The sequence below is a fragment of the Kitasatospora sp. NPDC057595 genome (genome assembly GCF_042800875.1).
Classification (GTDB): domain Bacteria; phylum Actinomycetota; class Actinomycetes; order Streptomycetales; family Streptomycetaceae; genus Kitasatospora.
Window position 1 is genome coordinate 1 of the sequence record NZ_JBHVGL010000022.1, and the last position, 103,043, is coordinate 103,043.

Genomic DNA, 103,043 nt, shown 5'->3' on the forward strand with positions numbered 1-103,043 from the left:
TCGCGCAGGGGGCGTTGGACTACGCGAAGGGGTATGTGCGCGAGCGGCGGCAGTTCGGGAAGCCGATCGGTGACTTCCAGGGTGTGCAGTTCATGTTGGCGGACATGGCGATGAAGCTGGAGGCGGCGCGTCAGTTGACGTATGCGGCGGCGGCGCGGTCGCAGCGGGGTGATGGTGATCTGACGTTCTTCGGTGCGGCGGCGAAGTGTTTCGCGTCGGACGCGGCGATGGAGATCACGACGGACGCGGTGCAGTTGCTGGGTGGGTACGGGTACACCCGGGACTATCCGCTGGAGCGGATGATGCGGGACGCGAAGATCACGCAGATCTACGAGGGCACCAACCAGATCCAGCGCATCGTGATGGCCCGCAACCTGCCGTAACCCCAACCCCCGCACGCACCCGGGCCGGCCGTCCGCGGCCCGGTCCGGGTGCCGGGGGCCGATGCTATGTTCCGGAGAATGAGCGAGAAGGAAGAGCAGGACCAGCCCATGAACGACGGGCACCCGAAGCCCGCGATGCGCGAGGCGCTGGTAGCCGCCGCCTTCGAGCTCTTCCTGGAGCGCGGCTTCGAGCAGACCACGATCGACGACATCGTCTCGCTGGCCGGGGTCGGCCGGCGCTCCTTCTTCCGCTACTTCCCGGCCAAGGAGGACGTGGTCTTCCCCGACCACGAGCGCGGCCTCGCCGACATGACGGAGTTCCTCGAATCCGGCACCGGCGAGGAGGACCCGGTCCGGCACGCCGGCGACGCCGCCCGGCTCGTCCTGCGGATGTACGCCGAGCAGCCGTCCTTCTCCGTCCAGCGCTACCGGCTCACCCGCAAGGTCCCCGGCCTGCGCGCCTACGAGCTGTCCGTGGTCTGGCGCTACGAGCACACCCTCGCGCACTACCTGCGCGGCCGTTTCGCCGAACGCCCGGACGGGCCGCTGCGGGCCGACGTGGTCGCCGCCGCCGTGGTCGCCGCGCACAACCACGCCCTGCGCACCTGGCTGCGCTCGGGCGGCGAGAGCGACTGGGTGGCCGAGGTGGACCGCGCGATGGCCTTCGTCACCGACACCTGGAGCGAGCGGCCCGGCGGCGGTGGCGGTGCGGCCGACGGTGCCGGGGCGGGGGAGCAGGACGACGTCGTGGTCCTGGTCGCCAGCCGCCGGGCGCCGCTGTGGCGGATGGTGCAGGGCATCGAGAGCGCCCTCGGCGACTCCCGGCAGGTCCACCGGGACTGACCCGCCCCCGCGGCCCGCGCCGCCACTCACCCCGACGGCGCAAGCGGCGCGCAGTCGCACCGGCGGTTACGTGCGGGCCCCGCGGGCGCGGGCGAGACTCGGTCGCAGCACGCGGCCGGAGCCGGACCGGCGCGGGAACGCGACGGAGGCGGACGATGCCGGAGCCGAGCGCCGGACCGAGCGGCGGTGACGACCCGACGACCGGGCCTGCCCCCAGGACCGCCCCCGCCGGAGCGACCGGCCCCGCCGAGGTGCCCGCCCCGGCGGCCCTGCGCGAGGTCCTGCTGACCAAGGGCTACCTGGGCCTGCTGCTGATCTCCGCCCTGGTCGGTGTCCCGGTCTCGCTGGCCGCCTTCTGGTTCGTCGGCCTGGAGCACCAACTCCAGCACTGGATCTGGGAGAGCCTGCCGGACGCCCTCGGCCACGACCGCGCGCCCTGGTGGTGGCCGCTGCCCGCGCTGCTGCTGGCCGGCCTGCTGATCGTCCCGGTGATCACCCGGCTGCCCGGCCGCGGCGGCCACGTCCCGGTGGACGGCCTGGGCGGGCCGCCGTCCCCGCCGAAGGCCGTGCCCGGTGTCGTCCTCGCCGCCCTCGTCGGTCTGCCGCTCGGCGTGGTGCTCGGTCCGGAGGCCCCGCTGATGGCGATGGGCGGCGGGCTGGCGCTGCTCGCCGTCCGCCCGGCCCGCCGGACGGCGCGGCCGCAGCTGGTGCCGGTGCTCGGCGCGGCCGGTTCGACGGCGGCGATCTCCACCATCTTCGGCAGCCCGCTGGTGGCCGCCGTGATGATGATCGAGGCGGCCGGCCTCGGCGGTCCGCGGCTGCTGCTGCTGATCATGCCCTGCCTGCTGGCCAGCGGGGTCGGCGCGCTGGTCTTCACCGGCTTCGGCCACTGGACGGGGCTGTCCATCGGCGCGCTCTCGCTGCCCTCGGTACCGCACAGCGGGGTCCCGGATCCGGGCGACTTCCTGTGGGGCGTACCGGTCGCCGGCGCTGTCACCGTGGTCTGCGTGGTGGCGCAGACGCTGGGCCGGCGGGTCAAGGTGTTCACCATCGGCGATCCCGAGCGTGCCGCGGCGCCCCCGACCGCGCGGCGGACGGGGGCGCGCACCGTGCTGTGCGCCGTCGCGGTCGGCGCCTGCATCTCCGCCTACGCGCTGCTGACCGGCCATTCGCCGCAGGAGGCGGCGCTCTCCGGCCAGGCGACCCTGGGCACGCTCGCCGCGGACCCGGCGGCCTGGTCGGTGTTCGCGCTGCTGATGCTGACCCTCTGCAAGGCGGCGGCCTGGGGTGTCGCGCTGGGCAGTCTGCGCGGTGGGCCGATCTTCCCGGCGGTGCTGATCGGCGCCGCCCTCGGCCTGGCCTGCGCTCCGCTGCCCGGTTTCGGCACCGCGCCGGGGCTGGCCGTCGGACTCGCCGCCGCCAGCACGGCGGTCACCCGCCTGCCGGTCACCAGTACGGTGCTGGCGACCGCCCTGCTGGGCTCCCAGGCGTCCAACCTGCTCCCGTTGTTGCTGGTCACAGCCGTGACGGCGTTTGTCGTCGGCGAGTTGGTCCGCGGTCTCGCCGCACGGCGGACGGGCCGGGCGCCCGCCCCGGCGGCCCCGCCGCGCTGAACCCGGCCACCGGGCGGCCGCGTTCCTCCGGCGGCGGGAGCAGCGCGTTTGCCCGCCGTGTCATGGTCTGGTCGAATGGGCGTCGCAGTGTCCCCGGGGCGGCGTTCGTTGCTGGGCGAACTGAGCGCACGTCAACTGGACGTCCCTGGTGGCGGGCTGTGAAGGGGCGTTTCATCCGATGATATGATCACGGCGCTTGCCGGGGGGATCGGGCGGGTGTGAGACGGAATCACCAGGGGCGGTTCGGGCGGTGACCCCGGCGCGGACGCCCGCCGGCCCACCCCTGCTTTGACGGTAAATCAGCAGCTGGCCGCCACTCTCCTGAAGAGAGTCCTATGACGCATTCCCTGCAGAACCCCATTCTCTGGGCTCTTCTCGTCGTCCTCCTCGGCGCAATCGCCGTCATTGTCCTCCAGCGCAGGGCGGCAGCGTCGGCGCGACAGGACTCCGACGCGCTCAGAGCCCACTACGCCGCGTTGGAGAGCGACTTCTCGCAATCCGTCGAGGCGGCTCACGTGCGCGCCGACGAAGAGACCAAAACGGTTCTCAAGTCCGCCATGCGAACCCTTCAGGGCCTCGCCGCCGAACAGCAGCTGGTCATTTCCCGGCTGCAGAACAAGTACGGCGACTCGGTCATCCTGGAGGACCTCCTGGAGATCGACCACACGAACTCGCAGTTCGGCCGGCGTGCCCAGTCCATCGCCGTCCTGTGCGACGGATGGCTGGGCCGGCAGCGCGAGGTGGCGTCGATCTACGACGTGGTCCGCAGCGCGCAGGGCCGGATCCGGCATTTCCGGCGGGTCGAGATTCTTTCCCAGGTCAATTACGGAATCACCAGCCGGGCCGTCGAACCGGTGGCGCTGGTGCTCGCCGAACTGCTCGACAATGCTACCAGCTATTCCAGCCCCGACACGATGGTGGAAATCAATATCCGCACCGTGCCGAAGGGCATTTGCATCGTCGTCGACGACGCCGGTATCGGCATGAACGACGAGGAGCGCAGCCGGGCGGACAAGCTGCTGTCGACCGAGCGGGTCTCCGGCGTCTCCTCGCTGGGGAACCCGCCGCAGTTCGGTTTCGCGGTGGCCGGCGTGCTCAGCGAGCGTTTCGGTTTCGAGGCCTCGGTGGATTCCTCCTCGCCCTACGGCGGTGTGCGCGCGGTTCTCCTCCTGCCGCACGAACTCCTCACCGCCATGCCGGAGCAGCGGCCGACGGAGGCCGGCCCCGGCGGCGCCGAGACGGCCCGCAACCCGTTCGAGGCCGCGCCGGTCGCGGCCGCGACCGGCGCCGACGGCCTGCCGAAGCGGCGCCGCAAGCGGCCGATGTCCGTCGTGCCGGCCGAGCCGGTCGCCGCCGACGCCCAGGGCTTCGGCCAGGGCTTCGGTCAGCCCTTCGGCGCACCGGCCCCCGGGACGCCGGTCCGCTCCGGCGCGGAGACGGCGGCGATCATGGGCGCCTTCCAGCGAGGCACCCAGTCCGGCCGGGCGACGAGTCCGGACGCCGCGGAGACGACGAGCAGCCCAACCGCTGCAAGTAGTGAAGGACATGAGTACCCGTGAACAACGACCTGTCATGGATGCTTGACAGTGCCCTGGAGATCCCCGGTGCCCTGCACGCGGTCCTGATATCCGCGGACGGCCTGTTGATGGCCCGGACGAGGGAGATCGGCAAGGACGACGCGGACCGGGTCGCCGCCGGGATGAGCGGAGTGCAGTCGCTGAGCCGTTCGCTCGCCTTCTTCTGCAACGGCTCCCAGCAGCAGTGGCGGCAGACCCTGGTGGAGTTCGACGGAGGCTGGGTCTTCCTCATCTCCGCCGGCCAGGGCGCCTACCTCGGCGTCTCGGCCTCCCCGGACGTCGACATGGCGGACATCACCTTCCGGATGCAGCAGCTCGTCGGACAGCTCGGCAAGGCGCTCATGGCGCCCCCGCGCGAGAACCTCGGCGTGCGCCCATGACGAGCCGTGGCGAGCACGGCCCCGACGCTGCCCCGCCCTTGGTGAGACCGTACGTCATCACCAAGGGCCGGGGGCTGCCGGACGACGAGCAGCTCTCCCTGGTCACGCTGGTCACGGCGGCGGGCGACGAGCAGCAGCGCCCCACCCGACGGCTCTCCCCCGAGGAGCAGGGCCTGCTCGAATTATGTGCCGCGGGCTACCTCACGGTGGCCGAGATCGCCGGACACACCCGGCTGCCCCTGGGCGTGGTGAGGATCCTTCTCTCGGCCCTCAGTGAAGGCGGCTACCTTCTCGTGCGGCCGCCCGTCGCGCGTGCCTCCCTGGTGGACACGCGCATCCTTCAGGAGGTGCTGAATGGACTTGAGGCCAAGTTTGGATGAGCGGGCCTACGTCCGCGACGGAGCCAACCAGACCGCCGTGAAGATCCTCGTCGTCGGGCACTTCGCGGTGGGCAAGACCACCTTCATCGGCTCGATCTCCGAGATCACCCCGCTGTCCACCGAAGAGACCATGACGCGGGCCGGGGAGGCGGTCGACGACCTCAAGGGGGTCAGGAGCAAGACCACCACGACCGTCGCCATGGACTTCGGCCGACTGACCCTCAGCGACCGCGTCGTGCTGTACCTGTTCGGGACCCCCGGGCAGTTGCGCTTTGTGCAGATGTGGGAGGACATGGCACGCGGCGCGCTCGGCGCGCTGGTGCTGGTCGACCCCGACCGGCTGGCGGACTCCTTCGCCGTGATCGACCTGATCGAGCAGTACGGGCTCGACTACGCGATCGCCGTCAACCGCTTCGACGGCACGCCGGTCTACCAGGAGGCCGCCCTGCGGGAGGCGTTGGACCTGCTGGACGACACCCCCGTGGTCACCTGCGACGCCCGCGACGAGAAGTCCTCCGCCGAAGCATTGATCAGACTGGTCCGTCACTTGCTGGACCGTGTCCACTAGGAGCAGACATGGACGCTGAGTCCACCGCACTCGTGCCCCCGCCCGGGTGCCCCGCCCACGGCAGCGGCGAACGGATACCCCTGTACGGGTCGCAGTTCGCGGCCGACCCGCAGGCCTACTACGCCTACATGCGCCACTTCGGGGCGACCACGCAGGTCGAACTCTCCCCGGGCGTCGAGGCCACCCTGGTCACCGACTACACCGCCGCGCTGCAGCTGCTGCAGGACCCGGCCGCCTTCCGGAAGGACTCGCGCCGCTGGCGGGACCTCAACGAGGGCCGGGTCCCCGCCGACAGCCCGGTCCTGCCGCTGCTGGCCTACCGGGCCAACTGCATGTTCAGCGACGGGGTCGAGCACCTGCGGCTGCGCCAGGCCGTCACCGACAGCCTCGCCCGAATAGACACCCGCCGGCTCACCCAGCGCATCGGGCAGATCTCCGACTACCTCATCGCCCAGTTCAGCGCGCGCGGCTCGGCCGACCTGGTCGGCGAGTACTCCAAGCAGCTGCCGCTGTTCGTCTTCAACGAGCTCTTCGGCTGCCCGGCCGACATCGGCGACCGGGTGCTGTTCGGCATCTCCGGCATGTTCGACGGCGTCAACGCCGCCCGGGCGGCCGACGTCCTGATGCAGGCCGCGGCCGACCTGGTGGCCCTCAAGCGGACCAGGCCCGGCGAGGACGTCACCTCCTGGCTGATGCAGCACGAGGCCGGCCTGGACAACGAGGAGATGGTCCACCAGCTCGCGCTGCTCCTGGGCGCGGGCGCCGAGCCGCTGCGCAACCTCATCGGCAACACCCTGCACCGGCTGCTCACCCACGACCAGTACGCCCACAAGGGCGGCCTGATCGCCGAGGCGCTCGACGACACGCTGTGGGGCAACCCGCCGCTGACGAACTACGCGCCGCACTACCCCGCGGCCGACATGGAGTTCGCCGGCACGAAGCTGAACGCCGGCGACCTGGTGCTGGTCAGCATCGCGGCCGCCAACACCGGCGGTGCCGGAAGCAACCGGGCCCATCTGGCGTGGAGCGCGGGCCCGCACGCCTGCCCCTCCAAGGAGCCCGCCCGGCACATCACCGTGACGGCCATCGAGAACCTGTTCAACCGGCTGCCCGACATCGAACTCGCGGTGCCGGCGGACAGCCTGACCTGGCGTCCGGGCCCGTTCAGCCGGGCGCTGTCCGCCCTGCCGACCCGGTTCACCCCGGTCCAGGAGGCACCCAGGCCCGCCGCGGCCCGGGCAGCCGCACCCGCCCGGGAGGAGCACAGCACCGGAGCCCGCAAGGAGCGCGGGCTGTGGAGCTCCTTCCTGACCTGGCTCGCCAAGTGAGCGGCACAGCCGAAAGACCGGGCGTGCCGACGCTCGGGGAGTTCACCGCGCGCCAGCTGCGGGGACTGTGCGAGGTCGCGGGCCTCGGCGAGCAGGACGCCCGGACCTACCAGGACGTCCTCGTCGAGGCCCTGGGGCCGGAGGCCGGACGGCGGCTGGACCTGCCGCCGTCCGGTCGGACCTTCCTGTCCGACGACCACACGCCGGTGGAGTACTCGCTCTCCTTCCGACCCGACGGCGCGCCCGACCTGCGGGTGCTGCTGGAGCCGGGCTGCGGCAGCGGGACCCTGGAGGAGAACGGCCGCGCCGGACTGGACACCGTCCGCGCCATGTCCCGCCGCTGGGGGTTCTCCGCCGCCTGGCTGGACAAGGTGGAGGACCTCTTCCTGCCGGCCTCCCCGCACGGGCCGCTGGCCCTGTGGTGTGCCCTGGAGCTTCGCCCCGGCGGCGTCCCCCGGGTCAAGGTGTACCTGAACCCCGCCGCCCGCGGCCCCGCCCGGGCGGCCGAAACGCTGCGCGAGGCGCTGGAGCGGCTCGGCCTCCCGCAGGCGTTCGCGGCCCTGCCGCCGGGCGACGGCTACCCGTTCCTCGCCCTGGACCTCGGCGACTGGGAGCAGCCCCGGGTCAAGGTCTACGTCCGTCACCCCGGCCTGCCGGCCGCCGAGGCCGGAGAGCTGCCCCGGACGGCCGACGGGCCGACGGCGGCCGAGCTCCGGCACTTCGCGGCGACGGCCGCCGGGACGACGGACGGCGACGCCCGGCTCTCCGGGTTGCCCGTGCTGTCCTGCCACGTCTTCACCGACGCGGCGGCCGACCGGCCGAGCGGCTTCACCCTGCACGTCCCGGTGCGGGACTACGCCCGGCACGACGGCGAGGCCCTGGACCGGGCGGTGGCCCTGCTCGGCCGGCACGGCATGGACCCGGCCCCGCTCCTGCGCGCCCTGCCCTCCCTCACCGGGCGGCGGCCGCAGGACGGCGTCGGGCTGATCGCCTACCTGGCGCTCGCCCACCAGCGGGGCCTGCCGCCGCGGATCACCGTGTACCTCTCCGCGGAGGCCTACAGCGTCCGGCCGCCGACCGGCTGACCCCGCCGGCGCGCGGGCAGGGGCTACTGCGTGCGGAACTCCTGCACGTACGGCACCACGTCGATCTGGATCGAGGCGCCGAGCCCCTGCCCGTAGCGCGCGGCGATGCCGGTCAGGTAGTCGTCGATCTCCTTGTGCATGACGTCCCCGGACGGCAGTGCCTCCTCGCCGCCGATGAGCCGGGCCACGTAGTGCGCCTGGGCCTCCAGGGCCCGGGTGATGGCCCCCACCGGGCGGATCAGGCCGACGAAGTAGAGGCCCGGCCGGTCGGGCGCGACGATCCGCCGGTACAGCTCCACCCGTCCGCTCGGGCCGACCGGGCAGTCGGCGGGCAGGTACGGGTAGGACATCCGGTAGCCGGTGCACCAGACGACCGTGTCGGCCTCCACCGCGGACCCGTCGGTGAACCGGACCAGGTTCCCCTCGAAGGAGTCGATCCCCGGCTTGGGGATCACCGCGCCGTGCCGGATCCGGCTGAAGATCTCGTCCGAGACGGTCACCGCGGAGGAGAAGATCGGATGGTCGGGTTCGGGAAGCCCGTAGTCCGACAGCCGGCCCCGGGCCACCAGCAGGGCCTGCTCGATGTACTCGCGCCGCTCGGCCAGCGACATCGCGGTGAACCAGGGCGACTCGGCGATCACGTCGCACGATATGCCGTAGAGCTGCTTCGGGACGACGTGCAGCCCCCGGCGCACCGAGAGCACGGTCGCCGCCGCGTGCCGGGAGAGGTCGGCGGCGATGTCCACGGCCGAGGCGCCGAGGCCCACCACGACCGCCCGCCGGCCGCGGAACTCGGCGCCCTCCTGGTAATCGACGGCGTGCAGCATGCGGCCGGTGAAGGACCCGGCGCCGGCCGGCACCGGATCAGGCAGCAGCGGCTCCGCGTTGGCGCCCGAGGCGACGACCACCCGCGCGAAGCGCCTCGTGCCGGCGACCCCGTTCGCGTCCCGGGAAGCCACCAGCCAGGATCCGTCGAAGTCCTGCCGGACCGACAGCACCTCGGTGCCGAACTCGATGCGCGGTGGCAGGCCCGCCCACTCGGCGAAGGCCCGCAGGTAGGCGGCCATCTCGTCGTGCCGGGGATAGGTCGGGAAGGAGTCCGGCATCGGGAACGCGGCGTAGCCGGTCAGCTCCTTCGCGGTGTTCAGGTGCAGGGACCGGTAACCCGGCCCGTGCTCCCCGGCACCGGGCTTGCGCCAGATCCCGCCGACCTCCGGAGCCTTCTCCAGACAGACGAAGTCGACGCCCCGCACCGCCAGCGCGTGCGCGGCGGCCAGACCCGCCGGCCCCGCGCCGATGATGCACACCTGCGCGGCTCCGCGCCCGTCAACGGCATACGACCCATCCGGGAGGTTCCCCACGGAACGCCCCCCCTTCCCATCGAACCGGCCTGGACACCCCCGTCGGCGTCACCCCCGGGAGGGCGGCGCCGACAAAGTAAACCTCAGGTCACGGCAGCCGAACAGGGACCAAGGGCGTACAAATGGTGCGCCGACGGGAAACAGTCCGGGCAGAAAAGGGCGGAGGGCAACACGAAAAGCGGGCCAGGATTTCTCCTGGCCCGCTCAGCGGTGTCCGAGGGGGGACTTGAACCCCCACGCCCGATAAAGGGCACTAGCACCTCAAGCTAGCGCGTCTGCCATTCCGCCACCCGGACGGGGTGTTGTCCTCGCGGCTTCCTTCTGTTCGTCGGCCGCGCTGACAGATGTAACTGTAGCAGTGATCCGCTGCCGGTCCCAAAACGGCTCCGGACGGGGAGCGCAGGTTGCGGCGGCGTGTCGCCGCGTATCCGGGGGGTGGATCCGGGTCGGGGGCTGGGAGAGGATGGTCGGACGTGCTCGTGCGGCCCGGGCGGAGGTCCCGGGGGTGGCGCTGGGGCGCCGGTGCGGGCTGGAGACGAGGAGTGACCGTGAGCGAGCGGAGCGAGTCGGCGGAGCGGGCGGCGGCGCCGAAGGTGACGGGTGAGTCCGAGGTCGCCGACCTCTGCCGCGATCTGATCCGGATCGACACCAGCAACTACGGCGACGGCTCCGGCCCGGGGGAGCGGAAGGCGGCCGAGTACGTGGCCGAGCAGCTCGCCGAGTTCGGCCTGGAGCCGCAGATCATCGAGTCGGCCAAGGGGCGGGCGTCCACCGTGGTCAGGATCGAGGGCGAGGACCGTTCGCGTCCGGGCCTGCTGATCCACGGGCACACCGACGTCGTGCCCGCCAACGCCGCGGACTGGACGTACGACCCGTTCGCCGGGGAGATCGCGGACGGCTGCGTCTGGGGCCGCGGCGCGGTCGACATGAAGGACATGGACGCGATGACCCTCGCGGTCGTCCGCGACCGGCTGCGCACCGGCCGCAAGCCCCCGCGGGACCTGGTGCTGGCCTTCCTGGCCGACGAGGAGGCGGGCGGCACCTACGGCGCCCGCTACCTGGTGGACAAGCACCCGGGCCTCTTCGAGGGCGTGACCGAGGCGATCGGCGAGGTCGGCGGCTTCTCCTTCACGGTCAACGACCGCACCCGGCTCTACCTGGTGGAGACCGCCGAGAAGGGCATGCACTGGATGCGGCTCACGGTCGAGGGCCGGGCCGGGCACGGGTCGATGGAGAACGACGACAACGCCATCACCGAGCTGTGCGAGGCGGTGGCCCGGCTCGGGCGGCACCAGTTCCCGCTGCGGATCACCAAGACCGTGCGGGCCTTCCTGGACGAGCTGTCGGACGCGCTGGGCGTCGAGCTCGACCCGGAGAACATGGACGAGACGCTGCGGGTGCTCGGCGGCATCGCCAAGATGATCGGCACCACGCTGCGCAACACGGCCCAGCCCACCATGCTCGGCGCCGGCTACAAGGTCAACGTGATCCCCGGCCAGGCCACCGCGCACGTGGACGGCCGCTTCCTGCCCGGCTACGAGGAGGAGTTCCTGGCCGAGCTGGACAGCGTGCTCGGCCCGCGCGTGAAGCGCGAGAGCCTGCACTCGGACAAGGCGATCGAGACCGGCTTCGACGGCGCCCTGGTCGAGGCGATGCAGACCGCGCTGCGCGCCGAGGACCCGATCGCCCGGGCGGTGCCGTACTGCCTCTCCGGCGGTACGGACGCCAAGTCGTTCCAGGACCTCGGGATCCGCTGCTTCGGCTTCGCGCCGCTGCAGCTGCCGCCGGAGCTGGACTTCGCCGGGATGTTCCACGGCGTGGACGAGCGGGTGCCGGTGGACGGCCTGAAGTTCGGCGTGCGGGTACTGGACCGGTTCATCGACGCCTGCTGAGCGCCCGGCGACGGCCCGCTCCCGGAGCCTCCGGGGGTGGGCCATCGCCGTTCTGACAGATCGATTTCCTGTTCGTAGTATCACCGGTCTGGGTGAAGCGGGCGTCCGGTCCGTACCCCGTCTGCCGCAACGTCGTTCCTTCCTGTGACGGCCCGGAACCGATTTCCGGGTGTTCATACAGGAGGAATGATGAAGATCAAGAAGATCGCCGCCGTGACCGCTGCCGCCGGTGGCCTGGTGCTCGCCGCCACCGGTGTCGCCTCCGCCCACGGCGGGGCCGGTGCCGAGGGCGTGGCCGCCGGCTCCCCGGGCGTGCTGTCCGGCAACCAGATCCAGATTCCGGTGCACATCCCGGTCAACGTCTGCGGCAACACCATCAGCGTGATCGGTGTGCTGAACCCGGCGTTCGGCAACACCTGCTTCAACGTCTGAGCCCACGTCGGTCGTTGAGCCGGGCCCCCGGACGGCGTGCGCGTCGTGCCGGGGGCGCTTGTTTTTCCGGACCGCCCCGCGTCCGGCCCGTGAGATCCCTCGAAAGGGTGAATGGGCGTGGAACCGGCCAACCTCCTCGTGGATTCCTTCGTTCTCTCCGTTGCAGCCGAGGACCTCCCCGCTTATTCGGAAATTCCGACTTTCGGGAGGTCGTCATGTCGTCTCGAAATGTCAGGGGAAAATATGAGGAACGCAGCCAAGAAGGGGCTCCTCACGGCCGTGGCCACCGGCAGTGTGCTGGCCTCGACCGCCGGTTACGCCTACGCGGGCGCCGGCGCGGAGGGTGTCGCGGCAGGCTCGCCGGGTGTCGCCTCCGGCAACTCGGTGCAGGTGCCGATCGAGGTGCCGATCAACGCCTGCGGCAACACGGTCGACGTGATCGGCTTGCTGAACCCGTCCTACGGCAACAAGTGCGCCAACGTCTCCGGCCACCCCGGCGGCAGCGCGCACGTCGGCGGCGCCCAGTCGGGCGGCGCGAGCGCGGGCGGCGCCCACACCGGCGGCGGCCAGTCCGGCGGAGCGGGCGCGAGCGCGGGCGGTGCCCAGGCCGGCGGTGCCCAGGCGGGCGGCGGCCAGGCGGGTGGCGGCCAGGCCGGTTCGGGGGCGGCCGGCGCCGCCGCGGGCACGGCGGCGTCGGGCGCGACGGCCGCCGGGACGGCCACCGGCTCGCCCGGAGTGATCTCCGGCAACAGCGTCCAGGCCCCGGTGCACGTCCCGGTCAACGCCTGCGGCAACTCGATCGACGTGGTCGGCGCCCTCAACCCGGCCTACGGCAACAACTGCGCCAACGTCGCCGCCCCGGCGCCCAGCAAGCCCGCCGCGCCGCAGGAGGACTGCCCGCCGGAGGAGCACGCGCCGCACAGCGCCCCGCCGCCGGCCGCCCCGAGCGACCACGAGGGCACCCAGGGCACCCCCCGGGGCGGCAACGGTCCGACCGAGGCCGCGCCGACCGCGCCGTCGGCGGCCCCCGCCCCGCAGCAGGCCGCCCCGGCGGTGCGTCCGGCCGCCGCGCACGCCGGCCCGGCCGTCGCGGAGGCCGACCACCAGCTGGCCGCCACCGGCGCCGGCAACACCGAGCTGCTCGGTGCGGCCGGCCTGGCCCTGCTGATCGGCGGCGGCGTCCTCTACCGCCGCGCCCGCGCCGGCGCCCGCTGAGCCTCCACGGCGCACCGGGCACACCGGACACGCCGGGCGCGCGGCGGGTCGACCCGCCGCGCGCCCGCCGTCACCAGCTCCGGACCTGCCGGATGATCCGCCGGCGCAGCAGCACCGTGCGGCTGCCGTCCGGCAGCAGGCGGAGCCTGTCCAGTTCCCAGTGCCCGTACTCGGCGTGATCGGTGAGCAGTTGGCGTGCCGCGTTGCGGGACGTTCCGCGCGGCATGCGCAGCGACTGGTACTCGTACTCCGGCTGCCGGACCGGCTTCGGTGGGGTCAAAACGCTCCTCCTGAGGGACACCTGCGGGCAAGCCTACGGCCTGCCTCCGACAGCGGGCCCGGGTATTTCCGGCCGCCCGGCCCGCTCCGCACTGACAGCGCATCAGTTCCTTTGCTCCTGGGGAGGACATACCCCCGGCGCGCCGCGCGAAGCGGCACCCGGACGGCCCGCGCGGACCGCGTGCGCGGGCGCCCGGCGCACGCCGCCGTCCGGCACCCCGGGGGACAGACCCACGCGGAACGGACATCGCGGGGGAAGTTGCGGTGAAATCGCGGGTGTAGGTGACAACCGCTGTGCGTACCGGCACCGAGGGGAGATAGCGTCTGCACCATGTCTGATGCCGCGCAGCCCACCATTGCCGAGGTACGCGCCGCCGCCGAGGCGGTCAAGGCCGCCATCGACCGTCATCTGGAAGCGGTGTCGAGCCAGAGCGCAGCGGACGATTCCGCTGTGTCCACCGCCTACGAGCAGCTGGCGACGGCGGCCATCGCGTACGACCAACTCCTGTACGAGGTCTACGACGAGGTCACCCCCTTCGAGGTCCCCGGTGACGAGGGTCCGGGCGGGTACCACGGCCCCGAACAGCCCGAGGCGATCAGCGTGCTGATCCGCCGCGACTACCACGTCGTCGACCCGAAGCGGCTGCGCGCCCAGGCCGAGCGGCTGGACGACTCGCTGACCCCGGGCGGGGGCTCGGAAGGCGGCGGGGTGAACGCCGCGATCGGCGTGCTGTTCGGCGAGTTCGAGCCGGACGAGATCGCCGCCCGCAGCGAGGAGTTCGGGCTGGAGGAGGCCGACTCCACGCTCTGGGTGGCGGCCGCCGAGCCGAGCGAGCCGGGGGAGTGGCTGCCGGAGCCGTTCGAGCACGCCGATCCGCAGCTGCTGATCTGCCGCTTCGACGTGAGCGAGGTCTACGACGACGAGGACCCCGACGACTGACCCGTCGGCGGGCCCGGGGCGGAGTGCCCCGGGCCCGAGCGTCCGCCGGGGCGCATGATTTCGGACGTTCCCGGCGCGGACGGCGCCGGTCAGTAGGACTCGGCCGCGTTCTCCGCGAGGATCGCGCGCAGCCGCGTGGTGCGGGGTGCGGCCGGGCGCCCGGCGACGGCCTGCGGGAGCGCCGGGCCGGCGGAGTGGACCACCGAGAGGTGGCGCTCGCCGCGGCCGAACGCCGTGTACACCCACTGCCGGGTGAGTGCCGCGGCCGCGTCCTCCGGCACCACCACCACCGCGCCCGGCCAGCGGCGGCCGACCGCCTGGTGGACGGTCAGTGCCCAGCCGTGCCGCAGCTTTCCGGCCTCGGCGGGCGCGACGGTGCGGCGGGTGCCGTCGGGGTACTCCAGGTGCAGACCGGTGGCGTCACCGTCCAGCACCCGGGCGAGCCTGGTGTGGCCGGGCGCGGGCGAGTCGGCGACCCGGTCGCCCGGGTCGAAGCCGCCGAACCGGCCCGGGCCCGGGTTGAGCCGGGCCTTGGCGGCGGCGTTCAGCGCGCGGGTGCCGGCCCCGCCGCCGTGCCCGGGGGTGAGCAGGACGACCTGCTCGGACGGGATGCCGAGGGCGCGCGGGATCGAGTCGGTGAGCAGCTGGACGGCGCGGTGGACGGCCTCCCCGGCGTCCTTGGCGGTCAGGATGACCACCTCCTTGTCGGGCGCCTCGACCGGCTGGAGCTCGCCGATGCCGACGCCCGAGACCAGCTCGCCGATCGGGCCGAAGTCGGGGGTGCGGGAGGCGACGGCCGGGCAGGCCTTGGCGGCCAGCAGGTCGGCGAAGAACCGGCCGGGGCCGGCCGACCAGAGCTGGCCCGGGTCGCCGCTGAGCACCAGACGGGTGCCGTCGGCCAGCGACTCCAGCAGGGTGGCGGCCAGCTCGACGTCCAGCAGCGGGGCGTCCAGGACGATCAGCAGGTCGAGCGCGAGCGTGCCGTCGGCGGACCGGCCGGGGCCGGCCGCTCCGGCGAGCAGCTCGGCCAGCGTGGCGACGGGCGCGGGCGCGCCGGCGGGGGCGTCGGAGAGCGGGGCGAGCGCGGCGAAGGCGGCCCGGCCGTGGTCGGTCCAGGTGGCCGCCCAGGCCCGCAGGCCGAGGCCGGTGGCGGCGGCCAGCAGGGCGGCCGGTTCGGCGCGGGCGGCCTCACCGCCGGTGTGCAGGACGAGTGCGCTCTCGGCGGCGGCCCGGACGAGGGCGGTCGCGGAGGAGGACGGGGCGGCGGCCGCGGCGGCCTCCCAGGCGGCCGGCCCGGGGGCGGCGGGCGCCTCCGCGGCGGCTTCGGGGGCCTGCGGGCCGGCCTCGGTGTCGGCGTCCCCGTCGGCGTCAGTTTCGGCCTCGGCCTCGGCCCCGGTGCCGTCGTGGGTGCCCTCGTCGGCGTCCTCCGTGAGGTCCTCCGTGAGGTCCTCCGCGAGGTCCTCGCCGGGGACGAAGGTGGACATCAGCCGGACCAGGCCGTCGGCCAGGCTCTCCTCGGCCAGTGCCAGCCGCTCCAGGGCGAGCAGGGTGCGGGTCGGCGGCTCGTCCTCGTCGTCCCCGCCCGCCGTGTGCGCCTCGGCGCCGGTGAGCTCCTCCTGGAACGGCATCGCCCGGCCGTCGAGCACGGCGGCCTGGACGGCGGCGGCGGAGTCCGGCACACCGAGGCGCTCCAGCCCGGCGGTCACCTCGCCGATCTCCAGGGCCGAGTGGCCGCGCAGCGCCGCCTGCTCCAGCAGCCAGCCGACCAGCGCCTGGGCCCGCCGCGGGTCGCCCGGCCCGGCCTGCGCGCCGAGCAGGCCGCGGGCGAAGCCGTCCGCGTGCTCCGGGCGGACGCCGGGCAGGGTGAGCACGGCCCACGGGTCATCGCGGAGCTGCTCGGCCGCGCCGTCGCCGAAGGCCGCCACGGCGGCGCCGGCCAGGGTGGCCGGGGCGCCGCCCGCCGTCAGCACCTCGGCGGTGGCCTTGAGCGCCTGTGCCCGCTGCTCGTCGGTCACCGGCCGGTCGGCCCCGGCGGCGCCCGCCTCGCCCGCGGGCGCGCCCGCGGGGGCCGGGCCGTCGGGGCCCCCGGCGGACCGGCCGACCGAGCGCACCCGCTCCGCCAGCGCCGCGACGGCCGCAGCCCGTTCCGCCGGGTCGGCACCCGCCGGGTCACCGGCGACCGCCGCGCCCTGGTCGGAAGCGCCCTGCCCGGCCGTGTCCGGCGACGACGCCTGCCCGGGGACGACGCCCGCGCCGCCGGCCGCACCGTCGCCGCCCGAGCCCGCCGGGGTCTCCTCCGGAGCGCCGTTCTCCGCGTCAGTCATCGTCCGCTCCACAAAAGCTCAACTCCACATGCTGGGCGCCGCCCGCCCCGTGGTGCGGGCGGTCGGCCGGGTCGGGCCGGTCCGGGGCCGCACGGGGCGGCCGGGCCGGCGGTCGGTCGGTTCGGGCAGGCTCGGGTCGCGGGGGCGGGCGGCCGCTACAGCTCGCTCCACCCCTGGTCGGGGTAGCGGTGGACCGGCGCCGAGATGTCGTCGAGCGCACCGCGGATCTCCTCCGGAAGCGTAAGCGCCTCCACCGACAGCGCCGCCTGCAGCTGTCCCACGGTCCGCGCCCCGACCAGCGCGCTCGCCACGCCGGGGCGGTCCCGAACCCAGGCGAGCGCGACCGCCAGCGGGCTGCTGGCCAGCCCGTCGGCGGCGGTGGCGACGGCGTCCACGATCCGCCGGGCGCGTTCCCCGAGGTAGGGCTGGACGAACCCGGACAGGTAGGGCGAGGCACCGCGCGAGTCCGGCGGCAGGCCGTGCCGGTACTTGCCGGTGAGCACGCCGCGCCCGAGCGGGGAGCCGGCCAGCAGGCCCACCCCGGCGTCCCGGGCGGCCGGCAGCGCCTCGCGCTCGATGCCGCGCTGCAGCAGCGAGTACTCCAGCTGCGCCCCGGCCAGCGGCACCCGGCCGTGGTGGGCGTGCTGCCAGGTGGCGGCCTTGGCGAGCTGCCAGCCGCTGAAGTCGCAGACCCCGACGTAGCGGGCGCGGCCGGAGGAGACGGCGATGTCCAGGGCGCTCAGGGTCTCCTCGACGGGGGTGGCCGGGTCGAAGGCGTGCACCTGCCAGAGGTCGACGTAGTCGGTGCCGAGCCGGCGCAGCGAGGCGTCGAGCGCGGCGAGCAGGTGGCCGCGCGAGCCGTCGAACCGGCGGCCGGAGGCCGGCACGCTGCCCGCCTTGGTGGCGATGACCAGGTCGGAGCGCGGGATCAGGCCGTCGGTGAGTCGGGAGAGCAGGTACTCGGCGTCGCCGTCGGCGTAGACGTCGGCGGTGTCGACGAGGTTGCCGCCGGCGTCGACGAACTCCTTGAGCTGCTCGGCGGCCTCCTGCTCGTCGGTGTCGCGGCCCCAGGTCATGGTGCCGAGACCGAGCCGGGAGACCTGCAGCCCGGTGCGGCCGAGGTGACGCTGTTCCATCGGACGGGCCCTCTCACTGGCCGAAGGTGCGGTGGCGGAACGCTGCGGGGCGGCGTGCCCGCGGGACAAACCCGCAGGTGGGACGCGGCGCCCCACGTCGGCTGAGCGTAGCGGCCGGTGCCCGGGCAGGTGCGCAGACCCGCAGGAAGATCACCGTCGGCCGCGCCGGACCGGGGTGCGGCGGACAGGTGTCGAAATGTGACCCGGAACACCGCTACCGGCCAGTAGCATGTCGCCCGGACGCGTCGTCGCGCTCACGAGCAACCGGACTGGAAGGCAGTGCCCATGCGACTCGGCATCAACCTCGGCTACTGGGGACTCGGCATGGACGCCGACAACATCGCCGTCGCCCAGGAGGCCGACCGGCTCGGCTACGCGGTCTGCTGGGCCGCCGAGGCGTACGGCTCGGACGCGGCCACCGTGCTCTCCTACGTCGCCGCCAGGACCGAGCGGATCGACGTCGGCTCGGCCATCTTCCAGATCCCGGCGCGCACCCCGGCGATGACCGCGATGACCGCCGCCACCCTGGACACCCTCTCCGGCGGCCGCTTCCGGCTCGGCCTCGGCGTCTCCGGCCCGCAGGTCTCCGAGGGCTGGTACGGCGTGAAGTTCGACAAGCCACTGGCCCGCACCCGCGAGTACGTGGAGATCATCCGCAAGGCGATGTCCCGGGAGCGGCTGGTCCACGACGGCGCCCACTGGACGCTGCCGTTGCCCGGCGGCCCCGGCAAGCCGATCAAGCTCACCGTGCACCCGGTGCGCGAGCACATCCCGCTGTACATCGCCGCGATCGGCCCGAAGAACCTGGAGCAGACCGGCGAGATCGCCGACGGCTGGCTCGGCATCTTCTTCGACCCGGCGCACGCCGCGCTCTCCCTCGACCCGCTGAGGGCCGGCCGCGCCAAGGCCGGCGCCGAGCCCGGCAGGGAGTTCGACGGCTTCGACGTCTGCCCGACCGTCGCCATCGCCGTCGGCGAGGACATCGAGGCGGGCATCGACTCCCAGCGCGGCTACACGGCGCTCTACATCGGCGGCATGGGCAGCAAGGAGAAGAACTTCTACAACCAGCTCGCCCGCCGGATGGGCTACGAGCGGGCCGCCGACGAGGTCCAGGAGCGTTACCTGGCCAAGGACTACGCGGGCGCCGGCGCCGCCGTCCCGCGCGACCTGATCGACGCCACCTCGCTGATCGGCGACACCGCCCGGATCGCCGACCGGATGCAGGCCTACGCCGACGCGGGCGTCACCACGCTCACCCTCGCCCCGGCCGGCTTCACGCTGGACGAGCGGATCACGGCGCTGCGCACCGGCGTCGAGGCCCTGGAGCGCGCCGGCCTGGCGTGACGGGCCCCGGCGGCCGCCGTCCCCCGGTGGACACCTGGGGGCGGCGCTACGACCGGCGGCGCTACAGCCAGTCGTGCCGCTTGAACACCCGGTGCAGCACCACGCAGACCACCGCCATCAGCGAGAGCGCCGCCGGGTAGCCCCACGGCTGGCGCAGCTCGGGCATGTCCTGGAAGTTCATGCCGTACACGCCGGCGATCATCGTCGGCACGGCGGCCAGCGCCGCCCAGGCGGAGATCTTCCGCATGTCGTTGTTCTGCTGCACGCTGACCTGCGCCAGGTTGGCCGACAGGATGTCCGACAGCAGCCGGTCCATGCCCTCCACCTGGTCGTTGGCGCGGGCCAGGTGGTCGGAGACGTCCCGCAGGTACGGCAGCGCCTCGGCCCGCACGTACGGCACGCCGCCGCGTTCCAGCCGCATCATCGGCTCGACCAGCGGCCCGGTGGCCCGGCGGGCGGTCACCAGCTGCCGCTTGTAGCCGTAGATCCGGCCGGCGACGTCGCTGCTCACCCGGCCGGGCGAGAAGACGTCCGCCTCCAGCTCGTCGAGGTCCGCCTGGATGCCGACGGCCACGTCCACGTAGCCGTCCACCACCGTGTCGCAGACCGAGTGCAGCACGGCGCTCGGGCCGTACCTGAGCACCTCCGGCCGCTGCTCCAGCTGGGAGCGCAGCTCGCTGAGCGGGCTGTCGGTGCCGTGCCGGACGGTCATCACGAAGTCCTCGCCGACGAAGACCATCACCTCGCCGCCGGTCACCGCGTGGCTGCCGGGGTGGTAGCCGAGGGTCTTGAGCGCCACGAACAGCGAGCCCTGGTACGCCTCCACCTTGGGGCGCTGGTGGGCGGTGACGGCGTCCTCGACGGCCAGCGGGTGCAGCCCGAACTCGGCGCCGACCCGGTCGAGTTCCTCGGCGGTGGGCTCGAACAGGCCTATCCAGACGAAGCCGCCCGGGCCCGCCGCGCGCGCGGCGGCGAGGCTGCCGGCGGGGTCCGCGGGCGTCGCGACCGGGCGGCCGTCGCGGTAGATGGCGCAATGGACGATCATGCGGGCCATTGTGGCCCCTCGGCCGGTCGCGAAACATCCGCCGCGACGGCTTTCGTCCCGGTACCGGCGCTCCGGCGCGGCCCCGGCCCCGCTCCCGGCCCGGCTCCCGGGCGGGATCCACGGGCGGGATCCACGGGCGGACCCGGCCCGGCCCGGGAGGCCGTAGGGTAGGCCCCATGCCCACCCTGCTGCTCGTCCGCCACGGCCGCTCCACCGCGAACACCGCCGGAATCCTGGCCGGTTGGACGCCCGGGGTGGAGCTCGACGACACCGGGCGCGCGCAGGCCGCCGCGCTCGCCGCCCGGCTCGCCCCGGTCCCGCTGGTCCAGGCGGTCAGCAGCCCGCTGGAGCGCTGCCGGCAGACCCTGGAGCCGCTGCTGGCCGGCCGCCCCGAGCTGGCCGGCCCGGCGCTGGACGAGCGGCTCGGCGAGTGCCACTACGGCGAGTGGACCGGCCGGCCGCTGGCCGAGCTGGCCAAGGAGCCGCTGTGGCGCACCGTCCAGGACCACGCCGCGGCGGCCGCCTTCCCCGGTGGCGAGTCGCTGCGCGAGCTGAGCCACCGCACGGTGGGCGCGGTCCGCGAGTGGAACGAGAAGATCGCCGCCGAGCACGGCGAGGACGCGGTCTGGATCGCCTGCTCGCACGGCGACGTGATCAAGGCGGTGGTGGCCGACGCGCTCGGCCTGCACCTCGACCACTTCCAGCGGATCAACGTCGACCCGTGCTCGGTCACCGCGATCCGCTACACCGCGCGCCGGCCCTTCGTGCTGCGGATGGGCGACACCGGCGACCTCGCCGCCCTCGCCCCGCGGCCGGCCGGCCCGGGCGGGCGCCCGGGCGGGCCCGCCGGGGACGCGGTGGTCGGCGGCTCCACCGGCGCGGCCTGAGCCGTCCGCCCGGCCCCGTCCGGCCCCGGCCCGGGGCTCGGCTCCCCGGTGCGGCCCCGGAGGTCGTAGGGTGACCAGTGGGTCCCCGCGCCGCCGGCCCGGGTACCCCGGACCACCCAGCCCCGACCCCGACCGACCCCAGCGGCGTCCGCCGGCGCCCACGACGATCGATACGACCCGGAGCGAGAGCGTGACCCGTCAGGTCTTCTTCTACGACCAGCCCGAACGGTTCGTGGCCGGCACCGTCGGCCAGCCCGGCGCCCGGGCGTTCTACCTGCAGGCCAGCGCCCGTGGGCGGATCACCAGCGTGCTGCTGGAGAAGACCCAGGTCGCCGCGCTCGCCGAGCGGATCGACGAGGTCCTCGACGAGGCGCTGCGCCGCAGCGGCGGCGAGGCCACCATCCCGGCCAGCGCCCCGCAGGACCTGCTCGACACCGCGCCGCTGGACCTGCCGCTGGAGCAGGAGTTCCGGGTCGGCACGATGGCGCTCGCCTGGGACGCCGTGGACAGCTGCCTGGTGGTCGAGGCCCAGGCGCTGGTCGAGGACGAGGAGGGCGAGGGCGAGGGCGCCGCCGTCTTCGAGGACGACGAGAACGGCCCCGACATGCTCCGGGTGCGGCTCTCCGGCGCGATGGCCCGGGTGTTCGCCAAGCGGGCGCTGGACCTCGTCGCGGCCGGCCGCAAGCCCTGCCCGTTCTGCAACCTGCCGCTCGACCCGGAGGGCCACCTGTGCCCGCGCGCGAACGGGTACCGGCGCTGAACACGCCGACCGCCCGGCCCGCCGACCCGCCGGAGCCGCCGCGGTCCGACCCCGCCGAGGCCGCCGCCCTGGCCGCCGACCCGCCCACCGCGCTGCGACTGCTGCGCGAGGGCGCGCTGACCGTGCACGGCCGGCTCACCGACGCCTCCAACGCCGCCCTCTACTGCACCGTCACCGCCGCCGACGGCCGTGCGGCGCAGGCCGTCTACAAGCCGGTGGCCGGCGAGCGGCCGCTCTGGGACTTCCCGGACGGCACCCTGGCCGGCCGCGAGGTGGCCGCGTACGAGCTGTCCGCCGCCACCGGCTGGGGCCTGGTGCCGCCGACCGTGCTGCGCGAGGGCCCGCACGGCCCCGGCATGGTGCAGCTGTGGGTGGAGCCCGACCCGGACGCCGCCCCGCTGCTCGCGCTGCAGGACCCGCGCGGCCCCGAGGACGGCTGGCTGCCGATCGTCCGCGCCGAGGTCGGCGACGGCCGCACCGCGCTGCTGGTCCACCCCGACGACGCGCGGCTGCGCCGGCTGGCGGTGCTGGACGCCGTCCTCAACAACGCCGACCGCAAGGGCGGCCACCTGATCCCGGCCGCCGACGGCCGGCTCTACGGCATCGACCACGGCGTCACCTTCAACACCGAGGGCAAGCTGCGCACCCTGCTGTGGGGCTGGGCCGGGCAGCCGCTGCCCGCCGAGGCGACCGCCGTGCTGACCGGGCTGGCCGAGCGGCTGGACGGGGCGCTGGGGGAGCGGCTGGCCCCGCACCTGACCGCCGCCGAACTGGACGCCGCCCGCGCCCGGGTGGCCGCGCTGCTCGCCACCGGCACCCACCCGCTGCCCTCCGAGGACTGGCCGTCCATCCCCTGGCCGCCGATCTGACGGCCGGGCGGCCCGCCGAGCCGAGGGTTCGAAGGCGGTTCGAGCCCTCGATCCGACGGAGCAGCGGCCCGCTCAGCCGGTAATGGTCTGGACCGGTGTGCCGTGCGGGCAGCACACTGCGACGATGGACGAGCGACGGACCACCCCCCACCTGGACCTGCCGCTGCACCGCCTCCAGGTCCCGCTGCCGCATCTGCTCCCGTTCGCGATCGGCAGTTTCGACGCCATCGGCCCGCTCTCCCGGGCCGGCTTCCCCCACCGGCACTCCTTCTACGAGATCGTCTTCCTCACCGGCGGGCGCGGCGCCCACGTCCTGGACCTGGTCCAGCGGCCGGTGCAGCCCCCGCAGTTGTGCGTGATCGCCCCCGGTCAGGTGCACTACTGGGCGGACGCGGACGACCTCGTCGGACAGGTCGTGCTGTTCAACGAGGACTTCCTGCTGGATCATCCGCAGGACCGCTCCGCGCTGCGCACCCTGGCCTCCCGCCCGGCGGTGCGGCTGGGGGAGCACGCCGCGCCGATCGCCGGGCTGCTGGCGGACATGGAGGCCGAGTACCGGGCCAGGCCGGCCGGCTACCCGGGCGTGCTGCGGGCCAGCCTGCACATCCTCATCGTGCGTGCCCTGCGGGCCTGTTCGCCCGGCGGCGGGGGCGGACTGCCCGGCCGCACCGGGGACCTCGCGGCCGCCTTCACCCGGCTGATCGCCACCCCGGGCGGAGTGCAGCGCTCGGTCGCCTCCTGCGCGCACGAGCTGGGCGTCTCCCCGGGCCACCTGCAGGCGACGGTCAAGCAGGCGACCGGCCGCACCCCGGGCCGGCTGATCCGCCAGCAGCAGACGCTGGAGGCCAAACGCCTGCTGGCCTGCACCGAACTGACGGTGCGCCAGGTCTCCAGGGAGGCCGGTTTCGGCGATCCGGCGTACTTCTGCCGGTTCTTCCGCAGGGAGACCGGGATGACGCCGGGGGAGTTCCGGACGAGGGTCGGAGGAAATCACCACGATCCCCGGATCACGTCCATCGCGGCCGCTCCCGACGGACCGTAGGTTGACTGCGGGCCACCGGCGGACCGCCCGGCGCGAGCGGGCGGCCCGTCGGCCCGGTCCTTGTCATGCCCCCACCATGGCAAGGGCCGCCCCCGGACGGAACCACCAGATCCCCCACACTCACAGCGAAGGAGTCGGCGCATGCCCGCGTCCGAAGAGCCCCTCACCGGGACGGACGGTCCGATCGACCGCCGGATCAGCCGCAAGACCGTCCTCCGGGCCGCCGCCGTGCTCGGCACCGCACCGCTGCTGGTCGGCGGCGGCGTCGCCCTGGCCCGCGACCGGGCCGGCAGCGGCGAGCTGCTGGACCTCACCCCGGAGTGCCACGACGGCGACGCCCCGACCATCGAGCAGACCGAGGGCCCGTACTTCAAGCCCAACTCCCCGCTGCGCACCTCGCTGATCACCGACAGCACCCCGGGCACCCGGCTCACCGTCAGCGGCTACGTCTTCGGCCGGGCCTGCCAGCCGATCGGCAACGTCCTGATGGACTTCTGGCAGGCCGACGTGAACGGTGACTACGACAACGTCGGCTTCACCTTCCGCGGGCACCAGTTCACCAACGCCCAGGGCGCCTTCAGCCTCACCACGATCGTTCCCGGCCTCTACCCGGGCCGCACCCGGCACATCCACGTCAAGCTCCAGGCGCCGGGCCGGCCGGTGGTCACCACCCAGCTGTACTTCCCGGGCGAGCCGCGCAACAGCACGGACACCATCTACGACGCCCGGCTGCTGATGAACGTCCGCCAGGTCGGGTCGGCCAAGGAGGGCACGTACGACTTCGTGCTCAACGTGGCGCAGACCCCGACCCCGTCGGGCACCCCGACCACCACGCCCACCACGCCGACGCCGACCCAGACCGGCGGCACCACCACCTGGGCCGCGGGCACCGCCTACAAGGCGGGCGACCGCGTCACCTACGCCGGCGTCTCCTACGTGTGCCTCCAGGCGCACACCGCCTTCGTCGGGTGGGAGCCGCCGAACGTGCCGGCCCTCTGGCAGCGGCTGTAGCGGCTCCGGCCGCGAGCCCAGAGGGTCACGGACGCCCGGTCGGCGGCAGGGCCGGCCGGGCGGCCGTCCGCCCGGTCCGCCCCGCGAGGCCGTGCGCGGGGCGGATCCGGGCGTCGCCCGGCGCTGTCAAGCGCCGGGCACTATCGGTCCGGAACCGCTCGGGCCACGAAAGGAAGCGAATCCAGTCGATCTTGCCGACTGGTTAGGCTTTCAAATGTTCTCACGGTTAAAGTCAATGCCATGCATGCCTGGCCCGCCTCCGAGGTTCCCGCCCTGCCTGGTCAGGGGCTCCCCCTCCGAATCCACGACACCGCGACGGGAGGCATCCGGGAGGTCGTTCCGCAGGACGGCACCGCCCGGATCTACGTCTGCGGCATCACCCCCTACGACGCGACCCACATGGGCCACGCCGCCACCTACAACGCCTTCGACCTGGTGCAGCGGGTGTGGAAGGACGCCGGCCACGACGTCCTCTACGTGCAGAACGTCACCGACGTCGACGACCCGCTGCTGCAGCGCGCGGTCGAGACCGGCCAGGACTGGGTGGCCCTCGCCGAGCGCGAGACCGCGCTCTTCCGCGAGGACATGACCGCGCTGCGGCTGCTCCCGCCGGCCCACTACATCGGCGCCGTCGAGTCGATCCCGTGGATCGTCCCGCTGGTCCAGAAGCTGCTGGCGAGCGGGGCCGCCTACGAACTGGACGGCGACATCTACTTCTCGGTCGACGCCGACCCGCACTTCGGCGAGGTCTCCGGCCTCACCCGCGAGGCCATGCGCCCGGTCTTCGCCGAGCGCGGCGGCGACCCGGACCGCCCCGGCAAGCGCCACCCGCTGGACGCCCTGCTCTGGCTCGCGGCCCGCCCCGGCGAGCCCGCCTGGGACACCGAGCTCGGCCACGGCCGCCCCGGCTGGCACATCGAGTGCGTCGCCATCGCGCTGCAGTACCTCGGCATGTCCTTCGACATCCAGGGCGGCGGCAGCGACCTCTCCTTCCCGCACCACGAGATGGGCGCCTCGCACGCCCAGGTCGCCTGCGGCGAGCACCCCTACGCCAGGGCCTACGTGCACGCCGGCATGGTCGGCCTGGACGGCCACAAGATGTCCAAGTCCCGCGGCAACCTGGTCTTCGTCTCGGCGCTGCGCCGGGACGGCGTCGACCCGGCCGCGATCCGCCTCGCCCTGCTCTCGCACCACTACCGCGAGGACTGGGAGTGGACCAAGGCCACCCTGGACGAGGCCGTGGAGCGGCTCGCCCGCTGGCGCGCGGCCGTCTCCCGGCCGGACGGGCCGGCCGCCGAGCAGCTGCTCGGCGAGGTCCGCGCGGCGCTCGCGAACGACCTGGACGCGCCCGCCGCGCTGGCCGCGGTGGACCGCTGGGCCGCCGCGCAGCAGGCCGACGGCGGCACCGACATCGGCGCCCCCGGTCTGGTCACCCGCACCGTGGACGCGCTGCTCGGCGTGGCCCTCTGACAAACGGCGAAGGGGCGCCGGGACCACTGGTCCCGGCGCCCCTTCGGCGTCCGTGCCGACGGGCCGAGGCGGCTCACTCCTCCTCGGCGCCGTCCTGGCCGTCCCGGCCGGCCGGCGGCTCCGGATCGGCCGGCCGCTCCACCGTGGCGTGCCCGGCGACCGGCTTCTCCCCGGTCGGCCCGACGTTCTCCCGGCGCCGCAGGTAGCGCTCGAACTCGCGGGCGATCGCGTCGCCCGAGGCCTCCGGCAGCTCCGCGGTGTCCTGCGCCTCCTCCAGCTGCTGGACGTACTCGGCGACCTCGCTGTCCTCGGCGGCCAGCTGGTCCACGCCCAGCTGCCAGGCCCGGGCGTCCTCGCCGAGGTCGCCCGGCGGGATGCGCAGGTCCAGCAGGTCCTCCAGCTTGTTGATCAGCGCCAGGGTGGCCTTGGGGTTCGGCGGCTGCGCGACGTAGTGCGGCACCGCGGCCCAGAGCGTCACCGCCGGCACCCCGGCGTGCGTGCAGGCCTCCTGCAGCACCCCGACGATCCCGGTCGGGCCCTCGTAGCGGCTCTCCTCCAGCTCCAGCCGGCGGGCCAGCTCGGGGTCCGAGGTGACACCGCTGACCGGCACCGGACGGCTGTGCGGGGTGTCGCCGAGCAGCGCGCCCAGGATCACCACCAGCTCGACGCCCAGCTCGTGCGCGAAGCCCAGCAGCTCGTTGCAGAACGAGCGCCAGCGCATGCTCGGCTCGATGCCGCGCACCAGGACGACGTCCCGGGTCTTCGGCTCGGTCACCCGGATCACCGAGAGTCTGGTGGTCGGCCAGGTGATCCGGCGCACCCCGCCGTCCAGCCAGACGGTCGGCCGGTTGACCTGGAAGTCGTAGTAGTCCTCCGCGTCGAGCGCGGCGAACACCTTGCCGCCCCAGGTCTCGTCCAGATGCGCCAGGGCCGCCGAGGCGGCGTCGCCGGCGTCGTTCCACCCCTCGAAGGCGCAGACCATCACCGGGTCGATCAACTCGGGAACATCTTCCAGCTCGATCACCCAGCGTCTCCCTCCGGTCGGCCGCCTCCGCCCCGCCCGGCCGGGACTGCCCGGGCGCCGGCGGGCCGGATGCCGACGGTCGAACCTCTCGTCACCCATGGAACGCCTCGCTCCATGGTTCCCTACCTGCCCAGCCTACGGGCTTTGAAGCCCCGTTCCGGCGGGCCACCGGGACAGTCTGGGGGAGCGGACGCCCACGATCCACCGGTTATCCAGCGTCACCGCCCGCCCGCCCGTGCCACAGCGCGGCGACGGCGCGATGATGGGAGGCGGGGGCCGGACGGCGTGGCAGCGAGGAGCCGGCGGATGAGTGGACGGCGGTGGGCGGGTGCCGCGGCGGCGGCCCTGGCGGCGGGCGCGGCCGGGGTGGCGGCGGCGGGCGCGGTGGCCTGGGCCGCGGGACGGCGGCTGCCGGTGGAGCACCTCAGCGGGGGCGGCCTGGAGCTGGCCCGGACGCCCGCCGAGGTCTGGGACGTGCTGACCGACGTCGACCTCTTCCCGGCCTGGCGCCCGGACGTGGTGCTCGTCGAGCGGCTGCCCGCCACCGCCGCCGGCCGCCCGCGCTGGCGCGAGGTCGGCCGGCACGGGCACACCGTGTACGAGGTGGTGGAGAGCGAGGCCCCGCACCGCCTGGTGACCGGCATCGCCGACCCCGACCTGCCGTACGGCGGCACCTGGACCTTCACCCTGACCGCGGTCGGCGCGGGCTGCACGCTCACCGTCACCGAGCGCGGCGAGGTGTACCAGCCGCTGTACCGGGCGGTCTCGCACTACGTGACCGGCGAGGGGGCCACCGTGCACCGCTTCCTGGCCGCGCTCGCCCACCGGACGGCCCCGGGCTGATCCGCGGGGCGAGACCTACCGCACCCACTCGCGCCGGTAGTCGGCCCAGTTCTGCTCGGTGGCCGCGAAGTCCACGTACAGCCCGACGCCGAAGTTGCGCCGCCCGATGTCGTGGCGGCCCAGGCCCAGCCGGATGCCCCGGATCCCGGCGTTCACCGTCTCGGCGTCGCCCCAGTGGCCCCACTCGTCCTCCCAGTAGAACGGCAGGCCCATCAGCAGGTCGACGTCCTCCGGCGTGGCCTCCAGGGCGAGCTCGGTCTGGTAGGCGTTGTAGCCGCCGTAGAACCCCTCGGTCGGCATGCTGGAGTCGTAGGTCATCAGCGCGATCTGGTCGACCCGGCGGGCGGTGGCGGCGAAGTACGCCTGGTCCCACCACTTGCCGTGGCCGGTGAGCGCGATGCCCAGGTTGTGCTGGTACGGCAGCGGGTCGATCTGCGGGGCGGCCACCGACAGCACCGCGCCGCGCCCGGCGGTGACCGGGCGGACCCGCTCCAGCAGGTCCAGCCAGCCCTTGGAGCCGGGCCGGATCGGCTCCATGTCGAAGTGCACGCCGTCGAAGCCCTGGTCCAGCACCTGGCCGGCGGAGGCGGTGACCCGCTCGCGGGTGGCGGCGTCCTCCAGGTCGAGGCCGTCCTTCTCCGGCTTCACCTCGTCGCCGAGCCAGCCCTGCACCCGGATCCCGGGCAGCGCCCGGTGCGCGGCCTCGGTGAACCACCGCGCGCGGGGGTGCACGGAGGGCGGCAGCGAGCCGTCGTGCTCCAGTGGGCCGGTGTGCACGTAGAGGTCGCGCACGCCGGTGCCGGCCAGCCGCCGGGCGAGCCCGGCGACGTCGTCGTCACCCTTCCGGCCGTCCACCCAGGCATGGCCGAGCCAGACGGCGTCGCGGCCCCGGGTGCGGGCCTCGGGGGAGGGGTCGCCGACGTACTGCAGGCGCAGCGCGAGCGCCGCCGAACCGACCGGCACGGCCACCACGGCGAGCGCCGCCACCGCCACCACCAGGGCCTTCCGCCACCGGGACCAGCCGCGCCAGCGGCCCCGCAGCGCCTCCGCGCGGGCTCCGGTCCGGCGCAGCGCCCCGCGCGCCCCGTCTCGAAAACGTGTCCGGAATGTGGTCATGCCGTGGGCTCCCCCCTCAGGGCCGAGCACTCAGGATACGGAACTGGTGGTCACCACCCGGCGATGGCCGGATACCCTGGCCACGTGCGTCCCCGATCCAGCGGGTTCGCAAAGCCGACAGCCGTCGCACCCAGGGAGAAGCCCCATGGCCACTGCAGCCACCCCGTCCGTCACCCAGCAGAGCCGCGCGAACGCGCTGCGCGAGGCGCTCGCCACCCGTGTGGTGGTCGCCGACGGTGCGATGGGCACCATGCTCCAGGCACAGGACCCCACGCTGGAGGACTTCCAGAACCTGGAGGGCTGCAACGAGGTCCTCAACCTCACCCGGCCCGACATCGTCCGCTCGGTGCACGACGCCTACTTCGCGGTGGGCGTGGACTGCGTGGAGACCAACACCTTCGGTGCCAACCACTCCGCGCTCGGCGAGTACGAGATCGCCGACCGCGTCTTCGAGCTCTCCGAGGCGGGCGCCCGGCTGGCCCGCGAGGCCGCCGACGCGCACGGCGCCGAGGACGGCCGGCTGCGCTGGGTGCTCGGCTCGATCGGCCCCGGCACCAAGCTGCCGACCCTCGGCCACGCCCCGTACGAGACGCTGCGCGAGGGCTTCCGGCAGAACGCGGCCGGCCTGATCGCCGGTGGCGCGGACGCCCTGCTGGTGGAGACCAGCCAGGACCTGCTGCAGACCAAGGCCGCGATCCTGGGCTCCAAGCAGGCGCTGGCCGAGGCGGGCGTGGACCTGCCGGTGCTGGTCCAGGTGACCGTGGAGACCACCGGCACCATGCTGCTCGGCTCGGAGATCGGCGCGGCGCTGACCGCCCTGGAGCCGCTGGGCGTGGACTACATCGGCCTGAACTGCGCCACCGGCCCGGCCGAGATGAGCGAGCACCTGCGCTACCTGGCGAAGAACGCCCGGATCGGCCTGTCCTGCATGCCGAACGCCGGTCTGCCGGTGCTGGGCAAGGACGGCGCGCACTACCCGCTGAGCCCGGTCGAGCTGGCCGACGCGCACGACGTCTTCACCCGCGAGTACGGGCTGTCGCTGGTCGGCGGCTGCTGCGGCACCACGCCCGAGCACCTGCGCCAGGTGGTCGAGCGGGTGCAGGGCCGCCCGGTGGCCGCGCGCGACCCGCGCCCGGAGCCGGCCGCCGCCTCGCTGTACCAGTCGGTGCCGTTCCGCCAGGACACCTCGTACCTGGCGATCGGCGAGCGCACCAACGCCAACGGCTCCAAGAAGTTCCGCGAGTCGATGCTGGCCGGCGACTGGCAGGCCTGTGTGGAGATCGCCCGCGACCAGATCCGGGACGGCTCGCACCTGCTGGACCTGTGCGTGGACTACGTCGGGCGCGACGGCGTCGCCGACATGAAGGAGATCGCCGCCCGGCTGGCCACCGCCTCGACCCTGCCGATCGTGCTGGACTCCACCGAGCCGGAGGTGCTGCGGGCGGGTCTGGAGGCGCTGGGCGGCCGTGCGGTGCTCAACTCGGTCAACTACGAGGACGGCAACGCCCCGGAGTCCCGCTTCGGCCGGATCGCCGCGCTGGCCCGCGAGCACGGCGCCGGCCTGATCGCGCTCACCATCGACGAGGAGGGCCAGGCCCGCACCGCCGACAAGAAGGTCGGGATCGCCGAGCGGCTGATCGCCGAGCTCACCGCGGACTACGGCATCGACGAGGGCTCGATCCTGGTCGACTGTCTGACCTTCACCCTGGCGACCGGTCAGGAGGAGTCCCGCCGGGACGGCATCGAGACCATCGAGGCGATCCGCGAGCTGAAGCGCCGCCGCCCGGCGGTGCAGACCACGCTGGGCCTGTCCAACATCTCCTTCGGCCTCAACCCGGCCGCCCGGGTGGTCCTCAACTCGGTCTTCCTGCACGAGTGCGTGGAGGCCGGCCTGGACTCGGCGATCGTGCACGCCTCCAAGATCCTGCCGATCTCGCGGATCCCGGAGGACCAGCGCGAGGCCGCGCTCGACCTGGTCTACGACCGCCGCCGGGAGGGCTACGACCCGCTGCAGCGCCTGCTGGAGCTGTTCGAGGGCGTCTCCTCGGCCTCGGTCAAGGCGTCCAAGGCGGAGGAGCTGGCCGCGCTGCCGCTGGAGGAGCGGCTCCAGCGCCGAATCATCGACGGAGAGCGGAACGGCCTGGAGGCCGACCTGGACGAGGCGCTGACGGCCCGCCCGGCGCTGGAGATCATCAACGACACCCTGCTGTCCGGCATGAAGGTGGTCGGCGAGCTGTTCGGCTCCGGCCAGATGCAGCTGCCGTTCGTGCTCCAGTCCGCCGAGGTGATGAAGTCCGCGGTGGCGCACCTGGAGCCGTACATGGAGAAGTCCGACTCGGAGGGCAAGGGCACCATCGTGCTGGCCACCGTGAAGGGCGACGTCCACGACATCGGCAAGAACCTGGTCGACATCATCCTGTCCAACAACGGCTACAACGTCGTCAACCTGGGCATCAAGCAGCCGGTCTCGGCGATCCTGGACGCCGCGCAGGAGCACAACGCGGACGTCATCGGGATGTCCGGCCTGCTGGTGAAGTCCACCGTGATCATGAAGGAGAACCTGGAGGAGCTGAACCAGCGCAAGCTGGCGGCCCAGTTCCCGGTGATCCTCGGGGGCGCCGCGCTGACCCGCGCCTACGTCGAGCAGGACCTGCACGAGATCTACGAGGGCGAGGTCCGCTACGCCCGGGACGCCTTCGAGGGCCTGCGGCTGATGGACGCGCTGATCGCGGTCAAGCGCGGGGTGCCCGGCGCCGTGCTGCCGGAGCTCAAGCAGCGCCGGCACGCCCGGGTGGAGGTCGAGGAGCCGGAGGAGGTCAACCTCGGCCAGATCCGCTCCGACGTGGCGCTGGACAACCGGGTGCCGGCCCCGCCGTTCTGGGGCGAGCGGATCGTCAAGGGCGTGCCGTTCGCCGACTACGCCTCCTGGCTGGACGAGGACGCGCTGTTCAAGGGCCAGTGGGGGCTGAAGGCCGCCCGCACCGGCGAGGGACCGTCCTACGAGGAACTGGTGGAGACCGAGGGCCGGCCGCGGCTGCGGATGTGGCTGGACCGGCTGCAGACCGAGGGCTGGCTGGAGGCGGCCGTGGTCTACGGCTACTTCCCGGCCAACTCCAAGGGCGACGACCTGATCGTCTTCCACGAGGACGGCACCGAGCGGACCCGCTTCACCTTCCCGCGCCAGCGGCGCGGACGGCGGCTGTGCCTGGCGGACTTCTTCCGCCCGGAGGAGTCCGGGGTGCGCGACGTGGTGGGCCTGCAGGTGGTCACCATGGGCAACCGGATCTCCGAGGCGGCCAACGAGCTGTTCGCGAACAACTCCTACCGCGACTACCTGGAGCTGCACGGGCTGTCCGTCCAGCTGGCCGAGGCGCTGGCCGAGTTCTGGCACGCCCGGGTCCGCTACGAGCTGGGCTTCGGCGACGAGGACCCGCAGGACGTCAAGGACATGTTCGCGCTCAAGTACCGCGGCGCCCGCTTCTCGCTGGGCTACGGCGCCTGCCCGGAGCTGGAGGACCGTGCCAAGATCGCCGAGCTGCTGAAGCCCGAGCGGATCGGCGTGGTGCTCTCCGAGGAGTTCCAGCTGCACCCGGAGCAGTCGACCGACGCGATCGTGATCCACCACCCCGAGGCGAAGTACTTCAACGCCCGGTAACGCACGTGTCGCGCAGCGTTCGCTCTTTCCGGGCGGGCGGGGCGTATCCTTGATGATCCTGAACGGGCCGGTCCGCTCAAAAGCGGGCCGGCCCGTGCCATCCCCGGGGCCGATCCGGGCACGGACGGAAGGATCCCGCCATGACCACCATCTCCACCGCCACCCAGATCCTCGGCGGCGACGACCGGGGCCTCCAGGCGGTGCTGCTGGACATGGACGGGACGCTGGTCGACACCGAGGACTACTGGTGGCAGGCCGAGTGCTCGCTCTTCGCCGACCTCGGCCACCAGCTGACCGCCGACGACCGCGCCCACGTGGTCGGCGGCCCGATGACCCGGGTGATCGACCACCTGCTGAGCAGCACCGGCGTGGACCTGTCGCCGGCCGACCTGACCGTGCTGATCAACCAGCGCTTCGTCGACCTGCTGGGCGGCGGGGTGCCGCTGATGCCGGGCGCCGAGCGGCTGCTCAACACGCTGGCCGCGCACGGCGTGCCGGCCGCGCTGGTGTCCGCCTCGCACCGGCACATCATCGACATCGTGCTCCGCTCGCTGGGCGCCGAGCACTTCGCGTTCTCGGTCGCCGGGGACGAGGTCCCGCGCACCAAGCCGCATCCGGACCCGTACCTGGAGGCGGCCCGCCGGCTGGGCGCCGACCCGGCGCGCTGCGTGGTGGTCGAGGACGCGCCGACCGGGGTGCGGGCCGCCGAGGCGGCCGGCTGCCCGGTGATCGCCGTGCCCTCGGTGACGCCGATCGAGCCCGCGCCCGGGCGGCTGGTGCTGTCCTCGCTGGAGCAGGTCGATCTGGAGCTGTTGCGCTCCCTCGTGACCTCGCGAGTGTGATTGTCGTCTCATTGCAGAGCGGGCGGAACCACCGCTAAGCGGACGGAGGCGGCCGGGTCCCGGGGGAGCGTCCCGGGAGAAAACGGGCATTGCCTGACAACTCGTCGGACAGGCCTGACCAGAGGCCCGTCGCCGTGTCCCAACCGTCACCTGAGGGGGTGCCGGGGCCGCGTGTTCGATATGGCACGCTACTCGGGTTCGTTGCAACCCCAGCCCAGGCACCGCCGCTGACGGGCACCCCCGTCGTGCCCGCGGTCGCAGCCGGACCGCACCCAGAAGGACGCGACCCGTGAAGACTTCAGCTGAACGACTGGCCGTGCTCGGCTGTGCCGGAATCGTCGCCGCCTCGGTGGCCGGCTGCGGCTCGGTGACCGACGCCGTCAAGGGGGACGGCGACAAGTCCATCACCCTGGGCACCACCGCGCTGACCAGCGCCCTCGACCCGGCCGTCGCCTACGACGCGGGCTCCTGGCTGCTGCTGCGCAACACCTTCCAGTCGCTGCTGACCTACCCGGCCGCCTCCAGCGCGCCCACCCCGGACGCCGCCCAGTCCTGCGAGTTCACCGCCGGCGACGCCACCCAGTACCACTGCACGCTCAGGACCGGGCTGAAGTTCTCCAACGGCCACGCGCTCACCGCCGCCGACGTCGTCTTCTCGATCCAGCGGACCCTGAAGATCAACGACCCGAACGGCCCGGCCGGCCTGCTGTCGTCGATCAAGTCCGTCGAGGCGCCCAACGACACCGAGGTGGTCTTCCACCTCGGCCAGCCGGACGCCACCCTGCCCGCCAAGCTGGCCGGCCCGGCCGGCGCCATCGTCGACCAGGAGGTCTACCCGGCCGACAAGGCGCTGCCCAACGACAAGCTGATCGGCTCCGGCCCGTACCGGATCGACTCGGTCGAGGCGATGGCCAAGGGCGGCCCGGCCAAGGTCGTGCTGATGCCCAACGACAAGTACACCGGCGACGCCAAGCTGCGGAACAAGAAGTTCGTCCTGCGCTACTTCGACAAGCCGGCCGACCTCAAGGCCGCGCTGGACAGCGGCGCCGTCGACCTGGCCGACAACAGCCTGGAGCCGAACACCGCCGCCCAGATCCTCTCCGACCAGCAGGGCGGCAAGACCGACCTGCGCGTCGTCGAGGGCGACAGCAACGACACCCGCTACCTGGTCTTCAACACCAAGGACGCCACCGGCGGCAACGTCGCGGTGCGCCAGGCCGCCGCCCAGCTGATCGACCGCAAGTCGCTGGCCCGCGACGTCTTCGCGCGCACCGTCCAGCCGCTGTACTCGATGGTCCCGGCCGGCGTCACCGGCCACAACACGGCCTTCTTCGACCGCTACGGCGACCAGGACGCCACCAAGGCCAAGGCGATCCTCACCGCCGCCAAGGTCCAGACCCCGGTCAAGCTCAGCATCACCTGGGCGCGCTCGCGCGCCGAGTCCGCCGAGGCCGAGACCCTGAAGAAGCAGCTGGAGGCCGGCGGCCTGTTCCAGGTCACGGTCCAGCAGGAGCCCGACTGGGACACCTACAAGAAGGGCTGGAACGAGGGCAAGTACCAGGCGTACATCATCGGCTGGTTCGCGGACTACCCGGACCCCGACAACTACGTCGCCCCGCTGATCGTCGACGGCGGCTCCTACCACCACGGCTGGGACGACCCGCGGATCAGCCAGCGGCTGGTGCCCGACACCCTCAAGCAGACCGACCGGGCCGCGGCGACCAACAGCTACGCCCAGATCCAGGGCATCGTGGCCGAGAACGCCCCGCTCATCCCGCTGTTCCAGAACAAGGCCTTCTTCACCTCCCGCTCCAACATCACCGGCGTGGAGTCCACCGTCGACACCACCGGCTTCTTCCGCTTCTGGGAGATCGGCCGGAGCGGCAAGTAACCCCCCGCCGACAGCACGGCACGGCGCACTGCGGCCCGCCCGCCCCGCCCGGCCTCGGCCGGGGGAGCGGACGGGCCGCCGTCCGTCGTTCCGCGCCGCCTACAGCGTGCCCGGGCGCACCAGCCCGCTCTCGTAGGCGTACACCGCCGCCTGCACCCGGTCGCGCAGCTGGAGCTTGGTCAGCACATGGCCGACGTGCGTCTTCACCGTCGTCTCGCTGACGAACAGCTCCGCCGCGATCTCCGCGTTCGACAGCCCGCGCGCCACCAGCTTCAGCACCTCCAGCTCCCGCTCGGTCAGCGCGTTCAGCGCCTGCGGCGGCGCCTCCTCGCCCGACGGCAGCTTGGTGGCGTACATGTCCAGCAGCCGCCGGGTGATCGACGGCGCCAGCATCGCCGCGCCGTCCGCCACCACCCGGATCGCCTGCACCAGCTCCTCGGCCGGCACGTCCTTCAGCAGGAAGCCGCTCGCCCCCGCGCGCAGCGCCTCCACGACGTACTCGTCCAGGTCGAAGGTGGTCAGCACCAGCACCTTCGCCGGCCCGTCCCGCCCCGGCCCGGCGATCCGGCGGGTCGCCTCCACGCCGTCCATCCGCGGCATCCGGATGTCCATCAGCACCACGTCGGGCTGCAGCGCCCGCACCTGGTCCAGCGCCTGCTGTCCGTCGCCGGCCTCACCGACCACCACCAGGTCGGACTCGGCCTCCAGGATCATCCGGAAACCGGTGCGCAGCAGCGGCTGGTCGTCGACCAGCAGCACTCGGATCGTCACCTACGACTCCTCGTTCGTCGGATCCCCCGTGGGATCGCGCTCGTCGGACGTACGCGCCAGCGGCAGCGGGTACGGCGGGGGCGTGCCGCCGAACTCCGGGCAGCTGGCCTGGTGGTCGCACCAGTCGCAGAGCCGGTTGCGGGTCGCCGGGAAGTCGCCGGTCGCCACCGCCCGGCCGATCCGCTCCCACAGCGCCAGCAGCTTGCGCTCCACCGCGAGCAGGTCCGCCTCGTCCGGGTCGTAGCTGACCACGTCCCCGCCGCCGCCCAGGTAGACCAGCTGCAGCCGCTTGGGGATCACGCCCTTCCAGCGCCAGACCACCAGTGCGTAGAACTTCATCTGGAACATCGCCTTGCCCTCGAAGTCCCGCGAGGGCGCCCGGCCGGTCTTGTAGTCCACCAGCCGGACCTCACCGGTCGGCGCGACGTCCACCCGGTCGATGTAACCGCGCAGCAGCAGCCCCGACTCCAGCGCCGTCTCCACGTACAGCTCGCGCTCCACCGGGTGCAGCCGGGTCGGGTCCTCCAGCCGGAACCACTGCCCGACCAGCTTCTCGGCGTCCGCCAGCCAGCGGGTCAGCGCCGCGCCGTCCGGGTCCTCCGGGAACAGCCCGGCCAGCTCCGGGCGCTCGCCCAGCAGCCGCTCCCACTGCGGGCGCAGCAGCCCCAGCGCCCGCTCCGGCGTCCGGTCGGCCGCCGGTGAGTCGAACAGCCGCTCCAGCACCGCGTGCACCAGGGTGCCCCGGGTCGCCGCCGAGCTCGGCGGCTCCGGCAGCCGGTCGATCACCCGCAGCCGGTACAACAGCGGGCAGGTGAGGAAGTCGCCCGCACGCGACGGGGACAGCCCGGTCGGGGCCGCCGCCGGACGTGGCGGGGCCGCGGCGGAGCTGCTGGTCTCGGTCTGCTGCATACCCAAGACCCTATTGCCCCCTGCTGTCATCCCGCTGCCACGGTGCTGCCGCAAAGCGCTCGCCGCGGGGTATGAAGGCAGTGGGAAGGCGAGGGGCGGGCGCCGCACGGCAGCCCCGATCACGTAGCGTGGGCGCACCGGCGCGCGGCGCACGCCGGGGGCGACGGACGAAGGGAACACGGTGAGCGACTCCAGGGGGCACCAGACCTCCGACCAGCCACCGCACGGCGGCAACACCCGGCCGGGGCCCCCACCGCCCCGCGAGCCGGAACCCCGCGGCGGCATCCTGGTGGGCCGCCCCTTCGGCGTGCCGATCTACGTCACCCCGTCCTGGTTCGTCATCGCCGCCCTCATCACCTGGGTCTTCGGCGGCCGGCTCGACCAGGTGCTGCCGCACCTCGGCGCCACCCGCTACCTGATCGCGTTCTCCTTCGCCGTCGCCTTCTACGGCTCGGTCCTGGTCCACGAACTCGCCCACACGGTGGTCGCGCTGCGCTACAAGCTGGGCGTTCGCCGCATCCAGCTCCAGTTCTTCGGCGGCGTCTCGGAGATCGAGAACGAGGCCGAACGCCCCTGGCGGGAGTTCTGGCTGGCCTTCGTCGGCCCGCTGCTCTCGCTCGTCCTCGGCGGCGTCTTCTACCTCGCCCTGCAGGCCGTCGAGGTCTCCACCGTCCCAGGCGTCCTGCTCACCGGCCTGATGGTCTCCAACCTCGTCGTCGCCGCCTTCAACCTGCTGCCCGGCCTGCCGCTGGACGGCGGCCGGATGCTGCGCGCCCTCGTCTGGGCCGCCACCGGACGGCCGATGGCCGGCACCGTCGCCGCCGCCTGGGCCGGGCGAGCCCTCGCCATCGCCGTCCTGATCGGCCTGCCGCTGATCAGCTCCGCCCGCACCCTCGAACGCAGCCGCACCGACACCCTGGTCGACGCGGTGCTCGCCGCCGTCCTCGCCGCCATCATCTGGAACGGCGCCACCGGCGCACTGCGCAACGCCCGGCTCAAGGAGGTCCTGCCCGGCCTGCGGCTGCGCGACCTCGCCCGGCGGGCCGTCGAGGTCACCGCCGACACCTCGCTCGGCGAGGCCATGCGGCGCGCCCACGAGGCGCAGGCCGGGGCCGTCGTGGTCGTCGACGGCCGCGACCAGCCGATCGCCATCGTCCGGGAGTCCGCCGTCCGCTCGGTGCCCGAGCACCGCCGCCCCTGGGTCGCCGTCGGCCCGCTCGCCCGCGACCTCGAACCCGGCCTGCGCCTGTCCGCCGACCTGGTCGGCGAGGACCTGCTGCGCGCCGTGCGGGCCACCCCCGCCGGGGAGTACCTGGTCGTCGAGGAGGACGGGCGGGTGTTCGGCGTCGCGGCGCTCACCGACATCGAGCAGCGGCTGACCGCCGCCGTCACCGGCCGCTGAGAAGGATCACCTGGTAAGCCGGACGGTTCGCTTCCCTTAGGATTGTCCGCATGTCCGAACCGACCGGTGCCGCCCGCCGACGAGGGCCCTTCCAGGTCGGGGACCAGGTCCAGCTGACCGACCCCAAGGGCCGCCACTACACGTTCACGCTCCAGGCCGGGAACCAGTTCCACACCCACAAGGGTGCGTTCCCCCACGACGAGCTGATCGGCGCCCCCGAGGGCACGGTCGTGCGCACCACGGGGAACGTCCCGTACCTCGCGCTGCGCCCCCTGCTCCCCGACTACGTCCTGTCCATGCCGCGCGGGGCCGCCGTGATCTACCCCAAGGACGCGGGGCAGATCCTGGCCATGGCCGACATCTTCGCGGGCGCCCGCGTGGTCGAGGCCGGCGTCGGCTCCGGCGCGCTCTCCACCTACCTGCTGCGCGCCGTCGGCGACACCGGCATGCTCGCCTCCTACGAGCGCCGCCAGGACTTCGCCGACATCGCCCAGGGCAACGTCGAGCGCTACTTCGGCGGGCCGCACCCGGCGTGGAAGCTCACCGTCGGCGACCTCCAGGACAACCTCGTCGAGACCGACGTCGACCGCGTCATCCTCGACATGCTCGCCCCCTGGGAGTGCCTGGACGTCGCCTCCAAGGCGCTCGTCCCCGGCGGCCTCATCTGCTGCTACGTGGCCACCACCACGCAGATGTCCAGGACCGTCGAGGCGCTGCGCGAGCACGGCACCTTCACCGAGCCGCAGGCCTGGGAGACCATGGTCCGCACCTGGCACCTGGAGGGCCTGGCCGTCCGCCCGGACCACCGGATGATCGGCCACACCGGCTTCCTGCTCACCGCCCGCCGGCTCGCCGACGGCGTCGAGCCGCCGCTGCGCCGCCGCCGCCCGGCCAAGGGCGCCTACGGCGAGGACTACGACAACGGGGCCCCCGAGCCGACCCTGCAGGAGCGCGCCGCCGCCCGGGCCGCCGCCCGCGTCGAGGCCGCCGAGCAGGCCGTCCTCGACTGAGTCGCTCACGAAGACGCCTCCCGGAGGGGTGGTACGGCAGCGCCGTACCACCCCTCCCGCGTCCGGGCGTACCCGCGCCACCTCGCCGCCGCCCCGGTGTGGGACGATGCTCGCTCACACAGACCACTGGAGGGGACGCCTGGTGGAGACCGCGGTCGGCACGACGGCTGGACAGCAGACCGCCACGGGCCCAACCGGCCCCCGGCGCGGGCGCACCGCCCCCTGGCACTGGGCCGTGACGGTGGCCGGCTGCGCCGCCGTGGTGGCCGCCGCCCTCGTCGCCGGCCCCGCCAGCGGCGCCCCCGCGCCCGCCCGGCCCACCCCCAGGGCGCTGCCCGCGGCCGCCGCCCCCGATCCGTCGAAGGCCGAACTCCCGCTCGACTGCGGGCCGTTCCCGGTCACCGTGGCCGTCAGCTTCGCCGCCGACCTCGGCGACGGCCGCCCCGGCACCGTCGCCGCCGCGCACTGCGCCGCCGAGAACGGCACCCCGCCCGACGCCGTCTACCTGCTCGGCACCGGCCCCGACGGGCGCCCCGCGGTGCTGGCCACCCTGCTCTCCGAGCGCGAGAACCTCACCGTCAGCCGCCTCGCGCTGCGCTCCGACGGGGCCGTCACCGCCCACGCGCAGGGCTACTCCGGCGACGACGTACCGCGGTTCGCGCCGGACATCTCGCTCTCCCTCACCTGGACGCGCAAGGGCGGCGGCTGGGACCGTTCCCAGACCACCGCCCCGTTGAGCCTCACCTAGACCCCGGTGACGAACTCCTACTCCGCGTCAGGCCCGTACACCTCGACGCCGTCCGCGGCCCGGCGCACGTGGATGCAGTCGCCGGGGCAGTCCTTCACCGAGTCCACGACGTCCTGAAGCAGCGTCAGCGGCACCGGCACCGTCTCACCGGGCTGCTGGCGCAACTCGTCGTCCTCGCCCTTCACATACGCGAGGCCGTCGATGTCCAGCTCGAAGACCTCCGGCGCGTACTGCGCGCAGATGCCGTCGCCGGTGCACAGATCCTGGTCGATCCACACCTCCAGCGGCTCGGAAGCCGCCTTCGACTCGCTCACCGACATGATGATTGTCCGCCGTTTCTGTCCCGGGACGCCCCGTCCTGGGGCATTCCCGCCATTCGTACAACGATCGGACCCCGTGCGTCGGTCGCGATCGGATATCGACTCGATCGACGATACATCTGGTCCGCTTTGGCCCGTGCGCGGTGGGTATCCCCCTAGCAGAGGGGAAGCACGCGAGGGCGAAGATCGGACACGCCCGTTCCATCTTTCTTGATCTAGGGGTTTACGGACCCCTGGTCCCAGGTAGGGTCTGGAAGCGTCCAGCTCCCCGGAGGAGGTGAGGACCGTGGCAGCCCACGATGACGACTACAACCGCAGCACCGGCAGGCCCGCTCGTGGTTCCGACGAGGCCGCTCAGGTCTCGTACCTTGAGCAGGAAATCGCCGTCCTGCGCCGCAAGCTCGCCGACTCGCCGCGCAATTCGAGAATCCTCGAAGAGCGGATCGTCGAGCTCCAGACCAACCTGGCCGGCGTGACCGCCCAGAACGAACGGCTCGCCTCCACCCTGCGTGAGGCCCGCGACCAGATCGTGGCCCTCAAGGAGGAAGTGGACCGGCTGGCACAGCCCCCGGCGGGATTCGGCGTCTTCCTCAGCGCCAACGAGGACGACACCGCCGACATCTTCACCGGCGGTCGCAAGCTCCGCGTGAACGTCAGCCCCAACGTCGCCCTCGACGAGCTGCGGCGCGGCCAGGAAGTCATGCTCAACGAGGCCCTCAACATCGTGGACGCGATGGCCTTCGAGCGCATCGGCGACCTCGTCACCCTCAAGGAGGTCCTGGAGGACGGCGAGCGGGCCCTGGTCATCGGCCACACCGACGAGGAGCGGGTGGTGCGCCTCGCCGAACCGCTGCGCGAGACCACCCTCCGGGCGGGGGACGCCCTCCTGCTGGAACCGCGTTCCGGCTACGTGTACGAGGTCGTGCCGAAGGCCGAGGTCGAGGAGCTGGTCCTCGAGGAGGTCCCGGACATCGACTACCGCCAGATCGGCGGCCTGTCCAACCAGATCGAGCTGATCCGCGACGCGGTCGAGCTGCCCTACCTGCACGCCGAGCTCTTCAAGGAGTACGAGCTGCGCCCGCCCAAGGGCGTGCTGCTCTACGGCCCGCCCGGCTGCGGAAAGACGCTGATCGCCAAGGCCGTGGCGAACTCGCTGGCCAAGAAGGTCGCCGAGGTCACCGGCCGCCCCCAGGGGAAGAGCTACTTCCTCAACATCAAGGGCCCCGAGCTGCTCAACAAGTACGTCGGCGAGACCGAGCGGCAGATCCGCCTGGTCTTCCAGCGGGCCCGCGAGAAGGCCGGCGAGGGCACCCCCGTCATCGTCTTCTTCGACGAGATGGAGTCCCTCTTCCGCACCCGCGGCTCCGGCGTCAGCTCGGACGTCGAGAACACCATCGTCCCCCAGCTGCTCGCCGAGATCGACGGCGTGGAGGGCCTGGAGAACGTCATCGTCATCGGCGCCTCGAACCGCGAGGACATGATCGACCCGGCGATCCTGCGGCCCGGCCGCCTGGACGTCAAGATCAAGATCGAGCGCCCGGACGCCGAGGCGGCCAAGGACATCTTCTCCAAGTACCTCAAGGACTCGCTGCCCTTCCACCCGGACGACGTCAAGGAGCACGACGGCTCCGTCGAGGCCACGGTGGCGGCGATGATCCAGTCGGTGGTGGAGCGGATGTACTCCGAGACCGAGGAGAACCGCTTCCTGGAGGTCACCTACGCCAACGGTGACAAGGAGGTCCTGTACTTCAAGGACTTCAACTCCGGCGCGATGATCCAGAACATCGTCGACCGGGCCAAGAAGATGGCCATCAAGGACTACCTCGACCACGGCCAGCGCGGTCTGCGGGTCTCCCACCTGCTCAACGCCTGCGTGGACGAGTTCAAGGAGAACGAGGACCTGCCGAACACCACCAACCCGGACGACTGGGCCCGGATCTCCGGCAAGAAGGGCGAGCGGATCGTCTTCATCCGCACCCTGGTCACGGGGAAGCAGGGCGCCGAGTCCGGCCGCTCCATCGACACTGTCGCGAACACCGGGCAGTACCTGTAACCGACCCGGTCCGGGCCTCCCGGAACGCTCGCACCCCGTCCGGCTGTGGCGCCTCGCGGCCCCGCAGCCGGACGGCGCGTCTCGGGACCCGCCGGTCGGTGCCGCGTTCTAGGCTCGACCCACCGTTCGCGGGCAGACGGCCGGCGTCGGTGTTGTTCAGCGGTACGTCAGCGTGGACCGCCCGCCGGGGGCGGCCCACCGGGCAAGGAGGGCCGCATGACCGTACGGCGCGTGATGGGCATCGAGACCGAGTACGGGATCTCCGTGCCCGGGCACCCCAACGCCAACGCCATGCTCACCTCGTCCCAGATCGTCAACGCGTACGCGGCGGCGATGCACCGGGCACGGCGGGCCCGCTGGGACTTCGAGGAGGAGAATCCGCTGCGCGACGCCCGGGGCTTCGACCTCGCACGGGACGTCGCCGACGCCAGCCAGCTGACCGACGAGGACATCGGCCTCGCCAACGTCATCCTCACCAACGGCGCGCGGTTCTACGTCGACCACGCGCACCCCGAGTACAGCTCGCCCGAGGTGACCAACCCGCGCGACGCCGTGCTCTGGGACAAGGCCGGCGAACGGATCATGGCGGCCGCCGCACAGCGCGCGCTGGAGCTGCCCAACGGGCAGAACATCCACCTCTACAAGAACAACACCGACAACAAGGGCGCCTCCTACGGCACCCACGAGAACTACCTGATGAAGCGGGCGACCCCGTTCGCCGACATCGTCCGCCACCTCACCCCCTTCTTCGTCTCGCGCCAGGTGGTCACCGGCGCCGGCCGGGTCGGCGTGGGGCAGGACGGCTCCGCCCACGGCTTCCAGATCAGCCAGCGCGCCGACTTCTTCGAGGTCGAGGTCGGCCTGGAGACCACCCTCAAACGGCCGATCATCAACACCCGGGACGAACCGCACGCCGACGCCGAGAAGTACCGCCGGCTGCACGTGATCATCGGGGACGCCAACCTCTCGGAGATCTCCACCTACCTCAAGCTCGGCACCACCTCGCTGGTGCTGGCCATGATCGAGGACGCCTTCATCACCTCCGACCTGGCCGTCGACCAGCCGGTGCGCACCCTGCACCGGATCTCCCACGACCCCACGCTGAAGCACCTGGTCACGCTGCGCAGCGGGCGCCGGCTCACCGCCGTGCAGCTCCAGCTGGAGTACTTCGAGCTGGCCCGCAAGTACGTCGAGGACCGCTTCGGCACCGACGCCGACGAGCAGACCGTGGACGTGCTGGCCCGCTGGGAGGACGTGCTGGGCCGCCTGGAGCGCGATCCGATGTCGCTCTCCCGCCAGCTGGACTGGATCGCCAAGCGGGAGATCCTGGAGGGCTACCGCAGCCGGGACGGCCTGGAGTGGGACAGCCCGCGGCTGCAGCTGGTCGACCTCCAGTACAGCGACGTACGGCCCGAGAAGGGCCTCTACAACCGCCTGGTGGCCCGTGGCCGGTTCGACCGGCTGCTGACCGAGGAGGAGGTCGTCAGGGCCGTCACCAAGCCGCCGGAGGACACCCGGGCGTACTTCCGCGGGCGCTGCCTGGAACAGTACGCCGAGCACGTCGCGGCGGCCTCCTGGGACTCGGTGATCTTCGACCTGCCGGGCCGGGACTCGCTCCAGCGGGTGCCCACCCTGGAGCCGCTGCGCGGCACCCGCAACCACGTCAAGGAGCTGCTGGACCGCTGCCGCACGGCGGAGGACCTGCTGCGGGTCCTCTCCGGCGGGTAGCCGGGTCACTTTCCGATCACCACGGGTGAACGCCGGGCAAATGGGAATCATCCGGGGTGACGGCGGACGTTGGACAGGAAGCGCCACCGGCAAACCGGAAGCGGGTTGTCGCACCTTGTGTATAGGGTCGGTGCAGCAAGCAACGACCAAACCGTGCCAGACGATCGAGCGGGGTGAGGTAAATGGCGAGCAAGGACACCGGCGGCGGCCAGCAGCGGGCGAACCGCTCCTCCGAGGAGGTCGAGGAGCAGGCCGCGGAAGCGCAGAATTCGGATGACCTCAAGGAACGCCAGGAAAAGCTGGGCGACGACGTCGACGCGGTTCTGGACGAAATCGACGAGGTCCTGGAATCGAACGCCGAGGATTTCGTGCGGCAGTTCGTGCAAAAGGGCGGACAGTAATCCCAGCCGGAATCCGGGAGGCTGCCCGGCGGCATTCCGGGAATCCACGGTCGCGAACGATGACGGCGGACGGGCGGCGGGAGCCGTCCGTCCGTCCGGTCCGGCCCCGCACCGTGCTGGACAGTGATCGTCCGGCCGGTAGGGTGCGGGCAGTGCGCGCTTCAAGCTACCTGGAAGGAATCGTGTGGAAGCCAACACTCGTGGCACCGGGCGTCTACCGGCTGCCTTCCTGACCCCGGGGTCCTCGTCGTTCCTCGACTTCCTGGAGGCCCACCGGCCCGAGTTGATCCCCGGCCGGCGCCGGCTGCCCGAGGGTGTCATCGAGGCCCCGCACGGCACGACCATCGTCGCCGCGGTCTTCGACGGCGGCGTGGTCCTCGCCGGTGACCGCCGCGCGACGATGGGCAACGTGATCGCCCAGCGGGACATGGAGAAGGTCTTCCCGGCGGACGAGTACAGCGCGATCGGCATCGCCGGCACCGCCGGCCTCGCGATCGAGATGGTCCGGATGTTCCAGCTGGAGCTGGAGCACTACGAGAAGATCGAGGGCACCGTGCTCTCCCTGGAGGGCAAGGCCAACCGGCTCACCACCATGATCCGGGGCAACCTCGGCATGGCGATGCAGGGCCTGGCGGTCGTTCCGATGTTCGCCGGCTACGACCTCGACCTCGGCCGCGGCCGGATCTTCACCTACGACGTCACCGGCGGCCGCTCCGAGGAGCGCGGCTTCGCCGCCACCGGCTCCGGCTCGGTCTTCGCCCGCGGCTCGATGAAGAAGCTCCACCGCGACGACCTGACGGCCGACCAGGCCGCCACCATGGTCGTCCAGGCGCTCTACGACGCGGCCGACGACGACTCCGCCACCGGCGGACCCGACCTCGCCCGCAAGATCTTCCCGATCGTCTCGCTGATCACCGAGGACGGCTTCCGCCGGCTCACCGAGGCCGAGGTCGCCGCGATCGCCGTCTCCATCACCGACCAGCGCCTGGCCCACCCCAACGGGCCGCAGGCCCCGCTGCTCTAGCCATCAACTGAGGAAGGAAGGGACGACCGCCGGTGTCCACACCGTTCTACGTCTCCCCCCAGCAGGCCATGGCGGACCGCGCGGAGTACGCCCGCAAGGGCATCGCGCGCGGTCGCAGCGTGGTCGTGCTCACCTACGCGGACGGCATCGTCTTCGTCGCCGAGAACACCTCCCGGGCCCTGCACAAGGTGTCCGAGATCTACGACAAGATCGCCTTCGCGGCGGTCGGCCGGTACAACGAGTTCGAGAACCTGCGCATCGGCGGCGTCCGCTACGCCGACCTGCGCGGCTACACCTACGACCGGGCCGACGTCACCGCCCGGGGCCTGGCCAACGTCTACGCCCAGACGCTCGGCACCATCTTCTCCTCGGTCGGCGAGAAGCCCTACGAGGTCGAGCTGATCGTCGCCGAGGTCGGCCGCACGGCCGAGGACGACCAGATCTACCGGCTCACCCCGGACGGCTCGGTGGTCGACGAGAAGAACTACGTCGTGGTCGGCGGCAACGCCGACTCGATCGGCAACTACCTGGGCCAGCGCCACCGCAGCGGCTTCTCGCTCACCGAGGCCGTCAAGGTGGCCGTGGACTCGCTCGCCCGCGACCCCAACGGCGGCAGCCCGCGCACCCTCACCCCCGACCAGCTGGAGGTGGCGGTCCTGGACCGCCAGCGCTTCCAGCAGCGCAAGTTCAAGCGGATCCTGGGCGGCCAGCTCGCCCGGCTGCTCGACGGCGACCAGTCCGCCGAGTCGGACGACTCGGACGACGCGGACGACAAGGGGAAGCCGGCGGCCACCCCGCCCGGCGACTCCGACCAGTAGTGCCCACGGGGTCCCGTACGGCGGCCGGCGACGGCGGCCGCACGGGACCCCGGTGCCCCTGCGGCGGCCCGGACGGGCTTTCGCGGAGGCGGTTTCGGACAGCTCCCATCAGAGAATGGATGGCCCATGGACCGCCGAATTTTCGGGCTGGAGAACGAGTACGGAGTCACCTGCACGTTCCGCGGACAGCGCAGGCTGTCCCCGGACGAGGTCGCCCGCTACCTCTTCCGCCGCGTAGTCTCCTGGGGCCGCAGCAGCAACGTGTTCCTGCGCAACGGTGCCCGCCTGTACCTCGACGTCGGCTCCCACCCCGAGTACGCCACCCCCGAGTGCGACGACGTCGTCGAGCTGGTGACGCACGACAAGGCGGGCGAGCGCATCCTCGAAGGCCTGCTGGTCGACGCCGAACGGCGGCTGCACGAGGAGGGCATCGCCGGGGACGTCTACCTCTTCAAGAACAACACCGACTCCGCCGGCAACTCCTACGGCTGCCACGAGAACTACCTGGTGGCCCGGCACGGCGAGTTCTCCCGGCTGGCCGACGTGCTCATCCCGTTCCTGGTGACCCGGCAGCTCATCTGCGGCGCCGGCAAGGTGCTGCAGACCCCCCGCGGCGCGGTCTACTGCGTCAGCCAGCGCGCCGAGCACATCTGGGAGGGCGTCAGCTCGGCGACCACCCGCTCCCGCCCGATCATCAACACCCGCGACGAGCCGCACGCCGACGCCGAGCGCTACCGCCGGCTGCACGTGATCGTCGGCGACTCCAACATGTCGGAGACCACCACCCTGCTCAAGGTGGGCGCCACCGACCTGGTGCTGCGGCTCATCGAGGCCGGCGTGGTGATGCGCGACCTCACCCTGGAGAACCCGATCCGGGCGATCCGCGAGGTCAGCCACGACCTCACCGGCACCCACCAGGTCCGGCTCGCCAACGGCCGGGAGGCCAGCGCGCTCGACATCCAGGAGGAGTACTACTCCAAGGCCCTGGAGTTCGCCGACCGCAAGGGCATCAACACCGGCACCATCGCGCGCGTCCTCGACCTGTGGGGCCGCACCCTGGAGGCGGTCAGGACCGAACGCCTCGACGGGGTCGCCACCGAGATCGACTGGATCATGAAGTACAAGCTCATCGAGCGCTACCGCGAGAAGCACCAGATGAGCATGAGCAACCCCCGGGTCGCCCAGATCGACCTCGCCTACCACGACATCCACCGCCGCCGCGGCCTGTTCTACCTGCTCCAGGCCAAGAACCAGGCGCAGCGGGTGACCACCGACCTCAAGACCTTCGAGGCCAAGTCGATCCCGCCGCAGACCACCCGGGCCCGGCTGCGCGGCGACTTCATCCGCCGGGCGCAGGAGCAGCGCCGCGACTTCACCGTCGACTGGGTGCACCTCAAGCTGAACGACCAGGCGCAGCGCACCGTGCTCTGCAAGGACCCGTTCCGGTCCGTCGACGAGCGGGTGGAGAAGCTCATCGCCGGCATGTGACCGGCGCGCGGGGCGGGGGAGCGGCGCGCGGTCCCCGTCACCCGTCGGTGTGATCTTCACGGCGCCCGGTCCCGGTGGTGCCTACCGGGACCGGGCGCCGTCTGCGCATACGCTGTCCGTCGAGTCCGGAGCCGGAGTCCGGAGAGCCGACTTTGACCGACAGTTAGGAACGCCGTGCGCCGCACCGCCGGGTTGCTTCTCACCCTGCCCCTGCTGCTGGCGGTGGCCTGCAGCAGCTCCACCAAGCCGGCCGGCCAGGCCACGCCCACGGCGTCGCCGACCGCCGCGCCCACCGTGCCCACCCCGGTGAGCGAGGCCTCGCCGATGCCGGTGCTGTCCGGCGGGGGCTTCGGGAGCAAGGCCACCATCACCCTCCCCGAGGGCCAGCAGCCCAGCGGTCAGTTCGTGGTGAACACCGTCAGCGAGGGGGACCGCCCGGCGGTCAACAAGGGCGACTGGGTGACGGTCAACTACACCGCCAAGGACTGGACCACCGGCAAGGACCTGCCCAGCTCCTACGACTCCGGCGGCAAGCCGCAGCTCTACCAGGCGGGCAGCGGGCAGCTGGTGCCGGCCTTCGACCAGAGCGTGATCGGCAAGAAGGTCGGCAGCCGGCTGCTGGTCGTCGCCCCGCCGGCCGCCGCCTTCGGCACCCAGGGTTCCACCCAGCTCGGCGTCGGCCCCGGCGACACCGTGGTCTTCGTGCTCGACATCATGGAGAGCCTGCCGCCGGACTCCACGCTGTCGGGCACCATGACGCAGGCGCCGGCGAACCTGCCGCAGGTCAAGGACAACGGCAAGGCCGCCGTCACCATCACCGTGCCGGCCGGGGAGGCCCCGCCGACCGACCTCCAGCAGGCCGTGCTGATCAAGGGCGAGGGCAAGCAGGTCAAGTCCGGGCAGACCCTGGTCGTGCAGTACACCGGGGTGCTGTGGAGCAACGGCCAGCAGTTCGACTCCTCCTGGAGCCACGGTGGCGCCCAGGCCCTGCAGATCGGCACCGGCAGCGTGATCGAGGGCTGGGACAAGGGCCTGGTCGGCCAGAACGTCGGCAGCCGGGTCCTGCTGGTGGTGCCGCCGGCGCTCGGTTACAAGGACCAGGCGCAGGGCTCCGTGCCGCCGAACTCCACCCTGGTGTTCGTGGTGGACATCCTGGAAGCCGTGTAGCGCCGGACCGGCGGAGATCCCCGGCGCGGGCTGGTTCGAGCCCGGGGGAGTCCGTACGCTTGGGCGGGCGCTCGCACGGGCAAGCGCCCGCCCTCATCCTGACCTGTCATACTGCCCTCGCACTGTGGTAGGCGCCGCCGGCGCCCGGGGTCCGGGCGGGCAGTGCGGCAGCACCCCGGCGCCACCACGCCGGCCGTAGACCTCGAAGACCTCGTGGCGAGATGGATGGGGAGTCATGTCTGAGAAAGCGTCGAGCCCGGGCGGGTCCGGCACCACGCCTGGTAACTCCGCCGGGGACCCGGCCGACTCGCGGCCCGGCGGCCCGCTCCCGGGCGACGGTGAGTCGATCATCGTGCCCCCGGCGATCCTGAAGCAGCAGGCCGGGTGGGGCGGGTCCGGGGAAACGCAGCGGGCCACCGGGACGAAGACCGACGAGGCCCCGCAGATCTTCGCCTCCACCGTCCGCCGCGAGGAGACCTCCGAGGCCGGGTACAACGAGAACCCGGGCAACGTCGGCAAGCTCGGCGTGATCCTCGGCACAGTCCTGGGCGTCCTGCTCATCGGCAGCGCCGTCACCCTGTACCTGGTGAACAAGGACGGCTCGGACGACACCGCCGCCGCCAAGCCGGACGCCGCCAAGTCCGCCCCGGCGACGCCGACCGCCGAGCCCGTCCCGCCGATCAAGGACAGCGCCAAGGTGCTGCCCAACGTCACCGGCGACTTCGGCACCAAGGCCACCATCGAGGTGCCCGCCGACCAGGCCGACGGCAACTTCGTCGTCAAGGTCCTCTCCGAGGGCAACGGCGCCAAGGTCGAGAAGAACTCCTGGACCTCCGTCGACTACACCGGCAAGGACTGGAACACCGGCAAGGACATCCCCTCGTCCTACGACGACAAGGGGAAGCCGCAGATCTTCCAGGCCGGCACCGACGCGCTCATCCCGGCGCTCGACCAGGCCGTCATCGGCAAGAAGGCCGGATCCCGGCTGCTGGTCGTCGCCCCGCCGGCCGCCGCCTTCGGCGCCCAGGGCAACCCCAGCATGTCGATCGGGGCGAAGGACAACCTGATCTTCGTCATCGACATCCGCAACAGCAACGCCCCCGACGCCGTCGTCAGCGGCACCGTGACCCCGCCGCCCGCGGACTTCCCGCAGGTCAAGGACAACGGCAAGAAGCCCGCCGACATCACCCCGGTGCCCGGCGCGGCCGACCCGACCGAGCTCAAGAGCCACGTCCTCATCAAGGGCGAGGGCCGCAAGGTCGAGAAGGGCGAGAAGATCCTCGTCCAGTACACCGGCGCCCTGTACAAGGACGGCAAGGTCTTCGACTCCTCGCTGACCCGCGGCCAGGCGTTCTCCTTCCCGCTCGGCGGCGGCCAGGTCATCGCCGGCTGGGACCAGGGCCTGGAGGGTCAGACCATCGGCAGCCGGGTCGAGCTCGTCATCCCGGCCTCGCTCGGATACAAGGACCAGGCCCAGAACGAGATCCCGGCCAACTCCACGCTGGTCTTCGTCGTCGACATCCTCGACGCCGGTCAGGGCTGATCCACTTTCGGGTGACAATGGTGTACGTGTGACCTCCGGGCCCCGGCCGCGTGGCCGGGCCCGGACGGGCGGCGGGCGCCCGTACCGTGGTCCGGGAACGGACCGGAGTGCGGGCGCCCGCCGCTTGGTCGTGGAACGAACCAACCGTGAGATGAGGCACTAGTGAGCAAGCCCGAGATCGACTTCCCGGTCGGCGACCCGCCGGCCGAGCTGAAGATCCGCGACATCGTCGTCGGCACCGGCGAGGAGGCCAAGCCGGGCCAGGTCGTCGAGGTCCACTACGTCGGCGTGACCTTCGCGACCGGCGAGGAGTTCGACGCCAGCTGGAACCGCGGCTCGACCTTCAAGTTCCCGCTCGGCGGCGGCCGGGTCATCAAGGGCTGGGACCAGGGTGTCGCCGGCATGAAGGTCGGCGGCCGCCGCGAGCTGACCATCCCGCCGCACCTGGCCTACGGCAACCAGTCGCCCAGCCCGCTCATCCCCGCGGGCTCGACCCTGATCTTCGTGGTCGACCTGATCTCCGTCTGAGGACGCTGATCGCCAGGGCCGCATCCCCCACGGGGGGTGCGGCCCCACGTGTTCGCGGACTCGGCTTTTGCACCGTGTACCGCTACCGGTACGGTCGGTCCCGCCGGGTCAACGACGACGCCCGGCGGGCGCACCCCGCGCGCGGCGCGGCACACCGGAAGGGTCAGCGATGGCGATCGCCAAGGCAGAGCGGCTGATGAATCTCGCCCTGTGCCTGATGAACACCAGACGTCCGCTCTCCAAGAAGGAGCTGCGGGAGTCCATCGAGGCCTACCGCGAAGCCTGGCAGAACAGCAGCGAGGAAGCCTTCAACCGGATGTTCGAGCGGGACAAGGACGACCTGCGCGAACTCGGACTGGTCATCGACGTCGACGAGAACGCCCTCGACGGCGAACTCGGCTACCTCGCCCGCGCCGACCGCAACCGCCTGCCCGAGATTGCCCTCGACGCCGAGGAGGCCGCCGCGCTCACCCTCGCCGCCCGGGTCTGGCAGCAGGCCAAGATGAGCGGCGCCGCCAGCGGCGCGCTCCAGAAACTGCGCGCCGCCGGCGTCCCCTTCACCGAGACCGAGCGCCGCCCCGCCCTCGAACCGCGCATCCCCGCCCGGGAGGCCGCCTTCGAACCGCTGCTCACCGCCGCCCGCGACCGCCGCCCGGTCACCTTCGAGTACCGCAAGGCCGGCGCCGCCGCCGTCGAACAGCGCAGCGTCGAACCCTGGGCCCTGGAGTGCTGGCGCGGCCACTGGTACCTGGCCGGCTGGGACCGCGACCGCGAGGATGCCCGGGTCTTCCGGCTCAGCCGGATCACCGGCAAGGTCCGGGCCCGCTCCGGCGCCTTCCTCGGCACGGTGCCCGAGCACGTCGACGTCCGCGCCACCGTGGCCAAGTTCGCCGGCGAGGGCGCCACCGCCACCGCCGTGGTCAGGGTCCGCCGCGGCGCGGGCTTCCCGCTGCGCACCAAGGCGCTCGCCACCCGGCGGGCCGACGACGGCTGGGACGAACTGGAGATCCCGTACGGCAACGGGCTCGGCGCCGACCTCGCCGAGTTCGGGCCGGACGTGCTGGTGGTCGGCCCCGAGGAGCTGCGGGCCGACGTCATCGACCGGCTGCGTGCGGTGGCCGGCACCGTAGTGGAGGGTGTGCGGGCATGAGCGAGCGAAGCCCGGGGGTACCCCCGGCCGGAGGCTGGGGGAGAATCATCGGAAGGCGCGCACTGTGCGAAGCGCCTGCCGAGCGGTGGGGGTCCCCCCGGCCGCAGGCTGGGGGAGAGGTGGCCGCATGAGCAACGCGATCGACCAGACCCGGCGGATGCTCTCGCTGGTCACCTACCTGCGCGAGCGCCCCGGCGCCGAGGTCGCCGAGGTGGCCCGGGCCTTCGGCATCAGCGAGCGCGAACTCATCGGCGACCTCAACGTCCTGCCGATGTGCGGCACCAGCTTCCGCGGCGGCGACCTGCTCGACATCGACACCGACGGCGAGCGGATCTGGTGGCACAACGTCGACGACGTCGCCCAGCCGCTGCGGCTGGCCGCCGACGAGGCGACCGCGCTGCTGGTCGCCGCCCGCGCCGTCGCCGGACTGCCCGGCCTGCGGGCCGGTGACCGCGAGGCGCTCACCCGGGCCGTCGCCAAGATCGAGAACGCGGCGGGGGAGAACGCCGAGGGCAGCGCCCGGGTCGGCGTGACCTTCGAGGCCGAGAGCCACGTCTTCGCCGACATCGACCGCGCCCTCAGCGAGGGCCGCCGGCTCTGGCTGCGCTACTACTCGCACGGCCGCGGCGGCATGACCGAGCGCGAGGTCGACCCGATCCGGCTGCTCACCGAGGGCCACACCTACCTGGAGGCCTGGTGCCGGACCTCCGAGGACCACCGGATGTTCCGGCTCGACCGGGTCGCCGAGATCAAGGTCCTGGACGTCCCCGCCGACCCGCCCAAGCGTGAGCCGCGCGACCTCTCCGGCGGGCTGGTCAACCCCTCCGCCGACGACCCCGAGGTCGTCGTCGAGGTCTCCTCCGGCGGCCGCTGGGTCGCCGAGTACTACACCCACGACCGGGCCGAGGAACTGCCGGACGGCGGACTGCGGATCACCCTGCGCAGCGCCGACCCCTCGCAGCTGCGCCCGCTGGCGCTGCGGCTGGGCCGCGACGGGCGGATCGTCTCGCCGCCGGAGCTGGCCGGGCAGGCGCGGGCGGCGGCGCTGGAGGCGCTGGCGCACTACGGGGAGGGGCGGGTCTGAGCCGTGGAGCCCGGTACCAGATTCAAGGTGTACTGCTCGGAGTGCCGGGAGAAGGTGGAGCTGCCGGTCGAGGCGTTCCGCCTGACCTTCGGCCGTGCGGCGGCGCAGCCGCACTACAGCTTCGGGTGCCCGCTGTGCGGGGCGGCGGTGCGCAAGCCCGCCGGGGAGAAGATCGTCGCCGCGCTGACCGAGGCCGGGGTGCGGACCATGCGGCTGGTGCCGGCCGAGGGATGAGCGGGGCCGGTGAGCGGGGCCGCTAGGGTGGGGTCCATGTCCTGGATGCTCGTCGCCGCCGTCCTCCTCGCCACCGCCGGCCTGCTGGTGCTCGGCGTCCTCGCGGTCCGGCTCTGGATGGACGTGCGGGCCCTGGCGAAGGGCGTGGACGCCGCCTCGCGGGCGCTGGCCGAGGCGGCCGGCGACCTCGCGGCCTCGGCGGCGGCCCGCTCCTGACGGCGCGCGGGCCCGCCGCGGTCCGGCGTACGGAGCGTTCACCCCGGCGCACGGAGCGCGGCGGACCGTCGCGGACCTGCCGGTGATGTCGAACGGAGCGCACCGGGGGCTGCTGTTCGGAGGTAGGGGCGCGTTACGCTCTCAGTTGGCTCCTGCGCGCGAACGGGGGCCGCTGTCCTGTTCGGGCGGCCGTCGTCACGGCGTCACCCGCAGCGGTTACCATCCCCGCAGCGGGCGGCCCGTCGGGTGCCGCCGAGACTGAAGGTGGTCGAGCATGCGGGTCTCGTTCACCGCGATCCTCCTGGTCGCGGTCATCGCAATTGTGCTTTTCGGCGCCAAGCGGCTGCCGGATCTGGCGCGTTCGCTGGGCCAGTCGGCCCGGATCCTCAAGAGCGAGGCCAAGGCGATGCGCACCGACGGCACCGACGGCACCCCGGCGCCGTCCGCCCCGGCGGTGGCCGACGGCGGTACGGCGAAGACCATCCAGTCCGCCCCGGGAGCGTCCGCGACCGCCCGCCCGGTGAACGAGCAGCCCGCCGGGCAGTCCGCTCCGGACGGCGGGGCGCGCTGAGCGCGCCGCACACGCGACCACTGGAGGCCCGTCGACCGGCGGGCCTCGACGCACGAGTTGAGGACCGGGGTTGAGCAAGCTCACCAAGGCGTCGAAGACGCCCAAGGATCCCGAGGGGCGGATGGCCCTCGCCGACCACCTGCGGGAACTGCGGAACCGCGTGGTCAAGTCGGTCCTGGCGATCGTGGTGATCACGATCGTCGCGCTGATCTTCCACAAGCAGATCGAGACGCTGCTGCTCAAGCCGCTGCCGCAGTGCACCCCGGAGACCATCGAGACCACCAAGGGCAAGTGCGCGCAGGTCTCCACCATCGGTCTGACCGCGGGCTTCAACTGGATGCTCAAGGTCGCCCTGACCGTCGGTGTGGTCGTCACCGTCCCGGTCTGGCTGTACCAGCTGTGGGCCTTCGTGGCGCCCGGCCTGCACAAGCACGAGCGCAAGTACACCGTGCTCTTCATCGCCTGCGGCGCGCCGCTGTTCCTGGCCGGTGTGACCCTGGCGATCCTGCTGCTGCCGGTGACCGTCCAGGTGCTGATCTCGTTCACCCCGGACCAGACCACGCCGATCCTGCCGCCCGCGGACTACTTCGACATCGCCACCCGGCTGGTGCTGATCTTCGGCCTGGCCTTCGAGTTCCCGCTGCTGCTGGTCATGCTGAACCTGGTCGGCATGGTCACCGGCAAGCGGCTGCTGGGCTGGTGGCGCGGCATGGTGATGGGCATCACCGTGTTCGCCGCCTTCGCGACGCCCAGCGCCGACCCGCTCACGATGCTGGCGCTGGCCGCGCCGATCTGGGCGCTGTACTTCCTCGCGGTCGGGGTGGCGATGCTGAACGACCGGCGCAAGGCCCGGCGCAACCCGGACCTCGCGCTGAGCGACGAGGAGGCCTCGCACGTGGACCTCTCGGTGGCGCCGGTCGCCGGGGCCGAGGCGATCGAGGCGTCGAGCACGCCGAGCGCCTCGGGTCACGTGCCGGCCGCCCGCCACGAGCAGATGGACGACATCACCTGAACCGGCCGATGACCTGAGGTCCGGCCACGGGCCCCGAGCCCCGGCCCGCCGCTTTCCGAGCGGCGGGCCGGGGCTTTTCGATGTCTTTGGCCCGTTCCGGCCGGATGGTCTTGGCAGGTTCGATGGCATGTGACATATTACTGACGTGTCCCACTCCCAGAGACTCCCCGACGTCGTGGTGGTCGGTGCCGGTGTCGTCGGCGCCGCCTGCGCGTACTACGCCGCCCGGGCCGGCCTCGCCGTCGACGTCGTCGACCGCGGTCCGGTCGCCGGCGGCACCACCGGCGCCGGCGAGGGCAACCTGCTGGTCTCCGACAAGGAGCCCGGCCCCGAGCTCGACCTCGCCCTGCACTCCACCGGCCTGTGGCGCGAACTCTCCGACGAGTTCGGCGCCGCCGTCGAGTACGAGGCCAAGGGCGGCCTGGTGGTCGCCGCCACACCCGCCCGGCAGGAGGCGCTGCGCGCCTTCGCGGCCGCGCAGCGGGCGGTCGGCGTCACCGCCGAGGAGATCCCCGGCGAGCGGCTGAACGAGCTCGAACCGCACCTCGCGCCCGGCCTGGCCGGTGGCTTCCACTACCCCCAGGACGCCCAGGTCCAGCCCGCGCTGGCCGCCGCCCACCTGCTGCGCGCGGCCCGCCGGGCCGGGGCGCGGCTGTACACCGGCGAGGCCGTCCGGGCCGTGCGGCTCGGGGCCGACGGCGCCGTGCGCGGCGTCGAGACCGAGCGGCGGCGGCTGGACGCGGCCGCCGTGGTCAACGCCGCCGGCACCTGGGGCGGTGAGCTGGCCGCGCTGGCCGGCGTCCGGCTGCCGGTGCTGCCGCGGCGCGGGTTCGTGCTGGTCACCGAGCCGCTGCCGCGGATCGTCCGGCACAAGGTGTACGCCGCCGACTACGTGGCGGACGTGGCCAGCGGCTCCGCCGCGCTGCAGACCTCGGCCGTGGTCGAGGGGACGCCCGGCGGGCCGGTGCTGATCGGCGCCAGCCGCGAGCGGGTCGGCTTCGACCGGACGCTCTCGGTGGAGGTGCTGCACCGGCTGGCCGCCCAGGCCGCCGCGCTCTTCCCGGTGCTGGCCGGGGTGAACGTGATGCGCGCCTACCGCGGCTTCCGGCCGTACCTGCCGGACCACCTGCCCGCGATCGGCGCCGACCCCCGGGTGCCCGGGCTGTACCACGCCTGCGGTCACGAGGGCGCGGGCATCGGTCTGGCCCCGTCCACCGGGCTGCTGATCGCCCAGCAGCTCACCGGCAAGGAGCCGGATCTCGGTCTCGCCCCCTTCCGGGCCGACCGCTTTCCGGCCGAGGACGACGCCGCCTGAGGCCCCGCCTGAGGCCCCGCCCGAGGGCCTGCCTGAGGTCGCCGCACACTTTGCAAAGTGTGCGACGACTTTGCAAAGTGCACTTTGCGGTCAGGTCGTCCGACCACCCCACGATCGGCTCATGAGCTGAACGGAGAACCCCCACCCATGCGCCGTAGCCGTACCCCCGCGGATCTGGTCGAGGCCGAACCCGGGCCCGCGTTCACCATCGACTTCGACGGCCGGCCCGTGCCCGCGCTGCCCGGGCAGACCATCGCCGCCGCCCTGTGGGCCGACGGCGTGCTCGCCTGGCGCACCACCCGGGTCGGCGGGAAGCCGCGCGGGGCGTTCTGCGGGATCGGCGCCTGCTTCGACTGCCTGGCCACCGTCGACGGGCGGCCCAACCAGCGCACCTGCCTGCTGCCGGCCGAGCCCGGCACCACCGTCACCACCCAGGAGGGCCACGGCCGTGCCGAGCTCGACGTCTGACCCCGTGGCCGGTGAGCCGCGCCCCTACGACCTCGCGGTGATCGGCGCCGGACCGGCCGGCCTCGCCGCCGCCGTGACCGCCGCCGACCTCGGGCTGCGCTGTGCCCTGGTCGACGCCGGCCGCAGCACCGGCGGCCAGTACTACCGTCACCCGGCCCCCGGCCTCGGCGCCGCCCGGCCGGACCGGCTGCACCACGGCTGGTCCGTCTACACCGGCCTCGCCGACCGGCTCGCCGCCCACCGGACGGCCGGCCGCGTCGACGTGCTGTCCGGCCACCAGGTGTGGGCGCTGGAGCGCGCCGGGGAGCGCGACTGGCGGCTGCACGTCACCACCGGACCGGACGCCGAGGACCGGGCCACCGTCCGCTCGGAAGCCGTGCTGCTCGCCACCGGCGCCTACGAGCGGCAGCTGCCCTTCCCCGGCTGGACCCTGCCCGGGGTGGTCACCGCCGGCGGCGCCCAGGCCATGCTCAAGGCCGGCCTGGTGCTGCCCGGCCGACGGATCGTGGTGGCCGGCAGCGGCCCGCTGCTGCTCGCGGCGGCCTCCTCGCTGGTCACCGCCGGCGCCGAGGTGCCCGCGGTGGTCGAGGCCACCGCCTACCTCGGGTACGCCCGACGCCCCGGCGTGCTGGCCGCCGTTCCGGCCAAGCTCGTCGAGGGCGCCGGGCACGGCTCCGCGCTGCTGCGGCACGGCGTGCGGCTGCGGCCGCGCAGCGCGGTCGTCGAGGTCCACGGAACGGACCGGGTCACCGCCGTCACGGTGGCCCGGTTGGACGCCGAATGGCGTCCGGTGCCCGGCAGTGGGCGGCGGATCGAGTGCGACGCGCTCGCCGTCGGCCACGGCCTGGTCCCGCAGATCGAGCTGGCCACCGAGTTGGGCGCGGCCACCCGCACCACGCCCGACGGGACGGCGGCGCTCAAGGTCGACGCCCGCCTGAGGACCACCGTCCCCGGGCTCTGGGCGGCCGGCGAGACCTGTGGGGTCGGCGGCGCCGACCTGGCGATCACCGAGGGCGAGCTGGCCGCGCACGCGGTCGCCGACCGGCCGGTGCGCACCGCGCTGCTGCGCCGGCGCTCCCGGCTGCGGGCCTTCGCCGAGCTGATGGCGGCCGCCCACCGGCCCGGCCCGGGCTGGACCGACTGGCTGCGGGAGGACACCGACGTCTGCCGCTGCGAGGAGGTCCCGGCCGGGCGGATCCGCGAGGCGGTGGACGAGCTGGGCGCGGGCGACGCGCGCACCGTCAAGCTGCTGACCAGGGCCGGGATGGGCTGGTGCCAGGGCCGGATGTGCGGTCCGGCGGTGGCCTGCCTGGCCGGCGGCGGCGCCCAGGACGGGGAGGTGCGGGCCGACAGCCGGCCGTTCTCCTGCCCCGTTCCGCTCGGACAGCTCGCGGCCTACCGGACCGACACGACCGACCAGGCCGGGCGGACCGACCAGAACTGAGCTCGATCGGTCGGGACTGAGCTGGACTGAGCTTGACCGGCCGGGACCGGATTCGTCCGGTTCCCGGCCGACCCGCCCGACATCGCTCGGCGGCGCCTCTTGTGTCCGCCGCGTGCCCCTTTATAAAATGTCACACCTCACCAAGGAGTCACCTGTGTCCAAGACCCTGCACGACGCCACCAAGCCCTGGCGCGGCATCATGGTCGCCACCACGCTGCCGCTGCGCCCGGACCTCTCCGTCGACTACGACGCCTACGCCGACCACGTCCGCTGGCTGATCGAGTCGGGCTGCGACGGCGTCGTCCCCAACGGCTCGCTCGGCGAGTACCAGACCCTCACCGCCGAGGAGCGCGCCAAGGTCGTCGAGGTCGCCGTCGAGGCGGCCGGCGACGGTTCCCGCGTGATGCCCGGCGTCGCCGCCTACGGCAGCGCCGAGTCCCGCCGCTGGGCCGAGCAGGCCGCCGAGGCCGGCGCCGGCTCCGTCCTGCTGCTGCCGCCGAACGCCTACCGCGCCGACCGGGCCGCCGTGCGCGGCCACTACGCCGAGGTCGCCAAGGCCGGCGTGCCGATCGTGGCCTACAACAACCCGATCGACACCAAGGTCGACCTCGTCCCGTCGCTGCTCGCCGAGCTGCACGGCGAGGGCTCGATCGTCGCGGTCAAGGAGTTCACCGGCGACGTCCGCCGGGCGTACGAGATCGCCGAGCTGGCCCCGGGCCTGGACCTGCTGATCGGCGCCGACGACGTGCTGCTGGAGCTGGCCCTGGCCGGCGCCGTCGGCTGGATCGCCGGTTACCCGAACGCGCTGCCGGAGGCGAGCGTCGCGCTGTACCAGGCCGCCGTCGCCCACGACCTGGGCACCGCGCTGCCGCTGTACAAGGCGCTGCACCAGCTGCTGCGCTGGGACTCCAAGACCGAGTTCGTCCAGGCGATCAAGCTCTCCATGGACATCGCCGGCCGCCCCGGCGGTCCGACCCGCGCCCCGCGCCTGCCGCTGACCCCGGAGATCGAGGCGGCCGTCCGCGCGGCCACCGAGAAGGCGCTGGCCGAGGGCCTCGCCTGATCGGCACCCCGTAGTTCCCGGAGTCCGGGACGGCCGGCTGCGGCGGCAGCCGGCCCCCTGGCGGCCCTCCACGGGCCGTCCCCCTCCACCACCCACCACCCACGGAGCGTCAGCTGATGCGCAGCCGCCACGTCTTCCACGCCGTCGACTCGCACACCGAGGGCATGCCCACCCGGGTCATCACCGGCGGGTTCGGCGTCATCCCCGGTACCACCATGGCCGAGCGCCGCGTCCACTTCCAGCAGCACCTGGACCAGTTCCGGACGCTGCTGATGTACGAGCCCCGCGGCCACGCCGCGATGAGCGGCGCCATCCTGCAGCCGCCGACCCGGCCGGACGCCGACTGGGGCGTGCTCTACATCGAGGTCTCCGGCCTGCTGCCGATGTGCGGCCACGGCACCATCGGCGTGGCCACCGTGCTGGTGGAGACGGGCATGGTGCCGGTCGTCGAGCCGGTCACCACCGTCCGGCTGGACACCCCGGCGGGCCTGGTGATCGCCGACGTCGCGGTGGAGAACGGCGCCGCCAAGGCGGTCACCATCCGCAACGTGCCGTCCTACTCGGTCGCGCTGGACCAGAAGATCGAGGTGCCCGGCTTCGGCACGGTGACCTATGACCTCGCCTACGGCGGCAACTTCTACGCCATCCTGCCCCTCGACGAGTTCGGCCTGCCGTTCGAGCGGGAGCGCAAGCAGGACATCCTGGACGCGGGCCTGGCCCTGATGGACGCCATCAACGCGGGCCCGGACCGGCCGGTGCACCCGGAGAACCCGTCCATCCACAGCTGCCACCACGTCCAGCTGCTCGCCCCCGGCTCCACCGCCGAGCACTCCCGGCACGCGATGGCCATCCACCCCGGCTGGTTCGACCGCTCGCCCTGCGGCACCGGCACCTCCGCCCGGATGGCCCAGCTGCACGCGCGCGGCGAGCTGCCGCTGGACCGGGACTTCCGCAACGACTCCTTCATCGGGACCACCTTCATCGGCCGCCTGGTCGAGGAGACCGAGGTGGCCGGGCGTCCCGCGGTGGTGCCGACCGTCACCGGGCGTGCCTGGGTCACCGGCACCGCCCAGTACTTCCTCGACCCCACCGACCCGTTCCCGGCCGGCTTCCTGCTCTGACCGCCCGGCCGGTCCCGTTCCACCCCCTCCCGTCGAATCCCCCGAAGGGCTGCCCCCAGTGACGATCCGTTCGTACAACCCCGCCGACCCCGCGGACCTCGTCGCCGAGGCGCCCCGCCCCGGCACCGAAGCCGTCGAGGCCGCCGTCGCCCGTGCCCGCGCCGCCCAGCCCGGCTGGCTCGCCGCCGGCGCCGGCGCCCGCTCGGCCGCGCTCACCCGGATCGCCGCGGCGGTCGAGACGCACGCCGAGGAGCTGGCCGAGCTGGTGGTGCGCGAGGTCGGCAAGCCGATCGCCGAGGCGCGGGGCGAGGTCGCCCGCACCGTCGCGATCTGGCGCTACTACGCGCAGGCCCCGTTCGCCGCCTCCGGCGAGGTGCACGAGACCGCCGGCGGGCCCGGCCTGCTGCTCACCCGCCGCCGCCCGTACGGGGTCGCCGGGCTGATCACGCCGTGGAACTTCCCGCTGGCGATCCCGACCTGGAAGGCCGCCCCGGCGCTGGCCGTCGGCAACAGCGTCGTCCTCAAGCCCTCCTCGGAGGCGATCGGCGTGGCGCGGCGGCTGGGCGAGCTGATCGCCGGGGCCGGGCTGCCCGCGGACGTCTTCACCGTGCTGCCGGGCGGCGGCGCCGAGGGCAGCACCCTGGTCGCCGCGGCCGACGTGGTCTCCTTCACCGGCTCCACCGGGGTCGGCCGGCAGGTCGTCCGCACCGCCACCGAGCGCGGCATCCCGGTGCAGGCCGAGCTCGGCGGGCTGAACACCGCGATCGTCCTGCCGGACGCCGACTTCGACCAGGCCGCCGCCCACCTCGCCAACGCGATCGCCGGCTACGCGGGCCAGAAGTGCACCGCCACCAGCCGGGTCGTCGCGGTCGGCGAGGCCTACGAGCCGCTGCGCGCCGCGCTGGTCAAGGCGCTCGCCGCGGTCGACGAGACCTCCTGCGGCCCGGTCATCAACGAGACCACCCGGGACGAGATCACCGCGGCCGTCACCTCCGCGCAGGAGGCCGGCGCCGAGGTGCTGACCGGCGGCGGCGTCCCGGCGCGGGACGGCTGGTACCTGGAGCCGACCCTGGTCGCCGGGGTGCCGGACGACCACCCGCTGCGGCGCGAGGAGTTCTTCGGCCCGATCGCGCTGCTGCACCCGGCGGCCGACCTGGACGAGGCGATCGCGCTCGCCAACGACACCCCGTACACGCTGTCCGCCTCGGTGCACACCGGGGACCTGGACGCGGCACTGGCCGCCGCCGACCGGCTGAACGCGGGCATGATCCGGGTCAACGCGCCGTCCAGCGGCGTCGACTTCCACCTGCCGTTCGGCGGCGCCAAGGGCGCCAGCCACGGCGCGCGCGAGCAGGGGCAGGCGGCGCTGGACTTCTACACCCAGAGCCGCACCGTCACCCTGCTGCCGGCCGGGGGTGCCTGATGCCGGCGCAGCCCATTGACGGCATCGACGGCATCGACGCCGCCGACGGTGCGTCCCTGTACGTGGACACCGTCGACTACCACACGGCCGGCGAGCCGTTCCGGATCGTCGTCGCCGGCGCGCCGGTGATCCCCGGGGACAGCGTCGCCGAGCGGCGGGCCATCGCCATCGGCGCCGGCGGCACCGCGACCGCGCCCCGGCCGAGCGCGCTGGACGACATCCGTCAGCTGCTCACCCGCGAGCCGCGCGGCCACGCCGGGATGTACGGCGGCTTCCTGGTGCCGGCGGACGACGACGAGGCCGACTTCGGCGTGCTGTTCTGGCACAAGGACGGCTACTCGACCGCCTGCGGCCACGGCACCATCGCGCTCGGCGCCTGGGCCGTCGACTCCGGCCTGGTCGCGGCGCCCGACTTCGGCGTCGCCCGGGTGCGGATCGACGTGCCGTCCGGCCGGGTCACCGCGCTGGTCCACCGGGCCGCCGGGCGGACCACCGGGGTGACGTTCCGCAACGTGCCCGCCTGGGTGAGCGAGCTGAAGCTGCCGGTGGAGACCTCGCGAGGCACCGTCGAGGTGGCCGTCGCGCACTCCGGCGCCTGCTACGCCTCGGTGCCGGCCGCCGCGCTCGGCCTCTCGGTGAGCCTCGGGCAGCTGCCCGAACTCACCGCGATCGGTCGGGAGATCCGTGCTGCGCTGGCCGGCTCCCCGGCGGTGCGGCACCCCGTCGACCCGCGCCTGTCGGGCGTCTACGGGGTCATCCTGCACGACGAACTCCCCGCTGAGGGGGGTGCGCTGAACCAGCGCAACGTCACCGTGTTCGCGGACGGTCAGATCGACCGTTCGCCGTGCGGCTCCGGTACCTCGGCCCGGCTGGCGATCCTGGCCGCCGAGGGACGGCTGGCGCCCGGTGAGGAGCTGCGGCACGAGTCGATCGTCGGCACCGTCTTCGGCGGGCGGGTGCTGGCCGGCGGCGACCCGTGGGGCGACGGCGTGGTCACCGAGGTGACCGGCACCGCGCACCGCACCGGCGAGCACCGTTTCGTGCTCGACCCGCAGGACACCCTCGGCGCGGGGTTCCTGCTGTGAGCGGGGACCTGCGGACGGCGCCCGCCGCCGTGCGGACCCCGGAAACGCCCGGCGCGGCGGCTGAGCCGCTCCAGCCCGCCGCGTCGGGCCCGGTGGACGTCCTGGCCGCCGCCCCGGTCGGGCTGACACCCGCCGAGGCGGCCGGGGCGATCGAGCGGGTGCTGATCGACGGGCTGGACCCGGAGGCCGCGCCCGCCCGCTCGGCGGTGCCGGTGCCCGCCGGGGAGCTGCTGCTGATGCCGGCCGCCTCGACCCGGTACGTCGGGGTGAAGGTCGCCGGGGTCGCCCCCGCGAACCCGGCCGCCGGGCTGCCCCGGATCACCGGCAGCTACCTGCTGCTCGACGGTCCGACCCTGCAGCCGCTGGCCCTGATCGACGGCGTCGCGCTCACCGCGCTGCGCACTCCCGCGGTCACCGCCGTCGCGCTGGACCGGCTGGCGGTGCCGCAGGCCGAGCACCTGGTGCTGTTCGGCTCCGGCCCGCAGGCCTACGGCCACCTGGACGCGCTGCTCGCCGTCCGCCCGCTGACCAGGGTGACCGTGGTCGCCCGCAGCGAGCAGCCCGCCGAGGCGCTGGCCCGGTACGCCCGGGCGCGCGGCGTGGCGGCGGCCGTCGGCACGTCCGCCGACGTGGCGGACGCCGACCTGGTGGTCTGCTGCACCACCGCGCGCACCCCGCTGTTCGACGGCGCGCTGGTCCCGGACCACGCGGCGGTGGCGGCGGTCGGCTCCCACGAGGTGGACGCGCGGGAGGTGGACGAGGTGCTGGTCGGCCGGTCCACGCTCTACGTGGAGGCCCGCGCGGTGGCGCTGCGGGAGGCCGGCGACCTGCTGATGGCGGGCGTGACCGGCGCCGACACCCTGTGGAACCTGGCCGAGCTGGTGAACGGCGAGGCGCCGGTGCCGACCGGCCGGCCGCGGTTCTTCAAGAGTGTCGGGATGGCCTGGGAGGACCTCGCGGTCGCGGCGGAAACCCACCGCCGCACCGCGGGCTGAAGTCTCCGGCCGGCACGGGGCCCGCTGTGGGGCCCGACGCACGGTGCCGGCGCCTCGGCGCAGCGCAGGCACCCGCCCCCTGACCCATTGCCCTGGACGGGGGCGGTCGTCGAAGTGACCGGCCGGATGTGCGGCCGACGTGGTGGGACGGGATCCCCCGCCACGTCGGCCGCTTCTTTGTTTTCGCCGGCCCGGGCGGCAGGACCCTAGCGGTAGGTGTTGATCAGGCGGGCCAGGTGGCGGCCGGTCAGGTGGAGCGGTTCCTCGCTGCGGGCGACCTGGGCGGCGAGCTCCGCGCCCTCCAGGGTGTTGATGACGGTGGCCGCGAGTTCCCGGGCGTCGGTGAGGGCGATGCCCGAGCCGTGCAGCTTCTCCTCGACGATCGCGCGCCAGTGGGCGAAGGCCTCGGTGACGGCCTGTTCGATGACCGGGGCCCGGCCGACGGTCTCCAGGGCGGTGGTGGTGATCGGGCAGCCGTCCTGCCAGTCGGAGGCGTGCAGGGCCTCGGCGAGCATGCGGGTGCAGGCGGTGACCGCCTCGGCCGGGTCGTCGGCGCTGCCGAGCCCCTCGCGGAGCATGTCGGAGAACTCCTGGTCGCCGTGGCGGATCGCCTCGGCGGCCAGTTCCTGCTTGCCGCCCGGGAAGAAGTGGTAGACGGAGCCGAGGGTGGCCTCCGCCTCGCGGGCGATCTGCTTGATGCCGGTGCCCTCGAACCCCTGGCGCTGGAGCAGCCGGGAGGTGGTCCGGACGATCCGCTCACGGGTGCCGGTGGTCGTCGTCTTCACGGGGGTGAGTCTAGCCGGTGGGCTGAATAGAGCGTTCGTTCTACTGCTGTGCTAGCGTCGAGCCCTGGATAGAGCGTTCGTTCCAGTCGAACTCCGGAGGGGATCCCCATGTCCGTCACGCCGCAGCAGCAGCCCGGCACGCCGTCCGTCACCCTGATCGGCCTCGGCCCGATGGGCCTGGCCATGGCCGGCGCCTACCTCGACGCCGGGTACGCCGTCACGCTCTGGAACCGCACCGCCGGGCGGGCCGCCGACCTGGTGGCCCGCGGCGCCGTGCTCGCGCCGAGCGCGGCCGAGGCGGTCGCCGCCAACGAGCTGGTCGTGCTCAGCCTCACCGACTACGACGCGGTGTTCGCCGTGCTGGCCGCCGCCGAACCGGAGCTGGCCGGGCGTGCCGTCGTCAACCTCAGCTCCGACACGCCCGAGCGGGCCCGCGAGGCCGCCCGGTGGCTGGCCGAGCGGGGCGCCGGCCACCTCACCGGCGGGGTGCAGGTGCCGCCGTCCGGGATCGGCAGGCCGGAGTCGTCGACCTTCTACAGCGGCCCGGCCGAGCTGTTCGGGCGCCATCGGGCCGCCCTGGAGGTGCTGACCGGCGCCGACTACCGGGGTGACGACCCCGGGCTCGCCCAGCTGTACTACCAGATCCAGATGGACCTCTTCTGGACCTCGCTGGCCGGCTATCTGCACGCCACCGCCGTCGCCGAGGCCAACGGCATCCCGGCGGACGTGTTCCTGCCCTACGCCACCTCGACGGCCGCCTCGATGCCGGGCTTCCTCGCCTTCTACGCGCCCCGGATCGCCGCCGGGAACCACGGGGGCGACGTCGACCGCCTCACCATGGCCCTCGCAAGCGTCGAGCACGTCCGGCACACGGTGGAGGCCTCCGGGGTGGACGGCGCGCTGCCGCGGCTGATCGCCGACACCTTCCGGCGGGGCGTCGAGGCCGGGCACGGGGCGTCCAGCACGACCAGCCTGATCCGGCTGCTCCGGGAGTGAGGGAGGCGTATCAAATAGTGGGCCGCCGACCGTTGTCACCGGGCGGCGGCCCTGTCACGATGGGCTCGGGGCGTGCGTCGCGGGCGCTGACAGGTCGTCCGAATCACGGGATGTTGCACACTCAACGTAACGTGACATTGTACGCTGGTGTTCTGCACTCACCGGAGGAACACCATGGCCGACCTCAAACCCCGCACCCTGATCTCCGTCCAGGAGCGGCTGCGCGACCAGGTCGCCCACGCCCTGCGGGCCGCCCTCATCTCGGGCGAGCTGCGCCCCGGCGTCGTCTACTCCGCGCCCGCCCTCGCCGCCGACTTCGGCGTCTCCGCCACCCCGGTCCGCGAGGCCATGCTCGACCTCGCCCGCGAGGGACTGGTCGAGGCCGTCCGCAACAAGGGCTTCCGGGTCACCGAGCTCACCGAGCGCGACCTCGACGACTTCACCGAGATCCGCGCCCTGATCGAGGTCCCGACCGTCGGCCGGGTCGCCCGCACCGCCAACGCCGACCAGCTGGAGGCGCTGCGCCCGCAGGCCGAGGCGATCGTCGCCGCCGCGGGCAAGCAGGACCTGATCGGCTACCTGGAGGCGGACCGCCAGTTCCACCTCGACCTGCTCGGGCTGGCCGGCAACACCCGCCTGGTCGAGGTGGTCGGCGACCTGCGCAAGCGCTCGCGCCTCTACGGCCTCAACCGCCTCGCCGAGCGCGGCGAGCTGGTGTCCTCGGCGGAGGAGCACCTGGAGCTGCTCGACCTGATGATCGCCGGCGACGCCCCGGCCGCAGAGTCCTGCATGACCCGCCACCTCAGCCACGTCCGCTCGCTGTGGGCCGAGGACCAGCAGGTGGCGGAGGAGGAGTCCCGCACCGGCCTGCGGCTCCGGGCCCGCTAGGGGCGAAACCACCCGTTCGAGCGATAGGAACGGGAATTCTCTCGCCGGTCCTGCGGGTCGTGGTGTTCACCGAGCCGCGCGGCGCCGCCTACCGGACGCGCCAGGTCCACCACCCGGGCGAGTCGTTCACCCTGCCTTCGTCGGTCGGGGTGTCGGCTTCGTTCGCGGTGGCGGACCTGGTCGCGGTCAGACAGCGGCCGCCGGTACCGTCAGGCGGCCGTCGTGGACCTCGGCGACCTGGTCGACCGCGGTGAGGTGGGTGCGGTCGTGGGTGACCAGGACGGTGGCGGTGGCGCGCTGGTGGGTGAGGGTGGTGAGCAGGTCCAGAACGGCGGCGCCGCGTTCGTGGTCGAGGGCGCTGGTGGGCTCGTCGACCAGGAGGACGGTGGGGTCGTTCATCAGGGCGCGGGCGATGTTCACCCGCTGGCGCTGACCGCCGGACAGCTGGTGCGGGCGGCGGCCCACCTGCTCGCGCAGGCCGACCGCGTCCAGCAGCTCCAGGGCCCGGGGGAGGGCGGATCGCGGGGCGCGGCCGTCCAGGTGGGCCATCACCTGGAGCTGTTCGACGGCGGTGAGCGAGGGCAGCAGGTTGGGCTGCTGGAAGACGATGCCGATCCGGTGGCGGCGCAGTGCCGTCAGCGCGGTGCGGTCCAGGCCGGTGGTGTCGGTGCCGTCCACCACCACCCGCCCGGAGTCCGGGGCGATCAGGGTGGCGGCCACCGCCAGCAGGCTGGACTTGCCCGAGCCGGACGGGCCCACCACCGCGGTCAGGGTGCCCTTGGGGACGGTCAGCGACACGTCGTCGAGGGCGGTCAGCCGGCCGTCGCCGTCCGGGTAGGTCAGGGTGACGTGGTCGAGAACGAGGCTCATCGGGCACTCCCCAGGGCGGTCAGCGGGTCGACGGAGGTGATGCGGCGGACCGACAGGGCCGCGCCGACCGCGCCGAGCGCGATCATGACGACGGCGGGCAGCAGGACGGTCGGGGCGTCCAGGACGAACGGGACGGCGGAGCCGATCAGCGCGCCGAGGCCGGCGGCGAGCGCCGTACCGAGCACGGTGCCGAGCAGCAGCAGGACGACGGCCTGCCCCAGCGCGTCGCGCAGCAGGTAGCGGGTGGAGGCGCCGAGCGCCTTGAGGACGGCGATGTCGCCGCTGCGCTGGATCGTCCAGACGGTGAAGAAGGCGCCGATCACCAGGGCGGAGATGGCGAACAGGAAGCCCCGCATCAGCTGCAGCGAGCCGTTCTCGGAGGTGTAGGAGCCGATCGCGGCGAGCGCGTCGTCCCGGCTGCGGGTCTCGGTGCCGAGGGTGGCGTCGGCGGCGCCCAGGTCGGCGCCCTTCGCGGTGGTGAGCGCGACCACGGTGGCGTGGCCGGTGCCGCCCGGGGCGGCCCGCTGCCAGTCGGTGAGGGTGGTCCAGACGACCGGGGTGTGGCTGTAGGAGGCGTCCCCGGAGACGGCCGCGACCGTCAGCGGCTGCCCGCCGACGCTGAACGCGTCGCCCGGGTGCAGCCCGCCGAGGTCCTCGGCGGCGGTCTTCGACAGCACCGCCCGGCCCGGGGCGAGCGAGGCGCCCTGCGGGGCCAGCGTGGAGCCGTCGGGCACGCCGAAGACGGAGAGCGCGGCGGTGCGCGGACCGGCCGCCGCCTTGGTGGTGGCGATGCCGAGCGGCTGCGCGTCGGTGACGCCCGGGGTCCGGGCCCAGCCCTGCCACTGCTCGGGAGTGACCTGGGAGTCGGTGAACGACAGCTTCTGGCCGTCCGCCGGCCGGCCGAAGGCCAGATGGTCGGCGGACAGCCCGGTGATCGCCGAGATGTTCTGCCGGCCCAGCCCGGCCGTCAGGCCGGACAGCAGCCCTACCAGCACCGTGATCAGCACGATGACGGTTCCCATCAGGGCGAACCGCCCCTTGGCGAACCTCAGATCCCTCCAGGCGACGAACACCGCAAGCCCTTCCGCTCGATCCACTGCGACAGTGACGAGACTCCCCCGAAGCGGGGTGCCCGGGCATCGCACCGGGGATTGGATCCTCGGCATCGAAGGGCAGAACCGGAGTTCAACCTTTCGATTGATGCCGGACGGCGGCGCGCACCCTACGCTGGACGGATGGCGACCGAACGACCCCGAACCACTCCCGTCGCCCGCGTCCTCCAGGTCTGCCTGCACCTGCTCGTGGCGGGCCTGCTGGCGCTCGCCGTCGTCCGGGCCCTGGCGGGCCGGGTCGGCGACCCGGCCGCGGTCACCGCCGCGGCCACCGCGATGGCCGCCGTCTACACGGCCGGACCGCTGATCGGCGCCGTCGGCCGCTCCCGGCGGGCGGCCGGGCTCTGGCTCGCGCTGCTCGCCGTCACCTGGGCGGGTGTGCTGATCACCACGCAGGACGGCGTCTGGCTGGCCTTCCCGCTGTACTTCCTGGAACTGCACCTGCTCGGCCGGCGCGCCGGGCTGGTCGCGGTGGGGCTCACCGCGGTCGCCTCGATCGCCGCGTACTCCGCGCACCAGCACACGGTCAGCGTCGCGGCCTCGATAGGGCCGCTGCTCGGCGCCGCCGTCGCCACCGCCACCGTCCTCGGTTACCAGGCGCTCTACCGGGAGAGCGAGGAGCGCCGCCGCCTGATCGACGAGCTCACCGCCGCCCGCGCGGACCTCGCCGCCGCCCATCACGCGGCCGGCGTCCTCGCGGAGCGTGAGCGGCTGGCCCGGGAGATCCACGACACCCTCGCGCAGAGCCTCACCAGCATCCAGCTGCTGCTGCGGGCCGCGCAGCGCGCCCTGCCGGAGCGCACCGACGCCGCCTCCGAGTACGTCGAGCAGGCCCGGCAGGCGGCGCAGGACAACCTCGACGAGGCCCGCCGCTTCGTGCGCGCGCTCACCCCGCCGGCGCTGGAGAGCGACACCCTGCCGGTCGCGCTGGAGCGGCTGTGCGCGACGACCTCGGCGCGCAGCGGGCTGCCGGTGCGGCTGCACGTCTGTGGTGAGCGGGTCCGGCTGCCGGTGCCGCACGAGGTGGCGCTGCTGCGGATCGCGCAGTCGGCGCTCGGCAACACGGTGCGGCACGCGCGGGCGACGCGGGCCGAGGTGACGCTCGGCTTCCGGGCGGGGGAGGTGGCCATGGACGTGGTGGACGACGGGGTCGGCTTCGATCCGGCGGCCGTGGCGGGACCGGCGGCGGGCACCGACGGGGACGGCGGGTTCGGGCTGCCGTCGATGCGGGCCAGGGCGCGGGCGCTCGGCGGGACGTTCGCGGTGGAGTCCGCGCCGGGGGAGGGCACGGCGCTCGCCGTGCTGCTGCCGGTACCGGACGCTTCGAGTGAGGAGACCCCGTGACCGGGGACGTGATCCGCCTGCTGCTGGCCGACGACCATCCGGTGGTCCGGGCCGGGCTGCGGGCCGTACTGGAGAGCGAGCCGGACTTCGCGATCGTCGCCGAGGCCGCGACCGCCGAGCGCGCCGTCGAACTGGCGGCGGAGCTGGCGGTGGACGTGGTGCTGATGGACCTGCAGTTCGGGCCGGGTTCGGCGATGAACGGCGCGCAGGCCACCGCGGCGATCACCGCCCGGGGCGCGGGGGCGCCGCGGGTGCTGGTGGTGACCACCTACGACACCGACGCGGACACCCTGCCGGCGCTGGAGGCGGGGGCCACCGGGTACCTGCTGAAGGACGCGCCGCCGGAGGAGCTGGCCCGCGCGGTGCGGTCGGCGGCGGCGGGGCGCACCGCGCTGGCGCCGACGGTCGCGGACCGGCTGCTGGAGCGGATGCGGACGCCCGGGGCGGCGCTGAGCGCCCGGGAGACGGAGGTGCTGGGGCTGGTCGCCGACGGGCTCACCAACCAGGCGATCGGCCGGCGGCTGCAGCTGAGCCTGGCGACGGTGAAGTCGCACCTGGTGCACATCTACACCAAGCTGGGCGTGGAGTCGCGCACGGCGGCGGTGCGGGAGGCACGGGCGCGGGGGCTGATCCGGCGCGGGGGCTGACCGCTGCCGCGGGGCGGTCCGGCACGGAGCGTAGGGTGGGCGGCACAGCCCGAGAACCCCGGTGCGCCGTGTGAGTGGAGGATCCCCGGATGGCCGTGCGACTCGACGAACTCCCCGTGCCCGTGATCGCCGCGCCGATGGCCGGCGGGCCGTCGACACCGGAGCTGGCGGCCGCCGTGAGCGGGGTGGGCGGGCTCGGCTTCCTCGCCGCCGGGTACCGCAGCGCCGAGGACACCTTCGACCAGGTGCGCCGGGTCCGGGAGCTGACGGACCGGCCGTTCGGGGTGAACCTGTTCGTGCCCGCGGAGCCGGGCGACCCGGCGGCCGTGGCCACCTACCGGGAGCGGCTGCGGCCGGAGGCCGAGCGGTACGGCGTGAGCCTGCCGGAGTCCGTCGCGCCGGACCGGGACGACTGGGAGGCCAAGATCGCCGGGCTGCTCGCCGGGCCCGTCCCGGTGCCGGTGGTCTCGTACACCTTCGGGCTGCCCTCCGCCGAGGAGGTGCGGGCGCTGCGGGCGGCGGGCAGCTTCCAGGTCGGCACGGTGACCACGCCCGAGGAGGCGCGCCGCGCCGAGGCGGTCGGGATGGACGCGCTGTGCGTGCAGGGGCCGGAGGCCGGCGGGCACCGGGGCACCCACCGGGCGGCGGACCGTCCCGGGGAGCTGCCGCTGCTCGAACTGCTGGCCGCCGTCCGGGCGGTGACCGGGCTGCCGCTGATCGCGGCGGGCGGGCTGTCGGACGGTCCGGCGGTGGCGGGCGCGCTGCGGGCCGGGGCGGTGGCGGTGCAGCTGGGCACGGCGCTGCTGCGCGCGGACGAGGCCGGGACCTCGGCCGCGCACCGGGCGGCGCTGACGGAGTTCGACACGACGACGGTCACCCGGGCGTTCACCGGCCGCCCGGCGCGGGCGCTGCGCAACGACTTCACCGACCGGTTCGGGCCGTACGCGCCCGCCGCCTACCCGGACGTGCACTACCTGACCCAGCCGCTGCGCGCGGCGGCGGCCGGGCGCGGTGACGCGCAGGGGATGCACCTGTGGGCGGGGACGGGCCACCGGGCGGCGCGCGGCGGCCCGGCGGCGGAGCTGGTCACGGAGCTGTGGGAGCGGGCCGCCGGGCGGTGAGCCCGGCGGCCCGCTCGACCGCGGTGCTCAGCCGAGCAGTTCGGCCATCCAGGCCTCGATGGCCGGCACCGTGCGGGGCAGCGCGCCGGACATCAGGCGCGCGCCGTCGGCGGTGATGACGAGGTCGTCCTCGATCCGGATGCCGAGGCCGCGCAGTTCGGCGGGCAGCGTCTCGTCGTCGGGCTGGAGGTAGAGGCCGGGCTCGACGGTGAGCACGTGGCCCTCCTCCAGGACGCCGTCCAGGTACGTCTCGGCGCGGGCCTTGGCGCAGTCGTGGACGTCCAGGCCGAGCATGTGGCCGGTGCCGCAGAGGGTGTAGCGGCGGTAGAGGCCGCTGTCGTCGGCGAGCGCCTCCTCGGCGCTGACCGGCAGGATGCCCCAGTCGGCGAGGCCCTCGGCGATGACCCGGGCGGCCGCGCTGTGGAAGTCGCGGAAGCGGGCGCCGGGGCGCAGCGCGTCGATGCCGGCCTGCTGGGCGGCGAGCACCAGCTCGTAGGCCTGCCGCTGGACGGGGGTGAAGGTGCCGCTGAGCGGCAGGGTGCGGGTGATGTCGGCGGTGTAGAGGGTGTCGGTCTCCACGCCGGCGTCGAGCAGCAGCAGGGCGTTCGGGTCGAGGGCGCCGTCGTTGCGGATCCAGTGCAGGACGCAGGCGTGGGCGCCGGTGGCGGCGATGGTCTCGTAGCCGATGCCGTTGCCCTCGGCGCGGGCGCGCAGGTTGAACACGCCCTCGATCCAGCGCTCGCCGCGGTGGTGGCGCAGCGCGGTGGGCAGGGCGCGCACGACGTCCTCGAAGCCGAGCACGGTGTGGTCGACGGAGAGCTGGAGCTGCTCGACCTCCCAGGTGTCCTTGACCAGGCGCAGCTCGGACAGCACGGCGGCGAACAGGCCGTCGCCCTGGGCGAGCTCGGGGGCGCCGGGGCGGTTGGTGGCCCCGTCGAGCGCGGGGTCGACGCCGGTGAGGACGCGGGTGGCGGGCTGCGGGCCGGTGAGCAGCTTGTCCAGCTCGTCGAGGTGCTCGACACGCACGCCGGTGAGCCGGGCGGCCTCGTCGAGGTCGGGGCGGCGGCCGACCCAGAACTCGCCGTAGCGGCGGTCGCGGAAGAACTCGGCGCCGCGCACCGGGTCGCCGCCGCGCGGGGAGCGGGGGCGCAGGTAGAGGACGGGCTCGTGGCCGTCGGGGCCGGTGGGCTCCAGGACGAGGACGTGGCCGACCTGGTCCTCGCCGGTGAGGCCGGTGAGCCAGGCGTAGGCGCTGTGCGGGCGGAAGCGGTAGTCGACGTCGTTGCTGCGGACCTTGAGCTGGCCGGCCGGGACGATCAGGCGCTCGCCGGGGAAGGCGGCGGACAGGCGGCTGCGGCGGCCGGGGGTCACGGCGTACCCGGGGACGCGGTCCTCGGCGGGGAGCGGCGTGGCCGCCCAGGAGGTGCCCATGAAGGCGTTGAGGGCGGCCGAGACGGGGAGGTCGTGGCTTCCGGTGTTGAGGCCGGTCTGACGGAGGGTCACCGGGTGGCTCCTAAGCGGGTGGTGCGGATGAGGGGGAGGTGGGGGGCTGCACGGACACAGCTCGGTAACGGGCGGCGTCACCTCTTGTGCAGTGCAATTTCACATTACTATGTTACGGGTCACACCGCGGAGCGGCTAGACCCCCTGAGGTCGCCCTCCACGGCTGGTCCCGGATCCACCCCCGGGGCGGACGACGGGCCTTCACGGCGGCCCCCCACTGCGGAGATCAGATATGAACAGGCGTACCCAGACCGCCATCGCGGCGGCCATCGCGGCGGCACTCTCCCTCGGTCTCGCGGCCTGCGGCGACAAGGACAAGAGCGACACCTCGGACGGCGGCACCGCCGCCTCCACCAAGGCCCCGGGTGCCGCAGCCGGCTCGGTCGTCGGCGGTACGCCGGTCAAGGGCGGCACCCTGCACGTCCTCACCAACCAGGACTTCGCGCACCTCGACCCGGCCCGCAACTGGGTGCTGCCGACCATGGACTTCGGTACCCGGCTGCTCTACCGCACCCTGGTCACCTTCAAGGCCGAGCCGGGCCCCGCCGGCAGCGAGATCGTCCCGGACCTCGCCACCGACGTCGGCCGCCCCTCCGACGGCGGCAAGACCTGGACCTTCACCCTGAAGGACGGCGTCAAGTACGAGGACGGCACCCCGATCAAGTCGGCCGACATCAAGTACAACGTCGAGCGCTCGTTCGCCGCGGACCTCACCGGCGGCCCCGACTACGCCGCGCAGTACCTGGCCGGCGGCGAGAACTACAAGGGCCCGCTGACCGGCGAGCACCTGCCGAGCATCGAGACGCCGGACGACAAGACCATCGTCTTCCACCTCAAGCGCCCGGTCGCCGAGTTCTCCTACACCGCGACGCTGCCCACCTTCGCGCCGGTCCCGCAGTCGCAGGAGAAGGGCACCCAGTACGACCAGCGGCCGTTCTCCTCCGGCCCGTACAAGATCGACACCTATGACCGCGGCAAGCAGCTGGTGCTGGTCCGCAACAGCAACTGGGACACCTCCACCGACACCGTCCGCAAGGCCTACCCGGACAAGATCGTGGTCACCCAGGGCATCAAGGGCGGCCAGGCCGACGACCGGATCATCGCCAGCGACGGCGCCGACGCCAACGCGATCGAGATGCCGTGGATGCGCCCCGAGTCGGTGCCGAAGGTGCTGCCCAAGGAGGACGTCAAGTCCCGCATGATCGCCGAGGTGACCGGCTGTACCGACAGCCTCTACCTCAACACCGCCAAGGCGCCCTTCGACGACCCGAAGGTCCGCGAGGCGATGATGTGGGCGGTCGACCGCGAGGCCCAGGTCACCGCGTTCGGCGGCCCGACGATGGCCGACGTCGCCACCACCTTCCTGCCGCCGTCGCTGGCCGGCGGCGTCAAGGGCGACCCGCTGAAGGTCCCCGCCGCCGGTGACCCGGAGAAGGCGAAGGCGATGCTGAAGGAGGCCGGCAAGACCGACCTCAAGCTCCAGCTCACCGTCTCGCTCGGCGACAAGGTCCGCGCCGAGGCCATCCAGCAGTCGCTCTCCAAGGCCGGCATCCAGGTCACCGTCAACACGGTCGACCCGTCCGCCTTCGCCGACACCATCGGCGACATCAAGAACGCCCCCGAGCTGCTGATCCAGGGCTGGTGCCCGGACTACCCGTCCGGCTCGACCTTCGCCCCGTTCCTGTTCGACGGCCGGACGATCAAGGAGAAGGGCAACCAGGGCAACTACAGCCAGTTCAAGGACCAGGCCACGATGGACGAGATGGACCGCATCGCGGGCCTGACGGACGTCGCGGAGGCCAACAAGGCCTGGCAGAAGCTGGACGAGGACATCATGAAGAAGGCCCCGGCCGTCCCGCTGATGTGGGAGCGCCGCCCGCTCCTGGTCGGCACCAACGTGGCCGGCGCGTTCGGCAACTCCGGTTACGCCGGGATGCTCGACATGGCCGTCATCGGCCTCAAGGACCCCTCGAAGAACCAGGGCTGAGGGGCCGTCGCCAGATGAGTACTACCACTGAGCCCGCCGCCGCGCCCGTCGCGGCGGCGGGCCCCGCGAAGCCCTCCGGGCGCGGGCCCTGGCGGCTGGTCTGGGACCAGCTGTGGGCCAAGGGCTCGGCCCGGTTCGGGCTGATCACCGTCGCCCTCCTGATCCTGATGGCGGTGCTGGCCGGCCCGCTGAGCTCGCTCGGCGGCTGGTCCCCCGAGGAGTTCGACAAGCGCGCCGTGGACGCCTACCTGGGCGGTCTGCCCAAGGGCGACTTCGGCGGCATGGGGGCGCGGCACTGGTTCGGCGTCGAGCCGGTCACCGGCCGCGACCTCTTCGCCCGGGTCCTGCACGGCGGCCAGGTGTCGCTGCTGATCGCCTTCACCGCCACCGCCCTCGTCGTGATCGCCGGCACCCTGGCCGGCATCGCGGCCGGCTACTTCGGCGGCCGCGTCGACAGCGTGCTGTCCCGGCTGATGGACCTCACGATGTCCTTCCCGTCGCTGATCTTCATGATCGCGATGATGTCGGTGGCCAAGGACGTCAACCGCATCCTGCTGATGACCACGGTGATCGGCCTGTTCGGCTGGCCCGGCATCGCCCGCGTGGTCCGCGGCCAGACCCTGTCGCTCAAGCACCGCGAGTACGTCGAGGCGGCCAAGGTCGGCGGCGCCCGCTCCTGGCGCATCCTCACCCGGGAGATCCTGCCGAACGTCTCCGGCCCGATCATCGCGTACACCACGCTGCTGATCCCCGGCATGATCGCCACCGAGGCCGCGCTCTCCTACCTCGGTGTCGGCGTCCGCCCGCCGACGGCCTCCTGGGGCCAGATGATCGCCGAGTCGATCGTCCACTACGAGACCGACCCGACGTACTTCATGATCCCGACGGTCTTCCTCTTCATCGCCGTGCTCGCGTTCACGCTGCTCGGTGACGCGCTGCGCGACATCCTCGACCCGAAGGGGGGCCGGTCGTGATCCTGTACCTCGGCCGCCGGCTGATCGGCGTGGTCGGCATCCTGCTGGCCATCTGCGCCATCACCTTCACCATCTTCTACCTGCTGCCCAACGACCCGGCGGCGGCCGCCTGCGGCAAGACCTGCAGCCCCGACCGGCTCGCCGAGGTCAAGGCGGCGATGGGCCTGGACAAGCCGGTCTGGGAACAGTTCGGCGCCTACCTGGCCGGCATCGTGGCCGGCCGCGACTACGGCACCGGCCCCAGCGCCGCCCACTGCGGCTTCCCCTGCCTCGGCTACTCCTACGAGTACTCGCTGCCGGTCTGGGACCTGCTCGTCGACCGCCTGCCGGTCTCCGTCTCGCTCGCCCTCGGCGCGGCGGTGCTCTGGCTGGTCCTCGGCCTCGGCGCCGGCGTCTCCTCGGCGCTGCGCAAGGGCAAGCCGACCGACAAGATCCTGATGGTGCTCTCGGTCGGCACCGCCTCGCTGCCCGTCTACTTCACCTCGATCATGCTGATCTGGGGCGTCGTGCGCAGCGCCGGCCTGCTGCCCTACCCCTCGTACCACAAGTTCACCGACAACCCCCTCGAATGGGGCTCCAACCTGCTGCTGCCCTGGATCGCGCTGGCCCTGCTGTACGCGGCCCAGTACGCGCGGCAGAGCCGCAACTCGATGATCGAGGCGATGTCCGAGCCGTACATCCGCACCGCCCGCGCCAAGGGCATGCCGTCCCGCACGGTCACCGTCAAGCACGGGCTGCGCTCCGGCATGACGCCGATCCTCACCATCTTCGGCATGGACCTCGGCGGCCTGCTCGCCGGCGCCGTCATCACCGAGTCCATCTTCGGCCTGCCCGGCATCGGACGCCTCTTCTACGACGGGCTGCTCCGCTCCGACCAGCCCGTCATCCTCGGCGTCACGCTGCTCGCGGCCTTCTTCATCGTGGTCGCGAACCTGCTGGTCGACGTGCTCTACGCATTCGTCGACCCGAGAGTGAGGTACTGATGACCGCCCTTCTGGAGGTCGAAGACCTCAAGGTCTCCTTCAACACCCCGCGCGGCACCGTCCGGGCCGTCGACGGCATCAACTTCACCGTCGAGGCCGGGAAGACCCTCGGCCTGGTCGGGGAGTCCGGCAGCGGAAAGTCCGTCACCTCGCTCGCCGTCATGGGCCTGCACCGCGGTGCCGAGGTCGGCGGCTCGATCCGGCTGCACGGCCAGGAGCTCAACGGCCTCAGCGAGAAGGCCCTCGGCGCCGTCCGGGGCCGGCGGATCGCGATGATCTTCCAGGATCCGCTGTCCAGCCTGCACCCCTTCTACACCGTCGGGGAGCAGATCGCCGAGCACTACCGGGTGCACTTCAAGGCCTCCCGCAAGGCCGGGCGGCAGCGCGCGATCGAGATGCTCGCCGAGGTGGGCATCCCCGAGCCGGCCCGCCGGGTCGACGAGTACCCGCACCAGTTCTCCGGCGGCATGCGCCAGCGCGTGATGATCGCGATGGGGCTCGCCTGCGAACCCGAACTGCTGATCGCCGACGAGCCGACCACCGCGCTCGACGTCACCGTCCAGGCCCAGATCCTCGATCTGATCGCCAAGATCCAGCAGGAGCGCGGCCTCGGCGTCGTGATGATCACCCACGACCTGGGCGTGGTCGCCCGGGTCGCCCACGAAGTGCTCGTCATGTACGGCGGCCGCGCCGCCGAACAGGCGACCGTGGACCGGCTGTTCGCCGCCCCCGCGCACCCGTACACCCGAGGGCTGCTCGACTCGCTGCCCCGCCTGGACGACACCGACGACGCCCCGCTGCGGGCCATCCCCGGCAGCCCGCCGTCGCTGATCGCCCCCGCCCCCGGCTGCTCCTTCGCCCCGCGCTGCGCCCGCACCACCGCCGCCACCGCCGAGGAGCACGCCCGCTGCCTGTCCGAGCGCCCGCAGTTCGGTCCGCTCTCGCCCGGCCACCAGGCCGCCTGTCACCTGCCGCTGGTGCCGGAAGGAGCCCTGGGATGACCGCGACGACCGACCCGGCCCAGCCCCTGCTGTCCGTCCGGGACCTGGTGAAGACCTTCCCCGGCCGCCGTTCGCGCACCGGCAAGGCCGGCGCCCCGATCCGCGCGGTGGACGGGGTGAGCTTCGACGTCGGCGCCGGCGAGACCCTCGGCCTGGTCGGCGAGTCCGGTTGCGGGAAGTCCACCACCGGGCGCATGATCGTCCGGCTGAGCGACCCGACCTCCGGAACCGTCACCTTCGACGGCACCGAGATCGGCGGCCTGACCCAGGCCCAGCTGCGCCCGCACCGCAAGCACCTGCAGATGGTGTTCCAGGACCCGTACTCCTCGCTCAACCCCCGCCAGACGGTGGCCCGGATCATCTCCGAGCCGTTGCTGGTCCAGGGCACCGGCGCGGCCGACGCCCGCAAGCGGGCCGCCGAGCTGATGGAACTGGTCGGTCTCATCCCCGAGCACCTGGACCGCTACCCGCACGAGTTCTCCGGCGGCCAGGCCCAGCGCATCGGCATCGCCCGCTCGCTGGCCACCTCGCCCCGGCTGGTGGTCGCCGACGAGCCGGTCTCCGCGCTGGACGTCTCCATCCAGGCCCAGGTGGTCAACCTGATGGAGCGGCTCCAGGACGAGCTCGGGCTGGCGTACATCTTCATCGCGCACGACCTCTCGGTGGTCAAGCGGGTCTGCGACCGGGTCGCGGTGATGTACCTCGGCCGGATCGTCGAGATCGGCGACAAGCACCAGGTGTACGGCAACCCCGCGCACCCGTACACCAGGGCGCTGCTCTCGGCGGTGCCGCTGCCGGACCCGGCGGCGGAACGCGAGCGCGAGCGGATCGTGCTGCTCGGCGACCCGCCGAGCCCCGCCGACCCGCCGTCCGGGTGCAGCTTCCACCCGCGCTGCCCGAAGGCCCAGGAGATCTGCCGCACGGAGCGTCCGCTGCTGCAGATCGCCGGTCCGGGCGGCCGTGAGGCGGCCTGCCACTTCCCGGAGAACTGACCCGGGACACGGTCTCGCGGCCGCGAGCGCCCGCCGATGGGCGCGCTCCCGGCCGCGGCTCGACCGCCGTACCGTCCGGCCACCCCCACAACGGGCGGTACGGCACCACCCGCGCGCGGAGCGACGTCTCCGCGCGCCCCACAGAACGCCCGGTCGGGCGCGGCGGGGAGCCTGATGAGGGCCGCGTCCGACCGGGTCCACCCGGCCACCCCCAGTGGCCGGGTGCGCCGGGCCTGCCGGACCGACCTGGGTCGTCGGTCCCGGCAGGCCCTTCGGCGTTCCGGCCCTTCGGCGTTCCGGCCCTTCGGCGTTCCGGCCCCGGGGTCCACGGCCTCAGCCGGGGGCGGGGCCGGACTCCTCGGAGGGCAGCCGGCGCGGGCCGGGCCCGTCGGCGGCGAGCGCGTCCCGCGGGTTGAGCACCCGGCAGCGGCGCAGCGAGAGGCAGCCGCAGCCGATGCAGCCGGTCAGTTCGCTCTCCAGCCGCTCGATCTCCCGGCGCCGGGCCGCGAGCAGCGCCGCCCAGCGGCGCGAGATCCGCTCCCAGTCCCGCTTGTCCGGCATCCGGTCGGCGGGCAGCCCGGCGAACACCTCGGCCACCTCGGCCAGCGGGATGCCGAGCCGCTTGGCGACCAGGATCAGCGAGAGCCGGCGCAGCACGTGCCGGTGGTAGCGGCGCTGGTTGCCGGAGGTCCGTTCGGAGGCGATCAGCCCCTGGTCCTCGTAGAACCGCACGGCGGAGGCGGCCACACCGGCCCGCCGGGAGACCTCGCCGACGGTCAGCAGATCGGCCGGGCGGGGCCGGGGCTCCGGGCTCCCAGGGAGGTCCGCGGTGCCGTCCATGAGCCTCCTTGACTTCAAGTTCTCTTGAGCTACTAGCGTACCGAAGCGTGACCGAATCCTCGCCCGCCCAGACCGCCTCCACCCCCTCCGACCAGGGACGTCACCCCGCGGACACGGGGCCGCCGGCCTCCTCCGGCGGGTGGGGCGAACTGTTCTCCCGGCAGTTCGCCGCCCAGGCCTCGATCCTCGCCGGCGGTGTCGCCCTCTACGCGATGAACCTCTACTTCACCGCCGCCCTGCTGCCCTCGATCGTCGAGGACATCGGCGGCGCCCGCTACTACGCGTGGGTGGCGACCGGCTTCCTGATCTCCGCGGTGATCTCCGCGATGCTGGTCAGCCGGCTGCTGGCCCGGCTCGGGCCCTCGCGCGCCTACCTGGCCGGGTTCCTGGTGTTCGCCGGCGGCGCCGGGCTGACCGCGGCCAGTCCCTCGATCGAGGTCCTGATCGTCGGCCGGGTGGTCCAGGGCCTGGGCGGCGGGCTGATGGCCGGCCTCGGCTACGCGGTGATCCGCACCGCGCTGCCGGAGCGGCTGTGGACCAGGGCGGCCGGGCTGGTGTCGGCGATGTGGGGCGTCGGCACGCTGGTCGGCCCCTCGCTGGGCGGCCTCTTCGCCGAACTGGGCCTGTGGCGCGGGGCCTATCTGCTGCTGCTGGCGGCGGCCGTGGTGCTGGCGGTGCTGGCCCGGCGCTCGCTGCCCGGGCCGTCCGGGACGGGGCGGGCGACCGAGCCGCTGCCGCTGGCCTCGCTGCTGCTGCTGACCTTGGCGGCGGCCACCTTCAGCATCAGTTCGACGGTGCCGCGCGGCTGGGCGACGGTGCTCTGCATCGTGCTGGGCCTGGCGCTGCTGGCCGGCTTCGTGCTGGCCGAGCGCGGCGGCGCGGCGACCGTCCTGCCGAAGCACACCTACCGGCGCGGCAACCACCTGAAGTGGATCTACCTGACCGTCGCGGTGTACTGCACGGGCGTGATGACCGAGACCTTCATCCCGCTGTTCGGCCAGGAGCTGGGCGGGCTGAGCCCGCTGGCGGCCGGGTTCCTGGGGGCGACGGTGTCGGTGGGCTGGACGTCCGCGCAGCTGTTCAGCGTCAACATGGGCTCGGAGCGGGCCCGCGAGCTGGCGATCCGCTGCGGCCCGGCGGTGCTGACGGCGGGCCTGCTGGCGTACGGCCTGCTGCAGACGGGCTCGGCCTCCGGCGGGCGGGTGCTGCTGTGGGCGCTGGTGCTGGTCGCGGGCGGGACGGGCATCGGCATCGCCTTCCCGCACCTGAGCGTCACGGCGATGCGCAGCACGGACGACGAGGCGGAGGGCGCCAAGGCGGCGGCCGGGCTCAACACCACCCAGCTGATCGCCTTCTCGGTGAGCTCGGCGCTGGCCGGGACGCTGGTGAGCATCGGCGGGGACTCCACGCTGGACGGCGCCCGGTACATGGTGTTCGGGCTCGGCGCGCTGACGGTGTTCGGCACCGTCACGGCCGCCATGAGCCTGCGGCGGGGGCGTGCGGAGGCGCGCTGAGCGGGAAGCGCGGCCGCCCCGGCCCTCCGTGGGGGAGGACCGGGGCGGCCGTTTCTTCCGTGGTACCTGTCTTCCACGGGAGACCCGGTGCTCAGGACACCGGGGGTACTGGGTGCGTCAGGACGCGCGGGTCAGGAGGCCGGGCCCACCCGGACGGTGGTGATCCGCCCGCCCTGGGCCTCGCGGACGACCTCGATCTTGGTGTTGGTGTCCGGGACGTTCACCGCGAGCTGCGGGGTGGCCGGGTCCCGGTAGACGCCGCTGTGGTCGTTGAAGACCGGGACGGCGGGCTTGGACTCGATCCGCACCGGGACGCCCGCCTTGTGCAGGGTGAACGCGGTGGTCGGCTTCAGCGAGAAGGTCGCGTCGTAGGTCTGCGCCCGGCCGTTGACCAGGGTGCCGTCGGCGAAGCGGACCGGCGTCGGACGGGCGTCGATCGGCAGGATCTGGCCGCCGCCCAGGTGGTCCTTGGTGTTGTTGTCGCCGTAGGCGGTGTCCCAGAGCCAGATGAGCACGCCCTCCTGGTAGGGGTAGTTGTCGACGATGTCCTTCTTGCCGTCGACGCCGGAGTAGCCGAAGCTGTACGGCCCGGTCTTCAGGAACTCGCCGTAGCCGGTGTAGCGGCGGTTCTCCACCAGGTAGGCGCGCGGGTGCTGCTGGACGAAGGTGCGGCCGGTGACGATGGTGAAGCCGGTGCTGACCCAGGCGGCCGTGCCGTTCTCGGCGCCGTCGGCGAACAGCTCGGTGCCGCCGGCGGTGATCTTCACCGCGTCGACCAGGACGCCCTTGCCGTGGGTGTTGCCGTCCGAGGTGACGTGGAAGCGCAGCCGGACATTCTTCCCGGCGTAGCCGTCCAGCGGGATGTGCAGCTGCCGGTAGGCGCCGGACGTGCCGCTCAGGCCGGGGACGTTGGCGCTGGTGCTGCCGATCGGGGCGCCGTCCACGGTGCCGGGCAGGGCCGTCCAGCGCTGGCCGCCGTCGGTGGAGGCCTCGACGGTCAGGAAGTCGTAGTCCTGCTCGATGTCGTACCAGACGGCGGCGTCGAGCGCGGCCGGGCCGGTGACCGCGGTGAGGTCGACGTCGCGGGCCAGCGCGTTGTCCAGGTTGTCACCGGTCTGGCTCCACCACTGCTTGCCGCCCTCGCGCGGGTCGGCGAGGTCGGTGCTGGTGGTGCTGTCCGGCAGGTGGACCAGGACGGCCTGCGCCTGGTCGGTGTTGTAGCCGCTGACACCGAGGGCGTGGCTGGAGCGGGTGGCGGCCTGCGCCTCGTCGTAGTTGAGCCAGCCGAACTGGAGCTTGCTCCAGGCGTCGAGGTCACCGGGGTAGGCGCCGGTGGTGTTGCGGCCCTTGCCGAGGTAGGAGCCGGAGGACATCAGCGACCAGAAGTTGACGCTGTTGTCGCCGCCGGTGGTGCTGTAGAGGTCGGGCAGACCGAGGTTGTGGCCGAACTCGTGGGCGAACAGGCCGACACCGCTGTTCTCGCCCGCCTGGACGTAGTCGTAGACGTACAGGCCGGTGTCGCCGACCGGTGCGCCGCCGATCTTGTTGCCCTCCGGGCCGGTCTGGCCGGTCGGGTCCGGGAAGGTCCAGCTGCGGTGCGCCCACAGCGCGTCGGCGCCCTGGGCGCCGCCGCCCCAGGTCTCGTCGACGCCCGCGTGCACCACGATGACGTTGTCGAGGTAGCCGTCGGGCTGGGCGAACTCGCCGTTCTTGTCGTGGTCGTAGCGGTCGTAGACGTCGTACTGGGCCAGCTCGGCCTTGACGTCGGCGGCCGTGCGGCCCTTGGCGATCTCGCCGTCGTACCAGGCCTTGACGGCGTCCCGGATGAACTCCTGGCCCTGGGTCCAGGCGCCGGAGCCCTGCGGGCCCTTGTTGGAGCCGTAGCGGGCCTCGTTCCACGGCACGGTGACCCAGTCGCTCACGGTGCCCTCGACGTCGTAGCGGCCGGAGGACTGGGTGCGGTAGTAGTTGCGCATCGAGACCGCGCCGGGCGTGTCGTCGAAGAACATCTTCTGGTAGTACTGCCGGTTGAAGTCCTGGTTCCAGAGCGTGTGGTTGTCGCCCTTGCCCGGCTTGGGGATGCTGTTGTGCTGCGGCCCCGGGGTGCCCGCGTAGCGCGGCTGCCCGTTGTAGAGGGTGGAGTTGTCCACCTGGTCGCCGAACTGGGCGAGGATGACGAAGACCTTGTCCTTGCGCTGCTGCGCGAGCTGGACGTAGTCGTTGCCGACCCGCACCTTGGCGGGCGCCCGGCGGTCGGTGGTCTTCGCCACGGCGCCCTTGTTGACCTGCTCCAGCGCCTTGGTGCGCAGCGACTGGCGCTCGCGCTCCTGCGGGGCGAGCGGGGCGGGCGGGGCTTCGAGGCCGCCGGCCTCGGCGCCCGTGCCGCTCTCGGCGGTGAGGGCGGGCGTGGGGGAGGGGGTGGCGGCCTGGGCGGTGGACCCGAGGAGGGTGGCCGCTATCGCGCTCGTGGTGAGCGCGGCCGCGAACGCCGCGGACAGTCTGCGCAACTGACCGGTCCTTTCCGGACGGGGGTGGTCGGGTGAGCGCAGGTAATATTTCACATGTCATGGGTCACACGGAAGGGCTTCGGGCGAGGCCCGTGGTGCGCGGACGCGAGAGCGCCGCACGGCCCGGACGGGGGCGGTGCGGCGCTCGGGGCCGTGGAGGGCGGGCCGGTCGTGCACCCCGGCGCGACGCCGACCGGCGCGAGCACGCCGAACACCGGCCCCGGGGTGGGCCGCCCGGCGGCGTGCAGGGCCGGCGCGCACGACGACGGACCGGGCGCCGGGCCGGACCGCGGACCGGCGCCCGTTCGCGGATCAGCCCAGGGAGGCCCGCAGGAAGGCGAGTTCGGCCTGCGCCAGCTGCTCGTTCACGCCGCCCGGGGTCATGTGGGTGACGCCGGGCAGGGCCAGCAGGCTGTGCGGGCGGCCGGCCCGGGTGAGCGCCTGGGAGAGCAGCAGGGTGTGCGAGGGGTGCACGTTGTCGTCGGCCAGGCCGTGGATCAGCAGCAGCGGCCGGGTCAGTGAGGGCGCGTCGTCCACCAGGCAGTCGGCCGCGTAGCCCTCCGGGTTCTCCTGGGGCAGACCGAGGTAGCGCTCGGTGTACGCGGTGTCGTAGAGCCGGAAGTCGGTGGGCGGGGCGCCCGCGCAGGCCGCGTGGAAGACGTCCGGGCGGCGCAGCACGGCCATCGCCGCGAAGTAGCCGCCGTAGGACCAGCCGCGCACGCCGACCCGGCCGAGGTCGAGGTCGGGGTGCTCGGCGCCGAGCGCGAGCAGCGCGTCGACCTGGTCCTCCAGCGCGACCTCGGAGAACCGGCGGAAGATCGTCCGGGAGAAGTCGGGGGAGACGAACGGGGTGCCGCCGTTGTCGACGGTGACCACCGCGAAGCCCTGGTCGGCCCACCACTGCTTGAGCTGCCAGCGGCGCGGCTCGTTGGCCACCGCCTGGTAGCCGGGGCCGCCGTAGACGTCGAGCAGGACCGGCAGCTGCCGGCCGGCGACGTGTCCGCGCGGGTAGACCACGGCGCTGGGCAGCGAGCGCGCGGTGACCCGGGCCAGCCGCGGCCGCACCCGGTACGGCAGCGCGGCGGCGCGGTCCGTCAGGGCGGTCACGCCCTGCGGGGTGAGGGCCTCGCGGCGCACGCCGTCCTGGTCGGCCGAGGTGAGCAGCAGGGTCTCGCCGGCGGCCAGCGCGCTGTGCACGCCGGGGCCCTCGGAGAGCCGCTCGGGGGCGCCGCCGTCCGGGTCGACGAGGTGGACGTGCTGGTCGAACGGGTCGCCCTCGCCGGTCTCGCAGAGCAGCTTGCCGCGCAGCCGGCCGACCACCCGGCGGATCTGCAGGCCGTCGGTGTCCAGCGGCTTGCCGTCCAGGGCCAGGCCGCGGGCGCCGGGGGTGTCGTGGACGGTGAGCAGCCGGCCGCCGTCCAGCCGGGCGGGGGTGCCGGGCAGGTCGTCGACCCAGAACTCGTCGGTGGTGCGGGAGAGTTCGGTGGTGGATCCGGTGGCCGGGTCGGCGCTCAGCAGCAGCACGTTCTGCTGCAGCCGGTCGGCGACGGTGAGCAGCAGCTCGTCGTCGCCGGCCCACTCGGCGGCGCACAGGTAGGGGAAGGCGACGGTGTCCCAGTCGAGTTCGACCCGGGTGCCGTCCAGGCCGAGCACCCAGAGCCGGACGTCGGCGTTGGGGCCGCCGGCCTGCGGGTAGGCGAACTGCTCGGGGGCCTGCTCGGGGTGGGCCGGGTCGGCGAAGTGGCGCGGCGGGACGGCGGACTCGTCCACCCGGGCGGCGAGCACGGCGGTGCCGTCCGGGCGCCACCAGTGGCCGCGGTGGCGGCCCAGCTCCTCGGCGGCGGCGAACTCGGCGACGCCCCAGCGGGCGCCGTCCTCCGGGCTCAGCCGCTGGCGGCCGGGCACGTCGGCCGAGGCGACGTAGAGCGCGTCGTCGGCGACGTAGGCGACGAGCTCGCCGGTCGCGTTCGGGCGGGGGTCGAAGGCCGGGCCGGCGGTGGGCAGCTCGGTGCTGCGGCCGGTGGCGGTCTCGGTGCGGAAGAGCCGGCCGTCCAGGGCGAACACGGCGACGGCGAGGTCGGGGGTGGCGGCGTAGGTGCCGATGCCGGCCGCGGTGAGCCGGCTGCGCTCGCGCAGCCGTCGCTCGACGGGGGGAAGGTCGGCGGTGGCGCCGGTGCGGCCGGGGGCGAGGGCGGTGGGGTCGGCGACCTCGCGCTCCTCGCCGGTGGTGAGGTCGAGGAGGTGGAGGCGGTCGAACGCGTCCTCGGGGCCGGTGGAGCGGAGCAGCAGCAGGCGGGTACCGTCCTGGTTGAGCGAGATCGCTCGCGGGGCACCGAAGCTGAAGCGGCCGGTCCGGGCGCTGAGGGAGAGGTAGGAGTCGGTGATGGTCACCGCCCGATGGTCGCCGCGGGACCGGCTCGCCGACCAGTGGGACGACATGTGAAATGTCACACATCACGTGATCCAGGTAACAGGAGGAACGCAGTGACCGAGACCCCGCAGGCCGTCGTACCCCCCGAGCCGCTGCCCGGAACCGAGGCGCTGTTCTCGCTGGACCCGGCGGTGATCCACCTCAACCACGGCTCCTTCGGCGCCCTCCCCGTCCCGGTCCAGGACCTCCAGCGCCGGCTGCACCGGGAGCAGGAGGCCGACCCGGACGGCTTCTTCGCCGACCTGCCCGAGCGGGTCGCGGGCGCCCGCGCCCGGATCGCCGCCGCCCTCGGTACCGAGCCCGAGCTGCTCGCCCTGGTGCCCAACGTCACCGACGCGATCGCCGTCACCCTGGCCAACGTGCCGCTCGCCGCCGGGGACCACGTCCTGGTCACCGACCACGGCTACGGCACCGTCACCGAGGCCGTCCGCCGGCGCGCCGAGGACGCCGGGGCCGAGCTGCGCACCGTGCGGCTGCCGCTGGATCTGCCCGACGGGGACGCGGTGCGCGAGGCGGTGCTGGCCGCGGTGACCGACCGCACCGTGCTCGCCGTCCTGGACGGCATCACCTCGCCGACCGCGCGCCGGATCGCCACCCCCGAGCTGCTGCGCGCCCTGCGCGGGCGCGGCGTGACCACCGTGGTGGACGCCGCGCACGAGCCCGGCATGCTGGCGGGCCCGGTCCCGGCGGAGGCCGACTTCTGGTTCGGCAACCTGCACAAGTGGGCCTTCGCCCCGCGGGCCACCGGCGTCCTGGTGGTCCGCCCGGAGTGGGCCGGCAAGATCCGCCCGCTGATCCTCTCCTGGGAGGACCACCAGGGCTACCCGGCCTCCGTCGAGTGGCGCGGGACCCTGGACTACACGCCCTACCTGGCCGCCCCGGCGGGTCTGGACGTGCTGGAGGCGTTCGGCCCGGGAGCGGTGCGCGCGCACAACGAGCAGCTGGTGGGGTACGGCGCCGCGCTGGTCGCCGCGCGCACCGGGCTGGCGCCGCTGCCGTCCTCGGCGGGGCTGTCGATGCGCGCGCTGCGGCTGCCGCCCGGGGTCGCCGAGACGCTGCCGCAGGCGCGGGACCTGATGGCCGCGATGTGGCGCCGGCACGCCGTGCGGACGGTGGCGCGCCCCTGGCCGGGCGGCGGGGTGCTGCGGCTGTGCGGGCAGCTGTACAACCGGGCGCCCGAGTACGAGGTGCTGGCCGACGGGCTGGCCGGGCTGCTCGGCTAGCCCGGCCCCGGGCGCCGGCCCCGGGCGCCCGCTGCCGCGCCTCCCCGGCTCAGTCGGCGGCGGCGCGCAGCTCGGCGAGCAGCACGTGCTGGTCGGCGATGAGCCCGGTGAGGATCCGCCGCGCCGCCCGCAGCAGGTCGGCGACGTCCCCGCCGGCCAGGGCGTACACCACCGTGCTGCCCTCCCGGGTGGCGGTGACGATGCCGGACCGGCGCAGCACCGCGAGCTGCTGCGAGAGGCGGGAGGGCTCGACCTCCAGCGCCGCCAGCAGCTCGCGCACCGGCGTCGGTCCGGCCTGCAGCAGCTCCAGGACCCGGATCCGGACGGGATGGCCGAGCATCCGGAAGAACTCGGCCTTGGCCTGGTAGAGCACGACCGCCACGGCGCTCCCTCCCTGTTCGCCTCACCGGCGCGTCCCCGGGCCGTCAGATCTCCAGCGCGGTCTCGATCCGCTTCAGCTGGTGGCGGGCCATCGCGAGATTGGCGCGGCCGCGGTTGAGCGCGAGGAAGAGGAACAGCCCGCGGCCGCCCTGCGTCGTGAGCGGGCGGAGCAGGTGGTACTGGCTGGTCAGGGAGACCAGGATGTCCTCGATCTCGTTGTCGAGCAGGTTGAGGTGCTCCATCGCCCGCATCTTGGCCCGCACCACGTCGGTATTGCCCGCGGCGGCGACGTTGAGGTCCAGTTCGCCGCCGTCGCCGAGCGTGCCGAGCGCCATGCCGCTGCCGTAGTCGACCAGGGCGACGCCGATCGCGCCCTCGATCGCCATGGCCTCCTTGAGCGAGGTCTCCAGGTTCGCCATCGTCCGCACCTCCCGTGGGCCCGGTGGGTGTCACCGGGATGTGCCACCGAATGTAGGCAGGCCGCACGGCGTGTCACCGTGGATGACCGGAGTCGTTCGAAGCTGGCCGTCCGATGACCGCTTGCAGACATTTGCAACTATGGATGTGAGAGAGAAGCGATCTCTTCCCCGGGAAAAAACGGTGCTATCGATGTCAGCCCCGCCGGGTAACCTCTCGCTGAGATGCGAGATCACACCACCGACCCCCGCGACCCCCGGACGGCGATGAACACCCCTGAGCGCGAGTCCTCCGACGGCCGGGACCCCTCCGACGAGCGGGAACTCAGCCCCGCCGAGGCCTTCGCCGCCTCCCGCCGCCGGGCCAAGGAGCAGGCCACCGCCCTGTACGGCTTCCAGGAGCTCTACGACTTCCCGCTGGACGACTTCCAGCTGGAGGCCTGTCGCGCCCTGGAGGCCGGCGAAGGCGTCCTGGTCGCCGCGCCCACCGGCTCCGGCAAGACCATCGTCGGCGAGTTCGCCGTCCACCTCGCCCTCCAGGGCGGGCGCAAGTGCTTCTACACCACGCCGATCAAGGCGCTGTCCAACCAGAAGTACGGGGACCTCGTCCGGCGCTACGGCGCCGCCAAGGTCGGCCTGCTCACCGGCGACAACACCGTCAACGGCGACGCCCCGGTCGTGGTGATGACCACCGAGGTGCTCCGCAACATGCTGTACGCGGGCTCCAGCACCCTCGACGGCCTCGGCTACGTGGTCATGGACGAGGTGCACTACCTCGCCGACCGCTTCCGCGGCGCCGTCTGGGAGGAGGTCATCATCCACCTCCCCGAGTCCGTCACCCTGGTCTCGCTCTCCGCGACCGTCTCCAACGCCGAGGAGTTCGGCGACTGGCTGGACACCGTCCGCGGCGGCACCCGGGTCATCGTCTCCGAGCACCGGCCGGTCCCGCTCTGGCAGCACGTGATGGCCGGCAACCGGATGTACGACCTGTTCGCCAGCCCCGACCGGGACGGCCGCCCCAAGGGCAACGTGCGCAACCCCGGCAAGGCCGTCAACCCCGAACTGGTCCGCCTCGCCCGCAGCGAGCTCGACCGCAACCCGCGGGACAAGTTCGGCCGCGGCCGCGGCCGTTCCATGCCGAACGGCCGCCCCGGCCGGGTCTGGACCCCGGGCCGGGTCGACGTCATCGACCGGCTCGACGCCGAGGGCCTGCTGCCCGCGATCACCTTCATCTTCAGCCGGGCCGGCTGCGAGGCCGCCGTCCAGCAGTGCCTCTCCTCCGGCCTGCGCCTCAACAAGGACGTCGACCGCGCCCGGGTGCGCGCCCTCGTCGAGGAGCGCTGCGCCGACATCCCCGACGAGGACCTGCACGTCCTCGGCTACTTCGAGTGGCTGGACGGGCTGGAGCGCGGCATCGCCGCCCACCACGCCGGGATGCTGCCCCGGTTCAAGGAGGTGGTCGAGGAGCTGTTCGTCAAGGGACTGGTCAAGGCCGTCTTCGCGACCGAGACCCTGGCCCTGGGCATCAACATGCCCGCGCGCTCCGTCGTCATGGAGAAGCTCGTCAAGTGGAACGGCGAGACCCACGCCGACATCACGCCCGGCGAGTACACCCAGCTCACCGGCCGGGCCGGGCGGCGCGGCATCGACGTCGAGGGCCACGCCGTGGTGCTGTGGCAGCGCGGCCTCGACCCGGAGGCGCTGGCCGGCCTGGCCGGCACCCGCACCTACCCGCTGAAGTCCTCGTTCCGGCCGTCCTACAACATGGCCGTCAACCTGGTCGCCCAGTTCGGCCGGCACCGCTCGCGCGAACTGCTGGAGACCTCCTTCGCGCAGTTCCAGGCCGACCGCTCGGTGGTCGGCATCGCCCGCCAGGTCCAGCGCAACGAGGAGGGCCTGGAGGGCTACCGCGAGTCCATGACCTGCCACCTCGGCGACTTCGAGGAGTACATGTCGCTGCGCCGGCAGCTCAAGGACCGCGAGAACGAGCTCGCCCGCGAGGGCAGCAGCCAGCGCCGCGCCGCCGCCGTCGAGTCCATCGAGCAGCTCAAGCCCGGCGACGTCATCCACGTGCCCACCGGCAAGTTCGCCGGCCTCGCCCTGGTCCTCGACCCCGGCCTGCCGCCGGTCAGCCGCTCGCCGCGCGGCGGCCCGCGCCACCCCGACTACCAGGACGGGCCGCGCCCGGTGGTGCTGACCGCCGAGCGGCAGGTCAAGCGGCTCGCGATGATCGACTTCCCGCACCCGGTCGCCGCGCTGGACCGGCTGCGCATCCCCAAGTCCTTCAACCCGCGCAGCCCGCAGTCCCGCCGCGACCTCGCTTCGGCCCTGCGCACCAAGGCCGGCCACCTGGAGCCCGAGCGGTTCCGGCGCGGCCGCGCGGCCGCCGCCGACGACCCCGAGATCAACCGGCTGCGCACCACCCTGCGCCAGCACCCCTGCCACGGCTGCGACCAGCGCGAGGACCACGCCCGCTGGTCCGAGCGCTACCACCGGCTGCACCGCGACACCGAGCTGCTGGAACGCAGGATGCGCTCCCGCACGCACACCATCGCCCGCACCTTCGACCGGGTCTGCGGCCTGCTCACCGACCTCGGCTACCTCAGCGGCGACACCGTCACCGACGACGGCAAGCGGCTCGGCCGGCTCTACGGCGAGCTCGACCTGCTCGCCTCCGAGTGCATCCGCGAGGGTGTGTGGAGCGGCCTCGCCGCCGCCGAACTCGCCGCCTGCGCCTCCGCGTTGGTGTACGAGGCCCGCCAGTCCGACGACGCCACCGCCCCCCGCGTCCCCGAGGGCGAGGCGAAGACCGCCCTCGGCCAGATGGTCCGCATCTGGGGCCACCTCGACGCCCTGGAGGAGCAGCACCGCATCAACACCGCCGAGGGCGTCGGCCAGCGCGAACCCGACCTCGGCTTCGCCTGGGCCGCCTACCGCTGGGCCCTGGGCCACTCGCTGGACTCCGTCCTGCGCGACGCCGACATGCCGGCCGGCGACTTCGTCCGCTGGACGAAGCAGCTGATCGACGTCCTCGGCCAGATCCAGGACGCCGCCGGCGAGGACGCGGAGCTCCGCAAGACCGCCCGCAAGGCCATCGACGGCCTCCGCCGCGGCATCATCGCCTACTCCTCCGTCAGCTGACCCATCCACCCCCCTTGCCCGGGCTCCCCTTCGGAGCCCGGGCATCCTGCTGTCACCCCACCCGCGTGGTCGCCCTACCGCGGGGGCCGGGTGGCCGCCTCGAGGCGGTGGACCAGGGCGCGCAGGGCGCGGAGTTCGCGGTCGAGGGCCTGGGCACCGGTGGGGGTGAGGGTGATCCAGGTGCGCGGGCGGCGGCCGGCGTAGCCCTTGTTGACGGCGATCAGGCCGGAGTCCTCCAGGACCTTGAGGTGGCGGGAGAGGTTGCCGTCGGTGAGGCCCAGTTCCTGCTTGAGGAAGGCGAACTCGACGCTCTCGGCCTCGCGGGCGACCGCCAGGATCCCGAGCCGGACCCGCTGGTGGACGGTGTCGTCCAGGGCCAGGGTCGGGTGCCGCTCCTCGGTGTCGTCCGCAACGCTCATGAGGTGACCGTACGGGATCCGGTGCACGTGCGGCGTTCAGCGGTCCACTGGGTCAGGCCGGGGGCGAGCAGGACCGCGGCGAGCAGCAGGGCCTTCGGCCGGGCGCCGTCGGCCCAGGCGGTGTCGAAGCGGTCGAGCCAGGGCAGCCAGCCGTCGCCCCAGAGCCCCGAGAGGTAGGCGGTGAGCAGCGCGGTGTGGACGAGCCCGGTGACGGCGACCAGCCGGTCGTGCTCGGTGAGGCCGAGGAGGAGCAGGCCGACGCCGACCACGTACCAGGGGGAGGCGTAGTTGTTGCCGAGGAGGTGGAGGCTGAACGGGATCCGCCGCATGGACACCAGGACCACCGGGACGGCGGCGATCAGGACGGCGGCCGCGGCCGCGGTGCCGAGCCAGGCACCGCGGTGCGGGACGATGCCGCGGCTCTCCCCGCGCCGCCGGTACCAGCGGGCGAGCACGAACCAGGCCAGCGGGAGGAGGGCGTACCAGATGCCCCAGCCGACGAAGCGCAGGATCGCCCCGTCGAACTCGCCCTCCAGGCACGGGCCGTCGATCGAGTGCGGTACGCAGAGGCCGATGTACTCGGAGTAGGCGAAGTAGGGGTAGGAGGTGATGCTGCGCCCGTTGGCGGCGAAGTTGTAGGCCTGACCGGCGATCGGCACGGCGGCGAGGGCGAGCAGCCCGAGGCCGATCAGCGGGATGCCCGAGCCGCGCAGGCGGATCCGGGCCCGGGCGCGCAGGCTCTCCGTCGCGGCGAGCAGTTCCGCCGGGTCGTCCCGGTGCAGTGTGTCCATGTCCACCCCTGGTGACGTCGTGTCAGTGCACCAACTTTGTATCGCAAAGTAGATTGCGGTCAAGAGTTCACGGCAGGGCAAAGCAAAGGGCCCGCCGCACGATGCGGCGGGCCCCAGGGGGAGGGGACGGTGAATCAGCCGGTCAGGGCCTCCAGGACGCGGTCCAGCGAGGTGCCGAGGTTCCAGCGGGCGGAGAGGGACTCCAGGGTCATCGGGTCGAGCGGCTCGCCCGGCAGGGCGGGGTCGAAGTCGGGCAGCGGGGCGTCGGTGGCGACCCGGACCACGGTGGGCGCCACGTCCAGGTAGGCCGAGGCCTCCAGGAGGTTGCGGCGCCGCGCCGGGGTCAGCTTGGAGCCGATGTCCTGGGCGGCGGTGCGGATGCCGGCGAGGTCGCCGTACTCGTGGATCAGCTGGGCCGCCGTCTTCTCGCCGATGCCCTTGACGCCGGGCAGGCCGTCGCTCGGGTCGCCGCGCAGGGCGGCCATGTCGGCGTACTGGGCGCCGCGCACGCCGTACTTCTCCAGCAGCAGCGCGTCATCGGTGACCTGCAGGTTGCCCATGCCCTTGACCGGGTAGAGCACGGTGATCGCGCGGGCGTCGTCGACCAGCTGGAACAGGTCGCGGTCGCCGGTGACGATCTGCACCGGCCCGGTGGCGCGCGCGGTCAGCGTGCCGATGACGTCGTCCGCCTCGTAGCCGGGGGAGCCGATCCGGGCGATGCCGAGCGCGTCCAGCACCTGCTCGATCACCGGGACCTGCGGGGCGAGCGTGTCCGGCACCTCCTCCTCGCCGTCCGTGGCGGCCTCGGCGACCCGGTGGGTCTTGTAGGAGGGGATGAGGTCCACCCGCCACTGGGGGCGCCAGTCGGCGTCCATGCAGGCGACCAGCCGGTCGGGCCGGTGGTCGTGGACCAGCCGGGCGATGAAGTCCAGCAGGCCCCGGACGGCGTTGACCGGCTCACCCTGCGGCGAGCGCAGGGTGTCCGGTACGCCGAAGTAGGCCCGGAAGTAGAGGCTGGCGGAGTCGAGCAGCATCAGTCGGGGTGCGGTCACGCCTCCGATCATGCCGTACCGGGCGGACAGCACGGCTCTCCTGGCTCGTGCGGCCCGACTAGTGCTCGTGCGGCCCGGCGCGGTGGACCGGGCCGTGGGCGTCGGCGCAGTGCTCGGGGGTGAGGTCGCCGGGCGTGCTGATCTGCAGCAGCGCGCCGGCCTCGTCCTCGCCGACGTGGTCGACCTGGAGGGTGCTGTGGGTGATCCCGTACTCGTCGGCGAGCCGGCGCTGGAGTCCGCGCCGCACCGCGTGACAGTCGCCGCCCGGGGTGACCAGGATGTGCGCGGAGAGCGCCGGCTGGCCGGAGGTGATCTCCCAGATGTGCAGGTCGTGGATCTCCTCGACGAGCGGCTGGGCGACCAGCCGGTCGGCCACCGCGTCCGGGTCGACGCCGGCGGGCGCGGCCTCCAGGAAGATCCGCCCGGAGTCGCGGACCAGGCCGATGCCCGCCTTCAGCATCAGCGCGACCACGATGAGCGAGGCGATCGAGTCGGCCCGGGCGAAACCGGTGGTCACCATGATCACGCCGGCCACGGCGGTGGCGATGAACGCGTACAGGTCGGTCAGGACGTGCTGGAAGGCGCCCTCGACGTTCAGCGAGCTGCGGTTGGCCTTGGACATGCACCAGGTGGCGGCCAGGTTCACCACGATCCCGACCAGCGCGGTGACCAGCACCAGCGAGCCGGTCACCTGCGGCGGCTCGAACAGCCGCTTGACCGCCTCGTAGCCGAGCCAGGCGGACAGCACCAGCAGGGTCACGCCGTTGACCTGGGCGGAGAGGATCTCGGCGCGCTTGAGGCCGTAGGTGTAGCCGCCGCGGGCCGGACGGGCGGCCAGCCGCATGGCGACGAGCGCGAGGACGATCGAGATGGCGTCGGTGAGCATGTGCGCGGCGTCCGAGATCAGCGCCAGCGACTGGGCGGCGAAGCCGACCACCACCTCGCCGGCCATGAACGCCACGATCAGCGCGAGCGCGCTCACCAGCCAGCGGCGGTCGGCATCGGCGGAGACGCCGTGCGAGTGGCCGCCGTGAGCGCCGTGGCCACCGTGACCGCCGGGGCCGCCGTGGTCATGCGCCTGGTCATGCCCATGATCATGACGGGAGTGTTCGTGGCCGGCCATCGAAGTCCTCTCCTGGAACTCATGAACGCGTGGGGGGTAAGGGGCGGCGTGCGCGACCGCCCCGCACTCGAAGTGAACCGCAGATCGGACGAAGATCCAAAGGCTGCACTGGAGACCGTTGTCATTGCCGGACGGTAACCCCCGTCCGGTATCGTCGCGCCGCCGCTGAACAGGGGAGACGCGCATGGCAACGACCGGACGGGTGAGTCTGGGAACGATCGCCCGCGAATGGGGCCGGATCGGCATCACCGGCTTCGGCGGACCGCCCGCCCACATCCTGCTGCTGCGCCGGCTCTGCGTGGAGCGGCGCAAATGGCTCTCCCCGGAGGAGTTCGAGGACGGCATCGCGGCGACCAACCTGCTACCCGGACCGGCCTCCACCCAGCTCGCGATCCTCACCGCCTGGCGGTTGCGCGGCGCCCCGGGCGCACTGGTCGGCGGGGCCTGCTTCATCGCGCCCGGGCTCGCGCTGATCCTCGCCCTCGCGGCGCTCTTCCTGGCCGGCGACCCGCCGCGGTGGGTGCTCGGCGCCGCCGCCGGCGCGGGCGCGGCCGTCCCGGCGGTCGCCGTGCAGGCGGCCACCTCGCTGGTCCCCGCGAGCTTCACCCGGGCCGGCCGGGGCCGCGGCGCCCACGCCCGCTGGGCCGGGTACGCGCTGGCCGGGGCGCTGGCGGCGGTGCTGACCGGCCCCTGGCTGGTCCTGGTGCTGATCGCCTCCGGCCTGGCCGAGACCGCGGTCCGGGCCCGTGGGCGGGGGCTCGCCCGGACGCGGGGGCGCGGACCGACGGAGAGCGGCGGACCCGGACGCGAACGACCCCGCCGGACGCGGGCCGGCGTGCTGCCGCTCGCCGCCGGGCTGCCCGCGCTCGGCGGGCTCGGCGCGGTGGCCTGGGTGGCGTTCAAGGTGGGCGCGCTCTCCTACGGCGGAGGGTTCGTGATCATCCCGCTGATGCAGAACGACGCCGTCGACCGTTACCACTGGATGACCGACGGACAGTTCCTCAACGCCGTCGCCCTCGGTCAGGTCACCCCCGGTCCGGTGGTGCAGACCGTCGCCGTCGTCGGTTACGCGGCCGCCGGGATCGCCGGCGGGCTGCTCGCGGCGGCGGTCGCCTTCGCGCCGTCCTTCCTCTTCGTGATCCTCGGCGGCCGGTACTTCGACCGGCTGCGCGCCGATGCGCGGGTGCAGGACTTCCTCACCGGAGCCGGACCGGCCGTGATCGGCGCCATCGCCGGCTCGGCGCTGCCGCTCGCCGCCGCGCTCGGCCCCGGCTGGCAGTGGGCGGTGCTGGCCGGAGCGCTGCTCTGGCTGGTCGCCGCCCGGCGCGGGGTGGTGCTCGCCCTGCTGGCCGCCGGCGCGGCCGGGGTGATCGCCACGGCCGCCGGACTGCCCCTGCCCTGATCCGACCCGCCCTGATCCGACCCGCCCCCCGGGCGTCCCGGGGCTACCCCACCTCCACCGTCTCCAGCTGCACCGACCGGGCCGCCGTCGCCGCCCGCACCAGCGCCTGCATCACCCGCAGGTCGTCCCCCTGCTCCGGATGCCACTGCACCCCGAGCGTGAACCCCGGCCCCTCCACCGCCTCCACCGTCCCGTCCGGCGCGTGCGCGCTCACTCGCAGCCCCGCCCCCAGCCGGTCCACCGCCTGGTGGTGGAAGGTCGGCACGGCCAGCTCCGGCTCCGGCAGCAGCCCGCCCAGCAGCGTGCCCGGCACCGGCCGCACCGGGTGCGTGCCGTAGCGGCCGGGCGAGCCGGTGTGCACGTCCACCTCGACGACGTCCAGCAGGTGCTGGATCAGCGTGCCCCCGCACACCACGTTGAGCACCTGCATGCCCCGGCAGATCCCCAGCAGCGGGATCCCGGCCGCCAGCGCCGCCCGCAGCAGCGCGCTCTCCCAGACGTCCCGCTCCACCGCGTCGATGTCGCTCAGCGGGTGCGGCGGCTGCCCGTAGTAGGCCGGGTCGATGTCCGGCCCGCCCGCGATGACCAGCGCGTCGAGCCGGGCGAGGACCTCCGGCGCGCGCTCCGGGGCGTCCGGCGGCAGCAGCACCGCGATCCCGCCCGAGTCCTGCACGTACGCGGTGTACCGCTCGGGCACCAGGGCCACCCGGCGGTCCTGCCAGTCGCTCCAACTCGCGTCCACCAGATAGGTGCTGACGCCGACAAAAGGCCTGCGTTCCATGGCGCGCATTCTCCTCCCGTCCCGTCTGATCCCTCGTCAACCTCACACATCGGCGCGCCACACCCGCCCGCCCTCTTCCGCCCCCTCCGCGACAGGCCGTACGGTTCGCTGTGACCGCTTGGTCTCGCTGCGTGATCGAGGAGGAGGGCGTCCGCCATGTCCGACCGCACCACCGCGCCCGGCACCACCGCGCCCGACGGCCCCGCGGCCGCGCCCGGCACCCCGCCCCGCCGCGCCCCGCTGACCCTGAACGAGCTGCGCACCCTGGTCGACGCCGGAGAGGTCCACACCGTCGCCCTCGGCTTCACCGACATGCAGGGGCGCCTGCAGGGCAAACGCTTCGCCGCCCGCTTCTTCCTGGACGAGGTGGCCGAGCACGGCTCCGACGCCTGCGAGTACCTGCTCGCCGTCGACGTCGAACTCAACACCGTGGACGGCTACGCGCTCTCCTCCTGGGAGACCGGCTACGGCGACTTCGCCATGCGCCCCGACCTGTCCACCCTGCGGCTGACCCCCTGGCAGCCGGGCACCGCCCAGGTCACCGCCGACCTGGCCGGCCGCGGCGGCCACCCGGTCTCCGCCGCGCCCCGCCAGCTGCTGCGGCGCCAGATCGCCCGGCTCGCCGAGCACGGCCTGGCCGCGGACGTCGGCACCGAGCTGGAGTTCCTGGTCTTCCGCGACACCTACGAACAGGCCTGGCAGGGCGGTTACCGCGGCCTCACCCCGGCCAACCTCTACAACGCCGACTACTCGCTGCTCGGCACCGCCCGGGTCGAACCGCTGCTCTCCCGGATCCGCACCGAGATGGCCGGCGCCGGCCTGGTCGTGGAGTCCGCCAAGGGCGAGTGCAACCTCGGCCAGCACGAGATCGCCTTCCGCTACGCCGACGCGCTCACCACCTGCGACCAGCACAGCGTCTACAAGACCGGGGCCAAGGAGATCGCCGCCCAACTCGGCTGCGCGCTCACCTTCATGGCCAAGTACGACCAGCGCGAGGGCAACAGCTGCCACATCCACCTGTCGCTGCGCGACGCCGTCGGTGCCCCGGCGTTCGCCGCCGACGACGGCCGGATGACCGACACCATGCGCCACTTCCTGGCCGGACAGCTGGCCGCGCTGCGCGAGTTCACCCTGCTCTACGCGCCGAACATCAACTCCTACAAGCGCTACCGCCCGGGCTCCTTCGCCCCGACGGCCGTCGCCTGGGGCCGCGACAACCGGACCTGCGCCTACCGGGTGGTGGGGCACGGCTCCGGGCTGCGGATGGAGAACCGGGTGCCCGGCGGCGACGTCAACCCGTACCTGGCGGTGGCCGGCATGCTCGCCGCCGGACTGCACGGGATCCAGCAGAAGCTGGAACTGCCCGCCCCCTGCCTCGGCAACGCCTACGCCGTCGAGGACTACGCCCGGGTGCCCGGCTCGCTGCGCGAGGCGGCCGATCTGTGGGGCGCGAGCGAACTCGCCCGCGCCGCCTTCGGGGACGACGTGGTCGAGCACTACCAACACATGGCCCGGGTCGAACAGACCGCCTACGACGGCGCGATCACCGACTGGGAGCGCTACCGATCCTTCGAGCGGATGTGAGCACCATCGACACCACCACCGTCCCCACCGCGGCCGGGCCCGCCGCCCGCGCCGTCCGCAACCCCGCCACCGGCGAGGTCCTCGGCACCGTCCCGGACACCACCCCCGGGCAACTGGACGCCGCCGTGCGCCGCGCCGTCGAGGCGCAGCGCGGCTGGGCCGCCCTCGCCCCCGGCGAACGGGCCCGGCTGCTGCGCCGCTTCGCCGACCAGGTGGAGGTGCACGTCCCCGAACTGGCCGCCCTGGAGGTCACCGAGGCCGGCCACACCATCGGCAACGCCACCTGGGAGGCGGGCAACGTCCGCGACCTGCTGGAGTACGCGGCCGGGGGAGTGGAGCGGCTGAGCGGGCGCCAGATCCCGGTGGCCGGCGGGCTGGACATCACCTTCCACGAGCCGGTCGGCGTGGTCGGGGTGATCGCCCCCTGGAACTTCCCGATGCCGATCGCCGCCTGGGGCTTCGCGCCCGCGCTGGCCGCCGGGAACGCCGTCCTGCTCAAGCCCGCCGAGGCGACCCCGCTGACCGCGCTGCGGCTGGCCGAACTCGCGCTCGCCGCCGGGCTGCCGGAGGGCCTGTTCCAGGTGGTGCCGGGCGCCGGGCCGGTGGCCGGGCGGGCGCTGGTCGACCACCCGGCGGTGCGCAAGATCGTCTTCACCGGGTCGACCGGGGTCGGCAAGGAGGTCGCCGCCCGCTGCGCGGCCCGGGCCAAGCGGGTCACCCTGGAGCTCGGCGGCAAGAGTCCCAACATCGTCTTCGCCGACGCCGACCTCGCCGGGGCCGCCGATCCGATGTCCTTCCTCGACAACTCCGGCCAGGACTGCTGCGCCCGCAGCCGGATCCTGGTCCAGCGCGAGGCCTACGAGGACTTCCTGGCACTGCTGCTGCCCGCCGTCGAGCGGATCCGCACCGGCGACCCGGCCGATCCGCGGACCGCCCTCGGCCCGCTGATCTCGGCCGAGCAGGTCCGCCGGGTGGCGTCGTACGTGACGCCCGACCTGCCGGTGCTGGCCCGCGGCGCGGTGCCGGACGGGCCCGGCTACTGGTACCCGCCGACGGTGCTGGCGCCCGTCCGGGAGGACCTGCCGGCGGTCACCGAGGAGATCTTCGGCCCGGTCGCGGTCGTCCTGCCCTTCACCGACGAGGCGGACGCGCTGCGGCTCGCCAACGCCACCCGGTACGGGCTGTCCGGCTCGATCTGGACCCGCGACCTCGGCCGGGCGCTGCGGCTGGCCAGGGGCGTCGCGGCCGGCAACCTCTCGGTCAACTCGCACGCCTCGGTGCGGTACTGGACGCCGTTCGGCGGCTTCGGCGAGTCCGGGGTCGGCCGCGAGCTGGGGCCGGAGGCGCTGGCGCACTTCACCGAGACCAAGAACGTCTACATCCGGACCGAGGAGTAGGAGCACCCGGTGACCCAGCAGTCCCACCACCCCCGCGCGTCCGAGCGGTCGGAGCGGCCGGAGCGGTCCCCACGGCCGGAGCGGTCCGCGCAGCCCGCGGCGCCGGTCTGCCGCCGGCTGGTCGGCCGGACGGCCGTGATCACCGGCGCGGGCAGCGGGATCGGCCTGGCCTCGGCCCGCCGGCTCGCCGCCGAGGGCGCGAAGGTGGTCTGCGCCGACGTCGACGAGACCACCGGCAAGGCGGCGGCCGAGGAGGTCGGCGGCCTCTTCGTGCACACCGACGTCACCGACCCGGCGATGGTCGAGGCGCTCTTCGACGAGGCCTACGAGACCTTCGGCAGCGTGGACGTCGCCTTCAACAACGCCGGCATCTCGCCGCCCGAGGACGACTCCATCCTCACCACCGAACTGGACGCGTGGCGCCGGGTGCAGGAGGTCAACCTGACCTCGGTCTACCTCTGCTGCCGGGCGGCGCTGCCGTACATGCGCCGCCACGGGCAGGGCTCGATCATCAACACCGCGAGTTTCGTGGCCCGGATGGGCGCCGCCACCTCGCAGATCTCCTACACCGCCTCCAAGGGCGGTGTGCTGGCGATGTCCCGCGAACTGGGCGTGCAGTTCGCCCGGGAGGGCATCCGGGTCAACGCGCTGTCGCCGGGGCCGGTGGACACCCCGCTGCTGCGCGAGCTGTTCGCCAAGGACCCGGAGCGCGCGGCCCGCCGGCTGGTGCACATCCCGCTGGGCCGCTTCGCCCGCCCGGAGGAGATCGCCGCCGCGGTGGCGTTCCTCGCCAGCGACGACTCCTCCTTCATCACCGCGAGCGAGTTCCTGGTGGACGGCGGGATCGCCGGTGCCTATGTGACCCCGCTGTAGGGCTTCCGGGGGCCGCGGCGCACCTTCTCACCGTAATCTCATCGAAAAGCCCGGAATTCGGGGCCCAGCTGATTTCGCGCTTATCCGGCTGCCTTTAGATTCATTCCCGTGAGTGAGCAGATCCCCGCCGGGTGGTACCCGGACCCGAAGGACATCACCAGCGACCCGAGACCACAGCGCTGGTGGGACGGCAAGGGGTGGACGGCCAACACCCGGCCCGCACCCTCGGACGCACCGCCGCCGGAGGCGCCGGCGGCCGGTGCTCCGGGGCCGGACGAGGCCGCCGGGCCCCAGGTGCTGGAGGGGGAGGTGCTGGAGAGCGGGCCGTCGGTCCGCTACCCGGAGCCGCCGCCCTTCGGCACCGCCTACGGTTCACCGGTGCCGCCCGCGCCCAAGCAGCGGCGCAAGCCGTCCAAGCTGGTGATCGCGGCGGCGGTGGCGGCCGTGCTGGGCCTGGGCGTCGGCTCGGGCGTCACCTACCTGGCGATGGACGACCACGGCGACCGGCACCGCTCCGCGCGCCCGTCCGGCCAGGAGGGCGACGGACGGTGGCGCGGCCTGCCGGACTTCGGCGGCGGCCCCGACGGCAACGGCCCCGGTGCCAACGGCAACCAGGGTGACGGCAATCAGGGCAATGGCAACCAGGGCAACGGCAACGGTAACCAGGGCAACGGCGGCAAGGGCAACGGCAACGGCGGCAACGGCAATGGCGGCAACGGCCGGGGCAACGGCCCCGCCACCGGCAGCGACAAGGCCGTCGACATCGTGAACCGGCTGGTCCTGCCCGTCCCCTCCGGCTGGGAGGGCGGCACCACCCGCGACGGCTACGCGGCGCTCAGCATCGGCAGCTACGACTGCGAGGGCGGCGGCACCTGCTCGCTCGGCGGCGCCAACACCGGCCGGATCGACGGCGGCGGCACCGATGTGCAGGCGGCGGCCAAGGCCGACATCGACAAGGCCGCCAAGGACTCCTACAACGAGATCCTCTCGCACGAGGAGCTCAAGTCCGAGGCGGTCAAGGTGGACGGCCGGGACGGCTACCTGGTCCGCTGGAAGGTGGACGCCGCCAAGGGCAACGACGGCTACGTGCAGACGGTGGTCTTCCCGTCCGCCGACGGCAAGTCGCTGGTCTCGGTGCACCTGGGCTTCGACATCGCCGCCAAGGCGCCGGACGTCGCGGTGATGGACACCATCGTCAAGGGCATCGGCGACTACAGCGGCAACGTGCCGTTCCTCCCGGGCCTGCCCGGCGGTGCCGGCAACGGGAGCGGCACCGGGAACACCTGAGGCCGCGGTCTCGGCTCACGCACGGCGGCGGCCCGCCCGGATTCCTCCGGGC

The 103,043-nt window shown here is 73.5% G+C and carries 92 protein-coding genes, 1 tRNA gene and 1 pseudogene; 69 read left to right on the forward strand and 25 right to left on the reverse strand.

Annotation, left to right across the window (positions count from 1 at the left end):
- From ACFU9E_RS28005 to ACFU9E_RS28045, 9 genes are all read left to right on the forward strand, one after another.
- Positions 1–383 (forward strand): acyl-CoA dehydrogenase family protein (locus tag ACFU9E_RS28005; RefSeq protein ID WP_380689099.1); only part of this gene is annotated, 383 nt, incomplete at its 5' end.
- A gap of 78 nt (positions 384–461) precedes the next feature.
- The gene (locus ACFU9E_RS28010; RefSeq protein WP_380689097.1) at positions 462–1,226 is read left to right on the forward strand and encodes a TetR family transcriptional regulator; all 765 of its coding nucleotides are present in this window, start codon (positions 462–464) and stop codon (positions 1,224–1,226) included.
- A gap of 155 nt (positions 1,227–1,381) precedes the next feature.
- A complete protein-coding gene (locus tag ACFU9E_RS28015) occupies positions 1,382–2,839 on the forward strand; it encodes a chloride channel protein (RefSeq protein WP_380689095.1) in 1,458 nt (485 codons plus the stop codon).
- Between the two features lie 335 nt (positions 2,840–3,174).
- The gene (locus ACFU9E_RS28020) at positions 3,175–4,398 is read left to right on the forward strand and encodes an ATP-binding protein (protein ID WP_380715445.1); all 1,224 of its coding nucleotides are present in this window, start codon (positions 3,175–3,177) and stop codon (positions 4,396–4,398) included.
- Complete coding sequence (locus ACFU9E_RS28025; protein ID WP_380686047.1) at positions 4,395–4,796, forward strand: roadblock/LC7 domain-containing protein; 402 nt, start codon at positions 4,395–4,397, stop codon at positions 4,794–4,796. The genes ACFU9E_RS28020 and ACFU9E_RS28025 overlap by 4 nt, the downstream gene beginning before the upstream one ends.
- Positions 4,793–5,176: a DUF742 domain-containing protein gene (locus tag ACFU9E_RS28030; RefSeq protein WP_380686049.1), complete on the forward strand. Its 384-nt coding sequence runs from the start codon at positions 4,793–4,795 to the stop codon at positions 5,174–5,176. Before ACFU9E_RS28025 ends, ACFU9E_RS28030 begins: the two co-directional genes overlap by 4 nt.
- Entirely contained in the window at positions 5,151–5,744 is a 594-nt protein-coding gene (locus ACFU9E_RS28035) for an ATP/GTP-binding protein (RefSeq protein ID WP_350572322.1), read from the forward strand. The genes ACFU9E_RS28030 and ACFU9E_RS28035 overlap by 26 nt, the downstream gene beginning before the upstream one ends.
- Before the next feature lie 8 nt (positions 5,745–5,752).
- A complete protein-coding gene (locus ACFU9E_RS28040; RefSeq protein ID WP_380686052.1) occupies positions 5,753–7,072 on the forward strand; it encodes a cytochrome P450 in 1,320 nt (439 codons plus the stop codon).
- 23 nt (positions 7,073–7,095) lie between these two features.
- Positions 7,096–8,157 (forward strand): tryptophan dimethylallyltransferase family protein, encoded by a 1,062-nt coding sequence (locus tag ACFU9E_RS28045; RefSeq protein ID WP_380686054.1) that lies wholly within the window; start codon positions 7,096–7,098, stop codon positions 8,155–8,157.
- 23 nt (positions 8,158–8,180) lie between these two features.
- On the opposite strand, the gene ACFU9E_RS28050 is transcribed toward ACFU9E_RS28045, so the two are convergent.
- Entirely contained in the window at positions 8,181–9,464 is a 1,284-nt protein-coding gene (locus tag ACFU9E_RS28050) for a flavin-containing monooxygenase (RefSeq protein WP_380686056.1), read from the reverse strand.
- Positions 9,465–9,729: 265 nt separating this feature from the next.
- Positions 9,730–9,814 (reverse strand) — tRNA-Leu (locus ACFU9E_RS28055).
- A gap of 252 nt (positions 9,815–10,066) precedes the next feature.
- On the opposite strand from ACFU9E_RS28055, the gene ACFU9E_RS28060 reads away from it, so the two are divergent.
- From ACFU9E_RS28060 to ACFU9E_RS28070, 3 genes are all read left to right on the forward strand, one after another.
- Positions 10,067–11,410: a M20/M25/M40 family metallo-hydrolase gene (locus ACFU9E_RS28060; protein WP_355372376.1), complete on the forward strand. Its 1,344-nt coding sequence runs from the start codon at positions 10,067–10,069 to the stop codon at positions 11,408–11,410.
- A 186-nt stretch (positions 11,411–11,596) separates the two neighbouring features.
- Positions 11,597–11,842 carry a chaplin gene (locus tag ACFU9E_RS28065; RefSeq protein ID WP_380686058.1) on the forward strand — a complete coding sequence of 82 codons (246 nt, stop codon included), beginning with the start codon at positions 11,597–11,599 and terminating at the stop codon, positions 11,840–11,842.
- A gap of 243 nt (positions 11,843–12,085) precedes the next feature.
- Positions 12,086–13,057, forward strand: coding sequence for a chaplin (locus tag ACFU9E_RS28070; protein ID WP_380686061.1), 972 nt, complete (start codon positions 12,086–12,088; stop codon positions 13,055–13,057).
- Between the two features lie 70 nt (positions 13,058–13,127).
- Here the strand turns inward: ACFU9E_RS28070 and ACFU9E_RS28075 are convergent, their stop codons facing one another.
- Positions 13,128–13,337, reverse strand: coding sequence for a DUF5703 family protein (locus tag ACFU9E_RS28075; RefSeq protein WP_355372383.1), 210 nt, complete (start codon positions 13,335–13,337; stop codon positions 13,128–13,130).
- Positions 13,338–13,667: 330 nt separating this feature from the next.
- Here ACFU9E_RS28075 and ACFU9E_RS28080 point away from each other — a divergent pair, with 330 nt between their 5' ends.
- Positions 13,668–14,276, forward strand: coding sequence for a hypothetical protein (locus ACFU9E_RS28080; protein ID WP_380690383.1), 609 nt, complete (start codon positions 13,668–13,670; stop codon positions 14,274–14,276).
- A gap of 89 nt (positions 14,277–14,365) precedes the next feature.
- Here the strand turns inward: ACFU9E_RS28080 and ACFU9E_RS28085 are convergent, their stop codons facing one another.
- Complete coding sequence (locus tag ACFU9E_RS28085) at positions 14,366–16,600, reverse strand: helix-hairpin-helix domain-containing protein (RefSeq protein WP_380715447.1); 2,235 nt, start codon at positions 16,598–16,600, stop codon at positions 14,366–14,368.
- Positions 16,601–16,755: 155 nt separating this feature from the next.
- Positions 16,756–17,736, reverse strand: a complete 981-nt coding sequence (locus ACFU9E_RS28090; RefSeq protein WP_380686273.1) for an aldo/keto reductase — start codon at positions 17,734–17,736, stop codon at positions 16,756–16,758.
- Between the two features lie 285 nt (positions 17,737–18,021).
- Between ACFU9E_RS28090 and ACFU9E_RS28095 the strand changes: the two genes are divergently transcribed.
- Positions 18,022–19,080 carry an LLM class F420-dependent oxidoreductase gene (locus ACFU9E_RS28095; RefSeq protein ID WP_380686275.1) on the forward strand — a complete coding sequence of 353 codons (1,059 nt, stop codon included), beginning with the start codon at positions 18,022–18,024 and terminating at the stop codon, positions 19,078–19,080.
- Positions 19,081–19,141: 61 nt separating this feature from the next.
- Here the strand turns inward: ACFU9E_RS28095 and ACFU9E_RS28100 are convergent, their stop codons facing one another.
- Positions 19,142–20,134, reverse strand: coding sequence for a magnesium and cobalt transport protein CorA (locus ACFU9E_RS28100; RefSeq protein ID WP_380686277.1), 993 nt, complete (start codon positions 20,132–20,134; stop codon positions 19,142–19,144).
- Positions 20,135–20,301: 167 nt separating this feature from the next.
- On the opposite strand from ACFU9E_RS28100, the gene ACFU9E_RS28105 reads away from it, so the two are divergent.
- From ACFU9E_RS28105 to mshC, 6 genes are all read left to right on the forward strand, one after another.
- Positions 20,302–21,012: an MSMEG_4193 family putative phosphomutase gene (locus tag ACFU9E_RS28105; protein ID WP_380686279.1), complete on the forward strand. Its 711-nt coding sequence runs from the start codon at positions 20,302–20,304 to the stop codon at positions 21,010–21,012.
- 190 nt (positions 21,013–21,202) lie between these two features.
- Positions 21,203–21,772 carry a DUF3090 domain-containing protein gene (locus tag ACFU9E_RS28110; RefSeq protein ID WP_380686281.1) on the forward strand — a complete coding sequence of 190 codons (570 nt, stop codon included), beginning with the start codon at positions 21,203–21,205 and terminating at the stop codon, positions 21,770–21,772.
- 68 nt (positions 21,773–21,840) lie between these two features.
- Positions 21,841–22,641, forward strand: a complete 801-nt coding sequence (locus ACFU9E_RS28115; protein ID WP_380686286.1) for an SCO1664 family protein — start codon at positions 21,841–21,843, stop codon at positions 22,639–22,641.
- A gap of 124 nt (positions 22,642–22,765) precedes the next feature.
- Complete coding sequence (locus tag ACFU9E_RS28120) at positions 22,766–23,683, forward strand: AraC family transcriptional regulator (protein ID WP_380686282.1); 918 nt, start codon at positions 22,766–22,768, stop codon at positions 23,681–23,683.
- A 141-nt stretch (positions 23,684–23,824) separates the two neighbouring features.
- A complete protein-coding gene (locus tag ACFU9E_RS28125; RefSeq protein ID WP_380686284.1) occupies positions 23,825–24,694 on the forward strand; it encodes a carbohydrate-binding protein in 870 nt (289 codons plus the stop codon).
- A gap of 240 nt (positions 24,695–24,934) precedes the next feature.
- Complete coding sequence (gene mshC / locus ACFU9E_RS28130; protein WP_380690336.1) at positions 24,935–26,164, forward strand: cysteine--1-D-myo-inosityl 2-amino-2-deoxy-alpha-D-glucopyranoside ligase; 1,230 nt, start codon at positions 24,935–24,937, stop codon at positions 26,162–26,164.
- A 73-nt stretch (positions 26,165–26,237) separates the two neighbouring features.
- Here mshC and ACFU9E_RS28135 read toward each other — a convergent pair whose 3' ends face one another.
- Positions 26,238–27,188 carry a PAC2 family protein gene (locus tag ACFU9E_RS28135; RefSeq protein ID WP_380685861.1) on the reverse strand — a complete coding sequence of 317 codons (951 nt, stop codon included), beginning with the start codon at positions 27,186–27,188 and terminating at the stop codon, positions 26,238–26,240.
- Positions 27,189–27,494: 306 nt separating this feature from the next.
- Here ACFU9E_RS28135 and ACFU9E_RS28140 point away from each other — a divergent pair, with 306 nt between their 5' ends.
- Entirely contained in the window at positions 27,495–28,031 is a 537-nt protein-coding gene (locus tag ACFU9E_RS28140; RefSeq protein ID WP_380685863.1) for an SRPBCC domain-containing protein, read from the forward strand.
- 15 nt (positions 28,032–28,046) lie between these two features.
- On the opposite strand, the gene ACFU9E_RS28145 is transcribed toward ACFU9E_RS28140, so the two are convergent.
- A complete protein-coding gene (locus ACFU9E_RS28145) occupies positions 28,047–29,147 on the reverse strand; it encodes a hypothetical protein (RefSeq protein WP_380685865.1) in 1,101 nt (366 codons plus the stop codon).
- A gap of 145 nt (positions 29,148–29,292) precedes the next feature.
- Between ACFU9E_RS28145 and metH the strand changes: the two genes are divergently transcribed.
- The 3 genes from metH to ACFU9E_RS28160 all read left to right on the forward strand — a co-directional run bounded on the left by metH (position 29,293) and on the right by ACFU9E_RS28160 (position 35,535).
- Positions 29,293–32,802, forward strand: a complete 3,510-nt coding sequence (metH, locus tag ACFU9E_RS28150; RefSeq protein ID WP_380685867.1) for a methionine synthase — start codon at positions 29,293–29,295, stop codon at positions 32,800–32,802.
- Between the two features lie 140 nt (positions 32,803–32,942).
- A complete protein-coding gene (locus tag ACFU9E_RS28155; RefSeq protein ID WP_380685869.1) occupies positions 32,943–33,644 on the forward strand; it encodes an HAD family hydrolase in 702 nt (233 codons plus the stop codon).
- 289 nt (positions 33,645–33,933) lie between these two features.
- Complete coding sequence (locus tag ACFU9E_RS28160) at positions 33,934–35,535, forward strand: ABC transporter substrate-binding protein (RefSeq protein ID WP_380685871.1); 1,602 nt, start codon at positions 33,934–33,936, stop codon at positions 35,533–35,535.
- 99 nt (positions 35,536–35,634) lie between these two features.
- Here the strand turns inward: ACFU9E_RS28160 and ACFU9E_RS28165 are convergent, their stop codons facing one another.
- Both ACFU9E_RS28165 and ACFU9E_RS28170 read right to left on the reverse strand, forming a co-directional pair.
- Entirely contained in the window at positions 35,635–36,306 is a 672-nt protein-coding gene (locus ACFU9E_RS28165; RefSeq protein WP_148647703.1) for a response regulator transcription factor, read from the reverse strand.
- Positions 36,307–37,215: a RecB family exonuclease gene (locus tag ACFU9E_RS28170; protein ID WP_380689120.1), complete on the reverse strand. Its 909-nt coding sequence runs from the start codon at positions 37,213–37,215 to the stop codon at positions 36,307–36,309.
- A 181-nt stretch (positions 37,216–37,396) separates the two neighbouring features.
- Between ACFU9E_RS28170 and ACFU9E_RS28175 the strand changes: the two genes are divergently transcribed.
- From ACFU9E_RS28175 to ACFU9E_RS28185, 3 genes are all read left to right on the forward strand, one after another.
- Positions 37,397–38,617, forward strand: coding sequence for a site-2 protease family protein (locus tag ACFU9E_RS28175; RefSeq protein ID WP_380689118.1), 1,221 nt, complete (start codon positions 37,397–37,399; stop codon positions 38,615–38,617).
- A gap of 50 nt (positions 38,618–38,667) precedes the next feature.
- Entirely contained in the window at positions 38,668–39,627 is a 960-nt protein-coding gene (locus tag ACFU9E_RS28180; protein WP_380689116.1) for a tRNA (adenine-N1)-methyltransferase, read from the forward strand.
- Positions 39,628–39,733: 106 nt separating this feature from the next.
- Positions 39,734–40,375: a hypothetical protein gene (locus tag ACFU9E_RS28185; RefSeq protein ID WP_380687251.1), complete on the forward strand. Its 642-nt coding sequence runs from the start codon at positions 39,734–39,736 to the stop codon at positions 40,373–40,375.
- A 17-nt stretch (positions 40,376–40,392) separates the two neighbouring features.
- Here the strand turns inward: ACFU9E_RS28185 and ACFU9E_RS28190 are convergent, their stop codons facing one another.
- A complete protein-coding gene (locus ACFU9E_RS28190; protein ID WP_355372442.1) occupies positions 40,393–40,695 on the reverse strand; it encodes a ferredoxin in 303 nt (100 codons plus the stop codon).
- A gap of 286 nt (positions 40,696–40,981) precedes the next feature.
- Between ACFU9E_RS28190 and arc the strand changes: the two genes are divergently transcribed.
- The 24 genes and pseudogenes from arc (at position 40,982) to ACFU9E_RS28310 (ending at position 64,626) form a co-directional block, all read left to right on the forward strand.
- Entirely contained in the window at positions 40,982–42,748 is a 1,767-nt protein-coding gene (arc, locus tag ACFU9E_RS28195; RefSeq protein WP_355372445.1) for a proteasome ATPase, read from the forward strand.
- A 216-nt stretch (positions 42,749–42,964) separates the two neighbouring features.
- Positions 42,965–44,476 carry a depupylase/deamidase Dop gene (gene dop / locus ACFU9E_RS28200; protein WP_380687248.1) on the forward strand — a complete coding sequence of 504 codons (1,512 nt, stop codon included), beginning with the start codon at positions 42,965–42,967 and terminating at the stop codon, positions 44,474–44,476.
- Positions 44,477–44,658: 182 nt separating this feature from the next.
- Positions 44,659–44,877, forward strand: coding sequence for a ubiquitin-like protein Pup (locus ACFU9E_RS28205; RefSeq protein WP_380687246.1), 219 nt, complete (start codon positions 44,659–44,661; stop codon positions 44,875–44,877).
- 155 nt (positions 44,878–45,032) lie between these two features.
- Positions 45,033–45,110, forward strand: a pseudogene (locus ACFU9E_RS28210) (recombination endonuclease VII); the annotation flags it as partial.
- Positions 45,107–45,901, forward strand: coding sequence for a proteasome subunit beta (gene prcB, locus ACFU9E_RS28215; RefSeq protein ID WP_380687253.1), 795 nt, complete (start codon positions 45,107–45,109; stop codon positions 45,899–45,901). The pseudogene ACFU9E_RS28210 and the gene prcB, both read left to right, overlap by 4 nt.
- Before the next feature lie 32 nt (positions 45,902–45,933).
- The gene (gene prcA / locus ACFU9E_RS28220; RefSeq protein ID WP_380687244.1) at positions 45,934–46,719 is read left to right on the forward strand and encodes a proteasome subunit alpha; all 786 of its coding nucleotides are present in this window, start codon (positions 45,934–45,936) and stop codon (positions 46,717–46,719) included.
- Positions 46,720–46,845: 126 nt separating this feature from the next.
- Positions 46,846–48,207, forward strand: coding sequence for a Pup--protein ligase (gene pafA, locus ACFU9E_RS28225; protein WP_380690272.1), 1,362 nt, complete (start codon positions 46,846–46,848; stop codon positions 48,205–48,207).
- Between the two features lie 174 nt (positions 48,208–48,381).
- Complete coding sequence (locus ACFU9E_RS28230) at positions 48,382–49,374, forward strand: FKBP-type peptidyl-prolyl cis-trans isomerase (protein ID WP_380689865.1); 993 nt, start codon at positions 48,382–48,384, stop codon at positions 49,372–49,374.
- A 235-nt stretch (positions 49,375–49,609) separates the two neighbouring features.
- Positions 49,610–50,917 (forward strand): FKBP-type peptidyl-prolyl cis-trans isomerase, encoded by a 1,308-nt coding sequence (locus ACFU9E_RS28235; protein ID WP_380689863.1) that lies wholly within the window; start codon positions 49,610–49,612, stop codon positions 50,915–50,917.
- A 162-nt stretch (positions 50,918–51,079) separates the two neighbouring features.
- A complete protein-coding gene (locus ACFU9E_RS28240; protein ID WP_355372465.1) occupies positions 51,080–51,445 on the forward strand; it encodes an FKBP-type peptidyl-prolyl cis-trans isomerase in 366 nt (121 codons plus the stop codon).
- A gap of 169 nt (positions 51,446–51,614) precedes the next feature.
- A complete protein-coding gene (locus ACFU9E_RS28245; protein ID WP_380688766.1) occupies positions 51,615–52,595 on the forward strand; it encodes a helix-turn-helix transcriptional regulator in 981 nt (326 codons plus the stop codon).
- Between the two features lie 127 nt (positions 52,596–52,722).
- Positions 52,723–53,679 carry a WYL domain-containing protein gene (locus ACFU9E_RS28250; protein ID WP_355372471.1) on the forward strand — a complete coding sequence of 319 codons (957 nt, stop codon included), beginning with the start codon at positions 52,723–52,725 and terminating at the stop codon, positions 53,677–53,679.
- Positions 53,680–53,682: 3 nt separating this feature from the next.
- Positions 53,683–53,913: a hypothetical protein gene (locus ACFU9E_RS28255; protein WP_380715450.1), complete on the forward strand. Its 231-nt coding sequence runs from the start codon at positions 53,683–53,685 to the stop codon at positions 53,911–53,913.
- Between the two features lie 36 nt (positions 53,914–53,949).
- Positions 53,950–54,129 carry a hypothetical protein gene (locus tag ACFU9E_RS28260; RefSeq protein WP_355372477.1) on the forward strand — a complete coding sequence of 60 codons (180 nt, stop codon included), beginning with the start codon at positions 53,950–53,952 and terminating at the stop codon, positions 54,127–54,129.
- A gap of 274 nt (positions 54,130–54,403) precedes the next feature.
- Positions 54,404–54,700 (forward strand): Sec-independent protein translocase subunit TatA, encoded by a 297-nt coding sequence (gene tatA / locus ACFU9E_RS28265; RefSeq protein WP_380688762.1) that lies wholly within the window; start codon positions 54,404–54,406, stop codon positions 54,698–54,700.
- Between the two features lie 121 nt (positions 54,701–54,821).
- Positions 54,822–55,712 carry a twin-arginine translocase subunit TatC gene (gene tatC, locus ACFU9E_RS28270; RefSeq protein ID WP_380688769.1) on the forward strand — a complete coding sequence of 297 codons (891 nt, stop codon included), beginning with the start codon at positions 54,822–54,824 and terminating at the stop codon, positions 55,710–55,712.
- 145 nt (positions 55,713–55,857) lie between these two features.
- Entirely contained in the window at positions 55,858–57,027 is a 1,170-nt protein-coding gene (locus tag ACFU9E_RS28275; RefSeq protein WP_380683540.1) for an NAD(P)/FAD-dependent oxidoreductase, read from the forward strand.
- A gap of 147 nt (positions 57,028–57,174) precedes the next feature.
- Positions 57,175–57,495 (forward strand): (2Fe-2S)-binding protein, encoded by a 321-nt coding sequence (locus ACFU9E_RS28280; RefSeq protein ID WP_380683542.1) that lies wholly within the window; start codon positions 57,175–57,177, stop codon positions 57,493–57,495.
- Positions 57,476–58,939 (forward strand): NAD(P)/FAD-dependent oxidoreductase, encoded by a 1,464-nt coding sequence (locus ACFU9E_RS28285; protein ID WP_380683544.1) that lies wholly within the window; start codon positions 57,476–57,478, stop codon positions 58,937–58,939. The genes ACFU9E_RS28280 and ACFU9E_RS28285 overlap by 20 nt, the downstream gene beginning before the upstream one ends.
- Positions 58,940–59,138: 199 nt before the next feature.
- Complete coding sequence (locus ACFU9E_RS28290) at positions 59,139–60,002, forward strand: dihydrodipicolinate synthase family protein (RefSeq protein WP_380683558.1); 864 nt, start codon at positions 59,139–59,141, stop codon at positions 60,000–60,002.
- 116 nt (positions 60,003–60,118) lie between these two features.
- Complete coding sequence (locus tag ACFU9E_RS28295; protein WP_380683546.1) at positions 60,119–61,123, forward strand: proline racemase family protein; 1,005 nt, start codon at positions 60,119–60,121, stop codon at positions 61,121–61,123.
- Between the two features lie 58 nt (positions 61,124–61,181).
- On the forward strand, positions 61,182–62,546 hold the full coding sequence (locus ACFU9E_RS28300; protein ID WP_380683547.1) for an aldehyde dehydrogenase family protein: 1,365 nt from the start codon (positions 61,182–61,184) through the stop codon (positions 62,544–62,546).
- Positions 62,546–63,631 (forward strand): proline racemase family protein, encoded by a 1,086-nt coding sequence (locus tag ACFU9E_RS28305; RefSeq protein WP_380683548.1) that lies wholly within the window; start codon positions 62,546–62,548, stop codon positions 63,629–63,631. The genes ACFU9E_RS28300 and ACFU9E_RS28305 overlap by 1 nt, the downstream gene beginning before the upstream one ends.
- The gene (locus ACFU9E_RS28310; protein WP_380683549.1) at positions 63,628–64,626 is read left to right on the forward strand and encodes an ornithine cyclodeaminase family protein; all 999 of its coding nucleotides are present in this window, start codon (positions 63,628–63,630) and stop codon (positions 64,624–64,626) included. Before ACFU9E_RS28305 ends, ACFU9E_RS28310 begins: the two co-directional genes overlap by 4 nt.
- A 206-nt stretch (positions 64,627–64,832) precedes the next feature.
- Here ACFU9E_RS28310 and ACFU9E_RS28315 read toward each other — a convergent pair whose 3' ends face one another.
- The gene (locus ACFU9E_RS28315) at positions 64,833–65,411 is read right to left on the reverse strand and encodes a TetR/AcrR family transcriptional regulator (protein ID WP_380683550.1); all 579 of its coding nucleotides are present in this window, start codon (positions 65,409–65,411) and stop codon (positions 64,833–64,835) included.
- Between the two features lie 108 nt (positions 65,412–65,519).
- On the opposite strand from ACFU9E_RS28315, the gene ACFU9E_RS28320 reads away from it, so the two are divergent.
- Together ACFU9E_RS28320 and ACFU9E_RS28325 are read left to right on the forward strand one after the other, a co-directional pair.
- Positions 65,520–66,407 carry an NAD(P)-dependent oxidoreductase gene (locus tag ACFU9E_RS28320; RefSeq protein WP_380683551.1) on the forward strand — a complete coding sequence of 296 codons (888 nt, stop codon included), beginning with the start codon at positions 65,520–65,522 and terminating at the stop codon, positions 66,405–66,407.
- A 174-nt stretch (positions 66,408–66,581) separates the two neighbouring features.
- Positions 66,582–67,295, forward strand: coding sequence for a GntR family transcriptional regulator (locus ACFU9E_RS28325; protein ID WP_380683552.1), 714 nt, complete (start codon positions 66,582–66,584; stop codon positions 67,293–67,295).
- A 186-nt stretch (positions 67,296–67,481) separates the two neighbouring features.
- On the opposite strand, the gene ACFU9E_RS28330 is transcribed toward ACFU9E_RS28325, so the two are convergent.
- Positions 67,482–68,165, reverse strand: a complete 684-nt coding sequence (locus ACFU9E_RS28330; RefSeq protein ID WP_380683553.1) for an ABC transporter ATP-binding protein — start codon at positions 68,163–68,165, stop codon at positions 67,482–67,484.
- Positions 68,162–69,238, reverse strand: coding sequence for an ABC transporter permease (locus ACFU9E_RS28335; RefSeq protein ID WP_380683554.1), 1,077 nt, complete (start codon positions 69,236–69,238; stop codon positions 68,162–68,164). Before ACFU9E_RS28335 ends, ACFU9E_RS28330 begins: the two co-directional genes overlap by 4 nt.
- A 162-nt stretch (positions 69,239–69,400) precedes the next feature.
- On the opposite strand from ACFU9E_RS28335, the gene ACFU9E_RS28340 reads away from it, so the two are divergent.
- From ACFU9E_RS28340 to ACFU9E_RS28350, 3 genes are all read left to right on the forward strand, one after another.
- The gene (locus ACFU9E_RS28340; RefSeq protein WP_380683555.1) at positions 69,401–70,621 is read left to right on the forward strand and encodes a sensor histidine kinase; all 1,221 of its coding nucleotides are present in this window, start codon (positions 69,401–69,403) and stop codon (positions 70,619–70,621) included.
- A complete protein-coding gene (locus ACFU9E_RS28345) occupies positions 70,618–71,268 on the forward strand; it encodes a response regulator (protein WP_380683556.1) in 651 nt (216 codons plus the stop codon). Before ACFU9E_RS28340 ends, ACFU9E_RS28345 begins: the two co-directional genes overlap by 4 nt.
- An 89-nt stretch (positions 71,269–71,357) precedes the next feature.
- Positions 71,358–72,389 (forward strand): nitronate monooxygenase, encoded by a 1,032-nt coding sequence (locus ACFU9E_RS28350; protein WP_380715452.1) that lies wholly within the window; start codon positions 71,358–71,360, stop codon positions 72,387–72,389.
- Positions 72,390–72,416: 27 nt separating this feature from the next.
- On the opposite strand, the gene ACFU9E_RS28355 is transcribed toward ACFU9E_RS28350, so the two are convergent.
- Positions 72,417–73,820 (reverse strand): aminopeptidase P family protein, encoded by a 1,404-nt coding sequence (locus ACFU9E_RS28355; protein WP_380689509.1) that lies wholly within the window; start codon positions 73,818–73,820, stop codon positions 72,417–72,419.
- A 304-nt stretch (positions 73,821–74,124) separates the two neighbouring features.
- On the opposite strand from ACFU9E_RS28355, the gene ACFU9E_RS28360 reads away from it, so the two are divergent.
- The 5 genes from ACFU9E_RS28360 to ACFU9E_RS28380 are packed head-to-tail and all read left to right on the forward strand — an operon-like array spanning position 74,125 to position 79,829.
- Positions 74,125–75,879, forward strand: coding sequence for an ABC transporter substrate-binding protein (locus ACFU9E_RS28360; protein ID WP_355370939.1), 1,755 nt, complete (start codon positions 74,125–74,127; stop codon positions 75,877–75,879).
- A 14-nt stretch (positions 75,880–75,893) separates the two neighbouring features.
- Positions 75,894–76,853, forward strand: coding sequence for an ABC transporter permease (locus ACFU9E_RS28365; RefSeq protein ID WP_380715454.1), 960 nt, complete (start codon positions 75,894–75,896; stop codon positions 76,851–76,853).
- Entirely contained in the window at positions 76,850–77,836 is a 987-nt protein-coding gene (locus ACFU9E_RS28370; protein WP_355370934.1) for an ABC transporter permease, read from the forward strand. Before ACFU9E_RS28365 ends, ACFU9E_RS28370 begins: the two co-directional genes overlap by 4 nt.
- The gene (locus ACFU9E_RS28375; RefSeq protein ID WP_380689152.1) at positions 77,836–78,837 is read left to right on the forward strand and encodes an ABC transporter ATP-binding protein; all 1,002 of its coding nucleotides are present in this window, start codon (positions 77,836–77,838) and stop codon (positions 78,835–78,837) included. Before ACFU9E_RS28370 ends, ACFU9E_RS28375 begins: the two co-directional genes overlap by 1 nt.
- Entirely contained in the window at positions 78,834–79,829 is a 996-nt protein-coding gene (locus ACFU9E_RS28380) for an ABC transporter ATP-binding protein (protein WP_380689150.1), read from the forward strand. The genes ACFU9E_RS28375 and ACFU9E_RS28380 overlap by 4 nt, the downstream gene beginning before the upstream one ends.
- A 333-nt stretch (positions 79,830–80,162) precedes the next feature.
- Here the strand turns inward: ACFU9E_RS28380 and soxR are convergent, their stop codons facing one another.
- Positions 80,163–80,669: a redox-sensitive transcriptional activator SoxR gene (soxR, locus tag ACFU9E_RS28385; protein ID WP_380690026.1), complete on the reverse strand. Its 507-nt coding sequence runs from the start codon at positions 80,667–80,669 to the stop codon at positions 80,163–80,165.
- Positions 80,670–80,716: 47 nt separating this feature from the next.
- Between soxR and ACFU9E_RS28390 the strand changes: the two genes are divergently transcribed.
- Positions 80,717–82,183: an MFS transporter gene (locus ACFU9E_RS28390; RefSeq protein ID WP_380690028.1), complete on the forward strand. Its 1,467-nt coding sequence runs from the start codon at positions 80,717–80,719 to the stop codon at positions 82,181–82,183.
- Between the two features lie 131 nt (positions 82,184–82,314).
- Here the strand turns inward: ACFU9E_RS28390 and ACFU9E_RS28395 are convergent, their stop codons facing one another.
- Together ACFU9E_RS28395 and ACFU9E_RS28400 are read right to left on the reverse strand one after the other, a co-directional pair.
- A complete protein-coding gene (locus ACFU9E_RS28395; protein WP_380682768.1) occupies positions 82,315–84,690 on the reverse strand; it encodes an immune inhibitor A domain-containing protein in 2,376 nt (791 codons plus the stop codon).
- 312 nt (positions 84,691–85,002) lie between these two features.
- Complete coding sequence (locus ACFU9E_RS28400; RefSeq protein WP_380682767.1) at positions 85,003–87,081, reverse strand: prolyl oligopeptidase family serine peptidase; 2,079 nt, start codon at positions 87,079–87,081, stop codon at positions 85,003–85,005.
- Positions 87,082–87,174: 93 nt separating this feature from the next.
- Between ACFU9E_RS28400 and ACFU9E_RS28405 the strand changes: the two genes are divergently transcribed.
- Positions 87,175–88,344, forward strand: coding sequence for an aminotransferase class V-fold PLP-dependent enzyme (locus ACFU9E_RS28405; protein WP_380682766.1), 1,170 nt, complete (start codon positions 87,175–87,177; stop codon positions 88,342–88,344).
- Positions 88,345–88,393: 49 nt separating this feature from the next.
- On the opposite strand, the gene ACFU9E_RS28410 is transcribed toward ACFU9E_RS28405, so the two are convergent.
- Positions 88,394–88,726, reverse strand: a complete 333-nt coding sequence (locus tag ACFU9E_RS28410; RefSeq protein WP_380682765.1) for an ArsR/SmtB family transcription factor — start codon at positions 88,724–88,726, stop codon at positions 88,394–88,396.
- A 43-nt stretch (positions 88,727–88,769) separates the two neighbouring features.
- Entirely contained in the window at positions 88,770–89,144 is a 375-nt protein-coding gene (locus ACFU9E_RS28415; protein WP_344322143.1) for a hypothetical protein, read from the reverse strand.
- A 264-nt stretch (positions 89,145–89,408) separates the two neighbouring features.
- Between ACFU9E_RS28415 and ACFU9E_RS28420 the strand changes: the two genes are divergently transcribed.
- Positions 89,409–92,282, forward strand: a complete 2,874-nt coding sequence (locus ACFU9E_RS28420) for a DEAD/DEAH box helicase (RefSeq protein ID WP_380682771.1) — start codon at positions 89,409–89,411, stop codon at positions 92,280–92,282.
- Positions 92,283–92,356: 74 nt separating this feature from the next.
- Here ACFU9E_RS28420 and ACFU9E_RS28425 read toward each other — a convergent pair whose 3' ends face one another.
- The 4 genes from ACFU9E_RS28425 to ACFU9E_RS28440 form a co-directional block, all read right to left on the reverse strand.
- Positions 92,357–92,701, reverse strand: a complete 345-nt coding sequence (locus tag ACFU9E_RS28425; protein WP_380682764.1) for a winged helix-turn-helix domain-containing protein — start codon at positions 92,699–92,701, stop codon at positions 92,357–92,359.
- Entirely contained in the window at positions 92,698–93,492 is a 795-nt protein-coding gene (locus tag ACFU9E_RS28430) for a hypothetical protein (protein WP_380682762.1), read from the reverse strand. Before ACFU9E_RS28430 ends, ACFU9E_RS28425 begins: the two co-directional genes overlap by 4 nt.
- 134 nt (positions 93,493–93,626) lie before the next feature.
- Complete coding sequence (locus ACFU9E_RS28435; RefSeq protein WP_380682770.1) at positions 93,627–94,526, reverse strand: 5'-3' exonuclease H3TH domain-containing protein; 900 nt, start codon at positions 94,524–94,526, stop codon at positions 93,627–93,629.
- Between the two features lie 76 nt (positions 94,527–94,602).
- Positions 94,603–95,667, reverse strand: a complete 1,065-nt coding sequence (locus ACFU9E_RS28440) for a cation diffusion facilitator family transporter (protein ID WP_380682761.1) — start codon at positions 95,665–95,667, stop codon at positions 94,603–94,605.
- A gap of 184 nt (positions 95,668–95,851) precedes the next feature.
- On the opposite strand from ACFU9E_RS28440, the gene chrA reads away from it, so the two are divergent.
- Positions 95,852–97,069: a chromate efflux transporter gene (chrA, locus tag ACFU9E_RS28445; protein ID WP_380682759.1), complete on the forward strand. Its 1,218-nt coding sequence runs from the start codon at positions 95,852–95,854 to the stop codon at positions 97,067–97,069.
- 43 nt (positions 97,070–97,112) lie between these two features.
- Here the strand turns inward: chrA and ACFU9E_RS28450 are convergent, their stop codons facing one another.
- A complete protein-coding gene (locus ACFU9E_RS28450; RefSeq protein WP_380682758.1) occupies positions 97,113–97,850 on the reverse strand; it encodes a gamma-glutamyl-gamma-aminobutyrate hydrolase family protein in 738 nt (245 codons plus the stop codon).
- Between the two features lie 156 nt (positions 97,851–98,006).
- On the opposite strand from ACFU9E_RS28450, the gene ACFU9E_RS28455 reads away from it, so the two are divergent.
- The 4 genes from ACFU9E_RS28455 (at position 98,007) to ACFU9E_RS28470 (ending at position 102,991) form a co-directional block, all read left to right on the forward strand.
- Positions 98,007–99,434: a glutamine synthetase family protein gene (locus ACFU9E_RS28455; protein ID WP_380682757.1), complete on the forward strand. Its 1,428-nt coding sequence runs from the start codon at positions 98,007–98,009 to the stop codon at positions 99,432–99,434.
- Complete coding sequence (locus ACFU9E_RS28460) at positions 99,431–100,831, forward strand: aldehyde dehydrogenase family protein (RefSeq protein WP_380682756.1); 1,401 nt, start codon at positions 99,431–99,433, stop codon at positions 100,829–100,831. The genes ACFU9E_RS28455 and ACFU9E_RS28460 overlap by 4 nt, the downstream gene beginning before the upstream one ends.
- 117 nt (positions 100,832–100,948) lie before the next feature.
- The gene (locus tag ACFU9E_RS28465; protein WP_380682769.1) at positions 100,949–101,704 is read left to right on the forward strand and encodes a 3-oxoacyl-ACP reductase; all 756 of its coding nucleotides are present in this window, start codon (positions 100,949–100,951) and stop codon (positions 101,702–101,704) included.
- 108 nt (positions 101,705–101,812) lie between these two features.
- On the forward strand, positions 101,813–102,991 hold the full coding sequence (locus ACFU9E_RS28470; protein ID WP_380682755.1) for a DUF2510 domain-containing protein: 1,179 nt from the start codon (positions 101,813–101,815) through the stop codon (positions 102,989–102,991).
- The last annotated feature ends 52 nt before the right edge of the window (positions 102,992–103,043 follow it).

Coding starts and splice junctions, on each gene's coding strand:
- ACFU9E_RS28010 (WP_380689097.1), top strand. CDS start 462: ATGAGCGAGAAGGAAGAGCAGGACCAGCCCATGAACGACGGGCACCCG.
- ACFU9E_RS28015 (WP_380689095.1), top strand. CDS start 1,382: ATGCCGGAGCCGAGCGCCGGACCGAGCGGCGGTGACGACCCGACGACC.
- ACFU9E_RS28020 (WP_380715445.1), top strand. CDS start 3,175: ATGACGCATTCCCTGCAGAACCCCATTCTCTGGGCTCTTCTCGTCGTC.
- ACFU9E_RS28030 (WP_380686049.1), top strand. CDS start 4,793: ATGACGAGCCGTGGCGAGCACGGCCCCGACGCTGCCCCGCCCTTGGTG.
- ACFU9E_RS28035 (WP_350572322.1), top strand. CDS start 5,151: ATGGACTTGAGGCCAAGTTTGGATGAGCGGGCCTACGTCCGCGACGGA.
- ACFU9E_RS28040 (WP_380686052.1), top strand. CDS start 5,753: ATGGACGCTGAGTCCACCGCACTCGTGCCCCCGCCCGGGTGCCCCGCC.
- ACFU9E_RS28065 (WP_380686058.1), top strand. CDS start 11,597: ATGATGAAGATCAAGAAGATCGCCGCCGTGACCGCTGCCGCCGGTGGC.
- ACFU9E_RS28070 (WP_380686061.1), top strand. CDS start 12,086: ATGAGGAACGCAGCCAAGAAGGGGCTCCTCACGGCCGTGGCCACCGGC.
- ACFU9E_RS28080 (WP_380690383.1), top strand. CDS start 13,668: ATGTCTGATGCCGCGCAGCCCACCATTGCCGAGGTACGCGCCGCCGCC.
- ACFU9E_RS28085 (WP_380715447.1), bottom strand. CDS start 16,600: ATGACTGACGCGGAGAACGGCGCTCCGGAGGAGACCCCGGCGGGCTCG.
- ACFU9E_RS28090 (WP_380686273.1), bottom strand. CDS start 17,736: ATGGAACAGCGTCACCTCGGCCGCACCGGGCTGCAGGTCTCCCGGCTC.
- ACFU9E_RS28095 (WP_380686275.1), top strand. CDS start 18,022: ATGCGACTCGGCATCAACCTCGGCTACTGGGGACTCGGCATGGACGCC.
- ACFU9E_RS28100 (WP_380686277.1), bottom strand. CDS start 20,134: ATGGCCCGCATGATCGTCCATTGCGCCATCTACCGCGACGGCCGCCCG.
- ACFU9E_RS28105 (WP_380686279.1), top strand. CDS start 20,302: ATGCCCACCCTGCTGCTCGTCCGCCACGGCCGCTCCACCGCGAACACC.
- ACFU9E_RS28120 (WP_380686282.1), top strand. CDS start 22,766: ATGGACGAGCGACGGACCACCCCCCACCTGGACCTGCCGCTGCACCGC.
- ACFU9E_RS28125 (WP_380686284.1), top strand. CDS start 23,825: ATGCCCGCGTCCGAAGAGCCCCTCACCGGGACGGACGGTCCGATCGAC.
- mshC (WP_380690336.1), top strand. CDS start 24,935: ATGCATGCCTGGCCCGCCTCCGAGGTTCCCGCCCTGCCTGGTCAGGGG.
- ACFU9E_RS28140 (WP_380685863.1), top strand. CDS start 27,495: ATGAGTGGACGGCGGTGGGCGGGTGCCGCGGCGGCGGCCCTGGCGGCG.
- ACFU9E_RS28145 (WP_380685865.1), bottom strand. CDS start 29,147: ATGACCACATTCCGGACACGTTTTCGAGACGGGGCGCGCGGGGCGCTG.
- metH (WP_380685867.1), top strand. CDS start 29,293: ATGGCCACTGCAGCCACCCCGTCCGTCACCCAGCAGAGCCGCGCGAAC.
- ACFU9E_RS28155 (WP_380685869.1), top strand. CDS start 32,943: ATGACCACCATCTCCACCGCCACCCAGATCCTCGGCGGCGACGACCGG.
- ACFU9E_RS28170 (WP_380689120.1), bottom strand. CDS start 37,215: ATGCAGCAGACCGAGACCAGCAGCTCCGCCGCGGCCCCGCCACGTCCG.
- ACFU9E_RS28180 (WP_380689116.1), top strand. CDS start 38,668: ATGTCCGAACCGACCGGTGCCGCCCGCCGACGAGGGCCCTTCCAGGTC.
- ACFU9E_RS28185 (WP_380687251.1), top strand. CDS start 39,734: ATGCTCGCTCACACAGACCACTGGAGGGGACGCCTGGTGGAGACCGCG.
- ACFU9E_RS28190 (WP_355372442.1), bottom strand. CDS start 40,695: ATGTCGGTGAGCGAGTCGAAGGCGGCTTCCGAGCCGCTGGAGGTGTGG.
- dop (WP_380687248.1), top strand. CDS start 42,965: ATGACCGTACGGCGCGTGATGGGCATCGAGACCGAGTACGGGATCTCC.
- ACFU9E_RS28205 (WP_380687246.1), top strand. CDS start 44,659: ATGGCGAGCAAGGACACCGGCGGCGGCCAGCAGCGGGCGAACCGCTCC.
- pafA (WP_380690272.1), top strand. CDS start 46,846: ATGGACCGCCGAATTTTCGGGCTGGAGAACGAGTACGGAGTCACCTGC.
- ACFU9E_RS28235 (WP_380689863.1), top strand. CDS start 49,610: ATGTCTGAGAAAGCGTCGAGCCCGGGCGGGTCCGGCACCACGCCTGGT.
- ACFU9E_RS28245 (WP_380688766.1), top strand. CDS start 51,615: ATGGCGATCGCCAAGGCAGAGCGGCTGATGAATCTCGCCCTGTGCCTG.
- ACFU9E_RS28250 (WP_355372471.1), top strand. CDS start 52,723: ATGAGCAACGCGATCGACCAGACCCGGCGGATGCTCTCGCTGGTCACC.
- ACFU9E_RS28260 (WP_355372477.1), top strand. CDS start 53,950: ATGTCCTGGATGCTCGTCGCCGCCGTCCTCCTCGCCACCGCCGGCCTG.
- tatA (WP_380688762.1), top strand. CDS start 54,404: ATGCGGGTCTCGTTCACCGCGATCCTCCTGGTCGCGGTCATCGCAATT.
- tatC (WP_380688769.1), top strand. CDS start 54,822: ATGGCCCTCGCCGACCACCTGCGGGAACTGCGGAACCGCGTGGTCAAG.
- ACFU9E_RS28280 (WP_380683542.1), top strand. CDS start 57,175: ATGCGCCGTAGCCGTACCCCCGCGGATCTGGTCGAGGCCGAACCCGGG.
- ACFU9E_RS28290 (WP_380683558.1), top strand. CDS start 59,139: ATGGTCGCCACCACGCTGCCGCTGCGCCCGGACCTCTCCGTCGACTAC.
- ACFU9E_RS28295 (WP_380683546.1), top strand. CDS start 60,119: ATGCGCAGCCGCCACGTCTTCCACGCCGTCGACTCGCACACCGAGGGC.
- ACFU9E_RS28305 (WP_380683548.1), top strand. CDS start 62,546: ATGCCGGCGCAGCCCATTGACGGCATCGACGGCATCGACGCCGCCGAC.
- ACFU9E_RS28320 (WP_380683551.1), top strand. CDS start 65,520: ATGTCCGTCACGCCGCAGCAGCAGCCCGGCACGCCGTCCGTCACCCTG.
- ACFU9E_RS28325 (WP_380683552.1), top strand. CDS start 66,582: ATGGCCGACCTCAAACCCCGCACCCTGATCTCCGTCCAGGAGCGGCTG.
- ACFU9E_RS28330 (WP_380683553.1), bottom strand. CDS start 68,165: ATGAGCCTCGTTCTCGACCACGTCACCCTGACCTACCCGGACGGCGAC.
- ACFU9E_RS28340 (WP_380683555.1), top strand. CDS start 69,401: ATGGCGACCGAACGACCCCGAACCACTCCCGTCGCCCGCGTCCTCCAG.
- ACFU9E_RS28350 (WP_380715452.1), top strand. CDS start 71,358: ATGGCCGTGCGACTCGACGAACTCCCCGTGCCCGTGATCGCCGCGCCG.
- ACFU9E_RS28355 (WP_380689509.1), bottom strand. CDS start 73,820: ATGGGCACCTCCTGGGCGGCCACGCCGCTCCCCGCCGAGGACCGCGTC.
- ACFU9E_RS28360 (WP_355370939.1), top strand. CDS start 74,125: ATGAACAGGCGTACCCAGACCGCCATCGCGGCGGCCATCGCGGCGGCA.
- ACFU9E_RS28365 (WP_380715454.1), top strand. CDS start 75,894: ATGAGTACTACCACTGAGCCCGCCGCCGCGCCCGTCGCGGCGGCGGGC.
- ACFU9E_RS28375 (WP_380689152.1), top strand. CDS start 77,836: ATGACCGCCCTTCTGGAGGTCGAAGACCTCAAGGTCTCCTTCAACACC.
- ACFU9E_RS28380 (WP_380689150.1), top strand. CDS start 78,834: ATGACCGCGACGACCGACCCGGCCCAGCCCCTGCTGTCCGTCCGGGAC.
- soxR (WP_380690026.1), bottom strand. CDS start 80,669: ATGGACGGCACCGCGGACCTCCCTGGGAGCCCGGAGCCCCGGCCCCGC.
- ACFU9E_RS28415 (WP_344322143.1), bottom strand. CDS start 89,144: ATGGCGAACCTGGAGACCTCGCTCAAGGAGGCCATGGCGATCGAGGGC.
- ACFU9E_RS28420 (WP_380682771.1), top strand. CDS start 89,409: ATGAACACCCCTGAGCGCGAGTCCTCCGACGGCCGGGACCCCTCCGAC.
- ACFU9E_RS28425 (WP_380682764.1), bottom strand. CDS start 92,701: ATGAGCGTTGCGGACGACACCGAGGAGCGGCACCCGACCCTGGCCCTG.
- ACFU9E_RS28430 (WP_380682762.1), bottom strand. CDS start 93,492: ATGGACACACTGCACCGGGACGACCCGGCGGAACTGCTCGCCGCGACG.
- ACFU9E_RS28435 (WP_380682770.1), bottom strand. CDS start 94,526: ATGCTGCTCGACTCCGCCAGCCTCTACTTCCGGGCCTACTTCGGCGTA.
- ACFU9E_RS28440 (WP_380682761.1), bottom strand. CDS start 95,667: ATGGCCGGCCACGAACACTCCCGTCATGATCATGGGCATGACCAGGCG.
- chrA (WP_380682759.1), top strand. CDS start 95,852: ATGGCAACGACCGGACGGGTGAGTCTGGGAACGATCGCCCGCGAATGG.
- ACFU9E_RS28450 (WP_380682758.1), bottom strand. CDS start 97,850: ATGGAACGCAGGCCTTTTGTCGGCGTCAGCACCTATCTGGTGGACGCG.
- ACFU9E_RS28455 (WP_380682757.1), top strand. CDS start 98,007: ATGTCCGACCGCACCACCGCGCCCGGCACCACCGCGCCCGACGGCCCC.